Origin of the sequence: Clostridium moutaii (assembly GCF_041205085.1) — a bacterium.
GTDB lineage: Bacteria > Bacillota > Clostridia > Clostridiales > Clostridiaceae > Clostridium_B > Clostridium_B moutaii.
In genome coordinates this window covers 115344-222403 of the sequence record NZ_JBGEWD010000004.1, presented here as the reverse complement: position 1 = coordinate 222403, position 107060 = coordinate 115344, and the positions used below count along the sequence as shown (strand labels likewise).

General features: G+C 33.5%; 84 protein-coding genes, 1 tRNA gene, 1 other RNA gene, 3 pseudogenes, 1 riboswitch and 2 other annotated features. Of the genes and pseudogenes, 66 read left to right on the top strand and 23 right to left on the bottom strand.

Annotated elements, in window-relative coordinates:
* Window positions 1-27: 27 nt before the first annotated feature.
* Window positions 28-388: a transfer-messenger RNA gene (gene ssrA, locus AB8U03_RS06505) on the bottom strand.
* A gap of 240 nt (window positions 389-628) precedes the next feature.
* Between ssrA and AB8U03_RS06500 the strand changes: the two genes are divergently transcribed.
* Window positions 629-1507 carry an amidohydrolase family protein gene (locus AB8U03_RS06500; protein ID WP_369703731.1) on the top strand — a complete coding sequence of 293 codons (879 nt, stop codon included), beginning with the start codon at window positions 629-631 and terminating at the stop codon, window positions 1505-1507.
* 35 nt (window positions 1508-1542) lie between these two features.
* Here AB8U03_RS06500 and AB8U03_RS06495 read toward each other — a convergent pair whose 3' ends face one another.
* A complete protein-coding gene (locus tag AB8U03_RS06495) occupies window positions 1543-2937 on the bottom strand; it encodes a hypothetical protein (protein WP_369703730.1) in 1395 nt (464 codons plus the stop codon).
* Window positions 2938-3088: 151 nt separating this feature from the next.
* Complete coding sequence (locus AB8U03_RS06490) at window positions 3089-3424, bottom strand: cupin domain-containing protein (protein WP_369703729.1); 336 nt, start codon at window positions 3422-3424, stop codon at window positions 3089-3091.
* Window positions 3425-3610: 186 nt separating this feature from the next.
* Between AB8U03_RS06490 and AB8U03_RS18075 the strand changes: the two are divergent.
* Window positions 3611-3703: pseudogene (locus tag AB8U03_RS18075) on the top strand (hypothetical protein); the annotation flags it as partial.
* 57 nt (window positions 3704-3760) lie between these two features.
* Window positions 3761-4284, top strand: a pseudogene (locus AB8U03_RS06485) (PLP-dependent transferase); the annotation flags it as partial.
* Between the two features lie 84 nt (window positions 4285-4368).
* Here the strand turns inward: AB8U03_RS06485 and AB8U03_RS06480 are convergent.
* Window positions 4369-4491, bottom strand: a complete 123-nt coding sequence (locus AB8U03_RS06480) for a hypothetical protein (protein ID WP_369703728.1) — start codon at window positions 4489-4491, stop codon at window positions 4369-4371.
* 12 nt (window positions 4492-4503) lie between these two features.
* Window positions 4504-4656: a hypothetical protein gene (locus AB8U03_RS06475; protein ID WP_369703727.1), complete on the bottom strand. Its 153-nt coding sequence runs from the start codon at window positions 4654-4656 to the stop codon at window positions 4504-4506.
* Between the two features lie 160 nt (window positions 4657-4816).
* Between AB8U03_RS06475 and AB8U03_RS06470 the strand changes: the two genes are divergently transcribed.
* Window positions 4817-5734 carry a fused DSP-PTPase phosphatase/NAD kinase-like protein gene (locus AB8U03_RS06470; protein ID WP_369703726.1) on the top strand — a complete coding sequence of 306 codons (918 nt, stop codon included), beginning with the start codon at window positions 4817-4819 and terminating at the stop codon, window positions 5732-5734.
* Between the two features lie 53 nt (window positions 5735-5787).
* Here the strand turns inward: AB8U03_RS06470 and AB8U03_RS06465 are convergent, their stop codons facing one another.
* Entirely contained in the window at window positions 5788-7392 is a 1605-nt protein-coding gene (locus AB8U03_RS06465; protein WP_369703725.1) for a GxGYxYP domain-containing protein, read from the bottom strand.
* 171 nt (window positions 7393-7563) lie between these two features.
* On the opposite strand from AB8U03_RS06465, the gene AB8U03_RS06460 reads away from it, so the two are divergent.
* The 9 genes from AB8U03_RS06460 to hydE all read left to right on the top strand — a co-directional run bounded on the left by AB8U03_RS06460 (window position 7564) and on the right by hydE (window position 20379).
* Entirely contained in the window at window positions 7564-8328 is a 765-nt protein-coding gene (locus AB8U03_RS06460; protein WP_369703724.1) for a DeoR/GlpR family DNA-binding transcription regulator, read from the top strand.
* A gap of 17 nt (window positions 8329-8345) precedes the next feature.
* Window positions 8346-9614: a four-carbon acid sugar kinase family protein gene (locus tag AB8U03_RS06455; protein ID WP_369703723.1), complete on the top strand. Its 1269-nt coding sequence runs from the start codon at window positions 8346-8348 to the stop codon at window positions 9612-9614.
* Entirely contained in the window at window positions 9607-10602 is a 996-nt protein-coding gene (pdxA, locus tag AB8U03_RS06450) for a 4-hydroxythreonine-4-phosphate dehydrogenase PdxA (protein WP_369703722.1), read from the top strand. Before AB8U03_RS06455 ends, pdxA begins: the two co-directional genes overlap by 8 nt.
* A 21-nt stretch (window positions 10603-10623) precedes the next feature.
* The gene (locus AB8U03_RS06445; protein WP_369703721.1) at window positions 10624-11871 is read left to right on the top strand and encodes an MFS transporter; all 1248 of its coding nucleotides are present in this window, start codon (window positions 10624-10626) and stop codon (window positions 11869-11871) included.
* 103 nt (window positions 11872-11974) lie between these two features.
* Window positions 11975-13108 (top strand): glycerate kinase family protein, encoded by a 1134-nt coding sequence (locus tag AB8U03_RS06440; RefSeq protein WP_369703720.1) that lies wholly within the window; start codon window positions 11975-11977, stop codon window positions 13106-13108.
* A 114-nt stretch (window positions 13109-13222) separates the two neighbouring features.
* Window positions 13223-13448, top strand: a binding site (T-box leader).
* Window positions 13449-13543: 95 nt separating this feature from the next.
* Window positions 13544-14974, top strand: coding sequence for a proline--tRNA ligase (gene proS / locus AB8U03_RS06435; RefSeq protein ID WP_369703719.1), 1431 nt, complete (start codon window positions 13544-13546; stop codon window positions 14972-14974).
* Window positions 14975-15263: 289 nt separating this feature from the next.
* Window positions 15264-17144 (top strand): ATP-dependent zinc metalloprotease FtsH, encoded by a 1881-nt coding sequence (ftsH, locus tag AB8U03_RS06430; protein WP_369703718.1) that lies wholly within the window; start codon window positions 15264-15266, stop codon window positions 17142-17144.
* A gap of 15 nt (window positions 17145-17159) precedes the next feature.
* Window positions 17160-19292 carry a HelD family protein gene (locus tag AB8U03_RS06425; protein ID WP_369703738.1) on the top strand — a complete coding sequence of 711 codons (2133 nt, stop codon included), beginning with the start codon at window positions 17160-17162 and terminating at the stop codon, window positions 19290-19292.
* 52 nt (window positions 19293-19344) lie between these two features.
* Window positions 19345-20379 carry a [FeFe] hydrogenase H-cluster radical SAM maturase HydE gene (hydE, locus tag AB8U03_RS06420; protein ID WP_369703717.1) on the top strand — a complete coding sequence of 345 codons (1035 nt, stop codon included), beginning with the start codon at window positions 19345-19347 and terminating at the stop codon, window positions 20377-20379.
* Between the two features lie 11 nt (window positions 20380-20390).
* Here the strand turns inward: hydE and AB8U03_RS06415 are convergent, their stop codons facing one another.
* Window positions 20391-21473, bottom strand: a complete 1083-nt coding sequence (locus tag AB8U03_RS06415; RefSeq protein WP_369703716.1) for an ATPase — start codon at window positions 21471-21473, stop codon at window positions 20391-20393.
* Window positions 21474-21630: 157 nt separating this feature from the next.
* Window positions 21631-21811: riboswitch (Lysine riboswitch) on the top strand.
* Between the two features lie 231 nt (window positions 21812-22042).
* Between AB8U03_RS06415 and AB8U03_RS06410 the strand changes: the two genes are divergently transcribed.
* The 5 genes from AB8U03_RS06410 (at window position 22043) to trpS (ending at window position 35204) form a co-directional block, all read left to right on the top strand.
* Window positions 22043-23245 (top strand): aspartate kinase, encoded by a 1203-nt coding sequence (locus tag AB8U03_RS06410; protein WP_369703715.1) that lies wholly within the window; start codon window positions 22043-22045, stop codon window positions 23243-23245.
* A gap of 32 nt (window positions 23246-23277) precedes the next feature.
* Complete coding sequence (gene lysA, locus AB8U03_RS06405; protein WP_369703714.1) at window positions 23278-24573, top strand: diaminopimelate decarboxylase; 1296 nt, start codon at window positions 23278-23280, stop codon at window positions 24571-24573.
* Between the two features lie 96 nt (window positions 24574-24669).
* The gene (locus tag AB8U03_RS06400) at window positions 24670-33288 is read left to right on the top strand and encodes a GH36-type glycosyl hydrolase domain-containing protein (protein ID WP_369703713.1); all 8619 of its coding nucleotides are present in this window, start codon (window positions 24670-24672) and stop codon (window positions 33286-33288) included.
* Window positions 33289-33407: 119 nt separating this feature from the next.
* The gene (locus AB8U03_RS06395) at window positions 33408-33782 is read left to right on the top strand and encodes a desulfoferrodoxin (protein WP_369703712.1); all 375 of its coding nucleotides are present in this window, start codon (window positions 33408-33410) and stop codon (window positions 33780-33782) included.
* 108 nt (window positions 33783-33890) lie between these two features.
* Window positions 33891-34130 (top strand) — a binding site (T-box leader).
* A 60-nt stretch (window positions 34131-34190) separates the two neighbouring features.
* A complete protein-coding gene (gene trpS, locus AB8U03_RS06390; RefSeq protein WP_369703711.1) occupies window positions 34191-35204 on the top strand; it encodes a tryptophan--tRNA ligase in 1014 nt (337 codons plus the stop codon).
* Between the two features lie 84 nt (window positions 35205-35288).
* Here trpS and AB8U03_RS06385 read toward each other — a convergent pair whose 3' ends face one another.
* Together AB8U03_RS06385 and AB8U03_RS06380 are read right to left on the bottom strand one after the other, a co-directional pair.
* A complete protein-coding gene (locus AB8U03_RS06385; RefSeq protein WP_369703710.1) occupies window positions 35289-36881 on the bottom strand; it encodes a peptide chain release factor 3 in 1593 nt (530 codons plus the stop codon).
* Between the two features lie 137 nt (window positions 36882-37018).
* Entirely contained in the window at window positions 37019-38005 is a 987-nt protein-coding gene (locus AB8U03_RS06380; RefSeq protein ID WP_369703709.1) for a phosphatase PAP2 family protein, read from the bottom strand.
* 490 nt (window positions 38006-38495) lie between these two features.
* Between AB8U03_RS06380 and AB8U03_RS06375 the strand changes: the two genes are divergently transcribed.
* On the top strand, window positions 38496-39056 hold the full coding sequence (locus tag AB8U03_RS06375) for an ECF transporter S component (protein ID WP_369703708.1): 561 nt from the start codon (window positions 38496-38498) through the stop codon (window positions 39054-39056).
* Window positions 39057-39172: 116 nt separating this feature from the next.
* On the opposite strand, the gene AB8U03_RS06370 is transcribed toward AB8U03_RS06375, so the two are convergent.
* Window positions 39173-39334: a zinc-ribbon domain-containing protein gene (locus AB8U03_RS06370; protein ID WP_369703707.1), complete on the bottom strand. Its 162-nt coding sequence runs from the start codon at window positions 39332-39334 to the stop codon at window positions 39173-39175.
* Window positions 39335-39739: 405 nt separating this feature from the next.
* On the opposite strand from AB8U03_RS06370, the gene AB8U03_RS06365 reads away from it, so the two are divergent.
* From AB8U03_RS06365 to tyrS, 3 genes are all read left to right on the top strand, one after another.
* The gene (locus AB8U03_RS06365; RefSeq protein WP_369703706.1) at window positions 39740-40888 is read left to right on the top strand and encodes an AlbA family DNA-binding domain-containing protein; all 1149 of its coding nucleotides are present in this window, start codon (window positions 39740-39742) and stop codon (window positions 40886-40888) included.
* 139 nt (window positions 40889-41027) lie between these two features.
* Window positions 41028-41438 carry a hypothetical protein gene (locus AB8U03_RS06360; RefSeq protein ID WP_369703705.1) on the top strand — a complete coding sequence of 137 codons (411 nt, stop codon included), beginning with the start codon at window positions 41028-41030 and terminating at the stop codon, window positions 41436-41438.
* Between the two features lie 215 nt (window positions 41439-41653).
* Complete coding sequence (gene tyrS, locus AB8U03_RS06355; protein WP_369703704.1) at window positions 41654-42874, top strand: tyrosine--tRNA ligase; 1221 nt, start codon at window positions 41654-41656, stop codon at window positions 42872-42874.
* A gap of 77 nt (window positions 42875-42951) precedes the next feature.
* Here the strand turns inward: tyrS and rimI are convergent, their stop codons facing one another.
* Genes rimI through AB8U03_RS06335 form a run of 4 tightly spaced genes read right to left on the bottom strand, consistent with a single transcriptional unit; the run spans window position 42952 to window position 45929 of the window.
* A complete protein-coding gene (gene rimI, locus AB8U03_RS06350) occupies window positions 42952-43401 on the bottom strand; it encodes a ribosomal protein S18-alanine N-acetyltransferase (protein ID WP_369703703.1) in 450 nt (149 codons plus the stop codon).
* Window positions 43394-44107, bottom strand: coding sequence for a tRNA (adenosine(37)-N6)-threonylcarbamoyltransferase complex dimerization subunit type 1 TsaB (gene tsaB, locus AB8U03_RS06345; protein ID WP_369703702.1), 714 nt, complete (start codon window positions 44105-44107; stop codon window positions 43394-43396). Before tsaB ends, rimI begins: the two co-directional genes overlap by 8 nt.
* A gap of 4 nt (window positions 44108-44111) precedes the next feature.
* A complete protein-coding gene (tsaE, locus tag AB8U03_RS06340; protein ID WP_369703701.1) occupies window positions 44112-44567 on the bottom strand; it encodes a tRNA (adenosine(37)-N6)-threonylcarbamoyltransferase complex ATPase subunit type 1 TsaE in 456 nt (151 codons plus the stop codon).
* Window positions 44568-44624: 57 nt separating this feature from the next.
* Complete coding sequence (locus tag AB8U03_RS06335; RefSeq protein ID WP_369703700.1) at window positions 44625-45929, bottom strand: HD domain-containing phosphohydrolase; 1305 nt, start codon at window positions 45927-45929, stop codon at window positions 44625-44627.
* A gap of 373 nt (window positions 45930-46302) precedes the next feature.
* Here AB8U03_RS06335 and AB8U03_RS06330 point away from each other — a divergent pair, with 373 nt between their 5' ends.
* On the top strand, window positions 46303-47241 hold the full coding sequence (locus tag AB8U03_RS06330; RefSeq protein ID WP_369703699.1) for a metal ABC transporter substrate-binding protein: 939 nt from the start codon (window positions 46303-46305) through the stop codon (window positions 47239-47241).
* Between the two features lie 71 nt (window positions 47242-47312).
* A tRNA-Trp gene (locus AB8U03_RS06325) sits at window positions 47313-47388 on the top strand.
* A gap of 75 nt (window positions 47389-47463) precedes the next feature.
* Here AB8U03_RS06325 and AB8U03_RS06320 read toward each other — a convergent pair.
* On the bottom strand, window positions 47464-48138 hold the full coding sequence (locus AB8U03_RS06320; protein ID WP_369703698.1) for an NAD(P)H-dependent oxidoreductase: 675 nt from the start codon (window positions 48136-48138) through the stop codon (window positions 47464-47466).
* A 304-nt stretch (window positions 48139-48442) separates the two neighbouring features.
* On the opposite strand from AB8U03_RS06320, the gene AB8U03_RS06315 reads away from it, so the two are divergent.
* From AB8U03_RS06315 to AB8U03_RS06300, 4 genes are all read left to right on the top strand, one after another.
* The gene (locus AB8U03_RS06315) at window positions 48443-48829 is read left to right on the top strand and encodes a MarR family winged helix-turn-helix transcriptional regulator (protein WP_369703697.1); all 387 of its coding nucleotides are present in this window, start codon (window positions 48443-48445) and stop codon (window positions 48827-48829) included.
* Between the two features lie 12 nt (window positions 48830-48841).
* Entirely contained in the window at window positions 48842-49348 is a 507-nt protein-coding gene (locus tag AB8U03_RS06310) for a GNAT family N-acetyltransferase (RefSeq protein WP_369703696.1), read from the top strand.
* A gap of 63 nt (window positions 49349-49411) precedes the next feature.
* Complete coding sequence (gene aroD / locus AB8U03_RS06305; RefSeq protein ID WP_369703695.1) at window positions 49412-50179, top strand: type I 3-dehydroquinate dehydratase; 768 nt, start codon at window positions 49412-49414, stop codon at window positions 50177-50179.
* A gap of 205 nt (window positions 50180-50384) precedes the next feature.
* On the top strand, window positions 50385-50594 hold the full coding sequence (locus AB8U03_RS06300; protein WP_369703694.1) for a hypothetical protein: 210 nt from the start codon (window positions 50385-50387) through the stop codon (window positions 50592-50594).
* Window positions 50595-50830: 236 nt separating this feature from the next.
* On the opposite strand, the gene AB8U03_RS06295 is transcribed toward AB8U03_RS06300, so the two are convergent.
* Entirely contained in the window at window positions 50831-51646 is an 816-nt protein-coding gene (locus tag AB8U03_RS06295; RefSeq protein WP_369703693.1) for a hypothetical protein, read from the bottom strand.
* A 430-nt stretch (window positions 51647-52076) separates the two neighbouring features.
* Here AB8U03_RS06295 and AB8U03_RS06290 point away from each other — a divergent pair, with 430 nt between their 5' ends.
* Window positions 52077-53549, top strand: a complete 1473-nt coding sequence (locus AB8U03_RS06290) for a hypothetical protein (RefSeq protein WP_369703692.1) — start codon at window positions 52077-52079, stop codon at window positions 53547-53549.
* Between the two features lie 119 nt (window positions 53550-53668).
* Here AB8U03_RS06290 and AB8U03_RS06285 read toward each other — a convergent pair whose 3' ends face one another.
* The 3 genes and pseudogenes from AB8U03_RS06285 to AB8U03_RS06275 form a co-directional block, all read right to left on the bottom strand.
* A complete protein-coding gene (locus AB8U03_RS06285; protein WP_369703737.1) occupies window positions 53669-54157 on the bottom strand; it encodes an exosporium glycoprotein BclB-related protein in 489 nt (162 codons plus the stop codon).
* Entirely contained in the window at window positions 54124-55683 is a 1560-nt protein-coding gene (locus AB8U03_RS06280; protein ID WP_369703739.1) for a hypothetical protein, read from the bottom strand. Before AB8U03_RS06280 ends, AB8U03_RS06285 begins: the two co-directional genes overlap by 34 nt.
* Window positions 55684-55696: 13 nt before the next feature.
* Window positions 55697-56212, bottom strand: a pseudogene (locus AB8U03_RS06275) (DNRLRE domain-containing protein); the annotation flags it as partial.
* A gap of 331 nt (window positions 56213-56543) precedes the next feature.
* On the opposite strand from AB8U03_RS06275, the gene AB8U03_RS06270 reads away from it, so the two are divergent.
* The 24 genes from AB8U03_RS06270 to AB8U03_RS06155 all read left to right on the top strand — a co-directional run bounded on the left by AB8U03_RS06270 (window position 56544) and on the right by AB8U03_RS06155 (window position 82050).
* A complete protein-coding gene (locus AB8U03_RS06270) occupies window positions 56544-56954 on the top strand; it encodes a universal stress protein (RefSeq protein ID WP_369703691.1) in 411 nt (136 codons plus the stop codon).
* A 656-nt stretch (window positions 56955-57610) separates the two neighbouring features.
* Entirely contained in the window at window positions 57611-59503 is a 1893-nt protein-coding gene (gene cooS, locus AB8U03_RS06265; RefSeq protein WP_369703690.1) for an anaerobic carbon-monoxide dehydrogenase catalytic subunit, read from the top strand.
* A gap of 211 nt (window positions 59504-59714) precedes the next feature.
* A complete protein-coding gene (locus AB8U03_RS06260; protein WP_369703736.1) occupies window positions 59715-60491 on the top strand; it encodes an ATP-binding protein in 777 nt (258 codons plus the stop codon).
* Window positions 60492-62168 (top strand): formate--tetrahydrofolate ligase, encoded by a 1677-nt coding sequence (locus tag AB8U03_RS06255; RefSeq protein ID WP_369703689.1) that lies wholly within the window; start codon window positions 60492-60494, stop codon window positions 62166-62168.
* Between the two features lie 21 nt (window positions 62169-62189).
* Window positions 62190-62822 (top strand): cyclodeaminase/cyclohydrolase family protein, encoded by a 633-nt coding sequence (locus AB8U03_RS06250; protein ID WP_369703688.1) that lies wholly within the window; start codon window positions 62190-62192, stop codon window positions 62820-62822.
* A gap of 105 nt (window positions 62823-62927) precedes the next feature.
* Window positions 62928-63782: a bifunctional 5,10-methylenetetrahydrofolate dehydrogenase/5,10-methenyltetrahydrofolate cyclohydrolase gene (locus tag AB8U03_RS06245; RefSeq protein WP_369703687.1), complete on the top strand. Its 855-nt coding sequence runs from the start codon at window positions 62928-62930 to the stop codon at window positions 63780-63782.
* Between the two features lie 27 nt (window positions 63783-63809).
* Entirely contained in the window at window positions 63810-64460 is a 651-nt protein-coding gene (locus AB8U03_RS06240; RefSeq protein WP_369703686.1) for a methylenetetrahydrofolate reductase C-terminal domain-containing protein, read from the top strand.
* 22 nt (window positions 64461-64482) lie between these two features.
* A complete protein-coding gene (locus AB8U03_RS06235) occupies window positions 64483-65358 on the top strand; it encodes a methylenetetrahydrofolate reductase (RefSeq protein ID WP_369703685.1) in 876 nt (291 codons plus the stop codon).
* Between the two features lie 19 nt (window positions 65359-65377).
* A complete protein-coding gene (gene lpdA / locus AB8U03_RS06230; RefSeq protein ID WP_369703684.1) occupies window positions 65378-66760 on the top strand; it encodes a dihydrolipoyl dehydrogenase in 1383 nt (460 codons plus the stop codon).
* A 182-nt stretch (window positions 66761-66942) separates the two neighbouring features.
* Window positions 66943-67716 carry an ATP-binding protein gene (locus tag AB8U03_RS06225; protein ID WP_369703683.1) on the top strand — a complete coding sequence of 258 codons (774 nt, stop codon included), beginning with the start codon at window positions 66943-66945 and terminating at the stop codon, window positions 67714-67716.
* A gap of 19 nt (window positions 67717-67735) precedes the next feature.
* A complete protein-coding gene (gene acsD, locus AB8U03_RS06220) occupies window positions 67736-68680 on the top strand; it encodes an acetyl-CoA decarbonylase/synthase complex subunit delta (RefSeq protein ID WP_369703682.1) in 945 nt (314 codons plus the stop codon).
* A 37-nt stretch (window positions 68681-68717) separates the two neighbouring features.
* Window positions 68718-70070 carry an acetyl-CoA decarbonylase/synthase complex subunit gamma gene (acsC, locus tag AB8U03_RS06215; RefSeq protein WP_369703681.1) on the top strand — a complete coding sequence of 451 codons (1353 nt, stop codon included), beginning with the start codon at window positions 68718-68720 and terminating at the stop codon, window positions 70068-70070.
* A gap of 108 nt (window positions 70071-70178) precedes the next feature.
* Window positions 70179-70964, top strand: coding sequence for a carbon monoxide dehydrogenase/acetyl-CoA synthase methytransferase subunit (gene acsE / locus AB8U03_RS06210; RefSeq protein ID WP_369703680.1), 786 nt, complete (start codon window positions 70179-70181; stop codon window positions 70962-70964).
* Between the two features lie 34 nt (window positions 70965-70998).
* Window positions 70999-73125, top strand: coding sequence for an acetyl-CoA decarbonylase/synthase complex subunit alpha/beta (gene acsB, locus AB8U03_RS06205; protein ID WP_369703679.1), 2127 nt, complete (start codon window positions 70999-71001; stop codon window positions 73123-73125).
* A gap of 83 nt (window positions 73126-73208) precedes the next feature.
* Window positions 73209-73583 carry a glycine cleavage system protein GcvH gene (gcvH, locus tag AB8U03_RS06200; protein ID WP_369703678.1) on the top strand — a complete coding sequence of 125 codons (375 nt, stop codon included), beginning with the start codon at window positions 73209-73211 and terminating at the stop codon, window positions 73581-73583.
* A gap of 39 nt (window positions 73584-73622) precedes the next feature.
* Complete coding sequence (acsV, locus tag AB8U03_RS06195; RefSeq protein WP_369703677.1) at window positions 73623-75557, top strand: corrinoid activation/regeneration protein AcsV; 1935 nt, start codon at window positions 73623-73625, stop codon at window positions 75555-75557.
* Window positions 75558-75688: 131 nt separating this feature from the next.
* Window positions 75689-75883, top strand: coding sequence for a CooT family nickel-binding protein (locus tag AB8U03_RS06190; RefSeq protein ID WP_369703676.1), 195 nt, complete (start codon window positions 75689-75691; stop codon window positions 75881-75883).
* A 33-nt stretch (window positions 75884-75916) separates the two neighbouring features.
* Window positions 75917-76237: a zinc transporter gene (locus AB8U03_RS06185; RefSeq protein WP_369703675.1), complete on the top strand. Its 321-nt coding sequence runs from the start codon at window positions 75917-75919 to the stop codon at window positions 76235-76237.
* 134 nt (window positions 76238-76371) lie between these two features.
* The gene (locus AB8U03_RS06180; RefSeq protein WP_369703674.1) at window positions 76372-77004 is read left to right on the top strand and encodes a DUF3786 domain-containing protein; all 633 of its coding nucleotides are present in this window, start codon (window positions 76372-76374) and stop codon (window positions 77002-77004) included.
* Window positions 77005-77077: 73 nt separating this feature from the next.
* Window positions 77078-77920: a formate/nitrite transporter family protein gene (locus AB8U03_RS06175; protein ID WP_369703673.1), complete on the top strand. Its 843-nt coding sequence runs from the start codon at window positions 77078-77080 to the stop codon at window positions 77918-77920.
* Window positions 77921-78103: 183 nt separating this feature from the next.
* Complete coding sequence (locus tag AB8U03_RS06170; protein WP_369703672.1) at window positions 78104-79543, top strand: NAD(P)/FAD-dependent oxidoreductase; 1440 nt, start codon at window positions 78104-78106, stop codon at window positions 79541-79543.
* A gap of 98 nt (window positions 79544-79641) precedes the next feature.
* Entirely contained in the window at window positions 79642-80901 is a 1260-nt protein-coding gene (locus tag AB8U03_RS06165) for an NAD(P)/FAD-dependent oxidoreductase (protein ID WP_369703671.1), read from the top strand.
* 4 nt (window positions 80902-80905) lie between these two features.
* Complete coding sequence (locus AB8U03_RS06160; RefSeq protein ID WP_369703670.1) at window positions 80906-81292, top strand: DUF1667 domain-containing protein; 387 nt, start codon at window positions 80906-80908, stop codon at window positions 81290-81292.
* A 161-nt stretch (window positions 81293-81453) separates the two neighbouring features.
* Window positions 81454-82050: a DUF1836 domain-containing protein gene (locus tag AB8U03_RS06155; RefSeq protein WP_369703669.1), complete on the top strand. Its 597-nt coding sequence runs from the start codon at window positions 81454-81456 to the stop codon at window positions 82048-82050.
* Between the two features lie 50 nt (window positions 82051-82100).
* Here AB8U03_RS06155 and AB8U03_RS06150 read toward each other — a convergent pair whose 3' ends face one another.
* Window positions 82101-82733 (bottom strand): RusA family crossover junction endodeoxyribonuclease, encoded by a 633-nt coding sequence (locus tag AB8U03_RS06150; protein ID WP_369703668.1) that lies wholly within the window; start codon window positions 82731-82733, stop codon window positions 82101-82103.
* Window positions 82734-82941: 208 nt separating this feature from the next.
* Between AB8U03_RS06150 and tsaD the strand changes: the two genes are divergently transcribed.
* From tsaD to AB8U03_RS06130, 4 genes are all read left to right on the top strand, one after another.
* Window positions 82942-83967, top strand: coding sequence for a tRNA (adenosine(37)-N6)-threonylcarbamoyltransferase complex transferase subunit TsaD (tsaD, locus tag AB8U03_RS06145; protein WP_369703667.1), 1026 nt, complete (start codon window positions 82942-82944; stop codon window positions 83965-83967).
* A gap of 491 nt (window positions 83968-84458) precedes the next feature.
* Window positions 84459-87893, top strand: a complete 3435-nt coding sequence (locus AB8U03_RS06140) for a pyruvate carboxylase (RefSeq protein ID WP_369703666.1) — start codon at window positions 84459-84461, stop codon at window positions 87891-87893.
* A gap of 214 nt (window positions 87894-88107) precedes the next feature.
* Window positions 88108-88962, top strand: a complete 855-nt coding sequence (locus AB8U03_RS06135; protein ID WP_369703665.1) for a patatin-like phospholipase family protein — start codon at window positions 88108-88110, stop codon at window positions 88960-88962.
* 50 nt (window positions 88963-89012) lie between these two features.
* Complete coding sequence (locus tag AB8U03_RS06130) at window positions 89013-91934, top strand: insulinase family protein (protein WP_369703664.1); 2922 nt, start codon at window positions 89013-89015, stop codon at window positions 91932-91934.
* 61 nt (window positions 91935-91995) lie between these two features.
* Here the strand turns inward: AB8U03_RS06130 and AB8U03_RS06125 are convergent, their stop codons facing one another.
* Both AB8U03_RS06125 and AB8U03_RS06120 read right to left on the bottom strand, forming a co-directional pair.
* A complete protein-coding gene (locus AB8U03_RS06125; RefSeq protein WP_369703663.1) occupies window positions 91996-93876 on the bottom strand; it encodes a carbon starvation CstA family protein in 1881 nt (626 codons plus the stop codon).
* 212 nt (window positions 93877-94088) lie between these two features.
* The gene (locus tag AB8U03_RS06120; protein ID WP_369703662.1) at window positions 94089-95879 is read right to left on the bottom strand and encodes a carbon starvation CstA family protein; all 1791 of its coding nucleotides are present in this window, start codon (window positions 95877-95879) and stop codon (window positions 94089-94091) included.
* A gap of 308 nt (window positions 95880-96187) precedes the next feature.
* Between AB8U03_RS06120 and AB8U03_RS06115 the strand changes: the two genes are divergently transcribed.
* Genes AB8U03_RS06115 through AB8U03_RS06105 form a run of 3 tightly spaced genes read left to right on the top strand, consistent with a single transcriptional unit; the run spans window position 96188 to window position 99007 of the window.
* Complete coding sequence (locus AB8U03_RS06115; RefSeq protein WP_369703661.1) at window positions 96188-97897, top strand: LytS/YhcK type 5TM receptor domain-containing protein; 1710 nt, start codon at window positions 96188-96190, stop codon at window positions 97895-97897.
* Complete coding sequence (locus AB8U03_RS06110; RefSeq protein ID WP_369703660.1) at window positions 97890-98663, top strand: LytR/AlgR family response regulator transcription factor; 774 nt, start codon at window positions 97890-97892, stop codon at window positions 98661-98663. The genes AB8U03_RS06115 and AB8U03_RS06110 overlap by 8 nt, the downstream gene beginning before the upstream one ends.
* Before the next feature lie 47 nt (window positions 98664-98710).
* On the top strand, window positions 98711-99007 hold the full coding sequence (locus AB8U03_RS06105; protein ID WP_369703659.1) for a thiamine-binding protein: 297 nt from the start codon (window positions 98711-98713) through the stop codon (window positions 99005-99007).
* A gap of 43 nt (window positions 99008-99050) precedes the next feature.
* Here the strand turns inward: AB8U03_RS06105 and AB8U03_RS06100 are convergent, their stop codons facing one another.
* The gene (locus AB8U03_RS06100) at window positions 99051-100964 is read right to left on the bottom strand and encodes an ABC transporter ATP-binding protein (RefSeq protein WP_369703658.1); all 1914 of its coding nucleotides are present in this window, start codon (window positions 100962-100964) and stop codon (window positions 99051-99053) included.
* 271 nt (window positions 100965-101235) lie between these two features.
* Between AB8U03_RS06100 and AB8U03_RS06095 the strand changes: the two genes are divergently transcribed.
* From AB8U03_RS06095 to AB8U03_RS06070, 6 genes are all read left to right on the top strand, one after another.
* The gene (locus AB8U03_RS06095) at window positions 101236-101868 is read left to right on the top strand and encodes a redox-sensing transcriptional repressor Rex (protein WP_369703657.1); all 633 of its coding nucleotides are present in this window, start codon (window positions 101236-101238) and stop codon (window positions 101866-101868) included.
* A 225-nt stretch (window positions 101869-102093) separates the two neighbouring features.
* Window positions 102094-102873: a short-chain-enoyl-CoA hydratase gene (locus AB8U03_RS06090; RefSeq protein WP_369703656.1), complete on the top strand. Its 780-nt coding sequence runs from the start codon at window positions 102094-102096 to the stop codon at window positions 102871-102873.
* 84 nt (window positions 102874-102957) lie between these two features.
* Window positions 102958-104097: an acyl-CoA dehydrogenase gene (locus AB8U03_RS06085; protein ID WP_369703655.1), complete on the top strand. Its 1140-nt coding sequence runs from the start codon at window positions 102958-102960 to the stop codon at window positions 104095-104097.
* 14 nt (window positions 104098-104111) lie between these two features.
* A complete protein-coding gene (locus AB8U03_RS06080) occupies window positions 104112-104891 on the top strand; it encodes an electron transfer flavoprotein subunit beta (protein WP_369703654.1) in 780 nt (259 codons plus the stop codon).
* Between the two features lie 16 nt (window positions 104892-104907).
* Window positions 104908-105909, top strand: coding sequence for an electron transfer flavoprotein subunit alpha/FixB family protein (locus AB8U03_RS06075; protein WP_369703653.1), 1002 nt, complete (start codon window positions 104908-104910; stop codon window positions 105907-105909).
* Window positions 105910-105962: 53 nt separating this feature from the next.
* The gene (locus AB8U03_RS06070) at window positions 105963-106811 is read left to right on the top strand and encodes a 3-hydroxybutyryl-CoA dehydrogenase (protein ID WP_369703652.1); all 849 of its coding nucleotides are present in this window, start codon (window positions 105963-105965) and stop codon (window positions 106809-106811) included.
* The last annotated feature ends 249 nt before the right edge of the window (window positions 106812-107060 follow it).

Genomic DNA, 107060 nt, shown 5'->3' with positions numbered 1-107060 from the left:
TTTTTTTATATCGATTGTGGATTTGATTGGTGGAGGCGAGGGGAATCGAACCCCTGTCCGAAAATGGAAGCATTTGAGCATCTCCGAGTGCAGTCCTTAGTTTAACATTCCCTCTTTCAGACGCCTAAGGACAGGCTTCTGAATTTAGTAGCTTCATAAATTCCGTTCCCAGGTCAAAGCTTTGCTGGACTCGGTACCCCGCTGTCGACGCCAGACACTGGATCGCGGGAATTCCAGGCTGACGGCTAGCAGACTACGCTGCTAAAGCTAAATTTTCGTTATTGTTTGCGTTTAAATTTAATCCCATAGTTTTTTAACGCGGGCCCACAGGTTCCCTCGACTCGCTTCTCAAACACATCTCACCCCCGTCGAAACCAATTGCGCCCCCAAGTTATAAGATGTATTGATTTATGCATACAGCAATAAGCTGATGCAGTATTAAATTATATCATCTAATGTTTAATAAGTCAACTAGTGTGACAGAAGTTGTTGTTAACTTTTGATAATATCACTATTCGGATAGACCATGAAGTTATTAATTTTAAATTTTAATCCTGTGTTTCTATATATTTTTCCCAATAATAAATAAATAATAAGTCAAGGTTTGATATAATTAAATTTAAGGTAGGTGTTTTTGTTGATAGTTGATTCACATATACATATTTTCCATAATACGTTATTCACTAAAAGAGAGTGGAACAATTCTACAATTGATTTTAAAATAAATTGTCTTGACAGGATTTTAAAAACTTATAAAAAAAACGGTGTGCTTGCTTTAAGAGACGGCGGTGATGGAATATTTGCCTCCTGTCTGGCACGGAAGGTTGCAAGAGAAGAAGGAATAATATATAGGAGTCCTATATTCGCAATTTCTAAAAAAGATCATTACGGATTATTTTTAGGAAGATCTGTTTGTGGAATAGATGATTTTAAAAATGAGTTCAATACCTTAAAAGAAAACAAACTGGATCATCTTAAAATCATATTGACAGGAATAGTCAATTTTAATAGATTCGGGGATGTGGGGGATATTGCATTTACATATGATGAGCTGGAATATATGGTGAAAAGCGCAAGAGAATATGGAGTGCCAATAATGGTACATGCTAATGGATGTGAGGGAGTATCTATTGCAATAAAAGCTGGTGTTGATACTATAGAACATGGCTTTCTTATTTCCAATAAGGAGTTGTATGGTATGGCGGAGAAGGGAATAATATGGGTACCTACGCTCTCTCCTCTTGGGAATATACTTGATGCAAAGGATCCAAATTTTAAAAATCAGCTGAATATAATAAAAAAGGTGTACATTATTCAGGTCAAAAACATAATAAAGGCATATGAGATAGGCGTTAAAATTGCTCTTGGAAGTGATGCAGGATCCTATGGAGTAACACATGGCACAGGAATTTTTGATGAAATAAGACATTTTCAACATATCGGATTTGATAAAAATACAGTTTTGAAGATGGACCTTGAAAATGGTTCCAAGGCCCTTGGAGTATGACTATATATTTTTGCAAAAAAACATTTTACGGCTTGTTATATTAAAAATGATGCAAATATGGTAGTTACAAGCAGACCTATTATGACTGGTATCAGGTTTCTCTTGGCAAGTTCAAATGGATTTACTTTACATATGGCTGCAACAGGTATTACGGCCCAAGGTATTACAGTTCCACCTCCAACCCATATGCCTGCTATTTGGCCCATAGCCGTTAATGTAGACACACCACCGCCTAGTGCCGTGGAAAATAATTTGGCAATGGAGCCTACTAGAGGTATTCCTGAAAAGCCGGATCCATCTAGTCCTGTTATGGCGCCTACTGTAGTTAAGGTTCCAGATGCAAGTAGCGGATTGGCAGGTGCAATATTTGAGAAGGCTATGCCTAGATCATTAACTATGCCATGGGAGGATGGAGGCAGTACCTTACCGAATATTTCAGTAAAAGCTGAGTCTCCCAGGTAAAAGAAGGCTGCTATGGGAATGACTATGCCAAATATTTTAAATCCAAATATAAGTCCATCTACAATATGAGTTGTAATTTTCTCCAGGCACCTTTTACCATAGGCTATGATTGAAATCAAGCTTAAAATAAATATGGCAGTTCCGCCTATTAGAGCTGTAGCATCTCCTCCTTGAAGTTTACATGTATACATGATTACTATGTCTAATAAAAATATTAGTATTGTTAAAATAGTCAAGAACTTTCTTAAAAAATTTGGTATAACAATAGTATCTTTTTCTTCCTGTGCAACTATTTCTTCTTTTTGAAAACTCATATCTATATTTCCGTTTTTCATATCTCTTCTCAACATATAAAAAGCTATGACCGTAGTGACTACACCCATTACTACAGTTAAAGGTATACTTGCAGATACAACGCTTGAGACCTTTATTCCTGCTGCATCAGCTGTAAGTTTCGGGGCTGCTTGTATTATAAAATCACTGGACAGGGCTATACCGTGACCAAATAAATTCATAGCTACTGCAGCACCTATAGGCGGGAGACCCACTTTTTTTGCTATAGGCAAAAATAATGCTCCTATAAGGGCCACAGCAGGAGAAGGCCAGAAAAACCAGGATAATGTCATCATTACAATCCCTATAATCCAGTAACACATCCAATAGGATTTCATTATTCTCTTAAAGGGGGATACTAATTCCCTATTTATCCCTACAACCACTAATACATTGCTCATTGCGGTTATTATGGATATTATGAAAATAGTGGGCATGAGCTCCTTGGTTGCATAAACAAGACTGTTGAAAACTCCCATAATGGATTTAGGTATAGAGCTGGTTGCAAGTATTCCCAGTGTAAAAATCCCAATTATACATATAAGTGATATGTCCCGCTTCAATGCCATGGCTATAATTATTATTAAGATAAAGATAATATAAATATAATGTAGGTTCGTTAGTAAAATATTCATATGTGACCTCCGCATAAAATGAGTATATTAATAATTTATGCAGAAGGATTTTTTGAGGTGATAAAAAGTTTTTTAGTGCAAGTTTAGCTGAGAATGGATTATTGCAAAAATAAAAATCATCAAATTAATGGTGATTTTTATTTTAAAATAATTAACCTTTTATAACTGTCAAAAGCATTTTGAATTTTTCACAAGCCAGAAGTGCATGGGGAATGTTGGAAGGCATTACTATGGTTTCACCTTCCTTAAGAGTAAAGGTATTGCTTCCTATTGTTATTTCAGCCTTGCCATCTAGTATTTGAACCATGGCATCTCCTGGGGTTAAATGAGAACTGATGCCTTCATCTTTATCAAGGGAAAATAAGGTGATATTTGCAGTAGGCGTTTGTGCAAGAGTTCTGCTTATGACTTGACCTTCCTCATATGATACCAGATCTTTTAAGTTTATTATCTTGGAGAATTCTATGTTTTTTATTAAACCACTCATATATTTTACCTCCTTATATTTCTTAATTATATTATAAGCCTTTTGTGCATAAGTATATGTATCTTATGTTACTAAATACTTGTACTTTAAAAGTATATTTGATATGGTCTAATTATTAGGGCTTTGAACTGATATGGGGGGATAATTTAATGAAAGACTATTTGAGACTTAAGATAATTTCAAATAGTGGTTAACTTTTTCATCAATAAATTAAATAAACGGCTAAATAAAAATATTAAAGGTGTGGAAACCGAATTTATGGAAAGGTTAGTGGCATATAAGTGGCCTGGAAATGTAAGAGAACTTAGAAATGTTGTAGAAAGGGCCATGAATCTGTTAGTTGCATCCGATACTTTGTATGGGTGTACTTTTGCACTTCTAAGCCATGGGCTTACAAGATTCGGGGTTGACGTAACTTTTGTAGATGCTTCAAATATAGAGGAAATAGAGAAAGCACTGAGGCCAAATACAAAAGTGCTTTATCCTGAAACTCCTGCAAATCCAACTTTAAAAATTAATGATATCAGAAAAATATCTGGTATTGCTCATGGTAATAACAGCGATTGTCTTGTATTTGTCCATAATACATTTTGTACTCCATATCTTCAGAGACCAAAGGAGGAGTTGAAGAAGGCATAACTGTTATGAATAATGTTAAACTTGCAGCTCTTGCAGTAAGTTTAGGAGATGCGGAGACCCTTATTGAACATCCTGCTTCCATGACTCATTTGCCATATACTGCGGAAGAAAGGCATGCTGCTGGTATAAGTGATGGTTTGGTAAGGCTATCTGTGGGACTTGAAAACGTTGAGGATATAATAGCTGATTTAAAACAAGCTCTTAATTTAATAGTAAAATAGCTCATGAATACAGAAAAACAGGCAGAAAAGGATAATTACCCTTTTTTGCCTGTTTTTTTAAAAAATAATTCTATTCAAGAGCATCTATTTTGCTGAATGTTTTTTCCTGGTCTTATTATGGTTTTTTGCCTCTTCAGTAGGGGGTGTATTGCCCTTGCACTTTTTCATTCTGGCTTGTTTATTATCGGGTTGACTGTCTTTTGGCATTTTTTATCACCTCTAAATTAATCCTGCATCTTTGTTTCCGGTTTTAGCTTTACCCTGGATTTCTGATACAGGTTTTTCTTTATTTTTCCCCAACTTAGTTTTTTTATTGCTTTCAGTTCCGTGAGGCTGTTTTGGATCCGGTCTTCTCATACCAGCTTTAGACATTTAAATATCCTCCTTAATTTTAAAAGTAAAAAGTAAAATGTATATTTTATTTTTTACACAATTCAATGCAATATACATGTTTTTGCAATTAAATTCAGTAATAATATTTGAGTAAAATTGAAAAGATATATATGAAATCATAAAAGAGAGGTGAAATATTATGAATAAAAAATTTAGCAAATTGATAAGTATGTTTATCTGTGCAGTATTTTTTATATCATTCATAGGGATTATAGGAATATCCTCAGTACATTCTAAAGAAGTTTTCAATACCCAAAATAGTGAGTCGCATCTTAAGATAGATTCAAAGAAAAAAGCTAAGATGCCTAAGAGATTTAGGAAAACCACAGATAATATAGAAAAGAAAGATGTGAATTTAAAAGGATTAACCTCATTAAATGCTTCAGGAAGTGCACAATTTACAGGCAATAATATAAAGATGATGAAAGAACAAATAGGCAATGTGCCTATAGCTGTAGTTGACTTAAGGCAGGAATCCCATGGATTTATCAATAACCTGGCAGTGAGCTGGGTGGGTGAAGACAGTAATAAGGCTAATAAGGGATTGAGCAGAGATGAAGTCCTAGAAGATGAAAGTAAAAAACTCAAGGACATTGAGTTAAATGAAGAAATCGATGTTGATGGAAAAGAGATAATTCCCACTAAAGTCCAAAGCGAGAAGGAGCTTGTAGAGGAAAATGGCATGAGCTACATCAGGATACCGGTCACGGACAATGAAAGGCCTTCAGATGAGATGGTGGATTATTTTATAAAGGAAGTTAAAAAGATGCCTAAGGATACCTGGTACCATTTTCACTGTAAAGCAGGAATCGGAAGAACCACTACCTTTATGGTCATGTATGACATGATGAAAAATTCAAAAGAAGTCAGTCTAGAAGACATAATGGAAAGACAGGTTTTACTGGGAGGCAAAAATCTTCTTAAACCTTCATATAAACCTGGCAGTTTTTCTTCGGAAAGATCTGAATTCGTAAAGAAATTTTACAAATACACACGAGAAAACAAGGATGATTTTAATACCACCTGGTCTCAATGGATAAAAACCAACAGCAATTAAACAAGGGATTTAGCACTATTATTGGTGCTAAATCCTATTTTAGATTAATGATTTTACATATGAGTTATATTTTTCCTTATGAGCTGCATGAATATATCAGGTGTTACCACTTTTACAGCAGGATTTTTATTTAATTGTTCTATAACTTGATTTATATCTTTCATGTTTTTGCTCCAGGCGTGCACGTATACGAAAGTGTATGCATAAGGTGTGGTTATGTCAGTATATCCACTTTTTACGTATCCGTTTATGTCTTTTACTAGATCCTCGTTTTCTCCTATTTTAGACCAGAGCAAATTTCTGCAGGATACTACAGGTTTGCCATTGCTCCATATTATTTTACCCTTGTAATCATCCTGTCTGCTGTAATTTAAATAAAATATGCCTTGAATATTTGGATAGGCGGTGTATTTGTTCCATAGATCCCTGTTGTAAAAAGACCAGTTGTCTAAAACAGATACGTATTTTTGATCCACATCTTTCATATAACTGTTTAGTCTCTTTAAAAAGGGATTTAGTGAATCCGGTTTGAATTCACTCGGATACATGTATCCATTGCCGGAAGGAGATACAATAAAGTAATCCCTGAAAGTGTCTGAGGAGGCATTTTTATAATACATTTTTAGAACAGTTGGTGCCAATTCATACAATGATGGATTTATACTGAAACCCATGTTGAAATTGCCCCTTTTAGGTGAACCATACCATTTTTTAGAACCGTAATTGCTTCCAAGATTCCACTGCTGATTGTCTCCATCTGACATGATAAAGGTTACATAGTGCATATTTCCTGCACTGAAATTTTCCATAGGATTTGCCGTGCTTTTCTGAATTACAGGAGATGATGGAAAGGCACTTAACACTGTCAAATTGTAGGACCAATCAGCAGGAATGACACTTACCCCATTTCTGGAAGCCGCACTTATATTACCCTGTTCGTCAGGGCCCCATCCAAGGCAGGTGGAGTCTTTATTCATAGATCCAAAAACTTTGTTTCTTAGAGAAAAGTCTTTTGGGTCATCTTCGTAGAATATCAGAGACTTGCTCATTATGCCGTAATCTCTGAGGGGAGCATCTCTATTTGGAGACAGCTCAATTACTGTTGAATGATTTAGTCCAAGATTCCACAGGTTGTTATAAGCCCAGTATTTATCGGTATTTCTACAGTCATACTGCATTTTAATACCAATATTTTTTACTTTGCTTTCTATAGATTTATCTACGACTATTGAATCTTTTAAAGATGCCAGAGAACAGGCATTGTTTATCGAAGGATCTTTTTTGGAAAAATTATCATAGAGTACGTAGCCTTTTACAAAATTCTTGAATTCACCAAGCAGATACCAGGGATCGTTTATCATGCTGTAATTGATACCGTAGTTTTCCTTTAAGTCCTCAAGCCATATTTTATAGTCTGGTTGATTTTTATTCAAAGTATATATCTGAAAATCGGATTTATTTGATATCACTCCCTGCAGTGTGGTTATCATGGTATTTTCAGCAGGACTCAGGTTATTTTGTTGTATTACATAAAGATGTTTTGGCATTTTAGAGTTTTTTATATAGTAGGGATGACTTGAAAAAGCACTTACATCTGTAACAAATAAATTGCTTAAAAAAATCATGATAATTGCTATAATTATATTTTTTGATTTCATATAAAGGCACCTCCTGATTTTAGTATGTGGTTTTTTATATAATTGATTCGTACAAGTATTCTTTATAAAAAATTTTTTTATAAAAAGAAGGAATTTTAAATTATTTATAGAATATAACAAATATAAACACAAATGAACAGACAATATGTTCGGTTTAAACAGGGAGGACAAATGATGTTGCCTGAAGAAAGACGTATTAAAATAGTGGATATCTTAAGAAAAAATGGCAAGGCAGAAGTTCATATATTAGCAGACAAATTGAAGGTATCAAAGATGACAATACGAAGAGATCTGGAAATCCTGGAGGATAAAAGACTTTTGATGAGAACCCATGGTGGTGCGGTGTACAAAGACATCATAAGTTATGAAGTGCCTTATATGGACAAAGAAATCGTAAATAAAAATGAAAAGGAGAGAATAGGCAAAAGGGCGGCAGAATTTCTAAAAGAAGGGCAATCATTGATACTGGATGCAGGAACTACTTGCCTTGAGGTAGCTAAGCATATAAAGGCAATGAAAGATATTACCGTAATTACCAATGATATTAAAATAGTAATGGAATTATTTAAATATACTAATATCAGGTTATTTTGTACAGGAGGTATAGTTCAGGAGAATGTTGGGGCTTTAATTGGAAGACATGCAGAATTATTCATACAATCTTTTAATGTGGATTATGCATTTATAGGAGTTACATCAGTGAATAGCAATTATTCTGTTTCTACACCAACAGCTGAAAAGGCTTACTTAAAAAGATTGATGATCAATAACGCCAATAAATCTGTACTTTTAGCAGATCATAGTAAATTCAATAAAACTTCTTTTTCAAAGGTTTGCAATATAGACGAAGTGAATATTTTGATAAGTGACATAGAATTAAAGGATAATATAAAAAAAGATTTGGAAAGGTTCGAAACAAAATTATATTTTGTTTGATTTAGGGAGGTTTTTACATGCCAAATGTTTTAGTAATAGCTGATGATTTTACAGGTGCAAACGATACAGGAGTGCTGCTAAAAGATGAGGGTGGTTTTGAGGCTGTTTCGTTTTTAAGCTGTAATGATATAGAAAAATTTCATTATGATAAGGATATATTTTGTGTAAATACTGATACCAGAGATAAGAAAAGCCAGTATTCCTATAATTTGATAAGGGACATAACCTGTAAATTTAAGAATAGAGTAAAATTAATCAGTAAAAGAATAGACAGTACCCTTAGAGGAAATGTAGGAAGTGAAATAGATGCTGTACTGGATGAGCTGGGGCCGGAGTATAAGGCAATAGTTGTGGCTTCCTATCCTTCTTCAGGGAGAATATGTTTGGGAGGATACATTCTGGTAAATGGGATACCGCTGGAAAAGACTAATGTTTCCAGTGATGTTAAGACTCCCGTGAAATCATCTAATGTGATAAGTATTATAAAATCTCAAAGCAAAAAATCTATTGGATATATACCACTGGAGGATGTTTTAAAAGGTGCTGAATTTTTGAAAGGAAGAATAGAAAAGGATTCCAGTAAAATAATTGTGATAGATGCGGTGTCCAATGAGGATGTCATGGTTATAGCAGATGCCTGCACATCTTTGAGAGAAAAGGTGGTTTGTGTAGATCCAGGACCTTTTACTTCTTATCTTTCTATAAATAGATTAAAATCAATTAAAGCCACTCCCTACAGATCATTGATGGTTATAGGAAGCATTACAGAACTGACCAGAAAGCAGCTGGAATATTTTAAGGGGCACAGGGAAGTGCTGATTTATAATGTGGATGTGAATAATTTAATAAATGATTTTGAAGATGAACTTAAAAAGGCTTTGGATTACATGCAAAAAGATTATGAAAATTATAAGTACTTATGTATTACCACTTCTTTGATAAAAGCTGAGATAGAGAGTGGGATAAGTTTGGATGTATCCAATATTATATCTGATAGGCTGAATAAAATAGCCAAGGCAATTTTAGATATGAAAGATTTTAATATTAAATTGGTGTATTTGAGTGGAGGTGATACAGCTCAGGGATTTTTAAAAAACATAAATTCCATTGCAATGGAGATAATAGAGGAAATAATCCCTCTTGCAGTTTATGGAAAGATAATAGGGGGTCAATTTCATGGATTACATGTATTGACTAAGGGAGGATTAATCGGAGATGAAACATCTATGGCTTTTATAATGTCCACTATAGAAAAAAATATTGAAAGAGGTAGTAAAGATGAATAAAAAGATTATAGCAATACCAATAGGAGATATAGCAGGAGTTGGACCTGAAATAGTAGTGAAATCTCTTAATAAAAAATTTGTTTATGAAAATACAAAGCCTTTGGTGGTAGGTGAACTGAAGGCCATAAAGAGAGCATTAAAAGTAACAGGTATAGAACTGGAGATCAATGTAATAGATAGTGTTAAAGAGGCGAAATTTGAATTTGGAACTATTGATTTAATAGATTTAAACAATGTGGATTCAGATAAAATAGAGTTTGGTAAAATACAGGCAAAAGCAGGTAAGGCGGCTTTTGAGTTTATAAAAAAATCTGTGGAACTTGCACAAGCTCATGAGGTGGATGCCATAGCCACTACACCTATAAATAAAGAAGCTTTGAAAGCAGCAAATATAAATTATATAGGTCATACTGAAATATTGGCTGGTCTTACAAATACTGATGATCCTATGACTATGTTTCAAGTACGTAATCTCAGGGTATTTTTCTTAACTAGACATGTGTCCCTGGCAAAAGCTGTAGAATCTATAAAAAGGGAAAGAGTATATAAATACATTTTAAAATGTAATGAGGGACTTAACAGATTGGGGTTAAAAGATTCCAGAATTGTAATTGCAGGTTTAAATCCTCATGGTGGAGAACATGGGCTATTTGGATGGGAAGAAGTAGATGAGATAGTACCTGCTGTAGAAGATGCAAAAAAACAGGGAATAAATATATCAGGACCTATAGGAGCTGATTCCGTATTTCATATAGCATTAAACGGTGGTTATGATGCGGTAATATCACTATACCATGATCAAGGCCATATAGCTACCAAGATGGTTGATTTTGAAAGAACAATTTCTGTGACTGTAGGATTACCTTTTATAAGAACATCTGTGGATCATGGTACAGCTTTTGATATTGCAGGAAAGAATATTGTGAGTTCTGTCAGCATGGAAGAGGCAATTAAATTAGCTTATAAATATGCAGAAGTATACAAATAAAAAAAAGGAGTTGTTATAAAAATGGAGTCATCATCAAAAAGGTGGGTCAGAATTATACCAGTGGCATTTGTAATGTATATGACAGCTTACATGGATAGAATCAATGTATCTATGATACTGCCATATATAGATAAGTCATTTAATCTGTCAAGTGCGGATATTGGTATAGCTGCAGGAATATTTTTTGTAGGGTATATGGTATTGCAAATACCGGCCGCAATATTGGCAGATAGATGGAGTGCCAAAAAAGTTGTATTTATACTTATTATGCTTTGGAGTGTAGCGGCTATGTGTACTAGCTTAGTTCAAAGCAAAACACAACTTTTTGTATTGAGATTATTGTTGGGAGTTTTTGAAGGCGGTGTATGGCCATCAGTGTTGGTTCTGCTTGCTAAGTGGTTTCCGTCAGGAGAAAGAGCTCGTGCAAATGCCTTCTGGATGATCAATATGCCATTATCTGCAGTTATCATGGCACCTATTACAGGCTGGTTGTTATCAATAACTAGCTGGCGTATAGTATTTTTAATTGAAGGAATGCTGCCTCTTATATGGGGATTTGTATGGTGGTTTTCAATTGAGGATAGTCCAGCTGTTTCTAAATGGGTATCACCGGAAGAGAGAAAATATGTTGAAGATACAATTGCAAAAGAAAATGAGAATAAACCTAAAGGAGCTGGATATGGCTCGGCTTTTAAAAATCCAACTGTCATCTGGCTGCTGATTGCATATTTCTTCTGGATGTCAGGTTTTTATGGATATACCATGTGGGTCCCAAGTGTTATAAAGGATTTTAAAGGACTTAGTTCTTCTTTGGTTGGACTTATAAGTGCTATACCATTTATTTTTGCAATGATAGCAATGGCATTTAACTCCTCTCTGTCTGATAAAAGAAGGCAAAGAGAAATACATGTTGCCATACCACTTTTGATTGGTGCTTTTGGGCTTATTGGGGGACAGTATTTAGCACATACAGCAGTTACAAAAATGATATTTTTAGTTATATCAGCTATAGGAGTGTATGCACCTTATGGTCCATTCTGGGCAATACCTACAGATATATTGAGACCGGAACTGGCAGCAGCTGCTATGGGGCTAATCAATGCCCTTGGAAATTTGGGAGGTTTTCTCGGACCATATATTGTAGGATGGATTCAGGGGAAATTTGGTGGATACCTGGGTTTCATTGTTTTAGGAATATTTTTAATAATTACAGCTATTGTCTCCATGGGAATTAAGGCCAGCAGAGGTAAGGCATCTGAAGCTAAATAAAAAATTGATATTTTAATAAATATGCTTTTCATAGAAAGGTTTTCAATGTATTATTAATATGTACTTTAATGCACTATTAGTTAAATAATAGGAGGTAATAAAATTGAAAATACTTCTTGCACCAGATTCATTTAAAGGTAGTTTGTCATCAAAAAATGTATGTACTGCACTTAAGGAAGGGATACTTAGAGCAGCACCTAATGCGGAAATAATCGAAGTTCCCATTGCAGATGGAGGAGAAGGAACTGTAGATGCAATTATTACATCTGCAGAAGGTACAGAGTATGCTGAATATGTTACAGGACCGCTGGGAGAAAAGGTGGAAGCCCATTATGGGATTTTAAAAGGTGGTACGGCAATTATAGAAATGGCTTCAGCTTCAGGGTTATATCTTATTCCCGAGGATAAACGCAATCCACTTATAACTACGTCCTTTGGTACTGGCGAGCTTATAAAAAATGCTTTAGATAGAGGATGCAGAAAATTTATAATTGGAATTGGCGGCAGTGCTACAAACGATGGCGGAGCAGGAATGCTTCAGGCTTTAGGTGTAAGATTTTTAGATCAGCATAATAATGAACTTTGCTATGGCGGAGGAAATCTTAATAATCTGGTAAAAATCGATTTGAATAAATTGGATAAAAGAATTTATGAAAGCCAATTCATTGTAGCTTCTGATGTAAATAATCCCTTGTGTGGTGAAAATGGAGCTTCGGCGGTATATGGACCCCAAAAAAATGCCACACCTGAAATGGTTAAGGTGCTGGATGATAATTTAAGGCATTATTCATATATTGTAAAAGATACTTTTAATAAAGATTTATCTGAAACTCCAGGTGCAGGTGCAGCTGGAGGCCTGGGATTTGCACTTATTGTATTTCTAAATGCAGAATTAAAGAATGGAATAGATATTGTAATAGATATTACAAATATGGAGGGTAAAATTAAAAACAGCAATTTAATTATAACAGGAGAGGGAAACACTGACTTTCAAACTTCTTTTGGGAAGGCACCTTCTGGTGTTGCCAAGCTGGCGAAAAAATACAATAAACCTGTAATTATATTGTCTGGTGGTCTTGGGAAAAATTATAAGGACTTATATGACATAGGAGTAACCTCATTGTTCAGCATTGTAGATAGACCTATGTGCCTGGAGGATTCTATGAAATATACACCCGATTTAATTAAGAACAGAATAGAGGATATTATAAGAACCATATTGGCATTTTCTCATTGATTTTTTATGCTTCAGATTTTAAATTTTATTTAAAAAATAAAGGTAAAATCTATTGACAACAAATAGTTTATATTCTATTATATAAAATAAGTTATGCTAGTTTAATTAAATATTTAAAATTCAAAGAAGAGGATTAGTAAGCATAGCATTCTTTTTAAGAGAGGAAACGGCAGGTGGAAGTTTCCAAAAGAATATGTTGAACCTACCTTGGAGTTCTGTACCGAAATAGCAGTAGGATACAGCGGCGATTGCCGTTAAAATTGTAAGTGAAGTGAGTATGTTTTATATTTAAATATATTAATCAGGGTGGTACCACCGAAATATAACCTCGGTCCCTTTTTTGGGGATTAGAGGTTTTTTTATATTTAAAATATTAATAATGAAATATATTCTATAGATTAAGTTAAAGTTTTATTAGTATTGGAGGTAGTTAAATTGGATAAAAAATTAGTAGAACAGATAACATCTAGAAGTGAAGATTTTGCCCAATGGTATACAGATATTGTGAGAAAGGCAGAGTTGGCAGATTATTCAAGTGTAAGAGGATGCATGATAATACGCCCTTATGGCTATGCAATCTGGGAGGGTATTCAGAAATATGTAGATACAAAAATAAAGGAAACAGGGCATGAAAATGTATATATGCCTGTATTTATTCCGGAACATTTATTGGAAAAGGAAAAAGAGCATGTTGAAGGATTTGCTCCAGAGGTGGCCTGGGTAACTGAAGGAGGGAATGAAGAGCTTACAGAAAGATTATGTGTAAGACCAACTTCAGAAACTCTATTTTGCGATCATTTTGCCAAGATTATTCACTCATATAAAGATCTCCCGAAACTATATAATCAATGGTGTTCCGTGGTGAGATGGGAAAAAACCACCAGACCATTTTTGAGAACAGCAGAATTTTTATGGCAGGAGGGGCATACAATACATGCCACTAAGGAAGAAGCCGAGGAAGAAACTAGATATATATTGAATTTGTATTCTGAATTGTGTAAAGATGTCTTGGCCATGCCGGTAATTCAAGGTAAAAAAACCGAAAGTGAAAAATTTGCAGGTGCTGTAGACACTTATACTATTGAAAGCCTGATGCATGATGGGAAAGCTCTCCAGGCGGGAACATCCCATTATCTTGGTGAAAATTTTGCCAAGGCATTTGGAATCCAATATTCTGACAAGGAGGGTAAACAGCAGTATGTGCATTATACTACCTGGGCTGTAACAACAAGATTGATCGGAGCGATAATAATGGTACATGGAGATGATAATGGCATGGTAATGCCGCCTAGAATAGCTCCAATACAAGTCATCATAGTACCTATAGCACAGCATAAAGATGGAGTGCTTGAAAAAGCAAATGAATTAAAGAATATACTGTCAAAGTCCTTAAGGGTGAAAATTGATGACAGCGACAAGACACCAGGCTGGAAATTTAGCGAGTATGAAATGAAGGGTGTCCCTGTTAGACTTGAGGTAGGACCAAAAGATATTGAAAAAAATCAGGTGGTACTTGCAAGAAGAGATACGGGAGAAAAGACAGTGGTGTCCATGGATAATTTAGAAAATGAAGTAACTGGTCTTCTGGATAAAATCCACAATGCAATGTTTGAGAAAGCAAAATCCTTTAGGGACAATAATACCCATGATGCCCTGAACATGGAGGAATTTAAAAATATAGAGGAAAATAAGACTGGTTTTGTCAGGGCAATGTGGTGCGGAGATAGTAAATGCGAGGAAAAAATTAGAGAGGTTACGGGAGCAACTTCAAGGTGTATTCCATTTGATCAGGAACACATTTCAGATACTTGTGTATGCTGTGGGAAGAAAGCTGATAAATTGGTTTATTGGGGCAGAGCATATTAAATCTATATAATAGTGAATTAAGAATGATGTGGAAATAGTGATTTTCGCATCATTCTTTTATTTCAGTGAGTGAAAATATGATTTGAATATCAATGTTGATTATGATTAAAAATGCTGTCGAAATTATTATGAGTAAATGATTTTGAGGGCATTTTTGTGTACAATATATTGACTGACTCATTGGTTAAAAATAACTTTAAAAATATTTTGTAAATACTATTAGGAAAAGGGACATTTATTGTTATAATATAAGTAGAACTATAAGCTGAAATAAAGTGGAGGCTACAATATGTTTAACAACAAAAAATTTAATAAAAACAAGTGGAAATACCTTATTTATTATGCATTATTGGCAGCTATGATTATATTCATAGCCAATGAGTATATTAACGGAGCTAAATCCCAGCATATAAAATACAGTGATTTTATAAATGATATTAATCAAAATAAAATTTCTGAGGTGCAGGTAAGCAGGGATAAACTGATTATAATTCCCAAATCTCAGGATAAAGTAGATAAGGGAAAGGTTCTTTATACAGAAAGAATAGAAGATCCTGATTTAGTTAAAAAGTTAAATAGCGCTAAGATTCAATATGGAGGAATACCACAGGAAAATACTGCACTAAAGGGATTTTTTACAAATTGGGTTTTGCCATTTATAATAATTGCATTTTTACTTCAACTATTTTTAGGAAAATTGAACAAAAAAATGGGCAGTGGAGTAATGTCCTTTGGTAAAAATACTGCTAAGATATATGCGGAAAATGAAACTGGTGTAAATTTCAAAGATGTAGCAGGACAGGAAGAGGCAAAGGAATCTTTGGTGGAAATTGTAGATTTCTTGCATAATTCCCAGAGGTATGTGGATATAGGTGCCAGGCTTCCCAAGGGAGCTCTTCTTGTGGGACCTCCAGGTACCGGCAAAACTCTTCTTGCAAAAGCAGTGGCTGGTGAAGCTAAAGTACCTTTTTTCTCAATATCCGGTTCTGCCTTTGTGGAAATGTTTGTAGGAATGGGTGCCGCAAGAGTAAGAGACTTGTTTCAACAAGCTCAAGAAAAGGCTCCTTGTATAGTATTTATAGATGAAATAGATGCTATTGGAAAAAGCAGGGAAGGGAATATGTCAGGAAATGACGAAAGAGAGCAGACCTTGAATCAGCTTTTAGCAGAAATGGATGGGTTTGATTCTTCTAAGGGAGTAGTTATACTGGCAGCTACAAATAGACCGGAAGTTTTGGATAAGGCTCTTTTGAGACCCGGAAGATTTGATAGAAGAGTTATAGTGGATAGACCTGACCTAAAGGGAAGGGAAGATATTTTAAAAGTACACATAAAAGGTGTAAAAGTTTCACCGGAAGTGGATTTAAATGAAATAGCGAAATCCACTCCGGGAGCCGTAGGTGCGGATTTGGCCAATATAATAAATGAAGCAGCATTGAGAGCTGTTAAAAATCACAGATCTCAAGTAAAACAAGAGGATCTGGAAGAGGCGGTAGAGGTAATTATAGCCGGTAAGGAAAAGAAAGATAGAATACTTTCTCCTGGAGAAAAACAGCAAGTTGCTTTTCATGAAGTAGGTCATGCACTTGTAGCAGCTCTTTTGAAGCATACGGATCCTGTTCATAAAATAACTATAGTTCCCAGGACCATGGGGGCATTGGGGTATACCATGCAGCTGCCTGAAGAGGAAAAATATTTAAATACGAAAGATGAAATGATGGATCAAATATGTGTCATGCTTGGTGGAAGATCTGCAGAAGAGGTCAGGTTTAACAGCATATCTACAGGAGCGGCCAATGATATTGAAAGAGCTACCCAAACTGCCAGGAGCATGGTAACAATTTATGGAATGTCAGATAGATTTGACATGATGGCACTTGAGTCCATTCAAAACAGATATTTAGATGGAAGGCCGGTTCAAAACTGCAGTGCGGAAACAGCTTCAATTATTGATGAAGAAACTTTAAAAATAATAAGAAAATCTCATGAGAAGTCTAAGAAAATTCTTGAAGATAATATAGAACTGCTTGTGAGCATATCTAAAAGACTTATAGAGAAAGAAACCTTAATGGGGCATGAATTTATGAGCATGATAAAAGATTATAATGAAAAAAAAGGGGAAGGATCTTCTAATAAGGGAGTTTTGACTTCAGATTCTGATAATGTATAAGGTGGAGATATGGATATGTGGAAAGATGATTTAAAAGGTGAGGCGGATAGGGAAGTTCAATTAAATCTTGAAAGAGAAAAGTTAAGAAAAGTACTGAATGAGATAAATACATGTATGATAGATAGTATAAATCTTAGAAAAGAAGTTATTGATTATATTTTGGATTTACGGAAAAAGAATCTGGAACAATATGAAGATGATGAAGATAAGCTCATTGAGTATTTTGACCATGAAATATATACAAAAGAAGAGCAATTTAGATTGGTAAACAAGAGTATAAAAGAACTTACTATACTGAAGGGCTCGCCTTATTTTGGAAAAGTAATTTTTGAAGATGAGTATGGCAGGGAAAAAATATATATAGGTAGATTCGGAATGAGTAATAGAGAAGATTGTGAACCCGTTATAGTGGATTGGAGATCCCCTGTGTGCAGTTTGTTCTATTCAGGAAGCTTGGGACAAGTTAGCTATAAATCACCTATGGGAACAATAGAAGCAGATATACTGGGCAAGAGGCAGTTTATTATAAAAAAATCAAACCTTATTGGAATGTTTGATTCCAACATAGATGTAAAAGATGAAATATTACAGATGGTGTTAAGTAAAAATGCCGGTGAAAAATTGAAAGACATAGTGATGACTATACAAAAGGAGCAGGATGCCCTAATAAGGCAGCCCAGGGAAGGGGTTGTTGTAGTAAATGGTATAGCTGGTAGCGGAAAGACCACTGTGGCATTGCATAGGGTAGCCTACCTATTATATAATTACAGAAAATTACTTCAGGGAAAGGTGCTTATACTAGGACCCAATAGTATATTCATGGATTATATTTCTTTGGTATTACCCAGTTTGGGAGAAGAAGAAGTTACCCAACTTACATTTAGCGAATTTACCAATGATATTCTGCATTTGCCGGATATCATGGATTTAAGAGAATATATGGAAAATATTTTAAGCGGGGATGAGCAGTTCATCCATGAAATAATTTATAAAAATTCTTTAAGATATGTAGCTGATATAGATAAACTAATCAGCAGTATAGAAGAAAATTGTTTTGTGGCAGAGGATGTACTATTCTATGACAAAATAATAGTGACTAAAGAGGAAATGGAGAAAATGCTTAAATATTACTTTAAGGAGATGCCCCTGTTTAAAAGAAGTATAAGATTGAAAAAGGTCATATATTCAAGGATAAAAGATGAAAGAAATCTTTTAGTAAGATATATACAAAAAAAATACAGAAATAAGATTGAGAATATGACAGAGGAAGAATTAAATGCTCATCAGACAAATTTAGAATACAAAAAAAGAAATGAAATAGAAGAAGTTATAAAAGAAGTTGTAAGAATAAAAAGGAATAAATTAAAGTGGCTGAAAGAACCGGATATAGTGTCAGTATACAGTGACTTTAATAAAAATAGGAAATTGATTCAGGAGGATTTAGCTGCTATTTTGTATTTGAAAATGAAATTAGATGGATCAAGATATAAAGATAAAATAAAGCATATAGTCATAGATGAAGCTCAGGATTATTCTCCGCTGCAATTTAGGGTTATAAAAGAACTTACTGGTTGTAATTCTTTTACTGTAGTGGGAGATGTTAATCAGAGAATTATACCTTCAGATGAAACACCTGCCATGATGAATTTGGACAATATTTTTTCGGATTTAAAGGTGAAAAATTTTTCGCTGGGCAGAAGCTATAGATCTACCAATGAAATAACTAATTATGCAAATCAGTATTTAAAAAATGGCAAAGTCATATCTTTGATAAGAAGTGGGATAGAAGTTGTAGAAGAACAGATAAGTAGTTTAAAGAAACTTGTAGATAAAATACTGGAGGATATGGTAAAACTAAAAGAAAAAGGTTATGAAAGTATTGCTGTAATCTGTAAGGATTTAAAAGATACAGAAACCTTAAGCAATTTAATAAAAAAAACCATGTACATAAAGTTAATCAATGGAGAAGATATGATTTATTCTAGTGGGGAAGTTATACTTCCAAGTTATTTTGCCAAGGGATTGGAATTTGATGCTGTTATAATGATAGATACTTCTTACCGTTGTGATGAAAATACATTAAAATATATAGTGGCTACAAGGGCACTGCATGAGTTGCATGTATATAAGATTTCTTCTATTAATTGATTATATAGTGGTGGTTTGTTCAAATGTTTTTATAAAAGGAGTTTGAAATATTATGAATAAATTAATTTCATTGATTCAAAAAACTGAATTTAATCATTCACTTACTAAAAGTGAAATCATTGAGTTATTTAAAAACAATGAATGCAATGGAGATCTTTTTAAAGCAGCAGATAGAGTGAGAAAAAAATATGTAGGAGATGAGGTTCATTTAAGGGGATTAATAGAATTCTCTAATATATGTAAGAGAAATTGCATGTATTGTGGATTAAGACGTGATAATAAGAACATTAAGAGATACAGGATACTACCGAATGAAATAATCAAACTGGCACAAAAAGCAGTGGGCTATGGTTACAAAACAATAGTTATGCAATCTGGAGAAGACGATTACTATACGGTGGATAAATTAAAATATATAATATCAAACATAAAAAAAATGGATGTGGCTGTAACGCTGAGCATAGGTGAGAAGACATTTGAGGAGTATAAGGCTTTCAAAGAGGTTGGAGCAGACAGGTATTTAATACGAATAGAGACAACTGATCCTGCATTATATGCAAAAATGGATCCGGGCATGAGTTATGAAAACAGGAAACGTTGCTTGAGAGATCTTAAGGTTTTAGGATATGAAGTTGGAACGGGATGCTTAATTGGCCTTCCAGATCAGAGTTTTGAATCATTGGCAAATGATATATTGTTTTTTAAAGATATAGATGCAGATATGATAGGAGTAGGCCCCTTTATTCCAAATGAAGATACACCTTTAAAAAACGAAAGAGGAGGGGATTTTTTAACCAGTCTTAAGGTTATGGCAATAACCAGATTATTAATGCCAAATATCAATATTCCGGCCACTACAGCTATGGAAACGTTGAATCCTAGGGGAAGGACTATAGCTCTTGAAAGTGGAGCCAATGTAGTAATGCCAAATGTAACGGAAGGTGTATACAGAAAACTTTATGCTCTTTATCCAGGTAAGATCTGTACTGGTGATACTCCTGCACACTGTAAAAATTGTATAACCGGTAAGATAATTACCATAGGCAGAGTTATTTCTGCATCTAAGGGATTTAGAGTAAAAGCATAATGGAGAACCCATTATGCCTTTTGCTTTTTTTCATATTCTTTTAGTTTACTTAAAAATTTTTCACAGGTAATGCTTAGGGCATCTGAGTCTATATTTTCAAAATAATATTTTTCTAGATTGTCCTGGAGTTTTTTATTTGAAGACAATATAGATAAACTTTTATGGAGAAAAAGATAGAAATTTGTTTTGTCTTCCTCTACATCTGTCTTATTTATTTTACTGTAGTCAATTAAGTTATTCATATATATTTGTATGCCGTTAAATTGGGTTTTATTAATTTCATTGGAAGTTATAACAGCAGTATTTAACTGGGGCATTATAATGTGTTCTATTTTGTCTATTATGAGAGGATGGTGATATACCTCCACATATAGTCCTTTTTTTAAAGCTTCTTTATAAAGAGTTTTAAGAACCATTGTCTTTCCAGTACCGGGATCACCATTCAGTACATATACTTTATCCATATCGTTATATAGGGTATCTATAAAGGATACTATACCATTTTGAGTAAGGGCGGTGGCAAACAGATGCCTGCTTTCTCCCTGATTTTCCAGGCCCACGTCAGATAATATTTTTGATTCCAGATCTTCAATGGTTGTAGTCAGTTTTGAATAATCAACAGCAAGTTTGTTATAGTATCCCCAGTCTTCCTGCATAAGTTTTGCAGCTTTTATAAATCTATAGGATCTTTTGGAGGTATTTCTAATTTTTGTGCTGATACAATTTTCTTTTTCCATATACCTTTCAAAATTATTTTTATCTAAATTTTCCTCTAAATCTAATATTTCATATGGCAATGGAGAATCTATTGCATTTAATAGATTGCTATTTAACAATGCTATGTTCAATTTTTTTATAATTATTCCATCCAATAAATTTTCATCATAAGGACAATGATAACATTCTACATCATATCCATTTTTGTTAAAATACTCACTTATATTTTCCATTAGGGAGGATTTTAAAAGCATGGATTTGCTTTTTAAAAAGAATTTCTTTTTTAATGTTTTCTGATTTGTTATAAAGTCCAAAAACAGGTGAAATTCTTCCGAAGTATTTTCCCCTGTAAAGAAATGCTTTATTTTATCATTCATTATACACACTCCTACCTATTACAATCATTAATATAATATGCTAACACTTTTTATAGGTTCCACCTAAAGGATATAATATTGTTCCAATGTAATTTAAAAAAATAGTTGAAATCAGTAAATATTTATGATAAACTTAGAACAATTTAATAATTTAGCTACCTAGGGTAGAGGTGCTGTAATTAATAGTATTTGTTTTGAGTTGGCAGACATTTGAGAAATAAAGAAAGGAATTGCAGCCGAAAAATTAGTTTGGCAAAACTGATTTTGGCTTTGTATAGAATATGTGCAAAGTTGTCATTAAAATATTTATTTATTTTTAGTGGAGAGCTACAAAGGTGCACAACCATGTATGTTTGTACAGTATAGGTGTGTTCCTCTACTGTACTTATTTTTTATCCGATGACTGCCATTGTTAACATGACATCTATAGCTTTTTCAAAGTGAGGGGTGTTAGCAATGATACGACTCTGGATAAGTTCTTCTAGGGTTCAGGTACAGAAAGTATTCCTTATGAAACCTCATCTGAATCCAATAATCACTCGATAATAAAAGATTTTGGGAGGAGTATTATGGCAATTATTGTTCAAAAGTATGGAGGGAGTTCTGTAGGAACCCCGGAAAAGATAAAAACTGTGGCAAAGTCAGTAGTAAATAAAGTTAAGAATGGTAACAAATTGGTGGTTGTGGTATCAGCGATGGGAGATACTACAGATAATCTTATAACTCTTGCAAAGAAAATTACAGATAATCCAGATAAGAGAGAACTGGATGCACTTTTGTCCACTGGTGAGATGAGATCCTGTGCACTGCTTGCTATGGCAATTAAGGATTTGGGATACGATGCTGTAAGTTATACAGCCTATCAAATTAGGATAAAAACCAGTGGCCAGTACGGAAAATCTCTCATAGATGACATAGACGAAGATAAAATAAAGAAAGCTCTAAGCAATGGGAAAGTTGTAATTGCAGCCGGATTTCAGGGTATAAACCATGAAGGTGATGTTACTACCCTTGGAAGAGGAGGATCAGATACTACAGCAGTTGCCATAGCAGTGAAGTTAAATGGAACATGTGAAATTTATACCGATGTAGATGGAATATACAGTGTAGATCCCAGGGAATATAAAGATGCTAAAAAGCTGGACGAAATAGATTATGAGGAAATGCTTGAACTTTCAAGTCTGGGAGCCCAGGTCATGCATTCTAGATCTATAGAACTTGCGCAGAAATATAATATACCTGTATATGTGGGTTTAAGTAATAGTGATACAAGAGGAACAGTTATTAAGGGGGTAGATGATATGAATTTGGAAAGTAAGCCAGTAACAGGATTGGCTACTAGTGATGAGGATGTAGCAATTACGGTGAGAAATATTGACAATGATATAAATATTATTGCCAACTTGTTTGAAAAAATAGCCGACAAGAGGATAAATGTGGATATGATAAGTCAGACGGCACCTATAAATAACAGGGTAAATATATCTTTCACCATACCTAAAGATGATTTAAAGGAATGTTTAGGTATTTTAAAATCCTATTCAAATAATGAAGTACAAATTGATATAGATGAGGATATAACCAAATTCTCCATAGTTGGTATAGGGATGAAAACTACATCAGGAGTGGTTGCCAAGATGTTTAAATTATTTAGACAAAATGATATAACTGTAAAAATGATAACTACATCAGAAATAAGAATTACCTGTGCTATAAATCAGAAAGATAAAGTCAGGACAATAAATGTTATAGCCAAGGAATTCAACTTGTAATATTTATACAAAACTTTTAGGAGGAAACCAGTATGAGGTTATTTGGAAATATGGAAGTTAAAAATAATGTTTTATATATTGGTGGAGTAAGTGCAGAACAACTGGTAAAAAAGTTTAAAACTCCTCTTTATGTAATAGACGAAAACTTTGTCAGAGATAAATGCAGAAGGTATTATAGAGCTTTTGAGGCAGATAAAAATAATAAGATAACCTATGCTGGAAAGGCCTTTTTAACTTTAGCCATGTGCAATATAATAGACAGTGAGGGATTACATTTAGATGTAGTATCAGGTGGAGAACTTTATACCGCTTTAAAAAGTGGTTTTCCCATGGAAAAGATTTATTTTCATGGAAATAATAAAACACCCGAAGAAATTGAAATGGGAGTAAATTTTGGAGTGGGCAGATTTGTAATAGACAATCTCTGTGAAATGGAGAAAATAAATCTTTTGGCACAAAAAAAGGATGTAGTGCAAAAGGTGCTGCTCAGGGTAACTCCAGGTATAGAAGCTCACACCCATGATTATATAAAGACAGGACAGGTTGATTCAAAATTTGGATTTACCATGTTAAAGGGTGAAACCATGGATATGATAAAAAAGGCAATGAGTATGCCTAACTTAAAGTTTGTAGGTATCCACTGTCATATAGGTTCTGAAATATTTGAAATAAAACCCTATGAGGATGAAGTTGAAATCATGCTTAAACTGGTTAGAAAAATAAAAGATGAAACAGGTTATGAAGTGGAAGAATTAAATTTGGGTGGAGGATTTGGAATATATTACAGTGAAGGTGATAAACCCAAACCCATAGAAGATTTTTGTGGTATTATATTGGAAAGTGCAAGGTTAAAGTCAAAAGAACTTAACATAAAACTTCCATCTTTAACAATAGAACCGGGCAGATCCATAATAGGTAATGCCGGAACAACTCTTTATACTATAGGAGCTATAAAAGAAATTCCCGGCATAAGAAAATATGTATTTGTAGATGGAGGTATGGCAGATAATATAAGACCTGCCCTTTACAGCGCCAATTATGAATGTGCTATAGCAAATAAAGTGCGCAGCGGTTATGAAGAAGCTGTAACCATAGGTGGAAAATGCTGCGAGTCCGGAGATATATTAATAAAGGATGTAAAACTCCCGGTAGCTAAAACAGGGGATATCCTGGCTGTAGCTTCTACAGGGGCATATGGATATTCCATGGCAAGCAATTACAATAAGATTCCAATTCCAGCAGTGGTTCTGGTAAAAGATGGAGAGGCAAGGCCAATTGTTAGAAGACAGAGTTTTGATGAAATAATAGAGAATGAAATAATGGTTTAATTTAAATCTATCCTATCTGTGAATTAATATTTTGTGTTTTATTGGAAACAATAAGTATTACACAATTCTTTTTCACAGGAAAGGATGGATTTTTTTATGCTTTATATTATAGGTATGGCTGTAATCATATTACTTGTGATAATTTATAAAAATTTAGATAAATGTCGTAACGTAAGCGATAATGTGGGGGATGATATTTCTTCTTTCAATGTAAGCAGAGAAGAATTAAAAAAACATGCTAGGAAAATATCCATTGTTCCAGCAGCTGACAGAAAAGGAAGCTGCAAGAAAAAGCTAATGCGGAGTTTGGATAAAGAGTATAAGAACATTTTAAGTGGACGTAGTTTTTTTGAGGATGAAATCAAAAGAAGAATAGAAATAGCACCCTGTGCTGAATGGCTTTTGGATAATTTATATTTGATAAAAAAGGAATACAAGGATATAAAGGCCAATATGCCGGAAAGCTATTACAGAGAGCTGCCAATAATAACAGAAGGTATTATGAAAGGGTATCCCCGAATATATTATATTGCCAAAGAAATGTTGTCACATACCTATGGTACTGTGGATGAAGACACTATAGAAGACTTTATAAATGCATATGAGGAAAATACAATATTGAAAAATTGTGAGCTTTGGGCTCTGCCCATAATGATAAGAATAGCTTTAATCCAAAATATCAGCAATATAACAAAAGATATAATTTTTATGCAAAAAGAGAGGAATAGGGCTGAAACTGCAGCAGAGAAAATTATAAATTCCGGAGAAAATGTAAATAATGGGATAGAAGAGTTAAAGGAAGAAAAAATCAGGTTTACATCTCATTTTACAGAAAAGTTTATAAGAATATTAAGAGATAATTTTATAGAAGATGCTAGGGTATACAACTGGATAGATGAAGAATTAGATAAAAGAGATAGAACTGTTAAGAGAATGGTAAATATTGATCACCAGAAACAGGGAATATATCAGGTCTCAATGGAAAACTTTATTAATGGTATAAGAGAGATAGGTGCCCTAAACTGGAAAGAAAATTTTGAACATCTCAGTTATGTAGAACAGATTCTAGAAAGGGATCCTGCAGGAACCTATGGCAGAATGGACTTTTACTCAAGGGATTATTATAGGCATAGAGTAGAGAAATTATCCAAGGCCATAAATGTGCCGGAATCATTTATAGCAAAAAAGGTATTGGAATGTGCTGAAGAAGCTTCTAAATCTGGAGAAGAGTATGAGAAACATGTAGGTTATTACTTAATGGATGAAGGCAGGGATTGTTTAAAGAAAAAGATAAAATGCAGTGGTGAGGAATATAAGGAAATTGATTTTAAAATTACAAATAATATAACTGCAGACTTTTATATAGGAACCATAGTGTCTGGAACCATTTTTCTAGATGCACTGATAACAGGAATAAATTTTTATTTGGAAAATTTATCTTTATGGCAATACATAATAGAGGCAATTGTGCTTTTAATACCAAGCAGTGAGATATTTTTATCCATATTCAACTGGAGCATAAATAGACTTTCAGAACCAAGGTTTATACCAAAAATGGAATTTAAACAAGGTATACCGGAAGAATTCAGTACCGCAGTGGTAATACCTGCACTTACAAGTGATGAGCGTAGGATAAGGGATCTTATAAGTGACATGGAAGTATATTATCTGGCAAATAAAGAGGAAAACCTATATTTTGTACTTCTTGAAGATTTTAAGGATGATATTAGAGAGGAAGATGATAAAGATAAATCCATAGTGAGCACTGCATTGCATGAAGTAAAAAAACTCAATAAAAAATATGGTTGTCAGGGAAAAGATAAATTCTATTTTTTAAGCAGACATAGAAAATATAATGAAAAGGAAGAAAAGTGGATCGGATGGGAAAGAAAACGTGGCAAATTAATGGAGTTCAATTCACTGATAAGGGGAGATAATACTACAAGTTATGAGGTTATAAGTGGGGATATAAAAAATTTGTATAAGGTGAAATATGTAATAACTCTGGATGCAGATACTATAATTCCTAAAGATACAGCCAAATTACTCATAGGAGCTATGGCGCATCCTTTAAATCTGCCCTATCTGGATAATAAAAAGATAATAAGGGGTCATGGATTAATGCAGCCAAGAGTAAGTGTAGGTGTGTTGAGTGCAAATAAGACTTTGTATTCAAGCATTTTTTCCGGCCAGACTGGCATAGATGTATATACTACGGCTATTTCTGATGTATATGAAGATCTGTTTGATGAAGGAATATTTACAGGTAAGGGAATTTATGATGTGGATGTATTTAATAAGGTTTTAAAAGATGAAATACCTGAAAATACTGTGTTAAGTCATGATCTATTGGAAGGATCCTATGTAAGGGCTGCTCTTGTAACGGATGTAGAGCTTATAGACGGATATCCGGCCTATTATGATTCCAGCTGCAAAAGACTGCACAGATGGGTCAGGGGCGATTGGCAATTAATACCTTGGATTTTCAAGAAAAGATCTTTGAATAAATTATCCAGATGGAAAATATTTGACAATTTAAGAAGAAGTGTGGTATCTCCAGGTATAATAATACTCATTATAATAGCCTTAACTGTATTTCAAAGTCCGGATAATCTGTTGATTGTAGCATTGATTTCATTGTTATGCCCTATATTTTTTGATGTATCGGAAACCGTAGTATGTCCTGCAGAGGGAGTAAGCTTTTCAGGAAAAATAGGGAATTTTAAAAATGCAGTGGAACAATTTTTTCTCATATTAAGTTTCTTACCTTATCAGGCCTATTTAATGCTGGATGCTATCATAAGAACAATTTACAGGGTATTTATAAGTAAAAAATACTTGCTTCAATGGCAAACCGCAGCGGACACAGAAGCAGCTTCCACAAAAACATTTAAAGGTTATCTGAAATCAATGTGGGTATGCAGTGTTACCGGGGTGGTTATAGCTCTACTAGCCTTTAGAAATCATGTAGATACTGCACTTTTTATGCTGCCCTCTTGTATAATTTGGTTTTTTGCACCTTGGGCAGCATTTAATGTAAGCAAGGAAGAAAAAGATAATGAAAAAATAAAGATGAAATATGAAGAAAAAGAACTGTTGAGGAGGTTGAGTAGAGAAACCTGGGCCTATTTTGAGGATTTCATGCTGCCGGAAAATAATTGGCTTCCACCTGATAATTATCAAGAGAAACCTTATAAGGGTATAGCTTATAGAACATCTCCAACTAATATGGCTATGGGGATTACCTCAAATATAGTAGCTTATGATTTGGGATATATTGGGATAAAGGAACTTCAATACAGACTTGAAAATATAATTTTAAATATGGAATCATTGGAAAAATATAAGGGACATTTTTATAATTGGTATGATATAAAAACGAAAAGCCCCCTTCAACCTAAATATATATCTACAGTGGACAGTGGAAATCTGGTGGGATATATGTGGCTTACGGAGGAAGCCCTGGAGGAATACATTAGTTATCCCCTTGTGAATAAAAATCTGGTTTTGGGATTGAGGGATACGTTGAAATTAGCTCAGGAGGAAATAACTGAAAAATTCAAAATTCAAAATATCTATAAAGATTTTATTAATGTAGAAAATAAATTTGATATATTTTCCATGAAAAATTTTTTGAGTGCAATTCTAAAAAAATCACGGAAAATTGATGAAGATCAGGGTGACTTATATTGGAATAAAAAAGTTCAATATATGGCATCTAATTTTGAAGAAGAGATAAATGAATTTTTCCCCTGGGTTGATTTTGTAAATAGAAATGAAAAACTCAAGTACTTTAAAGTAAGATTAGATGAACTGGCTAGTAAAACATCTTTAGAAGAAATGCCCATGGTAATTGATAAATTTCTTCACTGTGAATTTAAAGATTACTGTAAAGATGAAAAAGATTGCGATAAAAGTATGGATGATTTGAAAAATTTACTGGATAACGCCAAGTACAGAATAGGTGAGTTTATTTTTGAAGTGAAGAATATAAAAGATAAACTTGCAAAAATGAGTGAAAGTCATGATTTTAATATATTATATGATAAAAAAAGACAGCTTTTTGCTATTGGATATAATGTGGAAAATCATACTATAGGTAATAATTATTATGATCTACTTGCATCAGAAGCCAGGCAGGCCAGTTTTGTAGCCATAGCCAAAGGACAGGTAGAAAAGTCCCATTGGTTTAATCTGGGAAGAGCCATGACTTATGCTGGAGGAGGTAAAGCTCTTGCTTCCTGGTCTGGAACTATGTTTGAATATTTAATGCCGCTTATAATTATGAAAAGTTTTCCCAATACCTTATTGAGCAATACTTATAAATATATAGTTGAGGCACAAAAAAAATATGCTGATGGTAAGCATGTACCTTGGGGTATTTCAGAATCCGCATATTATGACTTTGATTTAAATTCCGTATATCAGTACAAGGCATTTGGAATTCCTGGAATTGGATTAAAGAGAGGTCTTGTTAATGAATTGGTAGTTGCCCCCTATGCTTCTGTAATGGCTCTTCAGGTTAATTTTAAAAGTGCCTTAAATAATATAAAATCAATTGTTAAATTAAAAGCTGAGGGAAAGTATGGATTTTATGATGCTTTAGATTATACAAGAAAAAGACTTGTGAAAAATGAAAAAAATGCCCTGGTAAGGTGTTTTATGGTACATCATGAAGGAATGAGTTTTATGTCATTGGACAATGTTCTCATGGAAAATATACTTCAGGAAAGATTCCATAGAATACCAAGAGTAAAGGCTGTAGAACTTTTACTTCAAGAAAAAGTATCCGGGAATATTGTTTATGACAGAGAAGAAGATATTAGAGAAACTAGGATAGCTTTTCAAGATGAAAATATAATCACAAGAAAATATACTACTGCGAGGACAAAGATACCGGAAGTAAATATAATTTCCAGTGGAAATTATTCTCTAATGGTGACAAATAGCGGCAGCGGATATAGCAAGATGGATGATATTATGGTATATAGGTATCGTGAAGATGTTGTTACAAATGACACAGGAATGTTCTTCTATATAAAGAATATAAATTCCAATGAATATTGGAGTGCTGCTTATGAACCTTGTAAATGCACACCTGAAGAATATGAGGTCGTATTCTCTCCGGATAAGTCGGAGTTTAAAAGAAAAGATGGAAATTTAAGAACTCATACAGAAATTACCGTATCTCATGAGGATGGAGGAGAGATAAGAAAAATTTCAATTGCAAATATGAGCAATTCTGTAAGAGAAGTAGAGATCACCAGTTATTTGGAAGTGACCCTGGCATCTTATAATGCAGATTTGGTTCATCCTGCCTTTGGAAATTTATTTATACAAACTGAATTTATTCAAAATCCAACCTGCATTATTGCCGGCAGAAGACCTAGAAATGTAGATGAACAGAAGAAATGGCTTATGCAAACTATAGCAGTGGAAGGCGAACAAATAGGTGCAGTTCAATATGAAACCAATAGAGATAATTTTATAGGCAGAAATAGAAATCTTGTAAATCCAAGAGTAATGGATAATGATGTACAGCTTACCAAGTCAGTGGGGGCAGTAATTGATCCCATAATAAGCATGAGGGTTAGAATAAGGATAGAACCAGGTAAAATTGGTGTGGTAGCTTACAGCAGTATATTGGCAGATTCTAAAGAAAATGCAGTTAAACTTGCAGATAAGTACAGTGATATATGTAATGTAAATAGGATGTTTCAGCTTTCATGGACTGAAGCTCAACTGGAGATGAAATATCTTGGAATAAAGTCAAACCAGATAAATGTATATCAGGAAATGGCTTCGAAGATTTTATTCTTCAATGATTTATTTCAAAACAGATGCAAGTATATTATGAATATGAAAAGCGGTCAGTCAGCATTGTGGCGCTATGGAATTTCAGGAGATTTGCCTATAGTTCTTCTTATTATAAGAGGTGAAGATCATATGAGTCTTGTAAGACAATTTTTATGTGCCCATGAGTACTGGACTCTAAAAAATTTGCCGGTGGATTTGGTTTTATTAAATTTGGAAGATAGCTCTTATACACAACCTCTTCAGGATAAATTAAGGGATGCTGTGAATTCCAGCTTGTCTAGAATTAAAAGAAATAAAGGTGGGAAAATATTTATCTATAATAAAAGTTCAGTACAGGAGGATGTAGATTTTCTAAAAGCTGTGTCCAGGTTTGTAATAGATGGAGAAGGGGGAGAACTGTCTAATCAATTTATGGATAATGTGGATTCCATAAAAGATGAAAACAGAAAAGACTGTACAAATTACAGGCATAACCAAAAGGCAAATTCCTCCTATAATTTTGAAATACCTCCACTTCAATATTTTAATGATATAGGCGGATTTTCTAAAGATGGCAGGTCATATATAATAATATTAAAGAATTATAACAATACACCTGCACCATGGATAAATGTGATTTCAAATAAAAAATTTGGATTCCATATTTCTGAAAATGGAGTATCCTATACATGGAATAAAAATAGCAGGGAAAATAAGCTTACAACCTGGTCCAATGATGCTGTTATGGATGGCGAAGCAGAAGAGATATATATAAAAGATGAGACAACAGGTCATGTATGGAGCATATCCCCTAAGCCGGTTAGAGATTCTGGAGAGTATATAATAGAACATGGTTTTGGGTATTCTACTTTTAAACATGAGGCTGACAATATAATAGGTGAAATGACTGTATTTGCAGATACAGAGGATAGTGTGAAGGTCTGCAGGATAAAATTACAGAATATAAGCGGGGATAAGAGAAAACTTTCAGTAACTTACTATGCAAAGCTGGTATTGGGAGTCTGCCATGAGCAAACGGCACAGCATATATACACTGGATTTAATAATGAACATGAATTTTTATATGCAAAAAATCCATATAGTGAACATTTTAAAGATGGAATATGTTATATGAAAATTTTAGGTGGTCAGGAGTTGTCCTATACTGGAAGCAGAGAGGAATTTATAGGAAGAGAAGGGGATATATCCGCTCCTGAAGCTCTTCAATCTGAAAACTTTTCAAATAAAGTTGGTGCTGGAGTTGATCCCTGTCTTGCCCAAAATATAAAAATAGAATTGGATAAAAACTCAGAGGGAGAAATTATAATTCTCCTGGGGCAGGAGGATAGTTTGGAGCAAATAAGCAGAGTTTTTGAAAAATACAGTAATGTGGAAGATGTCAGTATGGGATTAAAAAAAGTCAAGAATTATTGGAAAGACTTGTTTAACACTATACAGGTTGATACACCGGATGTTTCTATGAATATTATGTTGAATGGATGGCTTATGTATCAGGTATTATCTTGTAGATATTGGTCCAGAACTGCATTTTATCAATCGGGAGGTGCTTATGGATTCAGGGATCAGCTTCAGGATGTAATGGCTCTTTCCTATGTGGATCCTGCCATAACAAGAGACCATATAGTATACAGTGCTTCTAGACAGTATCTGGAAGGTGATGTCCAACATTGGTGGCATCCTTTTATAGGAAGCGGAATCAGAACCAGGTTTTCAGATGATTTGCTCTGGATGCCTTATGCAGTAGAAGATTATATCCAAAATACGGGAGACTACAGCATATTGAATGAAAAAGTATCCTATTTACAGGATGAGCAGTTGAAAGAGGGAGAGGATGAAAGATATAATATATCCAATATATCCGGGGAAAAAGGGACTGTTTATGAACACTGCATAAAAGCTATTGAAAGATCTCTGAGATTTGGATCGCATAATATACCTCTTATGGGCTCAGGAGACTGGAATGATGGTATGAATACTGTAGGCAATAAGGGTAAAGGCGAAAGTGTATGGCTTGGATGGTTCCTGTACAGTATATTGGATAAATTTGCACCGATATGCAGATTTATGGGAGATAATGAATGCGAAAATAAATACTTAAAGTCAAAGGAGTTTATAAGGGAGAATCTGGAGAAAAATGCCTGGGATGGAAGCTGGTATAGAAGAGCATATTTTGATGATGGGACTCCACTTGGATCTGCTAAAAATGAGGAATGTCAAATTGACTCTATTTCTCAATCCTGGTCAGTTATATCAGGAGCCGCAAGGGAATCCAGGTCTAAAGAAGCTGTAGATGCTCTTGATAGAAACCTTATAAAGGAGGATAAAGGCATAATATTGCTGCTTAATCCGGCCTTTGACAAATCTTCTTTAGAGCCGGGATATATTAAGGGATATGTACCTGGTGTCAGGGAAAATGGAGGACAATATACTCATGCCGCCATATGGGCAGTTATAGCTCTTGCTAAAATAGGTGATAATGATAGGGCCTATAGGACGTTTTCCATGATAAATCCCATAAATCATGCTAAGACCTATTTGAATTGTCAAGTTTATAAGGTGGAACCATATGTAGTTTCAGCAGATGTATATGCTGTGGGTACTCATGTGGGAAGAGGAGGCTGGAGCTGGTATACAGGTGCAGCTGGATGGTTGTACAGGGCAGGTATAGAAACAATACTCGGAATGAAGTTCAAAGAAAAGTCAGGATTCACCATTTCTCCTGCTATACCAGATAGCTGGAAAGGTTATAATATACGATATGCCAGGGGAAAATGTCTGTATAATGTGGAAGTTGTCAAAAGCGAAAAAAAAGGAATATGGCTGGATGGAAATGAACTTCAAGATGGAATAATACCTTTTTTAAGGGAAGGTAAACATGAAGTTAGAGTAAATATATGAACAAAGTTTTATTAAAATAAAAATCCGCCATATTGGACTAAAAATGCTGGGTTTCAGGAGGATTTTATATTGCAAATGTAGAAGTATTATCCATGCAATAGTATGAGGAGGAATAAATTATGATAGAAGTTAAACAAGTTTATAAGTGCGAAGTATGCGGTAATATAGTTGAGGTTCTTTATAAAGGTGGCGGAGTTTTAGTCTGCTGTGGTAAACCTATGAAGTTGATGGAGGAAAATACTGTAGATGCTGCTGTTGAAAAACATGTTCCTGTAGTTGAAAAAATAGATGGTGGAGTAGTGGTTAAAGTTGGTGCAGTGGAGCATCCAATGACACCAGAGCACTATATTCAATGGATTGAAGTTCACACTGAAAATAAAATTTATAGAAAGTACCTGAAACCGGGCGAAAAGCCAGAAGCTACATTTAAATTAGATGAAAAAGTGGTAATGGCAAGAGAATATTGTAATTTACATGGACTGTGGAAGAAATAATATTTTGTGTTAATTATAACCTCCCTGTAAAAATCAGGGAGGTTATTGAAAATAAAATAAATATACATAGTATTTTTTGAATATTTATAGTAGAATATATAATATAACTTAAATCCTTTGAAAGAAAGCAAGTAAATTTAAAAACAGATTTTAAGCGAGTTGTATGTGGTGAAAGTACAATAATCATGTTTCAATTGAATGGGTTCTGGAGGAGTAAAATGAATTAAATTAGTAGTTTTAACCGTAATTCTTACGTTACAAGATAGGATTCTGTGATCTATTTAAAGGGGAAGATTGTTTTTTAATCTTTTTGAATTTAGGTGGTACAGCGTTAATAACGCCCTATAATTTTATATTATAGGGTTTTTTTATCAATAAAAATGTTACAGTGTTGGAGGTAATAAAATCATGGAAGATAAGAAAAAAGTAATATTTAGCGGAATTCAGCCTTCGGGGAACTTAACTATAGGAAATTATTTTGGAGCTTTAAAGAATTGGGTAAAGCTTCAAGATAAATATGATTGTTATTTTTGCGTAGTGGATCTGCATGCTATAACTGTAAGGCAGGAGCCAAAGGATTTGAGAAGAAGGACTCTTGAAGTATTAGCTATATATTTAGCTGCAGGCATAGATCCAGAAAAAAACACCATATTTATTCAATCTCATGTTCCCACTCACAGTGAAGCAGCATGGCTTTTAAACTGTTTTACCTATGTAGGAGAGCTTGAAAGAATGACTCAGTATAAAAGTAAATCTAAAAAGTATGGAGCTGAAGGAGGAACTGTAAGTGCTGGACTTCTTAATTATCCTGTACTGATGGCTGCGGATATATTACTCTATAATACAGATCTTGTGCCTGTAGGAAAAGATCAGACTCAACATATTGAAATTACAAGAGATATAGCTGAAAGGTTTAATAATGCCTATAGTCCTACGTTTACTTTGCCTGAAGGATATATACCAGAAGATGGAGCCAAGATAATGGATTTGCAGGATCCTACGAAAAAAATGTCTAAGTCATCAAATAATCCCAACAGTTATATACTGATTATGGATAATCCTGAGGTCATAAGAAAAAAGATAAACAGATGTGTTACCGACAGTTTGGGTAAGGTGAGGTATGCCGATGATCAGCCTGGAATAAAAAATCTCATGAATATATTAAGTGCCATTACAGGTATGAGTCATGAAACAATAGAAAGTAAGTATGAAAATAAAGGATATGCTGAATTTAAAAATGATACAGCAGAAGCTATAATAAAAGAACTTACGCCAATACAAAATAAGGTAAATGAATTACTTGGAGATAAAAAATATTTGGAGGATATATATAAAAAAGGAGCAGAAAAGGCCTACTATGTATCTAATAAAATTCTGCGAAAGATGCAGAAGAAAATAGGATTTATACCCGTTTCAAGGTAAAAAAATCTTTATAAAGGAAACTTTTGAATTTTATTCATTAGAATAATTGAGGGCAAATTAAAACTGTTAATTTGCCCTCAATTATTATTCTGTTTTTCCGATGTCTGACAATTCAAGGCCCTTATTATGTTCTAATGCCCAGCTGATGGTCCATTCGCTTTGAAATATCAATATATCTCTTCCTTTTAAATCTTTTACTTTTTTTGTGTCACTTGTTAAAACCAAATCATCTAATCTTACATTGGAATTTTCTATCCATCTTATAGCTCTGTAAGGTAACACATCTATTTTTATATCTACATTATATTCACTTTTCATTCTGTATTCCAACACTTCAAATTGAAGCAGGCCAACTACTCCTATAATGATTTCTTCAATACCTATATTTAATTCTTTAAATACTTGAATTGCACCTTCTTCAGAAATTTCACTTATTCCCTTTATGAATTGTTTTCGCTTCATTGTGTCTATGGTTTTAACTCTAGCAAAATGTTCAGGTGCAAAAATAGGAATACTTTCAAATTTGAACTTTTTATCGGGAGAGCAGAGAGTATCTCCTATACTGTAAATGCCTGGATCAAATACTCCTATTATATCTCCTGCATAGGCCTCTTCAACTATTTCTCTATCTTGGGCTAAAAATTGTTGTGGCTGGGAGAGTTTAACCTTGCTTTTTCCCTGCATGTGGAATACTTCCATTCCCTTTTTAAATTTACCTGAACATATTCTCATAAATGCAATTCTATCTCTATGTGATGGATTCATGTTTGCCTGTATTTTAAATATAAAGGCTGAAAATTTGGGATCAAAAGCATCTATTTCCCCAATATCAGATCTTCTTGGCAATGGTGCTGTCGTTAAACTTAAAAATTCCTTTAAAAAAGGCTCTACACCAAAATTTGTAAGGGCACTTCCAAAAAACACCGGCGTCAATAAACCATTTCTAACCTCTTTGGCATTGAATTTATCTCCTGCTATATCTAAAAGCTCTATGTCCTCCTGAAGTTTTTGGTGAAGAGGTTCCCCAAGTAAATCCTTGAATACAGCATCATCTACAGTGCCTTCTACAGATGCTACCGCAGTCTGGCCATGGTTGCCGCCATTGAAAACTTCTATTAAGTTTCTTTTCCTGTCATATACACCTTTAAAATCCTTGCCAGATCCTATAGGCCAGTTTATGGGGTAGGACTTTATGCCAAGAACATTTTCTATATCTTCCATTAATTCAAAAGGATCCTTGCTTTCTCTATCCATCTTATTTATAAATGTAAATATGGGTATACCTCTTAAACTGCACACATTAAAGAGTTTTTTTGTCTGGGCCTCAACTCCTTTTGCGGCGTCAATAACCATTACAGCACTGTCTGCTGCCATTAAAGTTCTATATGTATCTTCGCTGAAATCCTGATGACCTGGTGTATCTAATATATTTATACAGTAATTATCATAATTGAATTGCATTACTGATGAGGTTACAGAAATACCCCTTTGCTTTTCTATTTCCATCCAATCGGATACTGCATGCTTTGAAGCTTTTCTAGCTTTAACTGAACCTGCAAGTCTTATGGCGCCGCCATATAACAATAACTTTTCGGTAAGGGTTGTTTTACCTGCATCTGGATGAGATATTATCGCAAAGGTTCTTCTTTTCTCTATCTCTTTTCTTAAGTCTGCCACTACCTTTTCTCTCCTATTCTTTATTAGTTTCATTACTGATTTTAACTTTATTATATATTAATGTCAATGCCATTTGACATAGTGAAAATAAAAGGCCCTAAGTGAAATACTTAAGGCTTGTATGTTTTTAAAATAAATTAGTTTTTCATAGTATATAAATAATAATTTTTAACGTAAATGGGTTTGCTTTTTTTATAATAGAATGCATTTAATGGTTTTTCAAGTAATATTTTAGACTTGTCCAATATAAAATCTGATAATTTTACAGTTACATATGCCAAAATCATTCCAGCGATTACATCTAGTACCCAGTGAATTTCAAGATATAAAGTTGAATATATTACACTTAGGCAGAAAAAGCCAAATACGAATTTGAATATTCTATTACGCTCTCTAAGTGCTAGCAGAAACATGGCAAAACATATGGATGTGTGCATAGATGGAAAACAATTGAGCGTAATACCAGCAGCAGCTTGAGGACCTAAGTGTCTAGCCAATCCATCAGGTTGTCCAAGTACATACCATACTTCCTGAAGATGAAAAGTAAGATAAAATGGAGTTATTAAAAATATTTGTAAAATATGAGCAGATAGTGTATATTGAAGCATTTTCTTAAAATCCTTAATCAGGGCGGATCTGTATATTGCGAATAGAACAGGCAGTACAAAACCATTATTATATACCATTCTAAAAAACCAGGTTAAAGTTTCTGACTTGTATATTCTTGCAAAACTGCCATCATTAAAGGGTATTTTGCTGAAAATAGGATTCAAGTTCACTATTACACTCTTGCTTATTTGCCATCTCAACATCTTTCCCCAAAATTCGTATCCATGTTCATTTATATAAAATATAAACAAGAAAAAAACAGAACATAGCAGTAAGAATGGAATTAATTTAATATCTTGTCTAATATCTGAATAAGCAGTAAAACATATTAAAACAAGCATAAACATATATATCTTACTAGTTAAGCTAATGGACAAATAAGGTACCAGGTGTAGAGCCCTATGTAAAAAAAACAAACCTATAAGCACAAAATAATATTTGTTTAGCAATTCCCAAAGTTCTGCCCCTATATATTTTATTGTTTCCCCTATATTTTTTTCTACAAGTTTCTGCATAAAATTATAACCTCCCTATGTACAAAATAAATTATATCACGAGTAAAACAGTAAGTATACAAAATATTTAAGGACAATTTGATTTTTAAAATACATAAGGAAATGAATGAAAAAATTTAAAAAATTGTAAGATTATACATGTTTTTTTCTAATAACCAATATATCTATTATAAAAACGGAAATACACACTAAAAGTAAAATATTTATGGATAATCCTCCTGTTTTTACTATTAATGCAATTAAAAAAAATATCAATATAAGGCTGCAGAGCCATTTGAAAAATATCATCATTTTCTCCTTTTAAATTTATTTATCAAAAGTATTCCTTATGGGCAAACTCCACCTGAAACTAAGAATCACTTTATCTATAAATAGTATTACCCTTATGAGACAAAGTTATTAAAAGCCAAAATGTACCCATACATTTTGACTTTTTTACAAATATAAATATAATAGTACTAACTTATAATTAAAGAGGGGATTGACCGTAATGGAACAAAAAAAATTAAGTATTAGCGATTTAAAAGTTCGGGATATGATTCAAGTAGCACTTATGGCTGCGGTAACCTATATTGCTACATCTGTAATTAACATACCAACAGGGGTTGTGTTTAAAGGAGTTGTACATCTTGGGGACAGCATGGTACTTTTAGCAGCTGTGCTGTTGGGAAGAAAAAAAGGTTTCTTATCAGCTGCCATAGGAATGAGCTTATTTGACATTCTTTCACCTTATGCCATCTGGGCACCTTTTACATTTTTTATAAAGGGTATTATGGCATGGATTGCAGCCACCATTGCTTATAGGGGAGAATATAATGGAGAAAAGCTGTGGAATAATGTGTTAGCATTTATTATAGCTTGTATTTGGATGATAGCTGGATATTATATGGCTGGAGTTTTAATGATGCATTATGTAACCAATATAAATTTCTCACAGGCATTTGTTTTATCAGTAGCAGAAATTCCGGGGAATATTGCACAGAGTATTGTTGGAATAGCTATAGCACTTCCTCTGGCAAAAGTCTTAAAAAAAGCCAATTTAGTCAGGTGATTGTATAAATGTTCATGTAAAATAAGGTCATACAAAGTTAAAAACTTTATATGACCTTTATCAGTCCTATAATTTGTATAATAGGCAAAAGAGAGGCAAATCCTCTCTCTTTATTTCTATCTTCTCATCCTGTTCTTTTCAGACTTTCTCTTTTTCCTGCACTCTGGACATCTTACAGGGTCGTTTTCAAATCCTTTTTCTTTATAAAATTCTTGTTCACCTTCAGTAAATACAAATTCTTTTCCGCAATCCTTACACACAATTGTCTTATCTGCCATTTAAATAAACCTCCTTAACCAGGACTAATTTTATTCTTGATAATCTACCTCCTAGGGTTAAGGAGAATATAGTACCTTGAAAAAATTTGACCTAATATACATAAATATTATAATTAGAGTAAAACTCTAGATTTATTATACCATATTCTAATAAAAAAGCAATGTTTTAGAAAAATATTGCTTTTCTAGATTCATTGGTATCACTAAAATACAACGGATATAGCGGTGAGTATTATTTCAGATTTTATTAATAAATTAAGGTAAAATATGGATAAATTAAAATATGTCAATTAGCAGTGGGAATAGAGTATAATTAATTTATATAGATTAATTATGGAATTTTAATAAAAGTAGTATGTAATAAAAGACAAAAATCATGTGTATAATAAAGTTGAGGTTATCTTTATGAATATAAAAAAGTTTCTCAATCTATTGAAAAGAATAGAAGGGCCTAAATTAGATTTTAAACAATGTATGAATATTGAAAATGATAGTGGAAGAAAGGAGCTGGCCAAGGATATATGTGCTATAGCTAATTCCAGAGGGGGTAGGGGCTATTTAATAATAGGAATTGAAGATAAGAGTAAGAAAGTACTTGGTATTAGTGAAATAAATTTTAGTGAAGAAAAAATACAACAGATAGTTAGTTCCAGAATTGATCCTCCAATACCTGTTTCACTTGAAATTTTACAGTATAACGGGAAAAATATAGCTATCATAAATATATATGACAGCCCTCAAAGACCTTATCAGATGCGGGATAATGGGGCCTTTTATATAAGAAGAGGATCAACCAACGATACTATGCGTAAACAGGAGATAATTTCTGCTCTTCAGGAGAATTTAAGTATAAATGTGGAATTGTGCCCCATACCCCATAGTGATTTGAATTGTATAGATGACGGTATAGTAAGAAGATATTTTCTATCACAGGGGATAGATATTACTGATGAAAATAGAGTAGAGTTAATGGAAAATGCTTCAATAATATATATGGATAAGAATTCCGGACGATATATGGGCACTTTAGGCGGGTTGTTGGTTTTTTCTAAAATCAATAATGTATGTATTCCACACAATATGATAAAAATAGTTAATAAGATTAATAGAAATTCAAAACCTGTTAGTATAATTCAAGGAGATTTGATTTCTATGATGGATGAGGCAGAGAAGATAATTAGAAATGTTATAACTATAAAATCATATCCTGTAGAAGTGGTGAATGAAGGAATAAGAGAAGCTATAGTATATAGGGATTATTCAGATTTCTCTAGAGGAATAGAGATTGTATTGGGGTATAACAGCATAGTGATAACTAGTCCTGGTATTTTAATAAATAGAAAGAATACAAATTTTTATAATTATATAAATAGAAACATGTGGATATACGAGAAGATAATAGCTCTAGATACCTGGGAAAGATCTCTGAGCATTGCGTCTGGTTTTAACAGGATGCGAAAGGAATTTAAAAATAAGGGAAGAGTTAAATTTGTAAATTCCATAAAAGACCATGATTTCAAGGTGGTTTATCCTGGCATTAAAAATTTTAAATGATAATACTGATCTGATAATGTAAAAATATGTAGTAATTTTTATAATAAATTATATATGGAACTGTTGAAAAAATATTCTGAACATTATATAATCTAATTATAAGGATGGCATCTAAATATCAAATTAAGGGGTGATAAAGATGATTCATGTATTTTGCAGCAAAAGAGGTTCAGGAAAAACTAAAAAGTTGATTAGTTTGGCCAATGAAAAGGCAATGATAGGAAGGGGTCATATTGTTTATGTAGATGATGATAAGCGACCGTTATGTCAGCTGAATAGGGAAATAAGGTTTATAGCTACAAGCGATTTTAATTTAAAAAAGATGGAAACCTTTTATGGTTTTTTGTGCGGCATACTTTCAGAGGATTATGATATTGATACAATTTTTATTGATGGATTGTTCAATATTATAGATGGGAATCTTAAAGATATGTCGCATTTGTTTTATGATATTGAAAAGTTGTCAGTAGAATACAGAGTGAATTTTTATATAAGCATAAATGAAGAGGAAGAAAAAATACCTGAATTTATTATGAAGTATGTAGCATAGTTATAGCTGCATTATTGATGAGAAAACAATTTTATCTTTTATATAGTTAAGACTGGAAACCTTTCCGGTCTTAATATTTTATTTCTGCAATATAATTATTGTTATAAGATTTATATCTTGATAATATATGGGTACAATATTGAAAAAGATGATTTTTAAAGATATACTATAAATTATAGTAACTGTACTGATTATTTGAAAGGTAGGGATTTGGATTGACTAATGTTTATGACATATTATTAGAGCGTGGTTACATAAAACAAACTACTCATGAAGAAGAGATAAGAGAATTATTAGGAAAAGAAAAGGTAACATTTTATATAGGATTTGATCCGACTGCAGATAGCCTTCATGTAGGACATTTTTTACAGATGATGGTTATGAGTCATATGCAGAAAGCTGGTCATAGACCTATAGCATTGCTGGGCGGTGGCACAGGTATGGTTGGCGACCCAACTGGGAAAACCGATATGAGAAAAATGCTGACTCCGGAACAAATACAGCACAATGTGGATTGTTTTAAAAAACAATTTTCAAAACTTATAGATCTTGATAATGGAAAGGCCATAATAGAGAACAATGCCAAATGGTTGTTGAATTTGAATTATGTTGAATTTCTAAGAGAGGTAGGAGTTCACTTTTCTGTAAACAAGATGCTTACAGCAGAATGTTTTAAACAGAGACTTGAAAAAGGATTATCCTTTCTTGAATTCAATTATATGTTAATGCAGGCTTATGATTTTTTAGAATTGAACAGAAGATATAACTGTGTACTCCAATTTGGAGGAGATGATCAGTGGTCAAATATAATTGCAGGAGTGGATCTGATTAGAAGAAAAGAAAAAAGACCTGCTTTTGGAATGACTTTTACTCTTCTAACTAAAAGTGATGGTAAAAAGATGGGAAAAACTGAAGGCGGAGCTATATGGCTGGATAAAGAAAAAACATCACCTTATGATTTCTATCAGTATTGGAGAAATGTAGATGATGCTGATGTGGAAAAATGTCTGGCGCTTTTAACTTTTCTTCCAATGGATGAAGTGAAAAGACTTGGATCACTTCCAGGAGAGAAGATAAATGAGGCTAAAAGGATACTAGCTTATGAAATAACTAAAATTGTACATGGGCAGGATGAGGCTGAAAAAGCAAGAGAAGCTGCAGAGGCTTTGTTTGTTGGCGGGCAGGATATGAGCAGTGTACCTACAGTAGAAATAAATAAAAGTTCCTTAGGATGCTCTATAGTTGAACTTTTAGTCAATTTACATATACTGTCATCCAAGAGCGAGGCTAGAAGACTTATAAATCAGAATGGTCTAACTGTAAATGATAAAAAGGTTTCAGATCCCAATTTTATAGTTACAGAAAGTGACTTTAAAAATAGTTATATGCTTGTAAGAAGGGGTAAGAAAAATTATAATCGAATTGTGATTAAATAAATAGAAGCTGTTTTATATACCCAAAGTGGTATATAAAACAGCTTCTATTTATTTAATTATTTTAAATCCCATATAGTTCAAATGTCATATTTCCACATTATTAGAGCATCTTCTTTATTATCTGCATAATATTCTTTCCTTATACCTTCTTCTACGAATCCATACTTTTTGTAAAGATTTTGAGCAATCAAGTTAGATTTTCTAACTTCTAAAGTCATACTGGTTATAAATTCAATTTTACATATTTCTATAAGTGCTTCCAAAAGAAGACTTCCGGTACCTATCCCCCTGTATTCAGGATGAACTGCTATATTTGTTATATGTCCTTCATCCAATATGCGCCACATGCCTGCATATCCCATTACTATACCGGATTTTTTGGCAACTACATATTTTGCAAGAGTATTATTTTCAATTTCTTTCTCAATGGATTCTCTGGACCAGGGTATAGTAAAACACAGATTATTTATTGCAAATACGCTGTCAATATGTTCTGATTTTAAAGGACATATTTCTATATCAATCATTTTTATAGGACTCCAATTTTTTTTCATATTCTCTTTCTGCTTGAGATTTTCTCAAATAGACAGGGGCAAATTCATACAGATCATCTTTGAAACCAGAATCCAGGAGCTTTAATCCCAATTCACCTAATGAGGAAGCTTTTACTACGTTTAAGTGTATAGGCGCAAAATGAACGTCTTTTATTTTCGACATCAGCTTCTCCTTAAATTTTGGCACAGCATCTCCTAGAAAATATACAGGTTTATTATGATGATTTAATAGTTCAATTAAATCATCAATGGGAATAATCATATATTTGCTTGTAATATTTAAATTATCATTTTTAAAATTATAAAGTGCAGTATATACATTCCCTCTAAGAGCATCCAATATGGGACATATAATTCCGGGAGTATAGCATAAATTGTAAGCCAGGGCATCCAGAGAGGATACTCCTATAAAAGGCTTTCCGGTACCCTGACTTAATCCTTTGATTACAGCAGCTCCTATTCTAAGACCTGTAAAAGAACCAGGGCCCTTGGAAACAACAAATCCATCTAAAGAGTTGATATCTATATTTAGATCTTTTAAAAGTTTATCTATTATAGGCATTAGAACTGTAGAATGTTGTTTTTTGTAATTGAAAGTAATTTCACCAAATAATTTATATTCATCTAATATAGCACATGTTGCCGATTCAGTAGAAGAATCCAAACTTAAAATTTTCATATTTCTATTTTAACTCCTTTATATAATCATATCTATTGCCATGATATTTTATTATTATTTTTCTAAAATCAGGACCTTTTTGGGGAATTTTATAAATATTTATCCATATACACTCCTTTGGTATTAGTTCTTTTATATAATCAGCCCATTCTATGACACTTACAGCATCGCTGAAGATATATTCATCAAAACCTATTGCTGCTATTTCGTCTATATCATTAACCCTGTATACATCAAAGTGAAAGAGCTTTAACCTGCCCTCGTATTCATTTACTATTGTAAAAGTAGGGCTTGTTATAGGATCATCTATTTTAAGACCTTCTGCAATGCCTTTGGTAAAATAGGTTTTACCCGTACCAAGGTCACCTGTAAGACAAATTATATCACCGGCATTTAACATACTTCCTAATTTTTTACCTAAATCAATGGTATCTTTGACACTGTCTAAAATATATTCCAATTACTTCATCTCCCAGATATTTTATGGTATGGTATTAAAACAGCAAATGTTAGTATCTCATATTTTATTTCTATTATAGGAAGCAGCTATATATTTTTTAGAAGAACCTGAAAAAGCAGATACAACTTCTTTTAAATAATTTAATGCATTGGCACATATAAAATTTTGAGATACCATGTTATCCATTATATTAAAAGTCTTTTCAGTGCAGAGGCCTTTTCTATAAGGTCTATCTTCTGTAAGTGCTTGATATATATCACATACTGCCATAATTCTAGATTCTTCGGAGAGATCTTCTGCTTTTAAGCCACGAGGATATCCTTTACCATTTAATTTTTCATGATGATTTGATGCCCATTCACTTATATTTGGTATGCCATCTATTTTATCCAGAATTATTTTAGTATAATAAACATGGGATTTTATTATATTAAATTCTTCATCTGTCAAAGAATCATTTTTATCTAATATATAAAGAGGAATAGCTAATTTCCCTATATCGTGAAGAAGACCTGCAATTTTCATCTCACGACATTTTTCTTCAGAATATCCAATATGATTTGAAACTACATAGGCCAAGTTTGCTATGCCTTTGGAGTGAGTTGCAGTAAATTTACTCTTATTATCTATTATATTTGCAAATATAATAGATATATCCTCAAATTCTTCTATACCCATAAACATTTTTAAATTAGGGTGCATTTTATCTAATATAAAGCTAGCAAAAGATATATTCTGAAGATTGAGCCAAAACATATCATGCATTGCACTTTTTAAAAAGGCATTTACAATTGTCTCGGAAAAAATTTTATTACAATTATTTTTAACCCATTTTATAATATTATCCTTTTGCTCAAAGTTAGACAAACTTTCATTATACAATATTTCTATTAAATCGGAAATCCTTATTATTTGACTTTCTATGGGGATTTCATTTTTTGATAATCTCATAGGTCCACTGCCATTAAAATTTTCATGATGGTACAATATTATATTGGATAGATTATCGAATAAAGGAAAATGATTAGTTATCCTAGCACCAATTTCACAGTGCTCTTTTATAAAGAGATCTGCAGAATGGCTTTTAGAAAGAAAATTTGATGCTCCTATATCGTGTAGCAGTGCTGATATATAAATTCTGTATTTACAGTTTTCGTCTAGGTTTAAATGATTAGCAATTTCCAGTGATATATACGTAGTCCTTTGAGAATGATGCATAAATTTATGGTCTGAATAATTTACATTGGTTATATTCTCAATAATAGGATCATTCCCGGGAAAATCGTTGTATTTGGAACTTATCTGGGCTAAATCAAGAGCTATTGACATAGCCCTTATTGTTTTATCAATACTAACTCTCATGGTTAAACCTCCATTTAGTGGTATATTAACGACATATATAATTTTATCACAATAAAATGAGCTGATAAACATATTATGATTAAGTATATAAAAAATGACATATAAAACTATAAAAGTAATTTGCAATGTTAAACTACTTTATGTAAAATATATTTGTTATTATTTATTTTATCCGATGGCTGCCATTGCTAACACCCCAGCTTTATAAAAAGGGGATGATAAGCATTGCTATGCCCCATATAGGTCTTTCTAAAGGTTTGGTGGAGGAAAGCATTTCTTATGAGAAAGCTCCAATGTACCAAAGAATCACTTGATAATAAATATGCGATGGCAATTGTATAATACATTTTTATTTTAAAATGTAGGGAGAAAGGTGAAAAACTTGAAAAAATTACTGAGCTTAATTATACTTTTTTTTATAGTATTTTTTGCTGCGTGCAGTAATAAAAGTTATAATGATACAAGTGAAGGTGTTAGTAAATTAGCTGTGAGAAAAGATATGCAGTTAAATATAGTAACCACAGATAAACTTTTATACAATATGGTAAAATCTATAGTTAAAAACAGGCATATAGTAGAATACATGTTCAATGATAGGCAAAGTGAAATAAATTTTAAATTTACAGAAGATAGTGTGAATAATATATCTAAAAAAGATCTCTTTTTTTATGTAGGAGCAGGTTTTGAACCCTGGATAGATAATTTTGTGGATAAATTAAATAAGAATAAAGTTGGAGTAACCAATGTCTCTAGAGGAGTGAAGCTTTCAAACTATAACAAGGTGGTAAAATATAATGATACAATTTTAAAATACAATCCATATTATTTTACCAATATTGATAATTATAGAATAATGTTGATGAATATAAAAAATGCACTTCAAGATAAGGATCCGCAAAATAGGGATATTTATGAGAAAAATTTTTCCGATACATTAAAAAGTCTTGACGATTATAAAAATAATTTGAAATCTGTAGATGATCAGCTGAGCAATTACAATTTTATTGTAGCAGAAGACCAGTTAAGCTATTTTGCAAGGTATAATAATTTAAATGTTCTAGAAATAAATCCGGGAGAAAGCGGTAGTATAATTCCCACAGATCCCATTGCCAAACAGAACTTGGAACAAAGGTTAAAAAGCAGCAATATGGTATTTTTATATAATGATGAATCCGTGTTAAAAAATAATGCTCAGGTATTGAAAAATTATAATATAAGGGCCGTAAAAATAGAGATTTATAATGGCAATTTCACCTATGAAGAAACCCTTAAATACAATATCAATAACTTGGAAAATATTTATAAAAGATAAAGACAAGACACAAAACAAGAGATAAAAAACTTGCAATTTGTTATTTTATGTTATATAATAAATATCGTCTTAGGGGTATAGCTCAATTGGTAGAGTAGCGGTCTCCAAAACCGTTGGTTGTAGGTTCGAAGCCTACTACCCCTGCCATTGGAAAAGCCTGTGAATTTAACAGTTCACAGGCTTATATGATATTGATTTATTAAAATGAGACAATAAAAATTATTATCTGATCCATTCAACTAGTTTATCTAAAGATGGTCTGGTTTTAGGCCTTGGTGCTTTTTTCCTATATCCAAAAGCCACCATGCAGGAAACTCCGAATTTTTCTCTATCCAGTATTCCTTCCTGAGATAAAATTTCTTCTACTTTATCCCTGTTAAAACCTTCTATAGGACAGGAATCTATTCCTATAAGCGCGGCAGCCGTCATCATATTTCCAAGGGCGATATAAGTCTGTTTGCATCCCCAGTCGAACATGGCCCTGTCATTTTCCAATAATTTAAAATCATTTTTCTGAAAATTTTCGTAACCCTTCTTTCTTTTATCAATTACATTCTGAGGTAATTTTTGAACATTTTCCATAATATATGATATATATTTGGAGCTATATATCAAGTCTGCAGTTTTTCTCGACAATATTACTATAAAGTGGCTTGCATCGGGCAGCTTAAGTTCTGCTCCCCAGCTTACAGGTGATATCTTTTGTCTTATCTCAGCATTTTGAAGTATTAGAAATTTCCATGGTATAAATCCAAAAGAACTAGGTGATAATTTACCTACTTCAAGAATATAGTTGAAATCATCATCTGAAATTTTTTTTGAACCATCGAACTCCTTGCAAGCGTGTCTGAAACTATATGCTTTTAATACTTGTTCTTTAACATTTTCATTATCCATAATAATTATCCTTTCTTATTTGTAAATTTAACAATAAATTTGTCCGAATGCAAAATACAAAAATATTTTATATATTTATTATACTTTTATTTTAATAATAGGAAAATAAGATACTGGATATTTAAAAAATATAATTGTAGATGAGTAAGCAAGCTTATAATAATATAATTGAACTTTCAACTAATATGTGATATCATATATATAGTTGAAAGTTCAATTATATTTGTAGGAGGTGAAAATTATAACTAGCCTAGATAGTTATATATTGAGAGAGATAGGAGCTTTATCTCGTTGTATTCATTTCATGAGCGATGTGAAGTTTAAAGAGATAAAGCTACAAAAAGGTCAGTTTATGTTTTTAACCAGAATATGTGAGAATCCTGGAGTTAATCAGGTGGATTTGTCAAATCTTTTAAAAGTAGATAAAACAACTACAACAAAAGCCATACAAAAACTCATTGAAGCTGATTATATAAATAGAGAAAGAGATGATGTTGATAAAAGGATGTGGAGACTTTATCCAAGTAAAAAGGCGCTGAACATATATCCGGTTATTATTGATGAAGAAAATAAATATATTCAGGTTTGCTTCTGTAATCTCAATGAAAGGGAAAAAAAATCGGCTTATGAATTAGTAAAAAAAATGAGAGAAAATATTGAGAGTATCTGGAAAAAAGCAAAAAATTTTTAGGAGTGATTATATATGATAAGAAAAGCAAGTATGAGTGATATAGAAAATATAATGAAAATTATAAAGAAGACCATTGAAGAAATGAGCACATACAACAATACTCAATGGGATGAGAATTATCCACGAAAAGAGGACTTTATAAATGATATTCGAAAAGAAAATTTATTTGTATTAGAAAGGAAGGAAAATCTGGCTGGTTTTGCATGTATTAATAAAATAGAACCAGCTGAATATGGTGGCTTAAATTGGACATTAAATGAAAGTACCATGATTATCCATAGAATGGCAGTTGATTTAAATTATAGAAGAATGGGAATTGGTACTGAATTGTTGAAATTTGCTGAAGAATTTGCCTTGAAAAATAATATCAGATACTTAAAAACGGACACATATTCAATAAATATAAAGATGAATTCATTATTTAAAAAGTGCGGGTACGAATTTATTGGGGAAATAAATTTTCTGGGAAAGGAAAAACCATTTTATTGCTATGAAAAAATATTAGTTAAAAATAAATAGACTATTAATAAATAGTCATTTCATTTAAAAAGAAATTATAAAAGGCAAGAAGGGCAGGAGAATATGAGAAATGTAGTAAAAGTAAGGAATGTAAAGTTGGGAAATGGAATTCCCAAAGTTGCTGTACCTTTTATGGGATCTGATGATAAAGAAATTAGAAGGGAAATAGAATATTTGAAAACAATCAATTTGGATTTGGTAGAATGGAGAATTGACTATTATAAATATGTAGAGAGCATTGAAAAAGTAAAAAGGATTCTTGCACAAATTAGAAAAAGTTTAGGTGATATTCCTATAATATTTACTTTTAGAACTGCTAAAGAAGGAGGAGAAAAGGAAATTACAGTAGAATACTATGTAAAACTTGTAAAGTCAGTTGCGGCTACCGGAAACGTCGATATCATTGATGTTGAATTATCTATTGGAGGTAATGAATTAGTAAAAGAAATCGTAGATACAATACACCAATGTGGTGTAAAAGTAATCATGTCCAGTCATAATTTCCAAATGACACCTGAGAAAGATGAATTAATAGAAAAGATGTGTGAGATGCAGCATCTAGGTGCAGATTTACCTAAAATTGCAGTAATGCCTTGCAGCACCAAAGATGTTCTTGATTTATTAACTGCTACTAATGAAATGATATGTTATCATAGTAAAACTCCAGTTATTACTATGTCCATGGGTTCGTTAGGTATTGTCAGCCGTATAGCAGGTGAAACTTTTGGATCGGCAATTACTTTTGGATCAGCTAAAGCTGCATCAGCTCCAGGGCAATTAGACGCAAATGAGCTATATAAGGTACTTCATTTTATTGCTGCAAATAGATGATCATAGTGCATAGCAGTGTTTATCCCCCACTTTGTTAAGCTGGGGGTGTTGGCAATGGTAGCCATTAGGCATTGGATGAAATATAAAAACCTTAAATAGGGAATATTATTCTTAACTTGTTTATTAAATTATAAGTACTGGTAATTATATGGTGCTTATTTTTTATATTGATTAAAAGAATGTCTAATGGAGAGGAAGTTATAAAATGGATAGCTCTAAAATAATTATGAATAGTGGTACTGAATATTTTGTAAATAAAAATTCTAAGCAAATTATATCAGATCACGATTATATGAAGAATAGATTTCTAGAAATTGAAGATTGTAGGAATAATAATAGGGTAATTATTAATATAAATAATATATCTTCAATTGAACCGTGTAAATATAAAAAATATGTAGTTACATTGGAATGATAAGCATAATATGTATTTAATAGAGAAGCATATGAATATATAAAAATTTAATTAATATGCTTCCCTATGATAATAGAGAAATCCACCCGGATTTATTTCCAAGAGACAATAGTATAGTTATCTAAAGCAATTAAAATTTTAAAATAAGCATTTTAATGTGTATCATAGTATATTATGTGAAGTCTATATTAAAATGTGAAAAACAACGTTAAATTTAAATATATTGTTGCGTTTAATCAATTGTTGCATCTAGTGTCGTCTTCGGGTTCTGACTTACAATCCGGTTTATAATCTGATTCACAATCACAATCAGGAAACAGTGGAGTCAGATTTTGATCTGGATAAAACTTCGGAATTGGTGATCTATTAAATTTATCACATACATTTTCTTCAGGCTCAGGTTGGCATGGTTCTTTAGGAATTGGACAATAATCATAAGCAGGCATAAGAAGCTGTACTATAAGTTCACATTTTACAATTATATAATATCCTAAAGTAATATCCAAAACTTTGCAATTATTTTCATCTTCATGTAATACAGCCTGAAGTACATCAGCTACCATTTCAAGTTTTATGATATTTTCATCATCATTTTTTGAGCCATTAGAAATTAGTTGATTGGCAGATGCTTTGGATAATGAATCTGGACAATAAAACTTGCCAATCACATCTTGTCTGTTAATTTCGAATAATTCAGATCTATTTACTGCATCACAGTCAATAAAGTCTGCATAAAATGAAATGGTGTAGCAAATAATTAATTTTTTAAAACCATCCTCACATGAAAGAGGTATTTTTTCTAATGATGTCAATGTAATTTTAAAATCTCTACAGCCGATGTATATTTTTGGATTATCCAGTGGATTGCTTCTCAATTCATAATCTGTTGTATTTGTGTCAGGCCCTTCATTATAAGAAATACATCTTTTAATCAAACATTGATCAAAAACTTTAGGAATTTCTACACAAACTAATTCTGAAGGATCTGGCAAATGCCCTTGCTTATTTACCAGGCCTGGACGCGGCACAAATTTATTAAAATTTATGGACATAGATTTTCCTCCTTTTAAATATTATAATTTAACTGTCTGCGGTATACCGTAGGCATTGGTTTACTTAGCTTTTCACCTTTAGGACTTTATATTTTTCTCCGCTCTGAGAAAATAAATTGGCACTACACAATATAAATAACTCATAGGGAGGAAAAACATATTTTGTTTTAATAAAATGGAGTAACTTAATATTTTCACGGATGATTTATAAAGCCGTCATTCTTTATTTGTAAATTTTTTATGTCCTGTTCTTTACTAATGTAAAAAACTGCATGACTTATATAGAAAAGGTTATATCGTCTTACATTATATATTATGTTTGAGTATCGTAGTTGTGATATCGAAACATGATATATTTAATAAAATTTTATTAAATATGAGTTATAAATTATATTAATAAAAATATAATTAAAATGGGGTGAAAGATATTATGGCAAATATATATCCATGGATATTTAATATCAATAATAATATATGGAAAGTTTATTTAAATGATACTGATGTATTAATGTATAAATTCATGTATGATCATGGAAAATGGACTAAAGAGAAACTTATTGATGTGGAAGTAATTGAATTCGCTGCTTGTATTGAAGATGAAATAATTCATATTATATATGTTAACAAAAAATATGAAATGAGATATTGCACTATGAAAGATGGTAAGTGGTTTGGAAAATTACTTTATCATATAGATATGGGCCAATTTAAAATTGAAGGCCTAAATGCTATAATCCTGGGTGGCAAATTAAATTTTTTTTATTTGCTTAAAGCATCTGATGATAGTAAACATGGAATTTTAAAACATTACATATGGGATGGAAAAGAAATAAAGTTTTATACTATCCAACATATAGTTTTATCAAATAAAGTTGATAAATACTATGAAATACAAATAGGGGATAGTGGTTGCATTAATGCTTTTTTCCTTTCAGACAGAGGAGATGAAATATCATTTGGGTATTGTAAATATGATGGTAGTTCGTGGACTTCTGACAATAGACTTTACGGACTACAAGGTGATAATATATTGTTCAAGGTAGCAAGCGATGCTAATACATTTAATATAATCAATAGGACTAAGGAAGGGACAATGTATCTTCTTGAGCATGTTTGTGTTGAAAATAATATTTATATGAAAAAATATGAAGTCTATAAAAGTAAAATAAAACCTATTGAACCAATTATATTTTATAGAAATAATAAACTCTTTACATGTTGGCAAGAGGGCAATAATGTATTTTGCTTAAATTATAGATATGGAAAGTGGAGTAAGCCAGTCGTTTTGAATAAAGAACTAAAAGCTCCAATTAAAATATACAATTTTATCGACATGAGGGAGAGCAGGCAGCCATATATAATTTATGGAACAGAAAAAGATGGATTATGTATTTCTTCATTTATGGATTTAGTGGAAAACAATATAAGATCATTAGAACAAAAAACAAATAATAGCAATTTAAATACTAATCAGGAAGATGAAAGCATTGAAGAAATAAAAGAAAAATTTAAAAATATTTGCTATGAAAATATTATTCTTAAAGAGAAAATTGATTCTTTCAGTATGCATTTACAAAAGAAAAAGCATGCTGTCGATGAATATGAAAATAAAATTTCTAAAATTGTTGAACAAAAAAGAAAGCTGGAGGAAAATTTAAACTTTTTTATGGAGGTTAAAAAAAATATTGAAACAGAAATGGATGATATAAAGAGACAATTTTTAAATCAGAAGATGATTACAAAAAATGTACAAAATAAGCTGGATGAGAAAGAAGAAAATAACGAGCTTTTGAAGGAAAAAGTAGACTATTTAATAGGGGAAAATAGAAAGCTTAAAGACGAACTAAAGCTTGAAAGAAATCAATCATTTATGACAAAATTATTTGGGAAAAAGGATCATTAATAAAGTGATTCTTTAGAAGGGAAGTTTGCATAAGACAAACTTCCCTAAATTAAAGAGCAGATTTATTAATAATAAATACTGAATTTTATAATAGTTTTAATTATTAGCATCCGTGAGTGTTATTCTATAGTAATACCTGCACTTGCATAACCTTCTATTATGCTGCTGAAGGCAACACCCGATGTTGTTACTGAAAATACCATTAATAAACGGGTTTGTGGATCAATTGGTATATTCAAATCAAAGTTAATATTATTTGTGATAGTATCAATAATTTCACCAGTTAGAGGGGGAAGTATAACGCTGGCACCTGGAATTGGCGCAAAAGTATTATCTGGTGTATTTGAGCCGTACAATTGTGCTTTAATAGTTGCCGAACCAGTTTCCAGTGAAAATGTGTTACTAACGCTGAAATATGCTGCTATTGAAGTTATGGTCCCACTTCGAGGGACGGAAAAGGCTATATTGCGAATTCCACCAAGATAAATTTTACCTTCATAAATATTAATGTTATTGATTGAATTCCCAAATCCTATAAGGCTTACTGTATTAGTTGCTCCATTTAAAAAAGTAGTTAGTACAGCAGGATCATTTGATGCAAATGGGATGATAGCACCACGTCCGGTATCACCTTTGTCACCTTGAGGGCCTTGCGGACCAGGACAGCCAGGTTTGCCTTGAGGGCCTTGCGGACCAGGACAGCCAGGTCTGCCTTGCGGGCCTTGAGGGCCGGGGCAACCGGGATCACCTTTAGGACCTTGAGGGCCGGGGCAACCAGGATCACCTTTAGGACCTTGAGGACCGGGACAACCAGGCCTGCCTTGGGAACCTTGCGGACCAGGACAGCCGGGATCACCTTTAGGACCTTGCGGACCAGGACAACCAGGCCTGCCTTGAGGACCTTGAGGGCCGGGACAGCCAGGTTTACCTTGAGGACCTTGCGAACCAGGACAACCAGGATCACCCTTAGGACCTTGAGAGCCGGGACAACCAGGTTTACCTTGAGGGCCTTGCGGGCCAGGACAGCCGGGATCACCTTTAGGACCTTGTGAACCAGGACAGCCAGGTTTGCCTTTAGGGCCTTGCGGGCCAGGACAACCAGGTTTACCCTGAGGACCTTGAGGGCCAGGACAGCCAGATTTACCTTGAGGGCCTTGAGAGCCAGGATCGCCCTTATCACCTTTAGGACCTTGAGGACCTTGAGAGCCAGGATCACCCTTGTCACCTTTAGGACCCTGAGGGCCTTGAGAGCCAGGATCACCCTTATCACCTTTAGGACCTTGAAGGCCTTGAGAGCCAGGATCACCCTTATTACCTTTAGGACCCTGAGGACCTTGCGAACCAGGATCACCTTTGCAACCCTTAGGGCCTTGAGGGCCTTGAGAGCCTTGAGGACCAGGGCAACCAGGATCACCTTTGCAGCCCTTAGGACCTTGAGGACCTTGAGGGCCTTGAGGGCCAGGACAACCAGGATCGCCTTTGCAACCCTTAGGGCCTTGAGGACCCTGCGGGCCTTGAGGTCCGGAACAACCAGGATCGCCTTTGCAGCCCTTAGGGCCTTGCGGACCTTGTGGGCCTTGAGGTCCGGAACAACCAGGATCACCTTTGCAACCCTTAGGGCCTTGCGGACCTTGCGAACCAGGATCACCTTTGCAACCCTTAGGACCTTGAGGGCCTTGATGACCCGGGCAGCCAGGATCACCTTTGCAGCCCTTAGGGCCCTGAGGACCTTGCGAACCAGGATCACCTTTGCAACCCTTAGGACCTTGCGGGCCTTGAGAGCCGGGATCGCCTTTGCAGCCCTTAGGACCTTGAGGACCAGGACAACCAGGATCGCCTTTGCAGCCCTTAGGACCTTGAGGACCAGAACAACCAGGATCGCCTTTGCAGCCCTTAGGGCCTTGAGGACCAGAACAACCAGGATCGCCTTTACACCCTTGAGGACCAGGGCAGCCAGGTTTGCCTTGAGGGCCTTGAGGACCAGGACAACCAGGATCACCTTGCGGGCCCTGAGGGCCAGGACAGCCAGGTTTACCTTGCGGGCCTTGTGGACCTTGAGGACCAGGACAACCAGGTTTGCCTTGCGGACCTTGAGGACAAGGAATACAATCTGAACATGATGAATCACAATCATATTCTATTGATAAATAAGGCGAATTAGAAGTTCTGCTGCTATCATATCCAATTAAGCTATTAACGATATTTTCTATTCCGACTAAGGTTATACCGTTATTTGGAATAGAATTATTATGCCAATCAGCTACTAGATTTGTAATATTTATTTGTATAAAAGTTCCTACATCTGCGTCTGATATTATTTTTTTATATGGAGTAATGGAAATATCAGGTGCATTATTCCATGTAACTGTATTTCCATTAAAATTAGCTAAGTTAGTATAAATAGTTATGGATTGACAAGGATGCTTGCAATCAAGCTTATTTTTTCTATTTACGTAAAGATATAAATTTGCATTTGATATTGTAGATCCGTATGGTATTGAGTTTGTAATATCAAATTTTAGTAAACTTGCATAAGCATCCGGGCATCCATTATATTGGGTATATTCTCCACTATATAAAACCGGTGATGAGATAAAATTTGTATTTGGAAAAAATTGTGATACATATACATCATCAGTTGGATAAGCTGTAAAAATAGCCATAAGATTGCCTCCTCATTTTCGAGTATTATTCCGTTGTAATGAAAAAATTATATAGTACGGTTTAAAATTGAGTTAATTATAATATATGGAATTATATAGGCTTTGGTTACATAATGAAAATTGATTATTACTGGAAAAGGCTAGTTATCTTCTTTGCTTCCACAAAATAGCTTCAAGTCAGAAATTAGCTTTAAATAATTTAAAATTAATTCTATAGAAATAAACAGTAAGTTGATATAAACTAGTTATATAAGGTATTTTAATTTAAAGGTCACTGATTAGAGCAAGAAAAATTAAAAAATATTAATTTTAAATTAAGGAGATGTTCTAAATGAAAAAAATTAAAATTTTAATACCTCTAGATGGGACAGAAAGAAGTATGCATTCAATAGATTGGCTAAAAAAGCTATTTAATAAGGAAGAAGTGGAAGTTACTCTTATGAATGTTACTGAGATAGTCATAGTAAATGATATGATAATTACTGATGAGGTTGACAGAGCACAATTAGCCAGCGAGTCTATCTTAGATAAAGCTAAAGAGGAAATTAAAGATTATAAAGTAGATACGTTTTTTACATTTGGTTATGCTTCAGATGAAATATTGAAAAAAGCCTCTCAAGACAATTTTAATATTATAATAATGACTAAATCCACTAAGAAAGGTTTAGCTAGGATGGTTGGATCTGTTACAAGTAAAGTGGTCAAGAATTCACGTCAGTTAGTTATAATTGTTCCAGAATAATAAAAAGACTTTGAAAAGTCTTTTTATTGTATTAGCATTTGTTAAATATATACCAAACTGATATAGATATATCTTATAGAATTTTAAATTTAAGGATATATCTGCCATAGGGTAATTTAAAATATTATTTGCTATATATTTTATAATATTTTTATGAAAATGGTTACGGAAGAATATTGGATTGTGTTGCATATTTGAGAATGATTTAAAAAATTAAAGAATTTTATAAAAACACCTTTTCAAATCAAGTATTATTGTGTTAATATATAGGTAAAACAGTGATTAAAAAATTTTTTAAATATTTTTCTAGGATAACATCGACTTTTGAATATTTTAATGTTAAGGTTTTCAAATGTTCTTATCTTTAAACTAAATTCCACAAATAAAATTTGGAAATTTTATAATAGTACAAAAAATTTCTGTTGAATTAATTATAGATAATAATTTCTGTTAAAATTATATGTTTATTTTTTAACATTTTTTCTGTATGATGTGCATAGGTATAGACAAATACTTTTATGAAAACGAAAAGTTATAACTATAATTGTATTTAGATGCAATTATTTTGAATAGAAATATCAGGGCTTTAGGTAAATTAAGTTGATTCAAGAAATAATTATTTAAAGTGTTATTTTGGTGAGGAGGGAATTATTAAAATGGAAGAAAAAGTAATTTCAATTGATCAAAGTACTTTGCAAATGTTGGAGAAAGCAAAAGAGGATGGAGTTGAAACAGCCTGGGATAGAAAGAAAGCATTAAAGGTACCTTGTGGATTTGGAGCAGCAGGAGTTTGCTGCAGAACTTGTGCAATGGGTCCCTGTAGGGTAAGTCCTGTGCCAGGAAAAGGCATTGCCAGAGGTATATGCGGAGCTACGGCAGATGTTATAGTATCCAGGAATTTTGCAAGAATGGTTGCAGCAGGTACAGCAGCACATTCAGATCATGGTAGAAGTATAGCCCTTAGCTTGTATCATACCAGCGAAGATGGAAATATAAAGGTTAAGGATGAAGAAAAATTAAAAAAAGTTGCAGAGAGATTTAATGTTGAAACTGAAGGAAGAGATAAATACGATATAGCACATGATGTTGCAAAAGCAGGACTGGAGGATTATGGTAGACAGCTTGGAGAAGTGAATTTACCACCATCACTTCCACCAAAGAGAAAAGAACTGTGGAGAAATATCGGAGTATTCCCTAGAGCAGTTGATAGAGAAATAGCAGCAGTTATGCATTCAACTCATATGGGATGTAATGCAGATGCAGAGAGCATGATAAAAATGTCCATGAGATGTTCATTGACTGATGGATGGCTTGGATCATATATGGGAACAGAGTTCAGTGATATAATGTATGGAACACCTCATTCTGTGGATACAGAAGCAAACCTTGGAGTACTTGAAAAAAATTCTGTAAATATAGTTTTACATGGACACGAGCCAATTCTTTCAGAAATGATAGTAGAAGCATCATCAGATCCAGAGTTAGTAGAATTAGCTAAATCAGTAGGTGCGGATGGAATAAATCTGTGTGGAATGTGCTGTACTGGAAATGAAGTTTCCATGAGGCATGGTATTAAAATAGCCGGAAACTTTATGCAGCAGGAATTGGCCGTAGTTACAGGAGCAGTGGATGCGCTGGTAGTTGATGTACAGTGTATATTCCCGGCACTAGCAAAATTATCACAATCCTATCATACTAAATTCATTACAACTTCACCAAAGGCACGTATTACAGATTCAACTTATATCGAATTGGATGAAGAGCATCCATTGGATTCTGCTAAAAAAATTCTAAGAGAAGCAATATTAAACTTTAAAAATAGAGATCAAGACAAAGTAATGATCCCTGAATTAAAATCAAAGGCAATTGTAGGATATAGTGTAGAGGAAATTTTAAATAAATTGGACAAAGTCGTAAATACTGAAATAGGACCAATGCAAACAGTAAAACCTCTGGCCGATGTTTTAGTATCCGGAGTATTAAGGGGAGCTGCAGCAGTAGTTGGCTGTAATAACCCTAAGACTACGCAGGATTATAGTCATATTGAAACTATAAAGGGCTTAATAGCAAACGATGTTATTGTGGTTGTTACAGGCTGTGCAGCACAAGCAGCAGCAAAATATGGGTTATTACAAAAAGAAGCAGCAAAATATGCAGGACCTGGACTAGCTACTGTATGCAAACTTGTGGACATACCACCTGTACTTCATATGGGTTCTTGTGTTGACATAAGTCGTATATTAGATTTAGTTGGAAGGGTTGCTAATCTTTTAGGAACTGATATGAGTGATCTTCCAGTTGCAGGTATAGCACCGGAATGGATGTCAGAAAAAGCCGTAGCAATAGGTACTTATGTAGTAACTTCAGGTATTGATGTCTGGCTTGGAGTAGTTCCTCCAGTAACAGGCGGACCAGAAGTTGTTGACATACTAACAAATAGAATAGAGGATTGGGTAGGAGCTAAATTCTTTATAGAAACGGATCCTAAAAAAGCAGTGGAGCAAATTGTCAATAGAATGAATGAAAAACGTAAAAAAATAGGGATTTAAATATTATATTTTTAAAATATAGCAATTAGTATGCCAATATTGAAAACGAGTTAATAACTGGTTCTAATTTTACAGGGACTTAAAATGATACAAAACATATTATCAAAGTGGTACATAAGCATAATCATGTATCACTTTGAGAAAATATTTTATAATAGTTAATATAATTTAGACAAAGCAATTAGTGGAAAAAGGGGGACTACAGATGAAAATGAAGATGGCTATAACGGGTAAGGGCGGTGTGGGCAAGACTACATTTGCAGCAATAATAAGTAGAATATATGCAGAAGAAGGATATAAAGTTTTGGCTGTAGATGCAGACCCTGATCCCAATTTAGCACTGGCCTTGGGATTTCCAAAAAAAATAACGGAAGAAATCGTCCCAATTTCGGAAATGAAGAAATTAGTAGCTGAGAGAACCAACTCTACTCCGGGAGCGTTTGGGAAAATGTTTAAAATAAATCCTAAAGTAGATGATATACCGGAGAGGTATTGTAAAGAATATAATGGAGTAAGGCTTTTAACTATGGGAACAGTTGATACGGGTGGAACAGGATGTTTTTGCCCGGAGAATGTTTTGCTGAAAAAGCTCACTTCGCACTTACTCCTTCAAAATAAAGATATTGTAATAATGGACATGGAAGCTGGCATTGAACATTTAGGAAGAGGAACAGCTCAGGGTGTGGATGTATTCATTGTTGTCGTAGAACCTGGAATAAGAAGCATACAGACTTTTAAGCATGTAAAAAAACTGGCTAAAGACATTGGTATAAAAAAGATATTTCTAGTAGCTAATAAGATCAAAAATGAAGAGGATGAAAAATTTGTACTTGAAAATGTAGATGAAAGAGAATGTCTTGGCTTTATACATTATAGTGCTGCGGTAGGAAGTTCGGACAGAGTTAATAAATCTCCCTATGATTCCAATAATGAAACCGTAGAGGAGGTAAAAAAAATAAAACAAAAATTAGAGATGGGGGTATTTTAAATGACTTATAAATCAGACATAGAAATAGCTCAGGAATGTAAAATGGAGGACATAAAAGAAATTGCTAAAAAGCTCGATATTTCCGAAGATGACATTGAATTATACGGTAAGTATAAGGCAAAGGTGAATTATAACCTGCTAAAGACTACTCCTAGTAAAGATGGAAAACTTATACTCTGCACGGCTATAAATCCGACTCCGGCAGGGGAAGGAAAAACTACCACAGCAATAGGTGTCGCAGATGCATTAGCTGAACTTAATAAATCAGTAGTTGTTGCACTTAGAGAACCATCCATGGGACCTGTATTTGGAATAAAAGGCGGAGCTGCTGGCGGTGGATATGCCCAGGTAGTACCTATGGAGGATATAAACCTGCATTTTACGGGGGACATACATGCATTGACTGCTGCCAACAATTTACTGGCAGCAATGATAGACAATCATATATATCAAGGTAATAAGCTTAACATAGACCCAAGAAGAATTTCTTGGAGAAGATGTGTGGATATGAATGACAGACAACTTAGATTTGTTGTAGATGGATTGGGCGGTAAAGCCAATGGTACACCTAGAGAAGATGGATTTGATATAACAGTTGCTTCAGAAATAATGGCTATATTCTGCCTGTCAAGTAATATAATTGATTTAAAAAACAGAATTGCTAAAATAGTCATAGGGTACACCAGAGATGGCAAACCTGTAACGGCTCATGATTTAAAGGCTGAAGGAGCTATGGCAGCACTTCTTAAAGATGCATTAAAGCCAAATTTAGTTCAAACTCTTGAAGGAACACCTGCATTTGTACATGGTGGACCATTTGCAAATATAGCTCATGGATGTAATTCAATAATGGCTACTAGAATGGCACTGCATTTCGGTGATTATGTAGTTACGGAGGCAGGATTCGGTGCAGACCTTGGAGCTGAAAAATTCCTTGATATCAAATGTAGAATGGCAGGATTAAAACCAGATGCAGTAATAATAGTTGCTACAGTGAGGGCGTTAAAATATAACGGCGGAGTTCCAAAAGCTGAATTAAATAATGAAAACTTAGAAGCTCTTGAAAAGGGACTCCCTAATCTGTTAAAACATGTAGAAAATATAACTAAGGTATATAAATTGCCTGCAGTGGTTGCATTAAACGCATTCCCAACGGATACAAAAGCTGAACTTAAATTAGTAGAAGATAAGTGCAAGGAATTAGGTGTAAATGTTAAACTGTCAGAAGTATGGGCAAAAGGCGGCAAAGGTGGAATAGAAGTTGCAAAAGAAGTGTTGAATCTTATAGAAAATGGTAAAAATGAATTCCAGTTTTCCTATGATGAAAAATTACCAATTAGAGATAAGATAAGAACCATAGCTCAAAAGATATATGGTGCTGATGATGTTAATTTTACAAACCAGGCAGAAAAGGAAATTGATGAATTGGAGAAATTAGGATTTGGACAAACTCCAGTTTGTATAGCTAAAACTCAATATTCTCTTACTGACGATCAAACTAAACTTGGAAGGCCAACTGGATTTAAAATTACAGTAAGACAGGTCACAATTTCAGCAGGAGCAGGTTTTGTAGTTGCAGTAACTGGCTCAATAATGAAGATGCCAGGGCTTGGAAAAGTTCCATCTGCTGAAAAAATAGATGTAGATGAAAATGGAGTAATAAGTGGATTATTCTAGTTCATTTTAGGGGGAAACAATATGAAATTAGCAGATAAAAGCTGCACGGATTTTGTAGAGGTTCTTGCATCTAAAGCTGCCACGCCAGGTGGAGGTGGAGCTTCAGCAATTGTAGGGGCCATAGGAATGGCACTTGGAAGTATGGTATGTAATCTTACCATAGGCAAGAAAAAATATGCTGAGTATGATGAAAAGGTAAAAGGTGTATTGAAAAAGGCCACTGATTTACAAGGTGAATTTTTAAAGCTGATGGATGAAGATGCAAAATGCTTTCTTCCACTTTCAAAGGCTTATGGAATGCCGAAGGAAACTGAACAGGAGAAAAAATTGAAATCAGAGACTTTGGAGAAATGCCTAAAAGAGGCCTGCAGCGTTCCAGTAAATATTGTCAAACAAACCTATGAAGCTATTAAACTCCATGAAGCACTTGTGGATAACTGTTCAAAACTTGCAATAAGTGATGTGGGAGTTGGAGTTCAGTGTTTAAAAGCTGCTATTATTGGAGCACAGCTCAATGTAATAATAAACATAAATTCTATTAAGGACGAAGAGTACGTGAAGAAAATAAAATCTGAAACTGAGCCTTTAGTTGAGGAAGGTATTAAAATTGCTGATAGAGTGTATAAAAAAGTTGTAGATATACTTTGTAAGTAAGAAATATAATACTTCGTAAGAAATATTATATTTCTTACGAAGGTATTTATAAATTAATTCTAGTTTGATATGCAGCTAATTTTAAATGTGAAGGAGATTATAAGTATGGGTCAAATAATTAAAGGTAAACCGGTGGCAGATGCCATAAGTCAAACTTTAACCAAAGAAGTTGAAAATTTAAAGGTAAAGGGTATTACTCCGAAACTTACAATAGTGAGGGTTGGAGCAAACGGAAGTGACCTTGCTTATGAAAGAGGAGCTTTAAAAAGATGCAGCAAAATTGGAATAGAAGCAGTTGTTAAAGAATTACCTGAAGACATAGCACAAGACAAATTTATCGAAGAATTAAAAAAGGTAAATGAAGATAATAGTGTAAATGGAATAATGGTGTTTAGACCTTTTCCAAAACAACTAGATGAGAATGTTATAAAATATATAATCGCACCCGAGAAAGATATGGATTGTTTTAGTCCTGTAAATGTAGCCAAAGTGATGGAAAAAGATAAAACAGGATTCGCACCCTGTACTCCATCGGCAGTTATAGAAATATTAAAACATTATAAAATACCTATGCAGGGAAAACATGCAGTCATAATTGGAAGATCCATGATAGTTGGAAAACCCATGTCAATGTTGCTTTTAAATGAGAATTCTACAGTTACAATATGTCATTCGAAAACTGTAGATATGCCAAAGGTTTGTTCGGAAGCAGATATACTTGTAGTAGGTATAGGAAAAGCCAAAATGATAAATTCAAAGTATGTAAAAGATGGTGCTGTAGTCATAGATGTGGGAATAAATGTAGACGAAAATGGAAAGATTTGTGGAGATGTAGATACTGAAGATTGTGAATCAAAAGCTTCAATGATTACACCGGTGCCGGCGGGAGTAGGTTCAGTAACTTCTTCTATATTGGCACAGCATATTATAAAAGCCTGCAAATTGCAAAATAACTTATAGGCCTTTGAAATAAATGGAGGAGTAAATATGATTATTTCAGAAAAAAAACCTTTTGAGGAGTTATTGGATTATCTTAAAGACAGTCAAAAAGTAATAATCACAGGATGTTCGCTGTGTGCCTCTACTTGTAAAGTAGGTGGAGAAGATGAAGTGTTGGAAATGAAAGCTAAGCTAGAGGAAAATGGTAAAAAAGTTTTAGGGTATAAAATACTTGATCCTTCCTGTAACCTTTTGAAAACAAGGAAAGATTTAAAATCCTTAAAAGCTGAACTAAAAGAAGCAGATGCGATTTTATCCCTGGCTTGTGGAGATGGAACACAGACTGTAGCCAAGTTGGTAGATATTCCTGTTTATCCGGGCAACAATACTATGTTTATAGGTGAAGTAGAAAGAGTAGGACAGTATTCAGAAGCCTGTAAGGCCTGTGGAAGTTGTCAGCTTGGATGGACTGGAGGGATATGCCCAATTACCATGTGTGCGAAAGGACTTTTAAATGGTCCTTGCGGTGGTGCAAGAGAGGGTAAATGTGAGGTGGATCCTGAAAATGATTGTGCTTGGATATTAATATACAATAGGTTAAAGGAATTAGGGCAGCTTGATAGTCTGGAAAAGTTAAGAGAACCAAGAGATTATCAAATAAGTTCACATCCTAGAAAAATAAACTTAAGAGCTAAGTAATAATCAAAAGGAGGATTTAAAAATGGGCTTATTAGAAGAAGCTTTTAAAAAAGGTGATTTTGCAGTTACAGCTGAAATGGCACCTCCCAAGGGAACGGATCTTTCTCATTTAATTGAGTGTGCCAAGAGTGTAAAGGGAAGAGTTCATGGAGTGAATGTTACAGATTTTCAATCTGCTACATTAAAAGCAACATCTTTGGCTACTTGTAAAGTATTAAAGGATGCAGGATTAGAACCTGTACTTCAAATAACAGGAAGAGATAGAAATAGGATAGCAATTCAAGGAGAACTTTTATCTGCAGGTGTTTTTGGAATAGAAAATGTTTTAGCACTTACAGGAGATTATACTGGCACAGGAGATCATCCAGGAGCAAAACCGGTTTATGATCTTGACAGTGTAGGTATATTACAAGTGGCTAGCGCTTTAGCTGGTGGAAAAGATATGAGTGGAAATGATTTAAATGGAGTTCCTAAATTTTATTTAGGGGCCTGTGTTACTCCTAAATATGAACCACTGGAGCTTCAGATTATAAAGATGAAAAAGAAAATCAAAGCTGGAGCTAAATTTTTCCAAACTCAAGCTGTTTATGATATAGATACTTTAAGAGAATTTAAAGAGAAGACTAAAGATTTGAATGCCAAAATTATGATTGGTATAATACCTTTGAAATCCGCTGGTATGGCTAAGTACATGAATAAAAATGTACCTGGAATATTTGTGCCGGATGAGCTTATTGACAGAATGAAAAATGCTGAAAATAAGGTTAAAGAGGGAATAAAAATAGCGGGAGAGTTTATAAGTCTGATAAAGGAAGAAGGACTTTATGACGGAGTTCATATAATGGCAATTGGTGCGGAAGAAAATGTGCCATTGATATTAGACGAGGCAGGATTATAAAATAGGGGGAGCGAATATAATGAAATTAGTTGTAATTGGAGGAGGACCTGGAGGATATGTAGCTGCTGTACAAGCCGCTATTTTAGGAGCAGATGTGACTGTAGTTGAAAAGAAATATGTGGGAGGAACTTGTTTAAATGTGGGATGTATACCTACAAAAGCACTTTTAGCTTCTTCTGATGTTTTAAGTTCAGTGAAAGAGGCATCCAAATTTGGGATTAGTTTTGAAGGTGATGTAAAAGTTGATTTTGATGCCATTATGAAAAGAAAAAATAAAGTGGTGGATCAGCTTGTAAAGGGAATAGAATTTATATTTGAACATAGAGGGGTAAAGCTTGTAAGAGGAACAGGGAAAATTGTAAATAGCAATGAGGTAGAGGTTGATAAAGAAGATGGGTCTAAAGAATCCATAAAGGCAGATAAGATCATACTTGCTACAGGTTCTGTGCCTGTTGCACCGAAATTTTTCAAATATGATGGCAAAAAAGTTATAACTTCTGATGAAGTACTAAATTTAGATAAACTTCCAAAGTCAATGATCATAGTGGGGGGAGGTCCTATAGGCTGTGAGATAGGATATTTTCTCCACAGTATGGGAACTGAAGTTAAAATAGTTGAGATGCTTCCACATCTGGCACCACTTGAAGATGAGGATGTGGCAAAACAGCTTCAGAGAACTTTTAAACAGAAAAAAATAAAATACTTTGTAGGTGATGGCATATCCAATGTAGAAGTTAAAGATAATGGTGTAACTGCTTCATTGAAAAGCGGGAAGGTTTTAGAGGCAGAGACCATGCTTATAGCTGTAGGAAGAAGGGCATATGCTGATGGATTAGGATTAGACAATGTAGGAGTTAAAACTGATGAAAAAGGAAGAATACTTGTGGATGAATATTTGGAAACTAATGTAGAAGGTATTTATGCCATAGGTGATTTACTTGCCAGTGCTGCTCTTGCACATGTAGCTTCTAGAGAAGGCATTGTAGCTGTACAAAATGCAGTATTGGGCAAGAAAAAGAAAATGAGCTATAAAGCTGTTCCAGGTTGTATATTTGTAGAACCTGAAGTGGCATCTGTGGGAATGAAGGAAAGTGAAGCAAAAGAAAAGGGAATAGATTATAAAATTGGCAAATTTGACTTTAGAGGTCTTGGAAAAGCTCAGGCTATGGGCAAATTCCAAGGATTTGTAAAAGTTATAACAGATGAAAAAGATGTGATAATTGGAGCTGCCATAGTAGGAGATCGTGCTACAGATATGATTGGTGAACTTACGGTTGCCTGTGAACTGGGCTTAACTGCAGAACAGGTAGGAGAAGTCATTCATCCTCATCCAACTTTATCTGAAGGTATAATGGAAGCACTACATGATGTTCATAATCAATGTGTTCATTCTGTTGATTAAATTACGTGATATAAGACGAAAATTAATCTTATAGTTTTGATTATTTAGTGTGCATAGGGTTTTGCGCCCTATGCACGTAAATATATATTTTCTACATAAAAGGCATAGAACTTTATGATAGGCTTTTTATAATGAAATGCTGGGGTAGTCTTTTAAACATAGCAATATAAGGAGGTTGTACTATGGGATACAAAATAGCTGTAGCGGGAAAAGGTGGAACTGGCAAAACTACTTTAACGGGTCTTTTAATAGATTATTTAATAAAAAAGGGTGAAGGACCTATTCTGGCCGTGGATGCTGATGCCAATTCTAATTTAAATGAAGTACTTGGAACAGAAATTGAAGAAACTATTGGACAAATAAAAGAAGATGTAAACAGAAGGTCACTTGCAGGAGATAGCTTTCCGGCAGGGATGATGAAAGCAGATTATTTAAAATATAAACTAAATGCTTCAGTAACTGAAAGTAATGGTTATGATTTGATCGTTATGGGAAGATCCCAGGGACCAGGATGTTATTGTTATGTAAATGGAATACTTAAGGCACAGGTGGATTCACTTTCAGGTAATTACAAATATATAGTAGTTGATAATGAAGCTGGAATGGAACATTTGAGCAGAAAGCTTATAGATCCTATTGATACTCTATTTTTAATAAGCGATTGTTCCAGAAGGGGTATACAAGCTGTTGGAAGAATAAAACAGCTTGTTGCTGAATTGAAATTAAAGGTTGAACAAATTTATCTTATAGTAAATAGAGCTCCAGAAGGCAAATTGAATTCAGGAATAGAAGAGGAAATAAAAAAACAGGATCTGGATTTAATAGGAGTTGTGCCAATGGATCCTATGGTTTATAACTATGATTCAGATGGAAAACCATTAATAGAACTTCCAGAGAGTTCATCATGTAGGAATGCATTAAATGAAATACTGTCAAAAATTAAGTTGAAAAATTAATTTTAAGGAGGCATACATTATGTTCAAAAAACCAACACAAAAATTTTCAGGTAAAATTGGCGAAGTTGAAATTGGAACAGGAGAAAAAGCGTTAAAATTAGGAGGGGAATCTGTATTACCATTTTATACTTTTGATGGAAATACAGGAAATCCTCCAAGAGTGGGAATGGAAATTTCAGATGTATATCCAGAAGATTGGATAGATACTTTAAAAGATCTTTATAAGGAGGTTGCTAAAGATCCAGCTAAATGGGCAAAGTTTGTAGAAGATAAATATAGTCCGGATTTTATATGCTTAAGGCTTATAAGTGCTGATCCAAACGGTGCTGATGCATCACCAGAGGATTGCGCAAAGACAGTTAAATCAGTAGTTGAAGCCATAAAGACACCTTTAGTAGTGGCAGGTACAGGAAATCATGAGAAAGATGCCAAATTATTTGAGAAGATTGCCCAGGAAACTGAAGGACATAATATACTTTTGATGTCAGCAGTAGAGGACAACTATAAGACAATAGCAGCTGCAGGAGCATTAGCTTATAATGACAAAGTTGTAGCCGAATCCTCAGTTGATATAAATCTTGCAAAGCAGATAAATATTTTAATAAATCAACTTGGAGTTTCAAATGAAAAATTTGTAGACAATGTAGGATGCTCAGCAGGTGGATACGGTTATGAGTATGTAATATCAACCTTAGATAGGGTAAAACTTGCAGCACTTAGCCAAAATGATAAAACTCTTCAAGTACCTATTATAAGTCCAGTTTCTTTTGAAACATGGAAGGTGAAAGAAGCAGTAGAACCTGAAGCAGATTCACCACAATGGGGAAATCAGGAGGACAGGGGAATTTCAATGGAAGTTTCAACGGCAACTGGAATATTAGCATCAGGAAGCAATGCTGTAATACTTCGTCATCCGAAATCTGTAGAAGTAATCAAAAAATTTATTAAAGAGTTACTAGCTTAATGAAGTTTACAATGGGATTAAATAAGGAGGGTAAAAAATGGCTTTAACAGGATTAAATATATTTAAGTTAACACCAAAAAAGAATTGTAAGGATTGTGGTTTTCCCACTTGCTTGGCTTTTTCAATGAAAGTGGCTTCGGGAGCTGCAGAAATAGGAAAATGTCCTCATATGAGTGATGAGTCAATAGAAAAATTGGCAGAGGCTACTGCACCGCTTATGAAGACAATAACTCTTGGTAAAGGAGATACTGAATATAAACTAGGTGGAGAAACTGTTCTTTTCCGTCATGAGAAAACTTTTGTAAATAGAAACAGGTTTGCAGTTGCTTTTTCTGATGATATGGAAGATGCACAAATAGATACTAAAATTCAGCATATAAAAGATGTAAATTATATTAGAATCGGTGAAGAAATGAAAGCTGAATTTGTGGCATTGAAATACACTGGAAATAAAGATAAATATCTTTCCTTAATAAATAAAATAAAATCCAGTGGATTAAAAGTAGCTTATGTTTTGGTCTGCGAAGATCCGGCAGTTATTAAAGAGGCTCTGCCCCTGGTTAAAGATGAAAATCCACTGATTTATGGAGTTAATAAAGATAATTTTAATGAAATGGTTGAATTGGCAAAGGCAGATAAAATAGCATTAGGTGTAAAAGCAGATGGATTGGAAGCACTCTACACATTAGTAGAGCAAATTCAAAAATTAGGATATAAGAATTTAGTATTGGATCCAGGAGCAAAATCCATTAAAGAAGCTTTTGAAAATACAGTTCAGATAAGACGAATAAATCTTCAAGGACAGGATAGGACTTTTGGATATCCTTCAATACTGTTTTTGGATGAGCTTGCAAAAGATGATAAATTTATTGAAATAGCTTTATCTACATTATTTACCATGAAATATGGTTCATTACTTGTTTTAAATGATATGGACTATGCAAGGGCACTTCCTCTTTATGGTATTAGGCAAAACATATTTACGGATCCACAAAAACCAATGAGGGTTGAAGTTGGTGTATATGGATTCAATGAAGCAGATGACAACTCACCTGTAATGTGTACCGTTGACTTTGCATTAACTTACTTCACAGTTTCGGGTGAAGTTGAAAGATCTAAAGTTCCAGTATGGATGGTTATACCTGATGCAGGTGGATATTCAGTTCTTACGTCATGGGCTGCAGGTAAGTTTACCGGAAGTGTAATAGCCGACATGGTAAAGAAGAGTGGAATAACAGAGAAGACTAAAAACAGAACTCTTATAATTCCAGGAAAAGTTGCAGTTTTAAAGGGTGAATTAGAAGAAGAACTTCCGGATTGGAACATAGTAGTTGGTACTACAGAAGCTATGTATATTCCTAAGTTATTGAAAGAATTAACCGCAAAATAAAAATTATCACTGATTAAAATGAAATACGGCTGATAAATTAAAAAATATTTGATTTATCAGCCGAAAATATAAAATTAATAATTAAGGGAAATAGGAGGTCATCTGAACATGGATAAATTTATGATCATAGGTGAAAGAATTCACTGCATATCTCCAACTATAAGGAAGGCTATTGAAGAGAGAAATCCTGAACCAATATTTAAAAGAGCAAAAGAACAATTGGATGCAGGAGCTAATTATCTGGATTTTAACATAGGGCCAGCAGGAAAAGATGGAGAAGAAATAATGCAGTGGGGTGTTAAAGCTCTTCAAAATGAATTTGACAATGTCCCATTGGCACTTGACACAACAAATAAGAAAGCTATAGAGGCAGGGCTTAAAGTTTATAACAGGGAAAAGGGAAAGCCTATAATAAATTCTGCAGATGCAGGTGGAAGAATAGGAAATATAGATTTGGCTGCAGAATATGATGCTATCAGCATAGCACTTTGCGCCAAAGAAGGTATTACAAAAGATAATGATGAAAGAATAGCATATTGTACAGAAATGCTTGAAAAGGCAATGGGCCTTGGAATGGAACCTACAGATTTATTGTTTGATCCATTATTTTTAGTAATAAAGGGTATGCAGGATAAACAAAAGGAAGTATTGGAGGCTATTAAGTTAATAAGTGAAATGGGCCTTAGAACTTGCTGTGGACTGAGTAATGTTTCAAACGGAGCTCCTAAGGAAATAAGACCGATAATGGATACAACTTTTGTAGCTATGGCAATACAAAGTGGACTTACCTCTGCAATAATGAATCCTTGTAATAAGAGATTAATGGAGACAATAAAAACCTGTGATGTTATAAATGGAGCTGTCTTATATGCAGACTCCTACTTAGAATTATAATATTATAATATTTTAAATTAGGAGGGGCTAAAAAATGAATTTATTTCAAACTATATTCACTGGATCAAAACAGGCTTTAGCAGCAGCAGAGGGCATAGTTAAGCAGGCTGTAGATGAAAAGGGCAAAGACTATAAGGTAGCATTTCCTGATACAGCATATTCATTACCAGTAATTTTTGCAGCCACAGGAAAGAAGATAACTAATGTAGGGCAATTAGAAGAGGCTCTAGATATAGTTAGAAGCCTGATAGTAGAAGAAGAAATTCTTGACAAGGCTTTGAACTCAGGGCTTGCAACTGCCGTGGCAGCAGAAATAATAGAAGCTGCTAAATATGTGCTTTCAGATACTCCATATACAGAACCCTGTGTAGGATTTGTATCAGATCCAATAATACGTTCTCTTGGAGTACCGCTGGTTACAGGAGATATACCAGGTGTAGCAGTTGTACTTGGAGAATGTCCGGATTCAGAAACAGCAGCTAAAGTTATAAAAGATTATCAGTCCAAAGGATTACTTACGTTTTTAGTTGGAAAGGTAATAGATCAGGCAATAGAAGGAAAAGTTAAGATGGGACTTGACCTCAGAGTTATTCCTCTTGGTTATGATGTTACCTCTGTAATACATGTTGTAACTGTAGCTATAAGAGCTGGACTTATATTTGGAGGAATTAAAGGTGGAGCATTACAGGAAATGTTACAATATACTGCTGAAAGAGTGCCTGCCTTTGTAAATGCCTTCGGACCACTTAGTGAACTTGTAGTTTCAGCTGGTGCAGGAGCTATAGCACTTGGTTTTCCTGTAATAACTGACCAGGATGTAACAGAAGTTCCTACATTGTTGTTAACTCAAAAAGATTATGACAAAGTTGTTAAAACTTCACTGGAAGCTAGAAAGATAAAGATAAAGATAACTGAGATTCCGATTCCAGTTGCCTTTGCCGCAGCTTTTGAAGGTGAGAGAATAAGAAAAAATGATATGTTTGCAGAATTTGGAGGAGGTAAATCCGAGGGCTGGGAATTAGTTTTGAATGTGGATTCAAGTCAGGTTGAGGATCACAAAATAGAACTTATAGGACCAGATATAGATACAATAGAGAAAACACCAGGAAAAATGGATATTGGAATGTTGGTCAAAGTATCTGGGGTTAATATGCAGAAGGACTTTGAGCCAGTACTTGAAAGAAGGCTTCACTATTTCTTGAATTATATAGAAGGAGTAATGCATGTTGGACAAAGAAATCTTACCTGGATAAGAATAGGTAAGGAGGCTTATGAAAAAGGATTCAGATTGAAACATTTTGGAGAAGTAATATATGCTAAAATATTAGATGAATTTGGTTCAGTTGCAGATAAATGTGAAGTAACTATAATAACTGATCATGATAAAACTGTAGAGCTCAAAAATAAATATGCTATTCCAAGATATTCAGAGAGAGATGCAAGACTTGAGTCTTTAATTGATGAAAATGTTGATACTTTTTACTCATGTAATCTCTGCCAATCCTTTGCACCTGCACATGTATGCATAGTAACACCTGAAAGACTCGGACTTTGCGGAGCAGTTTCATGGTTGGATGCCAAAGCTACACTTGAATTAAATCCAACAGGACCATGTCAGGCAGTACCAAAGGAAGGTGTAATTGATGAAAATGCAGGTATTTGGGAAAAGGTAAACGAAACTGTTTCAAAAATTTCTCAAGGTGCTGTACAGAATGTTACATTATATAGTATATTACAGGATCCAATGACTTCCTGTGGATGTTTTGAGTGTATTACAGGTATAATGCCAGAAGCAAATGGTGTTGTAATAGTTAATAGAGAATATGCAGCTTCAACTCCTCTTGGAATGACATTTGGTGAACTGGCATCCATGACAGGTGGTGGAGTTCAAACTCCAGGATTTATGGGACATGGCAGACCTTTTATATCATCAAAGAAGTTTATGAAAGCTGAAGGCGGAATTTCTAGGATAGTTTGGATGCCAAAAGAATTAAAGGATTTTGTTGCAGAAAAATTAAATAAGACAGCTAAAGAGCTATATGGTATAGATAATTTTTCAGATATGGTATGCGATGAAACTATAGCTACAGAATCTGATGATGTAATGAAATTTTTAGAAGAAAAAGGACATCCTGCACTTACAATGGATCCTATAATGTAGTAAATTTAATACAAGGATAATAGGGACAAAGATAATTGTTACTATTATCCTAATAATCTAAAATTGTAAAAGGGGTGGTATTTATGAATTTCCCAAAGGAATTATATTATAGCAAAGAGCATACGTGGGCTAAGGTCGAAGGAGATACAGCGCTTATAGGTATAAGTGATTTTGCACAGGATCAGCTGGGTGAAATACTATTTGTAGAAATGCCGGAGGTGGGAGATGAAGTTGTAAAGGATACTTCTTTTGGAGTAGTTGAATCCTCTAAAAAGGCATCGGATACAATATCTCCATTATCTGGTGAGGTAATTGAAATTAACGAGAAGTTGGATGACGAACCCGAATATATAAATGAGGATCCTTATGATGCGTGGATAATAAAGATAAAAATAAAGGATGATAACGAAGTTAAAAGTTTATTAAGTTCTTCTGAATATGAATTAGAATTGAAATAGAATAGGGGCTGCTTTTTGAAAGGGAGGTATTTACAAAATATGGTGAAAATGAAATTTAATCCATATAACAAGGAAATAGAAGTTTCACAAGGAGATAATCTGTTAGAAGCCGTGAGAAAAGCAGGTATATTTATGGATACTCCATGTAATGGAAGTGGAGCCTGTGGGAAATGTAAGGTCAAAGTAATTAGTGGGAATGTGATTTCAACGAACAGCAGGCATATTACTGATGAACAGAAAAAAAGCGGATATGTGCTTGCTTGCCAAAGTATCATTGAAGGCAATGCAGTTATAGAAATACCTGAAACTGAATCATCTTCAATGCATGGAATGAAAATAGAAGACTTTTCCAGCAGGAGAGAAAAAGATATATTTCAAAGATCTAAGGAACAGATATTGAAAAGTGGTATGAAATTTGATACCTATGTAAAAAAAGAATATTTGGAATTGGATCCGCCAACCTTAGATGATAATATATCTGATTTTGAAAGATTAAAAAGGCATATAAAAAAACAACTTAATTATAATAATGTATTTTGTAGACTGCCCATATTGAGAAAAATACCTAAACTTTTAAGAGAAGCAAATTTTAAAATTACCATAACTCATATACCCAGAGGAAAAGGAAAAACTACAATTATCAATATAGAAAAGGGAGATAAAACCAAGGAACTTTATGGAGTGGCGGTGGATATAGGAACTACCTCTGTAGCAGCTTGTTTGGTTGATTTATATAATGGTGAATTAATTGCAAAGGCCTCTTCGGGAAATGCTCAAATAAAGTATGGAGCTGATGTTATAAACAGGATAATGTATTCTACCAAGGGCAATGGACTTGAGGAATTGAATCATGCAGTGATACAGGAAACTATAAATCCCCTGCTGAATAAGATGTATATGGATTCCAATATAAATAAAGATCAAGTGGTATCTTTTATTGTAGCGGGAAATACTACCATGTCTCATCTTTTTTTAGGGATATACTCAAATTTTATCAGGATGGAACCTTTTATACCAGCTTTTGTAAAGGCACCTTTTATAAAGGCCTCAGAGCTGAATATAGAGGTCAATCCTGAAACATTTATATATCTGGCACCTTCTGTAGCAAGTTATGTAGGGGGAGATATATCTTCAGGGGTATTGTCTTCAGGAATGTGGAATAGTGAGGAAAATATTCTTTTTATAGATCTAGGGACCAATGGTGAAATAGTATTTGGGAATAGTGAATATCTAATGACCTGTGCCTGTTCTGCAGGACCGGCCTTTGAAGGTGGAGAGATAAGTTGTGGAATGAGGGCATCAGCTGGTGCTATAGAAAAGGTCAGGATCGATGGCAATCATGAGCCCACCATCAGTGTTATTGGACAAGAGCAGCCTCTTGGCATATGCGGCTCAGGCATTATAGATTTAATATGTGAAATGATGTTTACAGGAATCATAGATAGAAGAGGTAAAATCATAAAAGATTTGAATACCAATAGAATCAGATTTGACGAACATGGAATTGGAGAATATATTTTATCATTTAAGGAACAGTATGATTTAGACAGGGATATCAGTATAACAGAAGTGGATATAGACAACTTCATCAGAGCAAAAGCAGCTATATATTCTGGAATTACTACATTGCTCAATAATTTGGCCATGGATTTTACTGCAATTGATAAAATATATATAGCAGGTGGTATAGGAAATAGCCTGGATATAGGTAATGCAGTGAAAATAGGAATGCTGCCGGATATAGAGCAAAGTAAAATTCACTATATAGGCAATAGTTCCCTTATGGGATGTTATTTGACACTTATGAGCGAAGATGCAAGGCATAAATTAGAAGAAATAGCTAATAGCATGACTTATGTAGAACTCAGTGTTGAATCGCAATATATGGATGAGTTTGTATCTGCCTGCTTTTTACCACATACGGATATAGATAAATTTCCTACCGTTAAAGAATGCCTTAATAAGTCTGTTTGAAAAACTTCAGGTTGGTATAATTAATATACTATTTTAATAGCATATTAAAAAGAGTATACTTAAATTAAGAAAGTATATAATCTGTAAGTTGATAATGAGGTTTTTGTGTGAGTTAAAGAGGAGGTAATAAAATGTGTGAATCAACAGCATATTTGGTAACACCCGAAGGTGAACAAAAAATTATGGAATATGTAGTGAATGTAATTCCAAAGGAAAATGGAAAGCTGTTTTTAGCGGATATTTTAGGAGAAGAGAAAATAATAGAGGGCATGTTAAAAGAGGTAAATCTTTTGGAGAATAAAATAGTCATAGAGAAAGCTGTGTAATTGCTGTTAAATGCAATATAGGAGGGATTTACTATGGATAATGAACATCAATGCCACACTCATGAGCATAGCCACCATGACCACATTCATACACATGAACATTGTCATGAAGGGGATCATCATAACCATGCCCATGATATATTGAGCGGTGAGGGAACTAAAGAGGAAAAAACATTAAAAATACTATTGGGTCACTGGATAGAGCATAATAAATCTCATGAAGAAGGATTTTCGGAATGGATGAACAAGGCCAGGGATATGGGAAAAGTAGAGACTTCACAATTTATTCAAAAAGCAGTGGAGTTTATGAAACAAGCGGATGATATGTTAAAGAAGGCAGAAGAACATATGTGATAATGCTATATTTTATATTTTTAGATAAATTTGATTTTTGAAGTATATTTTAAAAATCGAATTTATCTAAATTATTAATTAAAGCTGTATTAGTGCTGAGATTAAATAAAATTTAGTTTAAGGAGTGTAAACAGATGGATGAGAAGATTAATGCAGAGAAAAATAGGAAGGATAAAATACCCTATGATCATTACAAAACTGTATTTAAGGATTTTAATCCTGGGGTAATGGCTAAAAATACAGGATGTACTTTTAATGAGAATGCAGGAGAAATACTTGTAAAGTTAATGGGACAAGATTTAATGGTAAAATATCCTTCTGGAGAGATATATAGTGGAGACGGTTCTCAACTTGAAGCTTATCCTCCAAAAACCCTGATTTTAAGGTATTTAATTCATGGCAAAGGTGTGGAACCTTCCGATAAATACATGACCTATAGAGAAGTAGATGGGGGAAATGTATATTATAATAACTTCTATGGAAGATGTATTTTGAGGTTATCCAGAACCTTTGGAAATGACGTGAAAAGGTTTAAAAAAATATTTGAAAAATTAGGAGCAGAGAAAGTAGACATGGGTGATGCTGCTTATAAATTTCAATTTTTAAATAACATATATGTTATTTTTGCAATTTGGGAAGGAGATGAAGAGTTTCCGCCCTCATCCCAGATATTATTCAATAGCAATGTGCCTTTTTATTTTACAGCAGAAGATTTAGCAGTAGTAGGAGATGTATCCATAGCAACTATAGCAAAACTGACCTTATAATATATAATTATTATCTTGATTATATTTAGAATGTATGAGTTTAAATACAGATGTTATAAAGGGAGGGAAATGTATGGAAAGTAATATGTTAAAACCTAACGAAATATGTGATGCTGCAGTAGGAGCTGGATGTACTAAAGCAAAATTAAGGGTCTCTCAACAAGCAATATTGGGAATGCTGGCAGGGGCATTTATTGCAATAGGGGGAGTGGTTTCAGCAGTAGTATCTCATAGCATAACCAATGTGGGGCTTTCAAAATTTGCAGGAGGTGCTGTTTTCCCTGTAGGACTTATATTGGTTGTTATATGTGGAGCAGAACTTTTTACGGGAAATTGTCTTATGGCTGTACCTTTAGCAGGAAAAGAGATAAAATTCGGACCTATGATTAAGAATTGGGTGATTGTGTATATATTTAATTTTGTAGGATCAGTTGTCATAGCTTTTTTGGTATTTAAAGCAGGAGTTTTCGGAATGAATAGTGGAAAATTAGGCGGAACAGTTATAAAGGTGGCTTCAACAAAAGCAGCACTGCCTTTTTGGACTGCTTTCTGCAGTGGAATATTATGTAATTTTTTAGTTTGTCTTGCAGTATGGGGAGCCTTTGCTGCCAAGGATATAGTAAGCAAAGTGGTAATAATATGGTTTCCCATAATGGCATTTGTAACCTGTGGATTTGAGCATTGTGTTGCCAATATGTACTATTTAACGGCAGGAATGTTTGCAAAATCCAATCCTTCTTTTGTTGCGGCCTCGGGACTGTCACAGGATAAAATAATAAATGGCATGGGTATCCTACACAATTTAATACCTGTAACTCTTGGAAATATAGTAGGAGGAGTTGTACTTGTGGGTATATCCTATTTTATGGTATATAAACATAAACCTGCTGTAGAAAAAAGTCTTACTTATAAGTAAAGTGTAATTATAACAATTTGTTATCTTTTACTATTGAATATTATATATTTATATGATAGACTTAATTTAATTAGAGAATATAATAATGTATGGCAGAGTAAAAAGAGAGCCAAATTTTAAGATGTATATACGTCTTAAGGTTAGCTCTTTTTCTTTTTTTACTATTATAAGGAGGTATTTTTTATGTTTGATGTGACTGTTATAGGAGCTGGAGTTATTGGAAGTGCCATAGCAAGAGAGTTATGTAGATATAAACTTAGTATATGTGTTATAGAAAAAGATCCTGACGTGGGAAATGGAACCAGCAAGGCCAATAGTGCTATAGTCCATGCTGGATTTGACGCCAAACCACATACTCTAAAGGGTGAATTAAATTCCAAGGGGAATAAAATGTTTGATAAACTTTCCCAAGAATTGGATTTTCCTTTTAAAAGGATAGGTTCACTGGTAGTTTGTTTTGATAAAAATGAAATTGGGAATCTTGAAAAATTAAAGCAGCAGGGAATTGAAAATGGAGTTCCCAATATTGAAATATTAGATGGAGATAAAGTAAGGGAAATGGAGCCTAATTTATCAAAAGATGTAGCTGCTGCACTATATGCTCCAACGGGAGCAATAGTCTGCCCTTATGAAATGACTATAGCACTAGCGGAAAATGCGGTTGTAAATGGAGCAGAGTTTAAATTGAATACTAAAGTGATTTCCATAATTAAAGGCAGGGGATCCTATTTAATAAAGACTGATAAAGGTGATGTAGAAAGCAAAATTGTAGTCAATGCAGCAGGTGTATTTTCAGATGAGATAAATAATATGGTAAGTGATAAAAAGATACACATAGTTCCAAGAAAAGGGGAATATTGTTTATTTGACAAAGCAGTTGGAGATACGGTTTCAAGAACTATATTTCAATTACCTACAAAAATGGGGAAAGGAGTTTTGATTACTCCTACAGTAGATGGAAATCTTTTAATAGGTCCTGATGCAGAAGATGTAGGCAATAAAGAAGATTTAAATACCACTAGTAAGGGACTGGATTTCATAATTTCCAAAGCAGCCCTTAGTGTAAACCAATTGCCAATGAGGCAGGTTATAACATCATTTTCAGGATTGAGGGCTCATGGTACAGAGGATTTTATAATTGGAGAAGCAGAAGATGCTGAAAACTTTATAAATGCAGCAGGTATTGAATCACCGGGTTTATCAAGCTCACCTGCCATAGCAAGCATGGTTAGAGATATTATAGTTGATAAATTAAAACCGGAAAAAAATAGTGGGTTTAATCCTATAAGAAAGGGAATACCTAAATTCAGAGAAATGACTAATGAAGAAAGAAAAGATATTATTGCCCAAAATCCTAAGTATGGAAAAATAATATGCAGATGTGAAACTGTTACAGAAGGTGAAATAGTAGATGCTATAAGAAGGCCGCTGGGAGCAAGAAGTGTAGATGGAGTTAAAAAGAGAACAAGAGCAGGTATGGGACGATGTCAGGGCGGTTTCTGTGCACCTAGAGTAGTAGAAATTCTGGCGAGAGAACTGAAGATTTCACCGCAGGAGGTAACTAAATTTGGAGATCACTCAAACTTATTGGTGGGAAAAGACAAAGAGGATGTTCCAGTTTAAGTGTCAAGTCTGGTGAATTTTCGGTGCAGCCGAAAATATTCATCAATTATGAACTGTGCATTGCAAATTGTGAATTGGATAAATTGGAGGTTAGAGATATGGAAGAATATGACGTAGTAATAATTGGTGGCGGTCCTGCAGGGCTTGCAGCAGCCATATCGGTGAAAGAAGAAGGTATAGACAATATATTGATACTGGAAAGAGACAATCAGCTGGGTGGAATATTAAATCAATGTATTCACAACGGATTTGGGCTTCATACCTTTAAGGAGGAACTTACAGGTCCTGAATATGCCCAAAGATTTATAGACAAAGTGAAAGATATGAAGATTCAATATAAATTAAATACCATGGTGCTTGATCTCAATAAGGATAAAATTATAACAGCCGTCAATGAAGAAGATGGTATAATTGAAATAAAAGCTAAATCCGTAATCTTGTCAATGGGGTGCAGAGAAAGGCCAAGAGGAGCAATAAATATACCTGGAAGCAGATGTGCAGGAATATATACAGCTGGATCTGCTCAAAAGTTTGTAAATGTGGAAGGATATATGCCGGGAAAAGAAGTAGTGATATTGGGTTCTGGAGATATAGGACTTATAATGGCCAGAAGAATGACACTGGAGGGTGCAAAAGTTAAGGCAGTAGTAGAGCTTTTGCCTTATTCCAGCGGACTTAAAAGAAATATAGTACAATGCCTTGATGATTTTGGAATTCCATTGAAGTTAAGCTATACGGTGACAGATATAAAGGGAAAAGAAAGAGTGGAAGGTGTGACTATTGCGCAGGTTGGCAAAGATAAAAAAGTTATCAAAGGTACAGAGGAGTATATACCTTGTGATACACTGCTTTTATCTGTAGGTCTATTGCCGGAAAATGAGCTTTCCAGAAAAGCTGAAGTAAAATTGTCAAATATAACCGGAGGTCCTGTAGTGGATGAGAGTCTGGAAACCAATGTGGATGGAATATTTGCTTGTGGAAATGTACTTCATGTTCATGATTTGGTTGACAATGTTACTATAGAAAGTGTAAATGCAGGTAAAAATGCTGCTAAATATGTGGAAGGAAAGAGATTTAACGGTGATAAAATAGAGGTTTTAGCTGTAGATGGAGTGAGATACACAGTGCCTCAATATATAAATCCTGAAAATGTGGAAGAGTCAATAGATGTTAGATTTCGAGTTGGCGGTGTGTTCAAAGACAGCTTTATAGCAGTATATTTTGATGATGTCAGGGAGATGCATATAAAGAAGAGAATACTCACCCCGGGAGAAATGGAAAAAGTTAAGCTTACCAGGGCTTTATTGGATAAATATCCTCATTGTAAAAGAATAACCATAAAGGTAGAAGGGGAGTAATAGCATGGATACAAGAGAATTAACCTGTATAGGTTGCCCTATGGGATGTCAGCTTCTAGTTAAACTGGATGGAGCTAAAGTGGTGGAAGTTACAGGGAATACTTGTAAAAGAGGAGAAGAGTACGGAAAAAAGGAATGTACTAATCCTACTAGAATAGTTACTTCTTCCGTATACGTAGAAGGTGGAGAAATAGATGTAGTTCCTGTAAAGACAGAAAGGGATATACCTAAAGAAAAGATATTTGACTGTATAAAGGCACTAAAGGGAATAGTAGTCAAGGCCCCTGTAAATATAGGAGATGTTATATTAGAAAATGTAGTGGACTCAGGAGTAAATATTATAGCTACTAAGAAAATTGATAAGATTAACAAAAATAATAAAACTGCATAATGTAAAAGGCGTGGAAAATTTCTACGCCTTTTTTACAATAAACAATAATAATTATATGATACTTAAATTAGAGACGTAGTTATTCTATGTTATAATAGTATTGTTGGATATAAGGAAAATTTAATATATAATGTATTACTTGTGAAGTGGAGGATTTGAATATGGACAAAAATACATTGGAAAAATTAATAGAAGAGCTTCAGAATTTTACACAATTAAAACTTGAAAATATACCGGATATAGATCTTTATATGGATCAGGTAACTACATTTATCGAAGACAAATTAGGATATTTGAAAAGAAATAAAGAAGATAATACTATTACTAAAACCATGATAAATAACTATACTAAAGCAGGTATACTCATGCCTCCTAAGAAAAAAAAATATTCCAAGCAGCATATGATTTTAATTATATTGACTTATTATTTAAAACAAATCTTATCCATAAGTGATATCCAGAACCTATTTTCACCTATAGTAAATTCTATAATGTCGGGAGAAGATCATGAAGAAAGTTTAAACAACGTATACAGAAAGTTCTTAAAGATAGAAAATGATCAGGTAGAATCTTTTGTAGAGGACTTTGAGAATAAAATTAAAGAAGACAATATTTTAGATGAGAATTCGGGGATTCATACTGGAGATTCACAAGAAAATTTAGATGAACTTGTAGTGATTGTAATAATGCTGGTTGTAAAAGCCAATATAGAAAAAAGAATGGCGGAAAAGATAATTGATAATTTTTTTAAGAAGTAAGATATATACATAAATTTATATACTGGTATAAATTTATGTATAGTCAATAACTACTTAAACAGCTTGTTAAAACAATTTTTACATATTAGGGTATTTCCCTTGTCTGCGGATATTATTTCATTAGCCTGAAGAATTTTGCCGCAGATCTGGCATCTGGGATTTGAAGATTGTTCCCTGGAGGTTTGTATTTTTTTGTTATTATTATAAAGCTTTTTTCTATTAGGAGGAGATGAATAATTTATCTCTTCCTCTATAATATCATTTTCAAAAATATTATATTTTAGATTATAATGACTTTCACCAAATAGCTCCAGTTCAAATCTTGGATTACTTTCATCATAAAACTCTTCTATTATTATTTTACGAATTTGAGCGTCATTTATTATAAGACCGCTCTTCTCAATTCCATCAAATATACTTTTAGTTATATTGCTGGTATCAGGATGCCTTTTTTTACTTTTATAGTACACTTTTAATACAGCTATTAAGGATTCCGATATAACTGTCCCAGGATTTTGACTCCTGCATTCATAAGCTATTTGTTCTTCATACAGTGCATATCTGTCATGATATTTACCTGAATTGCAGGGTAAAATAGCTCTCCCGCTTATATTAAATAATTTAAAATTTGATTTAGTTATAGGAGAACCTTTTACCATAATTTTAGCATAGGATTTATTCATATTTCACTCCCCGGTATATTATTGAATTTAAAGATTAAATATATCTTTATCATACATTATACCATATATGATTTTACAATAAGTATTAAAGGTATATTAGGAAGATTAAACTTGAAACCATACTATACTGTAAAAAAAATAAGTAGTATAATTCAATGGTATAGATATAAAATCGTAATAACTTAAATGGAAAGGTAAAAGGTTATCTATGGATAAGGATATAAAAATATTGGCTATTGAAAGCAGCTGCGATGAAACTTCTGCAGCTGTAGTGATTAATGGGAGATATGTGTTGTCTAATATAATATCTTCACAAATAGATATTCATAAAAAATTTGGAGGTGTGGTGCCGGAAGTGGCATCTAGAAAGCATATAGAAGTTATAAGTATAGTAGTAAAGCAGGCCTTGGAAGAAGCTAAAATGGAATTTAAGGATATAGATGCCGTAGGAGTTACCTATGGACCGGGGCTTGTAGGCGCACTTCTTGTAGGACTGCAGTATGCAAAAGGACTTGCTTATGCACTTCACAAGCCTTTAATTGGAGTAAATCATATAGAGGGTCATATAAGTGCTAATTTTATACAATATAAGGATTTAGAGCCACCTTTTGTGTGCCTGGTAGTGTCTGGAGGGCATACTTATCTGGTTTACATGAGGGATCATGGAAAATTTGAAGTACTAGGTCAAACTAGAGATGATGCTGCAGGAGAGGCTTATGACAAGGTGGCTAGAGCTATTGGACTTGGATATCCGGGAGGGCCTAAAATTGATAAATTGGCCAGAGAGGGAAACTCTGGAATTATTAAATTTCCAAGGGCCAATTTTCATGATAATAGTTCTCTTGATTTTTCTTTCAGTGGGCTGAAATCTTCCGTATTAAATTATTTAAATCAGAAGGAAATGAAAAACGAACCTATAAATAGAGCTGATGTAGCGGCATCTTTCCAAGAAGCTGTAGTGAGTTTCTTAGTTGATAATGCATTAAAAGCATGCAAGTTAAAAAATGTAGATAAAATGGCTGTGGCAGGAGGAGTGGCAGCCAACACTTATCTAAGGGAGACATTGATTAGGAAGGGGCACGACAATAATGTAGAAGTCTTGTTTCCGGACTTTGTGCTCTGCACTGATAATGCAGCAATGATAGGAAGTGCTGCCTATTTTGAATATATTAAGGGTAATATCAGTTCCCTAAGTTTGAATGCCATCCCCAATCTAAAGCTAGGAGAAAGATAAGCAGAGAACCCAAATCTCTGATTTGGTGTGAATCGGTTAAGCAGACATACAAAATCTTTGATTTTAATATGGTCGCTTACTCTTTGAGCACTCATTCGACCAAAGGGAGAAGGAGTTTCACTGTGGCATACTATTGGATATTTTATCATAAATATAGAGTAACATAAATAATATATATGGTATACTATTTACAAAAATGTCTGTAGGATATATAATGATTTGTATCAATATTGATTTCGTAAATGAAAAAAAATTGCAAATATGTGTTGGATGTTAAACGAAAAAATATATGGTAACTAAAGGTTGAATATGGAATAAGGTATTAATTACATAGAAGCTGATTGAAACTAATATATGCAGGTGTAAAAAAATTCTAATTCAATTGAAATAATTTTAATACTTATATATAATAGTATTATGTTGCTCGAATTTAATGATATAACTAATAAATATGCAAAATATATAATTTTTATAAAGGGGATGGGTAATTTATGAGTAAATTTAAAAGAGTACTTGTAGCAAACAGGGGTGAAATTGCAATAAGAATATTCAGGGCTTGTGAAGAATTGGGAATAACCACTGTGGCAATATACTCAAACGAAGACAAGAGATCTCTTTTTAGAACCAAGGCAGATGAATCTTATTTAATAGGGAAGAGTAAGAATCCAGTGGAAGCGTATTTAAATATTGATGAAATAATAGATATAGCTTTAAGAAAAAAGGTTGATGCAATACATCCTGGATATGGTTTTTTAGCAGAAAACCCTGAATTGGCAAGAAGATGTGAAGAAGCCGGTATCGAGTTTATTGGACCAACCTCAGATATGATGGAAATGCTTGGTGATAAGATAAAGTCTAAAGTGGCAGCTAAGGAGGCAGGGGTACCTACCATACCGGGAGTTCAAAAACCCATAAGAACAGAGCAGCAGGCCTTGGAATTTGCCAGCTTTTGTGGATATCCTGTTATGATTAAGGCAGCAGCAGGCGGCGGCGGCAGAGGAATGAGGATAGTAAAAAAAGAAGAAGATCTTGTAGAATCATATAATAGTGCTAAAAGTGAATCTAAAAAAGCTTTTGGTTCGGAAGATATATTTATTGAAAAGTATATCGAAGGTCCTAAGCATATTGAAGTTCAGGTTCTTGGCGATAAATATGGAAATATCGTGCATTTGTATGAAAGAGATTGTTCCATACAGCGAAGACATCAAAAAGTAATAGAGTTTACCCCATCTATAGCTCTGTCAGATGAGAAAAGAAATGCTATATGCGAAGATGCGCTGAAGATTGCAAGAAGTGTAGGATATAGAAGTGCAGGCACATTGGAGTTTCTATTAGATAAAAATGGAAATCACTATTTTATAGAGATGAATACCCGAATTCAAGTGGAACATACAGTAAGTGAAATGGTTACTGGAATAGACATTGTTCAGAGCCAGATACTTGTTGCTGAAGGTTATGCACTGAACTCAAAAGAAATAGGTATAAATTCTCAAGATGATATTAAATTAAATGGATATGCTATACAATGCAGAATTACCACAGAGGATCCGCTTAACAATTTTGCACCGGATACTGGAAGAATAGATATGTATAGGACAGGATCTGGATTTGGAATAAGACTGGATGGTGGAAATGGATTTACAGGAGCAGTTATAAGTCCCTATTATGATAGTTTACTTGTAAAGGACATATCTTGGTCCAGAACTTTTGAGGATGCAATAAGAAAGTCCATACGTTCCATAAGAGAAACAGTTATATCAGGAGTAAAGACAAATGTGGATTTTTTGATAAATGTATTGAATAATGAAAAATTCCACAGAGGGGAATGTGATACAAATTTCATTGAAGATACTCCGGAGTTATTTAACATAGTTCCCAAGGTAGATGGAGAATTGAGAATAATGAAGTTTATAGGGGAAAAGGTGATTAATGAAACCCACGGTAAAAAGCCAAGTTTTAATGTACCTGTTGTTCCCAAGGTGCAAGAAGAATTAAAACTTAAAGGAACAAAACAGATACTGGATGAGAAAGGACAAGAAGGTCTTGTCAATTGGATAAAATCTCAAAAGAAACTCCTCATTACAGATACTACTATGAGAGATGCCCATCAATCTCTTATGGCTACTAGAATGAGAACCAGGGATATGTTAAAGATAGCACGGGCTCAATCAGTACTGGCAAAAGATCTGTTCTCCATGGAAATGTGGGGAGGTGCCACTTTTGATGTAGCATATAGATTTTTAAAAGAATCACCATGGGAAAGGCTTGAAAAACTTAGAGAAAAAATACCTAATGTCTTGTTTCAGATGCTTTTAAGAGGAGCTAATGCAGTGGGATATAAGAATTATCCGGACAATGTTATAAGAGAATTTATAAAGCAATCAGCTAATTCAGGTATTGATGTTTTTAGAATATTTGACTCTCTAAATTGGTTAAAGGGAATGGAAGTTGCTATAGATGAAGTATTAAATCAAGGTAAAATAGCAGAAGCTTGTATGTGTTATACAGGAGATATTATAGATGAGCATAAAGATAAATATACCTTACAGTATTATGTAAATTTAGCCAAAGAGATAGAGAAAACTGGAGCTCACATTTTAGGTATAAAGGATATGTCTGCATTGCTAAAACCCTATGCTGCGTATAAACTTGTAAAGGCACTTAAAAATGAGATATCCATACCAATACATCTTCATACTCATGATACCACCGGCAATGGAGTTGCCACACTTATTATGGCTTCTCAAGCAGGTGTGGATATCGTAGATACTGCCTTTAGCAGTATGTCAGGGCTTACAAGTCAGCCTTCATTAAATTCTATAGTGACAGCACTGCAAAATACGGAAAGAGATACTGAACTTGATGTGGATAATCTTCAAAAAATATCTAATTACTGGGAAGATGTAAGGCCTGTATATAGTCAGTTTGAATCTGGGTTAAAATCAAGTACTGCAGAAATATATAAATATGAAATTCCTGGAGGACAATATTCCAATCTCAAACCTCAAGTGGATAGTTTTGGATTGGGAGATCGTTTTGAAGATGTAAAAGACATGTACAAAAAAGTAAATAACATGGTTGGGAACATAGTTAAGGTAACACCTTCTTCTAAAATGGTAGGGGATTTGGCTATATTCATGGTACAAAATAATTTAGATGAAAAAAACATATATGACAAGGGAAAAACTCTGAACTTTCCTGATTCCACAGTTTCATATTTTAAAGGTATGATGGGTCAGCCCATGGGAGGATTTCCTGAGAAACTTCAAAAGCTGGTATTGAAAGGTGAGAAGCCTTTAGCGGGAAGACCGGGGCAATTTCTTCCACCTGAAGATTTTGCAAAGATAAAAGAATATTTAATGAAAAAGTATAAAAGAAAATTTGATGAAAAGGAAATTATCAGTTATGCTCTTTATCCTGATGTATTTGAGGATTATCTAAAGTATGTAGATGATTTTGGAGATCTCAGCCATATGGAAAGCAGTACCTTTTTTTATGGCCTCTCTGAAGGTGAATTTTGTGAAGTTGAAGTAGGCCAGGGGCGCAGTTTGTATATACAATTATTAGACATCACAAAAGCCGATTCTGAGGGTTATAGATTTCTGGTATTTGAGGTAAATGGAAATAAGAGAGATATAAGAATAAAGGATAAATCACTTTTTGCTGCTTCTGGGATTCAGGAAAGTTCATCTGTTATGGCAGATCCAGATAATGATAAAGAAATAGGAGCAAGTATTCCGGGAAATATTATCAAGATACTGGTAAAAACAGGGGATGAAATTAAGAAAGGCCAGAGTTTAATTGTAATAGAGGCTATGAAAATGGAGACAAATGTTACGTCATCTGTTTCAGGTGTAGTTGAAGGGGTGTTTGTAAAAGAAGGACAAAGAGTTAAAACTGGTGAACTCTTAATCAAATTGAAATAATAAAACTGAGAAAAATAATCATATAATAAGCACTGTTAAAAATTCTTCGGCAAATAGAATTTCAACAGTGCTTATTTATTTTATCAAGTTTATATATTTTAAAATTTAATATCATAACTTCACTAACTGAACTAGATATGTTAGAATAATATATTAATAATAAAGTTTTACCTGGGAAATATATAATATACAGAATGAAAGAAGGGCAAAATTTATGGAGAATATAGGATTGGTTTTAGAAGGCGGAGGAATGAGAGGACTGTATACTGCTGGGGTATTGGACTTATTTATGGAAAAAAATTTATATTTACCTTATATTATAGGGGTTTCTATGGGAGCTTGTAATGCATGCTCATATATTTCGCGACAAAAGGGAAGAAATAAGAAGATAAATATAAACTATATAGATGATCCAAGGTATCTAAGTTATAGAAACCTCATATTTAAAAAGGGGATTTTTGGAGCGGATTTTATATTTAATGAAATACCAAACAAACTGGAGATATTTGATATAGATACTTTTAATAGTGCAAAAGAAAAATTTATAGTTGGTACTACAGATTGTAATAGCGGTAAATCAGTATATTTTGAAAAAAATGAGTGTCAGAACAAAGAAATATTTAAAGCAATAAGGGCCTCCAGCAGTCTGCCATTTATGGCCTCCATGGTGAAATTCAGAGGATTGAATCTATTGGATGGAGGAATTTCGGATCCCATACCCATAAAAAAATCTATAAAAGATGGCAATAAAAAAAATATAATTATTTTAACGAGGAATAATAATTATGTAAAAAAACCTTTTAAGATGAAACTTTTAGCCAGAAAAATATATTCTGGTTATGACGGACTGGTTGAGGCCATGATCAACAGGTACAGAAAGTACAACAGTACTTTAAGTTATATAGAAAAGCTTAAAAGAGAAGGTAAAGTTTTTGTAATCAGACCTAAACAGCCATTAAAGGTGAAGAGAATAGAAAAAAATAAACACAGACTTACGGAATTATACAATCAGGGGTATAGAGAAGCATCAGAGTGTTATGATAAATTAGAGAGTTGGATTAAGGAATAAGAAGATTCATATAGGTAAAGTAAATAAAATTATAAAGGAGAATTGGTGACATGCATGTAGGGGAAATGTATAGTGGTTTTAAACTGCTGGAACAAAAAAAACTAGAGGAGATAAACTCTGTTGGAATGCTTTTTCATCATGAAAAAAGTGGTGCAAGATTATTCTTTTTAAAAAATGAAGATGATAATAAGGTGTTTTCAATAAGCTTTAGAACTCCACCAGATGACAGTAGAGGGGTACCGCATATACTTGAACATTCTGTACTCTGTGGTTCAAAAAAATTTCCGGTGAAAGAACCTTTTGTAGAATTGGTAAAAGGTTCACTTAACACTTTTTTAAATGCAATGACTTTTCCTGATAAGACCATGTATCCGGTGGCCAGTGTAAATGACAAGGATTTTGTAAATCTTATGGACGTATATCTTGATGCAGTTTTTCAACCTAATATATATAAGTATCCTGAAATTATGATGCAGGAAGGATGGCATTATGAGCTTAACAGCAAAGAAGATGATATGACATATAAAGGTGTGGTTTACAATGAGATGAAGGGAGCATTTTCATCTCCAGAATCAATATTATTTAGAAAGATGCTTGAATCACTTTATCCTGATACTCAATATGGAGTAGAATCCGGAGGCGATCCTGATGTAATACCACAACTTACACAGCAGCAATTTTTGGATTTCCACAGTAGGTATTACCATCCATCCAATAGTTATATATATCTGTATGGCGATATGGATATACAGGAGAAACTTAAATTTTTGGACAGTGAATATTTAAGTCATTTTACCAAAAGAGAAGTAAACTCTGCCATATTGACACAGAAACCTTTTGACAAGCAGAGAGAAATGATAATAGAATATCCTATTTCCAGTGCTGAAAAAGAGAAGGATAAGACTTTTTTAAGTATGAACTATTCTATAGGCACAGCTGTAGATAATGAATTGTATTTAGCATTTGATATACTTGAGCATTTGCTTTTGGAGACCCCATCCTCTCCTCTTAAAAAGGCATTGATTGATGCAGGTATAGGTAAAGATGTATTTGGAGTGTTTGAATCCGGCATGCTTCAACCCATGTTTGGAATAGTAGTTAAAGGCTCCAATGAAAAAGAAAAAAATAGATTTGAAGAAATAGTTGAGAAAACTTTGGAAAATATTATAACTAAGGGTATTGATAAAAAGTTGATGGAGGCATCTATAAACATAAAGGAATTTCAGCTTAGAGAAGCAGATTATAAAGGATATCCCAAGGGATTAATATATGGAATGAAGTGTATGGACAGCTGGCTATATGATGAAGAACCATGGAACCATCTTACTTATGAATCCGTATTAGATAAAATAAAATCCCAGTTAGACAATAAGTATTTTGAAAACCTTATTGATAAATATATTCTAAAGAATAAACACAGTTCTATGCTCATAGTTAAACCTAAAAAGGAACTTGAAGAAAAAAAGGATGCACTGTTAAAGGAAAAATTGAAAGCCTTTAAAAACAGCCTTTCAGATGATGAAATTGAAAAGATAATTCAAGATACATTAAAATTAAAGAAAAGACAGATAACCCAGGATAGTAAAGAGGATTTGATGAAGATACCTCTTTTGTCCATAGAAGATATAGAACCTGACGCTAAAAAGCTACAACTTACAAAAAAGAAAATTGGGGAAATGGAAGTGCTGTTTTATCCTGTATTTACCAATGGGATTTATTATATAAATCTGTATTTCAATACAGAGGGTGTAAAAGAAAAATTGATTCCATATATATCAATTTTAAGTACAGTGCTTGGAAAGATCAGTACTGAAAATTATTATTATGAGGATTTGGCAAAAGAAATAAATATATATACAGGTGGAATAAACTATTCATCTCAACCTTTTGCAAAAAATGGAGACAGCAGAGAGTTTTACCCTAAGTTTATAGTAAGCTCGAAGGTACTTGTAAATAATCTGGGAAAATTGATTTCAATATTAAATGATGTAATAAATCATACTAAATTTGATGAGAAAAAAAGGTTGAAGGAAGTAATTGAGGAAACCAAATCCAGAATTGAAATGACTATTTTTGAAAAAGGTCATGTAGTGGTTGCAAATCATGTATCTTCATACTTTTCTCCCATGAGTAAATATGAGGATATGTTGGGCGGACTGGAATTTTATAAATTTATATCTGATCTGGAAAATAACTTTGAAAATAAGGCAGAGGAAATAAGTGAAAATCTAAAGGAAGTTTCCAAGGAAATATTTAATAAAAATAATTTGATTTTAAATATTACCTGTGATGAAGCGGATTATGATAATTTTGAAAGTAATATAGATGGTTTGCTGTCTGGATTGAAAGACAATAAAGCACCTAAGATTCCATATGAATTTGATTTAGAGGCTAAAAATGAAGGGCTTATGACCTCTTCAAAAATACAATATGTAGCTAAAGCGTATAATTATATTGAGCTTGGATATTCCTATAGTGGAAGCTTGCAGGTCTTAAGATCCATAGCAAATTATGAATATCTGTGGAATCAGGTAAGAGTTCAGGGGGGAGCATATGGAAGTTTTGCCTCTTTCCAGAGAAATGGCAATATGTTTTTTACCTCTTATAGAGATCCTAATTTAAAACATACAATTGAAGTGTATGACAGGGCCGGTGAGTTTTTTAAAAATTTTAGTGCAGATAATAGACAGATGAATAAATATATAATAGGGACCATATCAGATCTGGATTCTCCCCTTTCACCCTCTATGAAAGGAGAACGTGCCGTGGAAAATTATATAAGGCATGTGACTTATGAAGATTTACAAAAAGAAAGGAAAGAAATATTAAATACCAAAGTGGAAGATATAAAAAGATTTTCAGAACTTATTTCCAGTGCAATGGATAAAAATAATATATGTGTTCTGGGAAATGAACAAAAAATAAAGGAAAATAAAAATATATTTAAAAGTTTAGTAAATTTATTTGAGTAAATAAAGTGCCTATAAAAATCCACAATGTGAATAAGTTTTTATTCACATTGTGGATAAGTTTTTATGCCATAGTATCTTTTTCAGGAGATTTTATATTTTTAAAATCCCTTATCCATACTTTAACACTTTCGTATATTATAATTACGAGAAGTACCAGAAGTATTATAGAAAGTACGGCTAGAAGTATTTCACCTTTAGGCAAATAATTGCCGAATATATTTGAAAAGGCAGCTGTAACAGTTATTATGGTTATAGCTATCATTGGAATTACGGTTATCATGGCATATTTCTGTTTGCCCATTTTTATGATTATTGTAGTACCAATGGCAAAAGCTATAGCCGCCAGCATCTGGTTTGCTGTACCAAACATTGGCCAAATGGTAGATATATTGCCGGTATAAAGTAGGTATCCCCAGGTAAAGGACATCAAAAGACTAAAGAATACTATATTTGGCCAGGAATTTTTCTTTGCAAAAGGTTTGTATACCTTACCAAATAGATCTTGAAGTAAATATCTGCCTACTCTGGTGCCGGAATCTATGGTAGTTAAAATAAATAATGCTTCAAACATTATACAGAAGTGGTACCAATAAGACATTAGGCCTTTCATACCCGGTATTTTGTAGAATACGTAAGACATGCCTACTGCCAGGGATACGGCACCACCAGGTCTGCCTGCCAGGTTTTCTCCCACCATTTGTGACAGCATAGGTAGTTCCTTTGGAAGCATACCTAGTTTTGCAAATACAGCCGGCGTTGAATTTATTGCAAAATAATCTGCAGTTGGAAGGCAGGTCGCAGCTATTAGTGCCATCAGCGCTATAAAGGATTCTATGAGCATTGAACCAAAGCCTATAGGAAGTATATCTCTTTCATTTGAAATAAGTTTAGGTGTAGTACCAGAACCTATAAGCGAGTGAAATCCTGACAGTGCACCACAGGCTATAGTTATAAATAAGAATGGAAATACCTTTCCGGGCACAATAGGTCCTCCGCCGCCTATAAATTTAGTAAGGGCTGGCATCTGAAGGGTTGGTCTAACCAGTATAATACCTATTACCAGTAATGCGATAACGCCCAATTTCATGTAGGTGCTTAAATAATCCCTTGGCAATAGCAAGAGCCATACAGGTAAAACAGCAGCACAGAAACCGTATACAGCTAAAATAAGTGACATCTGCTTGGTATTAAAAGTTAAATAAGGAGCCAAGGCAGTATGTTGAATATAAGGTCCTAATATAACTCCTACTAGTATAAGTACCATGCCTATGACCGTACCTTCGGCTATTTTACCAGGTCTTATAAATCNAGTATGTTGAATATAAGGTCCTAATATAACTCCTACTAGTATAAGTACCATGCCTATGACCGTACCTTCGGCTATTTTACCAGGTCTTATAAATCTAAGATAAATACCTATGAAAATTGCTACTGGAATGGTAAAACCAACTGTAAAGGTACCCCATGGACTGTTGTAAAGTGAATTGACAACAGGAAGTCCAAGACCTGCCATGCTTATTATCAGTATGAATATAACTGCAATTGAGGTTACAAATCCCATTCTTTCCCCCAGATTTTTTCTGGCAATTTCAGCAATGGACTCACCATCTTGTCTAACTGAAGCAAACAGGATTACCATGTCATGAACAGCACCTGCAAATACACCTCCAATTAAAATCCAGAGTGTACCTGGTAGATACCCAAACTGGGCGGCTAAAACTGGTCCGATTAATGGACCTGCACCTGCTATTGCGGCAAAATGGTGTCCAAGTAATATCCACTTGTTTGTAGGAACATAGTCATGTCCATCTTCAAATTTTTTAGATGGTACTTCTCTGGTTTCATCCAAGACCAGGACCTTTGCGGCTATAAATGATCCATAAAACCTATAGCCTAAAACCAGTACAAGAGCTCCTATAATTACCAGCACTATCGAGTTCATGTAAACTCCCCCCTATAAAATATTGACACAAGTTGTCAAGTATATTATAGCATGAATTTTCAATTAATTCAGCCAATATGAGATGAAGCGACAAAAATAGAGTATAAATGGTATTAATTCAAATGTAAACGATATCTGAAAACCTTAGGTTCTGACCTCATGGTGTCTTAAAAAAAGGTTGTCTCAAAATTTATTTTGAGACAACCTCATTGTTAGATAACTTTGTTTTCGCTGACTTTGTCAAAGTCTCCGGATTTTAAATCTGAAATCCAGTGTCTAATACTCTCGTAGAGTATAACTATTAATATAGCTATTAGTATAAAAGATAATATTGTAAGTAAGGTTTTGCCATTTGGTATATAATTCCCAGTTATATTTTCAACTGATGCTGTTAATGTTGCCACGCTTATAAAGGCCATTGGCAGTACTGTAAGTGGTATATATTTTTTCTTGCCCATCCGTATAAGCACTGAAGTACCAATTGCAAAGGCTATAGCCGCCAGACTCTGATTGGCTACACCAAACAGAGGCCAAATGGTTGATATATTACCCGTATACAGCAAGTAGCCCCAGGCAAATGACATGATAAAACTAAATAATATTATATTAAACCAGGAATCTTTTTTAGCAAGAGGTTTATACAAATTGCCGGCCAAATCCTGAATTAAATATCTTCCTATTCTGGTGCCTGAGTCTATAGTAGTTAAAATAAATAATGCCTCGAACATTATGCAGAAATGATACCAATAGGACATCAGCTGTTCCAGACCTGGTATCTTATAAAATACATAAGACATACCAACTGCCAGAGATACGGATCCTCCAGTTCTTCCAGCTAATTGTTCCCCCACCATCTGAGACAACATAGGTAATTCCTTTGGAACCATGCCTAATTTTGCAAATACAGCTGGTGCGGAGTTTATTGCAAAGTAATCAGCAGTTGGAAGACAGGTTGCAGCTATTAAAGCCATTAAAGCTATAAAAGATTCTATAACCATGGAACCATATCCTATAGGAAGGATATCCTTTTCATTTGAAATGAGCTTAGGTGTAGTACCTGTACCAATTAGTGAATGAAAACCTGATAAGGCACCACAAGCTATGGTTATAAATACAAATGGAAATACCTTACCGGGAACAATAGGTCCGCCGCCGCCTATAAATTTAGTAAGGGCCGGCATCTGAAGGGTTGGTCTGACCAGTATAATACCTATTACCAATAATGCTATAACACCCAGCTTCATGTAAGTGCTTAGATAATCTCTTGGCAGCAGTAAAAGCCATACAGGAAGAACAGCTGCGCAAAAACCATATATAGCTAAAATAAGTGACATCTGTTTGGTATTAAAAGTTAAATAAGGAGCTAGAGCAGTATGTTGAATATAAGGCCCTAAGACAACTCCAAGTAGTATAAGTGCCATACCAATAATTGTGGCTTCAGCTATTTTGCCTGGCCTTATAAATTTAAGATAAATACCTATGAAAATTGCTACTGGAATGGTAAAACCAACTGTAAAGGTTCCCCATGGACTGTTGTAAAGTGAATTAACAATTGGAAGGCCCAGACCTGCCATTGTTATTATTAATATGAATATTACTGAAATCGATGTGATATAACCCATTCTTTCACCCAGGTTTTTTCTGGCAATCTCTGCAATAGATTGTCCATCTTGCCTGACTGAAGCAAATAGAATTACCATGTCGTGGACTCCTCCAGCTAGTACACCACCAATTAATATCCAAAGTGTACCAGGAAGATAACCAAATTGAGCAGCTAAAACTGGTCCTATTAGTGGCCCAGCACCTGCAATTGCAGCAAAGTGATGACCAAGTAATATCCACTTGTTAGTGGGAACGTAATCATGTCCATCCTCAAACTTTTTAGATGGCACTTCTCTAGTTTCATCTAAAACCAGTACTTTGGCTGCAATCCAGGAGCCATAAAACCTATAGCCTAAAACCAGTACAAGAGCACCTATAATTACCAGTACTATTGAATTCATAAAAAGACCTCCTCTAAAATTTAGCAAGTAATAAAATAATTAATGCCTAATTGACTGTATAATTAATGATAATATGAATTTAATAATTTTTCTATCTAAATACTCTGAAATGATAAAAAAATACAATAAAAAGTCAAAATATAGGCCTCAGTGACATTTTGATTATCCATATGCTTGATTTTGTTATATAATTATATATAGAAATAATTTAAGTGTATGAGATTTACTTAATAATAAAATTTTTATGGCAATTATAAGTATTTTTCGATAGAATAATATATGTAACATAGTCTTTAGGGGTGGTAAATTTGATATATATTCAATTGCTTGAAAGCATGGCACTCATAGCCTTAGCTGCATACATATACAATCAATCTCATGTTTTAAAAAATTTAATTAAGGATGAATTAAAACTTATAGACAAGATTGCGCTTATAGCATTTTTTAGTTTATTAGGTATTATAGGCAATTATACCGGAGTTAATGTAGAACCTTATGCAATAAGCAATATTAAACCAATAGGTTCTATGCAGGCAGGTTATATTGGTTTACATGATGCCATAGCCAATACCAGGCCTATAGCAGCTATAGTATCAGGATATATAGGAGGACCTGTATTTGGAGTAATAGTTGGAATGATCGCAGGAACTCACAGGTATTTTCTGGGAGGATTCACAGCACTTTCATGTGGGATTGCCACTGTAGTGGAAGGATTGGTTGGAGGTTTTATAAGAAAATACTCAAAGGATGCAGGCCTTAATTTAAAACAGGCATTTATTGGAGCAGCGACTGCAGAATTTTGTCAGATGATTATAATTTTAATGATTTCAAGGCCATTTAGTGCAGCCCTTAAATTAGTGGAAATTATAGCCCTGCCAATGATATTGATAAATTCTCTGGGTACAGTAATTTTTATAAATATAATAAAAAGTGCAAAAGAAGAATACAATAGAATTGGGGCAATTGAAGCACAAAGGGCATTGAATATTGCAAAAAGAACTGTAAATTATATGAGAAAGGGACTTGATGAAGGAACAGCAAAAAATGTATCCGAAATAATATATGAGATGACTAACGTGGAGGGAATAGTTATAGGAGATAAAAATGGTTTTTTGGCTTACTCAGGCATTAATATAAATGAGGATAAATTAAAACGAAAAATAGAGGATTATAGCAGAGATCCTGATTATAGAACTATTGAGTTAATAGATGAGACAAATTCTATATTTTTTGTATGTACTCCATTTAAAGTGCCAAATTCGAATTTCGAAGGAGTATTGGGATTAGGAGTAAAATCCCCAAAAAATATTGACCCTTATTTTGTGCAGTTTGGAAAGGAACTAAGTGAACTCCTGTCAAATCAAATAGAATTATATAAATTAGACAAACTGGCTAAAGAAGCATCTACGGCAGAATTCAGGGCTTTGAGGGCACAGATAGAGCCTCACTTTTTATTCAATGCACTGAATACCATAGCCTCCTTTTGCAGAACGAATCCTTTAAAAGCCAGGGAGCTTATTATAGACTTGTCTAATTATTTCAGGCAGACATTGAAAAGACAGGAGGATTTTGTTTATTTAAAAGATGAGGTGGAATTTATTCAATCTTATATTTCTATTGAAAAAGCCAGATTTGGAAATAGATTAAACTTAATTATAGATATACCGGATGAAATGATGGATAGAAAGGTACCTGTATTTGTACTTCAACCAATTATAGAAAATGCTATAAAACATGGTATATTACCAAAGGCAGAGGGAGGGAAGGTGTACCTTAAAGCATATTTCCAAAATGATCAAATACGTTTTTCTATAGTAGATACAGGAGTGGGTATGAATGAAGAGAAATTAAATGAAGTTCTAACTGAATGGCCGGGAATAGGATTAAAAAATGTAAACGAGAGATTGAAATTATTATATGGAGAAGATCATGGACTGGATATAAAAACTTCTGTAAATAATGGTACAAAAGTTAGTTTTTTAATATCAATGAGGGAGGTTTCGTCAATAAATGGATAAATTAAAATGTATTATTGTAGAAGATGAGAGACCTGCTGCGGAAGAGCTGAATTATATAATATCACAATATGAAAATATATCTGTAGATGGAATTGCCTATGATGGTAAAAGTGGTATGGAACTTGTAAAAGCGAAGAAACCTAATGCTGTGTTTCTGGACATAAATATGCCAGTGGAAAATGGAATTGAAGTGGCAAAAGATATTAGAAGGTTTGACAAGGATATTAATATAATATTCGTCACTGCTTATGAGGAACATGCAGTGGAGGCATTTGAATTATATGCTTTGGATTATTTACTTAAGCCTTTTGATGAAAATAGAATAGAGATTACTATGAACAGGCTTATACGTAAATGTAAGGAAAAGAGTGAAGAAAATGAAAAGATACCAAAGGATATCCTGATTGAAATAATAGATAAAATTGATAAAGAAAAAAAATTGGTTAAAAAGATACCCTGTGAAAGACAAGGTAAGATAATCCTGGTTAATGTAAAGGATATCTATTATTGTTATATAAAAGATGATAAAACCTATGTAAAAATTAAGGATGACAGTTATTTAGTAGGATATACTTTGGGTCAAATAGAAGAACGAACCGATTTTTTCAGATCTCACAGGAGCTTTTTAGTCAATATAGACAATATTAAAGAATTGTACTCTTGGTTTAATGGAACTTATAAATTAGTTATGGATGACAGGGAAAAATCTGAAATACCAATAAGCCGAAATAATGTAAGAAAGTTAAAAGAACTACTTAAAATATAGTTTAGTAGTTCTTTCAATTTAATATATTTTGCAAGGAGTGATCTATTATGGCATTGGCAAATGTAAGCATACAGGTTTTGCCTGTGGTTGAAGAAAAGGATTTATATCATGTAGTAGACAAGGTTATTGAGTATATAGATTCTTGCGGGGTAAAATATGAAGTAGGTCCTATGGAAACTACTATGGAAGGAGAACTGAGTCAACTTTTAAAAATAGTTGAAACTGCCCAGAACATATGTGTAGAACAGGGGGCATCCAGGGTAGCATCTGTAGTAAAAATAGACTATAAACCTTCTGGAATTACTATGGAAGAGAAAGTAGGTAAATATAGGAAAAACAAATGATGTTTTTCCTATATAAGCTTTACATTTTAAACTTTGATACAATTTACAGCATCTTTTCCCACATGCTGTATAGAGTGTCTATTTTATTTTGTGTATCTAAAACTTTTTTGTTTATTTCACTGCTTTTTTTAGAATCAGAATAAACTTCCTCTAAACATAATTTTTCCTGTAATTTTAACAAAGAATCTTCTAACTTTGATATTTCTTCTTCAATGTGTTTTACTTTAGCTTTTTCTTCATTCTTGACTTTTTCCAAGTCTTTTTTCTTCTTTTTCTCATGTTGTATTTGAGTTTTAGTTTTTCCAGCATCTTTTTCTTGTCTTTCAAACCTCAATGGATTAGTCTTTTTTTCAACATAATAGGAGTAATTGCCTAGATATTCTTTCATGCCATTTTTACTTAATTCATATATCTTACTTACGGATTTGTTTAAAAAGTATCTGTCATGAGAAATTACAAGTAAAGTGCCATTATAGTTTGACAGGGCTTCTTCTAAAGCTTCACGGGAAGTTATATCCAAATGGTTTGTAGGTTCATCTAAAAGTAAAAAGTTGGATTTGGATAATATTAGTTTTAGTAAATTTATTCTGCATTTTTCGCCACCGCTTAAAGATGAAATTTTTTTGAACACTTCATCTCCAGTGAAAAGAAAGCTGGCCAATGAATTTCGTATTTCTGTAGCAGTTAATTTGGGAAACTTATCCCATACTTCATCTATAATAGTTTTTTCAGGATTCAGGTCAGATTGTTCCTGATCATAATAGCCTATTGTGACATTTTTACCTAATGTACAAATACCATAATCTTCTTTTAGCTTTCCCATAATTATTTTAAAAAGTGTGGTTTTACCACAGCCATTTTCACCAATAATTGCTGTCCTCTCACCTTTTTTTATTTCTAAATTTAAATTTTCAAATAATAATTCATTATTAAAGCTTTTGCACAGATCTTCTATATGGAGTACATCATTTCCACTATTTAACTGAGTCTCAAATATTACATTCTTGATTTTTTTATCTTTGTCAGGAGGAGCTATCCTTTCTAGTTTGTTCAACATCTTTTCTCTGCTTTCTGCTGCTTTTATACTCTTTTCCCTGTTAAAAGATCTGTATTTTTCAATAATTTGTTCCTGCTTTTTTATTTCCATCTGCTGTATGTTATATGCTTTTAACTGAACTTCATAATTCTTTTTTTTAAGTTCTAAGTATTTGGTATAATTACCGCCATAATGATTTACATGACCATTTATGAGTTCAATGGTGGAATGTGTTATAGCATCTAGAAAATATCTGTCATGGGATATTATTATAACAGTACCCTTATAGACTTTTAAGTAGTCTTCCAGCCATTCTATGGCATCCAGGTCCAAATGATTGGTCGGCTCATCTAATAAAAGTATATCAGGCCTTGTTAAAAGCAGCTTGCAAAGGGCCACACGTGTCTTTTTGCCTCCACTTAGTACATTTATAGGTCTGCTGTATTCATCTTCAGAAAACCCCAATCCTTTTAAAACTTTGCTTATCTCCGCTTTGTAAGTATACCCCCCTCTATTTGTATAAAGTTCTGAAAGAGTGGTATAATCGTCAATTAATTTATTGTGATAATCTTCATTATGAAGATCATAGGGTTCATTCATTAAGGATTCTAGTTTGCTAAGCCTCTTTTCCAAATTAACAAGATCCTCAAATACAGTATACATTTCATCATAAATTGTATTTGAAGAATTTAAAGAGAGATGTTGGGTTAAATAACCTAATGTCTTGGATTTATCTATATACAAATCTCCATTATCGTAACTTGATTTATTTGTCAAAATGTCAAACAAGGTAGACTTACCAGCTCCATTTGGACCTATTAATCCTACTCTGTCTCCTTCATTTATGTTGAAAGTTATATCTTCAAGTATAATTTTTATTCCATAGCTTTTATGAATATTTTTGCAACTTAAAACTATCATAAGTAATAACACCTTCCTTAATCATTAATATTTTACTATGTATGGTGACTTTTTTGTAGTACTATTTGTGTTATTATAGAAATTATAATTATATTTTGTTGAAAACATATAAAAATATAAGAAGGTAGTAAATAAAATAATAAAAAAGAAACTATTGACATATGTTATAATAAAATAATAGTATAAATGATAGAACTAAATCATATAAGATTATTTGCTATAAATAAATATAGTAGTTGATACACTAAATTTTATAAATATGAGGTGCTTTATGGATAGAAAAAAGAATATATCAATGGCTGTTATAAAAAGATTACCAAAATACCATAGGTATTTAAGCGATTTAATGAGAAATGACGTAGATAGAATATCTTCAAAAGAATTAAGTGAAAAAATTGGGTTTACAGCCTCCCAGATAAGACAGGATTTAAATTGTTTTGGAGATTTCGGACAGCAGGGGTATGGATATAATGTAAGTGAATTGTATAGCCAGATATGCAACATACTTGGACTTACAAAATTATATAGAACAGTAATAATAGGAGCAGGAAATATAGGTCAGGCCATAGCTAATTATACTAGATTTGAAAAATTAGGTTTTGAGTTAAAAGCTATATTTGATATAAATCCTAAACTCATAGGTATTAGGATTAGAGATATTGAAATAAATGATATAGATTATTTATCTGACTATTTAAAAGAAAATGTTATAGATATAGGATCAATATGTGTGCCAAGTAATAATGCCCAAAAAGTTTGCGATATTTTAGTTAAAAACGGAGTAAGGGGTATCTGGAATTTTGCTCCCGTGGATCTTATTGTACCAGGGGATGTGAAAGTGGAAAATGTTCATTTAAGTGACAGCTTATTGACATTGAGCTGCCTTTTAAATGATACGGAGTAAAAATCAATTAAAATAGTAAGTTATGAGCTTTAATTTTAGATGATTAAATTAGCGGTAATTATATTTATTTATATTGAAATGTGTAATTTTAAGGTATATAATAATAAATAAAGTAAAGAGATTTACTTTATCTATTGTTATGTATATTTGTGATATTATTAACAATAGTTTGTTAATAAACTGTTTAATTTTAATATAAATATATTTAAAATTGGGGGGATTAATATGGAATATAGGAATATTATTCTTGAAAAGCAGGGGAAATTGGCTTTAATCACAATAAATAGACCTAAGGCACTTAATGCTTTAAATTCGGAAACATTAAAAGAAATAGATAGTGCCATAGATGACATTGGAACAGATGATAGTGTACTAGTTGTAATAATTACGGGAGCAGGTAAATCTTTTGTAGCTGGAGCAGATATAACAGAGATGAAGGATCTTAATTCTGTTGAAGGAAGAAAATTCGGCATACTGGGAAATAAAGTTTTTAGAAAACTAGAGAATCTAGAAAAACCTGTTATAGCAGCGGTAAATGGTTTTGCACTGGGCGGTGGATGCGAACTATCATTAGCTTGTGATATAAGAATAGCTTCATCCAAAGCTAAATTTGGACAACCGGAAGTAGGTCTTGGAATTACTCCAGGTTTTGGTGGAACTCAAAGGCTTGCAAGGACAGTGGGGTTGGGTATGGCTAAGGAACTTATATATACTGCAAAGATGATAAAAGCTGAAGAAGCTCTTAGAATAGGATTGGTAAATAGAGTAATTGAACCAGAAAAATTATTGGAAGAAGCTAAGAATTTAGCAAATAGCATAGCCGATAATGCACCTATAGCTGTTAGAATGTGTAAAGCTGCTATAAATAAAGGTATCCAATGTGGCATAGATACAGCAATAGCTTATGAATCAGAAGTATTTGGGGAATGTTTTGCTACAGAAGATCAAAAAGAAGGAATGACAGCCTTTGTAGAAAAAAGAGAAAAGTGCTTTAAAAATAAATAACTCAGCTGTATTATAGGGATCTTATTTTAAATGTTTACAAAAGCTATATTTTATAGCTTCTAAACTATTTAGGGGGTAAAATAAATGGATTTTGAATTAACAAGGGAACAAGGATTTGTAAAACAAATGGTAAAAGAATTTACCGAAAAAGAAGTTAGTCCAATAGCCGCTGAAATAGATGAAACCGAGAGATTTCCTCAAGAAACAGTGGATAAGATGGCTAAGTATGGGATGATGGGAATACCTTTTCCAGTTGAATATGGCGGAGCTGGTGGAGATACTTTATCCTATATATTAGCAGTGGAAGAACTTTCCAAGGCCTGTGCCACTACTGGAGTTATATTATCAGCACATACTTCACTTTGTGCTTCATTAGTCCAACAGTTTGGTACAGAGGATCAGAAAAAGAAGTATTTGATTCCATTGGCAAAAGGAGAAAAATTAGGTGCTTTTGGATTGACAGAACCTAATGCAGGTACTGATGCCTCAGGTCAACAAAGTCAAGCTATACTTGAAGGAGATCACTATGTTTTAAATGGGCAGAAGATATTTATAACAAACGGAGGAGTTGCAGATATATTTGTAGTATTTGCTATGACAGACAGAAGTAAGGGTACAAGGGGGATATCAGCTTTTATCTTGGAAAAGGGAATGCCAGGTTTCTCCATAGGTAAAATTGAGAATAAAATGGGAATAAGAGCTTCTTCTACTGCAGAATTGGTATTTGAAGATTGTATAGTTCCAAAAGAAAATTTAGTAGGAAAAGAAGGAAAGGGCTTTGGAATAGCAATGAAAACTCTTGACGGTGGAAGAATTGGTATAGCCGCACAAGCACTTGGTATCGCAGAAGGTGCTTTAAATGAGGCCGTTGAATATATGAAAGAAAGAAAACAGTTTGGAAGGCAGCTTTTTAAATTTCAGGGTTTAGGCTGGGCAGTAGCAGATTTGGATACTAAAATAGAGGCTACAAAATATTTGGTGTATAAAGCAGCTTTGAATAAAGATAAAGGGGTTCCTTATACAGTTGATGCTGCAAGAGCTAAATTAATTGCGGCAAATGTAGCTATGGAAGTAACAACTAAGGTAGTGCAGTTATTTGGTGGATATGGATATACTAAAGATTATCCTGTAGAAAGAATGATGAGAGATGCTAAAATAACTGAAATATATGAAGGAACTTCAGAAGTTCAAAAGATGGTTATTTCAGGAAATATATTTAAATAGGGGGGACACTTATAATGAATATAGTTGTTTGTTTAAAACAGGTACCAGATACCAATGAAGTTAAAATAGATCCTAAAACTGGAACATTAATAAGAGAGGGTGTTCCATCAATAATAAATCCAGATGATAAAAATGCTCTTGAAGAGGCACTGGTTATAAAGGAAAAGGAAGGTGGAAAAGTTACAGTAATAAGTATGGGACCTCCACAGGCAGAAGCAGCACTGAGAGAAGCTTTGGCTATGGGTGCTGATGAAGCAATACTTATATCGGATAGAGCTTTTGCAGGTGCAGATACTTGTGCTACTTCCTATGCATTGTCAGGTGCACTTAAGAAATTGGACTATGATATAATTTTTGCAGGCAGACAGGCAATAGATGGAGATACAGCTCAAGTAGGACCTGAAATAGCAGAATTCCTTCAAATACCACAAGTTACTTATGTAGAAAAAGTTGATGTTGTAGGTGATAAGTTAAAAATCAAAAAGGCATGGGAAGATGGATATGAAACAGTAACAGTAAAAACTCCAGTACTTCTTACAGCTATAAAGGAATTAAATGAGCCCCGATATATGCATATGAAAAATATATTTAAAATTTTCAAAGAGGATGTAAAGGTATGGCATGCAGATGATATAGAGGTAGATAAATCCCTTCTTGGGCTTTCGGGTTCTCCAACAAGAGTTAGAAGATCAGCTACGAAGGAAGCAAAAGGACAAGGAGAAATAGTTAATAAGCCATATAAGGAAGCTGTAACGTATGCACTTTCGAAATTAAAGGAAAAACATTTAATTTAATTAGGGGGGATTTATAATGAACATAACAGAGTATAAAGGTGTATGGGTATTTGCAGAACAAAGGGACGGAAACCTGCAAAAAGTTGCACTAGAATTGCTTGGGAAAGGTAGAGAATTAGCAGATAAATTGGGAGTGGAATTGACAGCTGTACTACTAGGCAGTCAAATAGATAATATAGCTAAGGAATTAATTGCTTACGGTGCTGACAAAGTATTGTATGCTGACAGTCCACTTTTGAAGCACTATACCACAGATGCCTATGCTAAAGTAATTTGTGATGTAATAAATGATAAAAAACCTGAAGCATTTCTTATAGGTGCGACATTTATAGGAAGAGATTTGGGACCAAGAGTGGCAGCAAGGCTGAGGACAGGACTTACGGCTGATTGTACAGGACTTGATATTGATGCAGAGTCAAAAAATCTACTTATGACAAGGCCGGCATTTGGAGGAAATTTGATGGCTACTATAGAGTGTGCTGATCACAGACCTCAAATGTCTACTGTAAGACCAGGAGTTTTTGAAAAGCTTAAAAAAGATGAAAATAGAACTGTCAATATAAATAAATTTACAGCTGATTTAAGATCTTCAGATATTAGATTGAAGGTAGATGAAGTAATAAAAATTGCCAAGGATGTAATGGATATAGGAGAAGCAGATGTAATAGTATCCGGAGGAAGAGGACTTGGAAGTAAAGAGGGTTTTAAAGTTCTAAAAGAACTTGCAGATTTGTTGGGCGGAACAATAGCAGGCTCCCGTGCAACAATAGATAGTGGCTGGATTGACAAGGCATATCAGGTAGGACAAACAGGTAAAACCGTAAGACCTAAATTGTATATAGCTTGTGGAATATCTGGAGCTATACAGCATTTGGCAGGAATGCAGGACAGTGATTTTATTGTGGCCATAAATAAAGATGATGGCGCACCTATGATGAAGGTGGCAGATTTGGCTTTGGTTGGAGATTATAGAAAGATCATACCTGAAATGGTATCTCAAATTAAAGCTATAAAATAACATATTTTACAGCTGAGAATGTTAAACTATTAAATCTTAGGGGAGGAATATAAATGAAAAAGGTGTGTATTCTTGGTGCCGGAACAATGGGTTCGGGAATAGCTCAGGCTTTTGCATCAAAAGGCATAGAGGTTATAATAAGGGATATAAAAGATGAGTTTGTTGAAAGAGGAATTTCAGGAATAAAAAAAGGATTTAAAAAGAGAATAGCTAAAGGTAAAATTACAGAAGCAGATGCTGATGCTATAATTGCTAGAATTAAAGGAACAGTTGACCTTAAATTGGCAGCTGATTGCGATCTGGTAGTAGAAGCAGCAGTTGAGAATATGAAAATAAAGAAGCAGATTTTTGCTGAATTAGATGAAATATGTAAACCGGAAACTATTTTGTCTTCCAACACTTCCTCATTGTCTATAACTGAAATAGCATCTGCGACAAATAGACCTGACAAGGTTATAGGTATGCATTTCTTTAATCCGGCTCCTGTTATGAAATTAATTGAAATAACAAAGGGAATGGCTACGTCACAGGAAACTTTTGATAAAATCAAAGAAGTTTCTGTCAGTATAGGAAAAGATCCGGTAGAAATAGCAGAAGCTCCAGGATTTGTTGTAAATAGAATATTGATACCATTGGTAAACGAAGGAATTTGCATATTTGCTGAAGGAATAGCTTCTGCAGAAGACATAGATAAAGCTATGAGACTTGGAGCAAACCATCCTATGGGACCTTTGGAATTAGGAGATCTTATAGGATTGGATGTATGCCTTGCCATCATGGATGTACTGTTTAAAGAAACAGGAGATCCTAAATATAGAGCTCATTCATTACTTAGAAAATATGTAAGAGCTGGATGGCTTGGAAGAAAAACGGGAAAAGGATTTTATGATTATAAGAAGTAATTTATAATTGAAGTCAGAATCTTTAAAAGATCGTTAAATTATTTTATAAGTGATTATGAAATTGATTTAATGGTCTTTTTGTCTCATTTTATTTTAATAGAAATATTTATAATATTCAGGTTATTGATCATGTACTTTTTGAAATAATATGATATAATTATAAAGAATTATTATAGGTCAAATATAAATAAGAGAGGGGTTAAGAACGTCAAAGATAGAGATATGCAAGCATATTTATTGATATGCAGG

Coding starts and splice junctions, on each gene's coding strand:
- AB8U03_RS06090 (WP_369703656.1), top strand. CDS start 102,094: ATGGAATATAGGAATATTATTCTTGAAAAGCAGGGGAAATTGGCTTTA.
- AB8U03_RS06080 (WP_369703654.1), top strand. CDS start 104,112: ATGAATATAGTTGTTTGTTTAAAACAGGTACCAGATACCAATGAAGTT.
- cooS (WP_369703690.1), top strand. CDS start 57,611: ATGGAAGAAAAAGTAATTTCAATTGATCAAAGTACTTTGCAAATGTTG.
- AB8U03_RS06260 (WP_369703736.1), top strand. CDS start 59,715: ATGAAGATGGCTATAACGGGTAAGGGCGGTGTGGGCAAGACTACATTT.
- ftsH (WP_369703718.1), top strand. CDS start 15,264: ATGTTTAACAACAAAAAATTTAATAAAAACAAGTGGAAATACCTTATT.
- AB8U03_RS06110 (WP_369703660.1), top strand. CDS start 97,890: ATGGATAAATTAAAATGTATTATTGTAGAAGATGAGAGACCTGCTGCG.
- AB8U03_RS06180 (WP_369703674.1), top strand. CDS start 76,372: ATGGATGAGAAGATTAATGCAGAGAAAAATAGGAAGGATAAAATACCC.
- AB8U03_RS06120 (WP_369703662.1), bottom strand. CDS start 95,879: ATGAATTCAATAGTACTGGTAATTATAGGTGCTCTTGTACTGGTTTTA.
- AB8U03_RS06490 (WP_369703729.1), bottom strand. CDS start 3,424: ATGAGTGGTTTAATAAAAAACATAGAATTCTCCAAGATAATAAACTTA.
- AB8U03_RS06270 (WP_369703691.1), top strand. CDS start 56,544: ATGAAAAAAATTAAAATTTTAATACCTCTAGATGGGACAGAAAGAAGT.
- AB8U03_RS06140 (WP_369703666.1), top strand. CDS start 84,459: ATGAGTAAATTTAAAAGAGTACTTGTAGCAAACAGGGGTGAAATTGCA.
- AB8U03_RS06280 (WP_369703739.1), bottom strand. CDS start 55,683: ATGATTGTGATTCATCATGTTCAGATTGTATTCCTTGTCCTCAAGGTC.
- AB8U03_RS06240 (WP_369703686.1), top strand. CDS start 63,810: ATGATTATTTCAGAAAAAAAACCTTTTGAGGAGTTATTGGATTATCTT.
- AB8U03_RS06360 (WP_369703705.1), top strand. CDS start 41,028: ATGATTCATGTATTTTGCAGCAAAAGAGGTTCAGGAAAAACTAAAAAG.
- AB8U03_RS06495 (WP_369703730.1), bottom strand. CDS start 2,937: ATGAATATTTTACTAACGAACCTACATTATATTTATATTATCTTTATC.
- AB8U03_RS06425 (WP_369703738.1), top strand. CDS start 17,160: ATGTGGAAAGATGATTTAAAAGGTGAGGCGGATAGGGAAGTTCAATTA.
- AB8U03_RS06075 (WP_369703653.1), top strand. CDS start 104,908: ATGAACATAACAGAGTATAAAGGTGTATGGGTATTTGCAGAACAAAGG.
- AB8U03_RS06100 (WP_369703658.1), bottom strand. CDS start 100,964: ATGATAGTTTTAAGTTGCAAAAATATTCATAAAAGCTATGGAATAAAA.
- trpS (WP_369703711.1), top strand. CDS start 34,191: ATGGAAGATAAGAAAAAAGTAATATTTAGCGGAATTCAGCCTTCGGGG.
- AB8U03_RS06460 (WP_369703724.1), top strand. CDS start 7,564: ATGATGTTGCCTGAAGAAAGACGTATTAAAATAGTGGATATCTTAAGA.
- AB8U03_RS06225 (WP_369703683.1), top strand. CDS start 66,943: ATGGGATACAAAATAGCTGTAGCGGGAAAAGGTGGAACTGGCAAAACT.
- AB8U03_RS06130 (WP_369703664.1), top strand. CDS start 89,013: ATGCATGTAGGGGAAATGTATAGTGGTTTTAAACTGCTGGAACAAAAA.
- acsC (WP_369703681.1), top strand. CDS start 68,718: ATGGCTTTAACAGGATTAAATATATTTAAGTTAACACCAAAAAAGAAT.
- AB8U03_RS06455 (WP_369703723.1), top strand. CDS start 8,346: ATGCCAAATGTTTTAGTAATAGCTGATGATTTTACAGGTGCAAACGAT.
- AB8U03_RS06295 (WP_369703693.1), bottom strand. CDS start 51,646: ATGTCCATAAATTTTAATAAATTTGTGCCGCGTCCAGGCCTGGTAAAT.
- tsaB (WP_369703702.1), bottom strand. CDS start 44,107: ATGAAAATTTTAAGTTTGGATTCTTCTACTGAATCGGCAACATGTGCT.
- AB8U03_RS06095 (WP_369703657.1), top strand. CDS start 101,236: ATGGATAGAAAAAAGAATATATCAATGGCTGTTATAAAAAGATTACCA.
- tsaD (WP_369703667.1), top strand. CDS start 82,942: ATGGATAAGGATATAAAAATATTGGCTATTGAAAGCAGCTGCGATGAA.
- AB8U03_RS06465 (WP_369703725.1), bottom strand. CDS start 7,392: ATGAAATCAAAAAATATAATTATAGCAATTATCATGATTTTTTTAAGC.
- AB8U03_RS06320 (WP_369703698.1), bottom strand. CDS start 48,138: ATGGATAATGAAAATGTTAAAGAACAAGTATTAAAAGCATATAGTTTC.
- AB8U03_RS06250 (WP_369703688.1), top strand. CDS start 62,190: ATGAAATTAGCAGATAAAAGCTGCACGGATTTTGTAGAGGTTCTTGCA.
- AB8U03_RS06445 (WP_369703721.1), top strand. CDS start 10,624: ATGGAGTCATCATCAAAAAGGTGGGTCAGAATTATACCAGTGGCATTT.
- AB8U03_RS06410 (WP_369703715.1), top strand. CDS start 22,043: ATGGCAATTATTGTTCAAAAGTATGGAGGGAGTTCTGTAGGAACCCCG.
- lysA (WP_369703714.1), top strand. CDS start 23,278: ATGAGGTTATTTGGAAATATGGAAGTTAAAAATAATGTTTTATATATT.
- lpdA (WP_369703684.1), top strand. CDS start 65,378: ATGAAATTAGTTGTAATTGGAGGAGGACCTGGAGGATATGTAGCTGCT.
- AB8U03_RS06085 (WP_369703655.1), top strand. CDS start 102,958: ATGGATTTTGAATTAACAAGGGAACAAGGATTTGTAAAACAAATGGTA.
- rimI (WP_369703703.1), bottom strand. CDS start 43,401: ATGATTGATATAGAAATATGTCCTTTAAAATCAGAACATATTGACAGC.
- AB8U03_RS06290 (WP_369703692.1), top strand. CDS start 52,077: ATGGCAAATATATATCCATGGATATTTAATATCAATAATAATATATGG.
- AB8U03_RS06480 (WP_369703728.1), bottom strand. CDS start 4,491: ATGCCAAAAGACAGTCAACCCGATAATAAACAAGCCAGAATGAAAAAG.
- AB8U03_RS06380 (WP_369703709.1), bottom strand. CDS start 38,005: ATGCAGAAACTTGTAGAAAAAAATATAGGGGAAACAATAAAATATATA.
- AB8U03_RS06365 (WP_369703706.1), top strand. CDS start 39,740: ATGAATATAAAAAAGTTTCTCAATCTATTGAAAAGAATAGAAGGGCCT.
- hydE (WP_369703717.1), top strand. CDS start 19,345: ATGAATAAATTAATTTCATTGATTCAAAAAACTGAATTTAATCATTCA.
- acsD (WP_369703682.1), top strand. CDS start 67,736: ATGTTCAAAAAACCAACACAAAAATTTTCAGGTAAAATTGGCGAAGTT.
- AB8U03_RS06375 (WP_369703708.1), top strand. CDS start 38,496: ATGGAACAAAAAAAATTAAGTATTAGCGATTTAAAAGTTCGGGATATG.
- AB8U03_RS06255 (WP_369703689.1), top strand. CDS start 60,492: ATGACTTATAAATCAGACATAGAAATAGCTCAGGAATGTAAAATGGAG.
- AB8U03_RS06190 (WP_369703676.1), top strand. CDS start 75,689: ATGTGTGAATCAACAGCATATTTGGTAACACCCGAAGGTGAACAAAAA.
- AB8U03_RS06475 (WP_369703727.1), bottom strand. CDS start 4,656: ATGTCTAAAGCTGGTATGAGAAGACCGGATCCAAAACAGCCTCACGGA.
- AB8U03_RS06175 (WP_369703673.1), top strand. CDS start 77,078: ATGGAAAGTAATATGTTAAAACCTAACGAAATATGTGATGCTGCAGTA.
- AB8U03_RS06155 (WP_369703669.1), top strand. CDS start 81,454: ATGGACAAAAATACATTGGAAAAATTAATAGAAGAGCTTCAGAATTTT.
- AB8U03_RS06165 (WP_369703671.1), top strand. CDS start 79,642: ATGGAAGAATATGACGTAGTAATAATTGGTGGCGGTCCTGCAGGGCTT.
- AB8U03_RS06170 (WP_369703672.1), top strand. CDS start 78,104: ATGTTTGATGTGACTGTTATAGGAGCTGGAGTTATTGGAAGTGCCATA.
- AB8U03_RS06150 (WP_369703668.1), bottom strand. CDS start 82,733: ATGAATAAATCCTATGCTAAAATTATGGTAAAAGGTTCTCCTATAACT.
- AB8U03_RS06105 (WP_369703659.1), top strand. CDS start 98,711: ATGGCATTGGCAAATGTAAGCATACAGGTTTTGCCTGTGGTTGAAGAA.
- AB8U03_RS06335 (WP_369703700.1), bottom strand. CDS start 45,929: ATGAGAGTTAGTATTGATAAAACAATAAGGGCTATGTCAATAGCTCTT.
- acsB (WP_369703679.1), top strand. CDS start 70,999: ATGAATTTATTTCAAACTATATTCACTGGATCAAAACAGGCTTTAGCA.
- AB8U03_RS06370 (WP_369703707.1), bottom strand. CDS start 39,334: ATGGCAGATAAGACAATTGTGTGTAAGGATTGCGGAAAAGAATTTGTA.
- acsV (WP_369703677.1), top strand. CDS start 73,623: ATGGTGAAAATGAAATTTAATCCATATAACAAGGAAATAGAAGTTTCA.
- AB8U03_RS06135 (WP_369703665.1), top strand. CDS start 88,108: ATGGAGAATATAGGATTGGTTTTAGAAGGCGGAGGAATGAGAGGACTG.
- AB8U03_RS06070 (WP_369703652.1), top strand. CDS start 105,963: ATGAAAAAGGTGTGTATTCTTGGTGCCGGAACAATGGGTTCGGGAATA.
- AB8U03_RS06245 (WP_369703687.1), top strand. CDS start 62,928: ATGGGTCAAATAATTAAAGGTAAACCGGTGGCAGATGCCATAAGTCAA.
- gcvH (WP_369703678.1), top strand. CDS start 73,209: ATGAATTTCCCAAAGGAATTATATTATAGCAAAGAGCATACGTGGGCT.
- AB8U03_RS06470 (WP_369703726.1), top strand. CDS start 4,817: ATGAATAAAAAATTTAGCAAATTGATAAGTATGTTTATCTGTGCAGTA.
- AB8U03_RS06315 (WP_369703697.1), top strand. CDS start 48,443: ATGAGCGATGTGAAGTTTAAAGAGATAAAGCTACAAAAAGGTCAGTTT.
- AB8U03_RS06235 (WP_369703685.1), top strand. CDS start 64,483: ATGGGCTTATTAGAAGAAGCTTTTAAAAAAGGTGATTTTGCAGTTACA.
- acsE (WP_369703680.1), top strand. CDS start 70,179: ATGGATAAATTTATGATCATAGGTGAAAGAATTCACTGCATATCTCCA.
- AB8U03_RS06310 (WP_369703696.1), top strand. CDS start 48,842: ATGATAAGAAAAGCAAGTATGAGTGATATAGAAAATATAATGAAAATT.
- AB8U03_RS06395 (WP_369703712.1), top strand. CDS start 33,408: ATGATAGAAGTTAAACAAGTTTATAAGTGCGAAGTATGCGGTAATATA.
- AB8U03_RS06300 (WP_369703694.1), top strand. CDS start 50,385: ATGGATAGCTCTAAAATAATTATGAATAGTGGTACTGAATATTTTGTA.
- AB8U03_RS06160 (WP_369703670.1), top strand. CDS start 80,906: ATGGATACAAGAGAATTAACCTGTATAGGTTGCCCTATGGGATGTCAG.
- AB8U03_RS06185 (WP_369703675.1), top strand. CDS start 75,917: ATGGATAATGAACATCAATGCCACACTCATGAGCATAGCCACCATGAC.
- aroD (WP_369703695.1), top strand. CDS start 49,412: ATGAGAAATGTAGTAAAAGTAAGGAATGTAAAGTTGGGAAATGGAATT.
- AB8U03_RS06400 (WP_369703713.1), top strand. CDS start 24,670: ATGCTTTATATTATAGGTATGGCTGTAATCATATTACTTGTGATAATT.
- AB8U03_RS06415 (WP_369703716.1), bottom strand. CDS start 21,473: ATGAATGATAAAATAAAGCATTTCTTTACAGGGGAAAATACTTCGGAA.
- pdxA (WP_369703722.1), top strand. CDS start 9,607: ATGAATAAAAAGATTATAGCAATACCAATAGGAGATATAGCAGGAGTT.